Genomic DNA, 115,343 nt, shown 5'->3' with positions numbered 1-115,343 from the left:
CCTTCCGGAAGTTCCCCTTTAGAGAGCATCTCAGCCGCATACGCGGTGTCCTCGCACTCGACGAACTCCGCACCCGGATAGAGCCTCCTCAGGTTGTTCTGCGACTGCATGAGGGCCTGTATGTGGGAGACCAGACTCCTGACCTCGTCGTCCTTGTTCCTCTTGAATACGCAGTGATGGATCGGGGACCACATCAGATCGAGCTCCTTCAGGTTCCTGACCCCGGCCTTGGCGATCCTGGATTCCTCGACGATGCCTGCGAACTTGTTCTCCACCGCCAGCACGCCGTAGTCGACCCTTCCTGCCACCAGTTCGGCCATGACATTCTTGGCAGACATCAGAGGGACCAGCTCCGCATCCTTGAGATCGAACTTCTTCGAGAATATCAGGGCCATCTCCTCCGTATTGGAGAAAGGTATGCCCATGTAGCCGATCCTGATGATGCGAGACATCTTGTTCCGGCCATTCGCATGCATGCGGACGGTATAAACCATTCTACCCAACAATGGAATTATGATGTGGTCCGTAAATCGAAGACGCGGTCCATAGAGAGAATCATATCCTACCGATGCATTCCTGTCCTTGAGGATGCACATGGGCACGGCAGTCGAGAACGAGTTCAAGTTCACAACCGATCAGAAGCTCAACGCAGCGGATACCATCGAAAGCCTTGAGACGTTCCTCAAGGACCGCGGTATCCCGTACAACAAGAAGAGCAGGCAGTCCACCGACACATATTATGACTCTAAGGATCTGGCACTCTTCCGCGGAGGGTGCATCCTGAGGCAGAAGAACTCCTCCAACGGAAGGATCAAGCTCACGGCCAAGAAGCCCATCTCCAACGCAGAGGAGATGATGTCAAGGGAGGAGACGGAGATCCTCTCCGACGGAACCTTCGAATCCTTGGAGGCCTTCGGGAAGGAATGCTTCCCCGATCTCACAATAGGAAAGGAGCCTGTCCTCACGATAGAGACCGAGCGCACTGCCATCTACTACATCGACGGTGCCGACATCATGCTCTCGTTCGATACCTGCAGATACATCTCCGGGGAGAACAGCAAGAGGTTCCTGGAGATCGAGATCGAATCCATGGGGAACACCACCGAAAGGGGTTTCGACCTCATAGGGATGAGAGACTTCACCAAGCAGCTTTCGTTCTTCCCAGTGACCAAGAGCAAATATCAGAGGGGCATCGAGTGGATCCAATCCCTCAATGCACAAATATGAGCACAACATCAAGTATACTGGTGCAACGATGGTTACATTCCTTCCATTCGCCGGATACAGACCGAACCTCAGCAACGGGGAGCACGAGGTGGACCGCATCTCTCCTCCCTACGACGTCATCAGCGACGATTATCTCAAAGAGCTCCAGTCTCACCCCCACAACGTGACGAACCTGACGCTCAAGCAGGATCCTGACAAGAGGTACCATTCCGCAAGGAAGGAACTGGACTCCTGGATCGAGTCCGGTGAGCTGAAGAAGGACGATGATTCCTTCTACATCTACGAGCAGACCTTCGACGACAAAGGGACCAAGAGGGTCCGCACTGGAATCGTCGGCATCCTGAAGACGGAGAAGTACGAGGACGGAAACATCATCCCCCACGAAGAGACCTTCTCCAAGGTCAAGGCGGACCGCCTCAACCTTCTGAGGGACATGGAAGCGCACCTTGAATCCATATTCGGCATCTTCGAGGGATTCACACCCGATCTCAACAAGAAGATCAACGACAACGCCAGGCTGATCTACATGTACAAGGACGATGCCGGCGTCGAGCACAAGTACTACAGGCTCTCCGACCCCGATATCTGCAAGGAGATAACCGAGCAGCTGAAGGGACAGAAGATGCTCATCGCGGACGGTCACCACAGGTACGAGACCGCGCTGAACTACTCGCTGGAGAACCCTGGAAACGAGAAGAAGTCATTCGTCCTGGCGACCCTGGTGGCCTCGGACAACGAGGGACTGGTCATCTGGCCCACCCACAGGATGGTGAACACCGAGAACATCTCCGAGAAGAATGCGGTCAAGGGCATCTCATCCGCGCTGAAGACAATAGAGGTCTCCAGAGAGGAGATGGAAGCCCAGCTCAAGGACCACATGATGGGATTGATGTTCAAGTCCGGAAAGTGCATGCTCGCTGACTTCGACGGCGATGAGCCCCTTTGGAAGCTCGATACCTACGTCGTTCAGGAGAAGATCCTCAAAGGAGTCTACAAATCCGATGAGGGCAAGGCGACGATATCCTATGACGCGGAGTATGATTCGGTCAAGAAGCAGATGGACGAGAAGAAGCACGACCTCGCCATCATATTGAACGATCCCAAGCTCCAGACGATTTGGGACCTCTCCATGATAGGAAAGAGGATGCCCAAGAAGACCACATTCTTCTTCCCGAAGATCTGGTCAGGATTCGTCTTCTATCTTATGAGATGAGGGGGTTCACCCCTCTCTCAGAAAACTGGTTTCTCATCCTTTTGCTACCTTCAAGAGAAGCTCTTCATAGGCCTGCTGCGTCAGCTCGTCCGTGGACTGGTTGAAGGCAAAGTACCTCTCACCATAGAGGAAGAATACGCAAGGCTTCACCTTGGTGTAGGACATCAGAGTGTAACTCCCGAATGCATCATTCTTGAACGTTCCGCTGCATATGTACGGAGTGCCGTAACCCATGATACGCTTTCCTTTGTCGAAATTCGGATCGAGCTCCAACTGCTCGATCTCATCGTACTTGAACGTCCTGTCCACCATCGGGGCACTGATGTGCACCCCTTCATCAGTGAACTCCACTGTCACCGCATCAGATGTGAAATCGGCTCCGGCCAATCCGACGGTCGGGATCATTGCCAGCAGAGTGACTGCGATGAAAATCGCCACCTTGGTCCCCTTGGACTTCTCGACGAACAGCTTGGACTCCGCAGTTTCCCTTCTGACACCAGGGATCAACATGATGATGGTCGAAAGGAATATCAGGAATAACCCTAGCCACATGTATCCGAACAAGATGTTGATGGCGATGATCATAACGATGGACCCCGCCAACATATATGCTCCCCAATAGGAGACCGCATTGACGCGCTCCTGCTCGGTCATCGATGACCAGTCCATACCGTTAACCCACTTGTAATTCTTCCCTTCTAGGAACATGTACAAAGACAGTATGAGGATCGGATAAAGTGCAAAGATCGAGATCAATGCCAATATACACTCCTCTATCGCATAATCCGTGAACACCAGGACCAAAATGGTCGATATGATCATCACGGTCAGGGCCGAACTGACATAGGACTTTGATGTGGAATCCATGACAGGCGTATCGTGATAGGAAGATAAAAGAGCCGTTGGAGGGAATCGGACCCTCGACCTACGCCTTACCAAGGCGTCGCTATACCCCTTAGCCACAACGGCATGTGTATTCGTGGTTAAGCAAGGACCATATAAATAGCTGATGGATGACTGCCAGCCACCGTCTCATTGGTCGATGTGCTCATGGGCCTCGTACCACTCCGCTTCCCTCTTCAGCTTCCTGAACTCAGCGACGGCGAACCAGGAAAGACAGGCCGCACCGAAGATATGGACGGCCACCATGATGTAGATGATGGCCTCGAATGGATCGATCCCGAACAGCCCGTATGCGGCGATCGCATAGAGGCACAGCTTGAAGAAACCCCAGAACATGTAGTAGTACATAGGGATCTTCGCCTTCTTCATGACCTGGAGCATGGACGATGCCACGCCCATCATCATGGCGAAGGGTATGAGGAGCACCGATGCCTGCAGGGTCCAGACGAACATCGGGAGGATCTCGTGCATGGACTCCTCGTAGGTCATTATGGACATGAACGGCTCGGCGAAGACGAACAGTATGATGCCAAGTACCGTGCCGAACAGGAAGACCAGCTTGGTGGAGTAGATGAATCCTGTCTTCATCCTCTCCAGATCCTTCACTCCGTAAGCTGCGGAGCATACCGGCAGCATGGCCATGTCCACCGCCCTTCCAGGCAGGTTGACCAGACCTATGTACCTCCAGGTATAGTTGTAGAGCATGACGGCGACCGTTCCTCCGGCGATGATGAGGAATATCCTCTGCAGGAAGTCCGTTAAGCTCGTTATCATCATCTGGACGGTCTTAGGACCGCCTATTCCAAGGACCTCCCTCATGGCATCCTTGTCCGGGCGGAAATTGGAACGGTTGACCTGGATGATGGTACGCCCCCTCAGATACCAGAATACTCCGACGAGGATCGCTATCAGCGAGGATACGACGGTTGAGAGGCCGGCGCCGAACACACCCATTCCCATCATGTAGATAAGGATCGGGTCGATGACCATGTTCAATACGGCGGATATGGTCTGAATGATGGTGGACTTTGATGCAGCGCCTTCCGCTCTCAGCATACCTCCGAAGATCGACAGCAGAGTGATGGTCGGTGAGAGGAGGATGTACGGTATCATGTATTGGATCGCTTCCTCGCGGACCTCATCAGCGCCCATGAAGTCGATGATAGGATTGAGGAATATCGCCACCAGGATGGATGACAGAATGGCGAAGATGATTCCGAGGATTACCGAATTGGACGCCAGCTTTCCCGCTATCTCGTATTCTCCACGGGCTAGGTGCGCCGCACCTGTTGCGGTGATCCCTGCTGCGACACCGATCCCGGCACAGGTCATCAGACCGTAGATTGGGATGATGGTGGAGACCGCTGATGCGGGTGCTATTCCGAGTCCGGACACCCAATACGTATCCACGAACTGATTGACCTCTACGATGGCCAATGCGATCAGGAATGGAAGAATCATGTTACGGATTGCGGCCTTAGGCTCACCCAACATCCTCTGGAGGTCTGTTTCAGCCGTCATTCCGATCTTATTCCTCTACCTTGGCTCAGTATTTAAATTAATACCATTTGATTTTTGATAATACTAAAAATCCCGGGTCCCCCCGGGAGATTGGTTTCAGCGTCTCTTGTACCTAAGGGCGCGGGCGGAGTTCAGAACCGCAACGATCATGACTCCAACATCTGCGATGATGGCCAGCCACATGTTCACGATTCCCACCGCTGATAGTCCGAGGAACAGGAACTTGATGAGCAATGTACCTACGATGTTCTCGTGGATGATCTTCATGGCCTTGCGGGAGATTCCCATGGCGGTAGCGACCTTCCTCGGGTCGTCGTCCATGATTACAACGTCCGACGCCTCGATGGCTGCATCGGATCCAATGGCACCCATAGTGATTCCGATATCCGCTCTGACCAACGACGGTGCATCGTTGATTCCGTCGCCTACGAACGCGACCTTGGCGCTGGTGTCCTTCATGATCTTCTCGAGATGCTCGAGCTTGTCACCGGGGAGAAGCTGGCTGTGGACTACGTCCAGACCGATGTCTCCCGCCACCTTCTGGGCTACAGCATCGGTATCGCCGGTGAGCATGACGGTCTTCTTTATGCCTGCGGCCTTCAGATCCCTCATCGCCTCTGGTGATTCAGGTTTGATCACATCAGAGATCGTGATGGATCCCGCATATTTGCCGTCCAACGCGACATAGACGGTGGTGCCTATCATGGGGACCTCCTCGAACGTGAGGTTGAGCATCTCCATGAGTCTCTTGTTTCCGACCGCGACGGATACACCGTCGACCTTGGCGACTACTCCCTTTCCGGGGATGTCCTCCACATCGGTCACCCTTGAACGGTCGATATCCGCACCGTGGGCACGGACTAGACTCGCTGCTATCGGGTGAGGCGATGACGACTCCGCTGCCGCGGCCATCTCGATCAGCCTCTCGCGGGGCACCTCATCGCTAATGACATCGGTTACCTCGAAAACACCCTGGGTGAGGGTTCCCGTCTTGTCGAAGACGACGGTCTCCACATCGGAAAGCATCTCGAGGAAGTTCGATCCCTTTATCAGGATGCCTTCCCTGCTGGCTCCGCCGAGACCGGCGAAGAATCCGAGTGGGATGCTGATGACCAGAGCGCAGGGGCAGCTGATGACCAGGAAGGTCAATGCACGGTAGATCCAATCCGCATAGTTGGTGTCGAGAAGCTCGATTCCCGTGAGGAAGAACAGGGCCGTCGGTATGACTGACAGCAGAAGTGCGGCTGCCACGACGAACGGGGTGTAAACCTTGGCGAACCTGGTGATGAATGCTTCAGATTCCGATTTCCTGCTGCTGGCGTTCTCCACCATATCGAGGATCTTGGAAACCGTAGACTCGCCGAAGTCCTTGGTGGTCTGAATCTTCAAGACGCCTGAGAGGTTTATGCTTCCGCTGAGGACCTCGTCGCCGACGATGACATCGCGAGGGATGCTCTCTCCGGTGAGGGCAGAGGTGTTCAGGGACGAGGAACCCTCGATGATGATACCGTCGATAGGGATCCTGTCACCGGGCCTGACGACGATGGTGGTTCCGATGGCTACCTCGTCCGGAGAGACCTCGACGAGCTCTCCGTTCTCCTCCACGTAAGCGGCGTCCGGACGGATCTCCAGAAGCTTGGAGATGCTGGTCCTGCTGCTGTCCACTGCTATGGACTGGAAGAGCTCTCCGATCTGATAGAATGTCATGGCGGCGACGGCTTCGTCGTAGTCACCGGTGTAAGTGACTCCGAGGATCATCGCACCTATGGTGGCGACGGCCATGAGGAAATTCTCATCCATCGCCTGACCGTGGGCTATACCCTTGGCTGCCTTGATCAGGATGTCGTAACCGATGACCAGATACGGGATCAAATACAGTACGAACATCACGTACTTCAGGTTCTCCTCATCCACGGGGATGATGTTGAGGTAGGAGCAGAGCGCGAAGATTATGGTCAGCGCTGAGGCTATGATTATCCTGTACAGCATCTTCTTCTGCTTCTTTCTGAGTTGGACCAAGGTCTCACCCGTTGATTGTTATGTTAGTGATCAGAGTTCGATCTCACAGTCGCTCTCGACTTTCTTGCAGTTCTTGAGGACCTGCTTCATGACTGCGTCGACATCGGCTCCGTCCTCGAACTCGACGTTCATCTTCTGGAGCACGAAATTGATGGATGCGTCCTTCACACCCTCGGTCTTCTTGGCGGCGTCTTCCATCTTGGTTGCACAGCTTGCACAGTCGACTTCGATCTTGTAGGTCTTTTTCATTTTGGTCACCTTTGCTTGTTTAAACAATTAAGCAATTATTTAATTGTATGATTGAACGAATATATAATAACGATTGTAGGAAGATCTGACCAGTATAGTCATTTTTAATATATCTAGGAACAAATCACAACCCTGGTGACATAATGAATGGGAGCACGCTTCCTCATGACCACGGAGATATCAAAGATATCGACGATTTCAAGACGCTTCTGTCCGAGACCTCCGGGTTCGACGATGTCGCCAAACTGCTCTCGAAGATGGTGGACGAGACTAGGATCCGTATATTCTGGCTCCTATGTCATTACGAGGGATGCGTGATCAACATCTCCGCTATACTAGGCATGTCCAGCCCTGCCGTTTCCCATCACATTCGCAAGCTCAAGGACGGCGGGCTTATAGAGAGCAGGCGCGAGGGGAAAGAGGTCTACTACAAAGCCGTGGATTCTCCGGAAGTCAGGTTCCTCCACAAGATGATCGAGGACCTGATGGAGATAACCTGCCCCAAGAAATGATCAGATGCTTCAGATCAGCACCAGCAGTCCTTGCATTCTTCCCTGACGACCGTCACGGGACATGCCGAATTCAAGATGATGCTCTGAGTGACCCCTCCGTGAAGGACGTCACCGGAGCACCTGCTCATAGTACCCATTATCACGAGATCGTACATCCCCGACTGAGCGGTGATCGCTTCTGCGGGATCGCCCTCTCCGATCATCATAGTTGGTTCGATGCCTTCTGCCCTGCATCTGTCCGCGATATCCTTCAGCAGGGATTCCGCATCCACACCCTCTCCTCTGATTGCGAATACCGTGAGCCTTCCGTTGACCTTCTTGACCGTGGATACGGCCACATCTATCGCGGCCTCGTTGATGTTGGAAACGGGCATGAGGACTTCCTCTATCCTCCTGGATCCGGATTTTATCGTGATGACGGGACAGTAGCTCTCCTCGAGCACCTTCTCGACGGTCTTCCCGATGCGTCCCATGCCGCCCTTACCTGTGACGCCGAGGATGATCTGGTCATAGGTCTTAGATAACTTGACGATGACCTCCCAGGGAACTCCCTGGACGATCTTGGTCTCGTAATCGACACCTGCATCCTTTGCCCTGGAATCCACCCTGTCGGTGGCCTTCTGTCCCTCGGTCTGGAGCTCCAGGATCTCATCCACGTTGCCGACGGTCCCGTACTTCATGTTGGAAGAGAAATCTACAACGTTCAGGAACGTCAGCTTGGAGCCGAAGAGCTTTGCGGAATTGATCGCGACCTCGGTTGCGATATCGGACAGCGGGCTGCCGTCCACAGGGACAAGAATCTTCTCGAATTTCATCTGAACACACCAAAGGGCACTGGATGTAAATCCAGTCTGATAACCGTATGACTGCGATATAATTGTAACCGATGCTGGAGAGATCGCAGGCCAGAAAGTATTACTCGAACTTTATCTGAAAAGGTCCAGGGCGGAATACCGCCCTGGTTTTGATCATGCCTTCTTCTTGGCAGGGGCCTTCTTGACGGGTGCCTTCTTAGCAGGAACCTTCATTGCCGGGGCCTTCTTGGCGATTGTCTTCTTGACAGGCTTGTCCTTCTTGAAGCAGAGGAACCAGTCATAGCAGATCTTGTCAGCCTCCTTGGTCTCGACCCTGTCCTTCGCGGTTCCACAGGATCCAGGTGCGGGGAGGATGACATCGTCTCCGGGTCTCCAGTCTGCAGGGGTTGCGACGTTGTCCTTGTCGGCCTTCTGCAGTGCGAGGATGACCCTCTTGATCTCATCGAAGTTCCTTCCGAGTGACTGGGGGTAGTAGATCATAGCCCTGATCTTTCCGACGGGGTCGATGAAGAACACGGCCCTGACAGCCTGTGTCGTGGAGACCTGGGGCTGAATCATTCCGTATTTCTTTGCTACCTCCATCTTGATGTCCTCGATGAGAGGGAACTTGATCTCAATATTCTTCTTGCCGTTCCAGTCGATCTCCTGGATTTTCCTCAGCCAAGCGATGTGCGCATAGATCGAATCAACAGAAAGTCCTACCAGCTGAACGTTGAGGGCCTCGAACTCCTTCATCATGCTCCCGAAGGTCATGAACTCAGTAGTACATACGGGAGTGAAGTCGGCAGGGTGGGAGAACAGGATGATCCACTTTCCCTTGAAGTCTCCGGGGAAGTTGATCTCGCCCTGGGTGGTGTTTGCCGTGAAGGCAGGTGCATCGTCCCCGATCATAGGGGGTTTGTTCTTGCAGCATTCGCAAGTGCATCCGTTGCAGCAGTCACATCCAGAGTCGTTGCAGCATTCACATTCTTCATTCTTTGTCTTCTTAGGCATAGTTCACCTCTGAAAAAATGAATCATTTGTAGATACAAAAAGGGGATTGCCGAAAAACGCATTGTTCAATGACGTTACGGAAAGACCTATTCTTTTCCCGTCCGATCACTTGGATTAGTCCTGTGGATACAACAATCATCTGTCGTGATGATCGCAAGGATTCGATCCCTTATGTGAATGTATGCGATTGATCGCCTGTTGCAATCTATAGTCATCCTGCCCATGATAATCGAATGAGCCAGAATGTGCAATCGGACACTGGTTGTTAGCAACAAAATAATATTATTTTCATTACTAATTTTTTAGTCAAGATTAAATATCACGCCAGCACCTACATGACTGGATTAAATATCCAAGTGATTCGATGGACAGAGGACAAATAGCACTCATCACGACCATTGCAGTCATACTAGTCGTAGGTGCAATCTTCACTCCCATGGAGGGTGAGGAATCCGCTGTCAAAGAAGAACTGAAGAACGTCCTTGAAAGCAACTACAACGCAGGTGCAGACTATCCTGCGCGCCTCCTCATTCTGGGGAATGCTGACCTGGACAGCGATTTTGATGAGGATGACATAAAGGTCATCGAGATGCTCATCGCCAATGGCTACGATTACATCGAGGACTACTTCGCGGACGCGAACTACGACGGCGTGATAGACCAGAATGATATCGATAAGGTCAGGGCGATGATGGACTACGACAACTTCAACGGGATCGCATACTACCACGATGTGGACTACAGGATCTCAAGCTATGACATGAGCCGTCCGCTGAATGTCGCCAACATCCTGACGCAGACACTGGAGATGGAATGCATCCTATGTCCGGAGAACATCGTAGCCACCGACGAAAGATGCTCCTATCAGAGTTCCATGGGGAACTTCTACAAGGAATTCGAGTACGTGATCGACTACGGTCCGGACGGAAAGAACGTAGGTAACATAGGATCCCACAAGGCCCTAAATCCCGAGACAATGACCGCAGCAGCCGCCAAGTACGCCGGCGGGAACCTCACAGTGTGGATGAACACCGTCCGCAGCTACAACCTGGACATCGAAATGCTTAGAAGCTCCGGGGTTCAGCTCGTGGCCCTGCCCTCATGGGAGAAGGCCGCCATGGTGAACGGAATACTCACCGCGGGCTACCTCTTCCACAAATGGGAAAGAGCGAACGAGTTCGTGGACTGGTATGACAGCATCAAGAACGATATGCTGCAGAAGGCCGCAGCGCTTGACGATTCGGAAAGGAAAGGCGTCCTGGTGGCATACATCCAGACGACCGATGAGGTCGGTGACGGATACCAGCTCTGCGTCTTCAACGACGGTTACTACAGGAACATGCTGCAGATAGGGATAGTCGACATCAACAAGATGTACATCGAATACAAAGGGGATGTCCCGCAGGGTTACAAGTACGACATAGCAGAGCAGGACCTTGTGCAGATCCTCAGCATTTTCGATGTGGACCTCATCGTAGGTCTCTCGTCCGGACCCTACAACATCACCAAGGATAAATTCCAATCCGAGTACGACATCCGCATAAAACAACTGAGGAATTACTCCGAGGGGGACAACACCGAGCTCCTCGAATACGGATGGATCTACGGTACCGGGCCCAACGACCTTGCGTTCCTGGCAAGCGTGGGGAACGTCCTCTACGGATGGGATTACGATGTGGAGGAGATCCTCAACAAGAGCCTCGAGTTCCTCGGGATATACGGGGACGAAGAACCCGGCCAGTGGAGCTACGATTCCCTCAAGGACACTTTGATACTCTACAAACCGGAAGCTTGAATGATGGACATGACAGAAAACAACGACAACAACGTGATACTGACCGTTGCTCTGGTCGCACTTCTCATAGTGGGCTCTGTCATGACATTCATGATCACCGACCTGTGGAAGAACATGACGCCAGACCCTCACGACTATTCCTCAGAATATGTTGTGGAGGGATTCTGCTACGGCGAATCCTGCAGCGGTTCAGGCGTACTGGAGTACACACCGGAGAACTCAAATTATTACCTCTACCAACTCAGCATAGAATGCTCCTCGGACAACCACTCCGAAGAGCTGAAATTGGGTCTGATTTTCGGCCTGGACGAAAACCCTCTGGATTCCGCCTACAAATATGTGGGGAAGGAAACCCTGGACAACGTCGAGACCACGGTTTGGAAATACAACGAGAAGTCGACTGAATACACGGTTTACATCGGCGAAGCCTGCAAGCTCATCGCATTCAAGGTGGCATCACAGAACCTGGATCTGAGCGGTACGATCGCTTAAGAGAGGATAGGAAATGACCAAGATAAAGTACAGTAATATGATCAACAACATCGCCCTGAAACTACGTCTTTCAGGCAATACGATAAGCAAGCTGCGGAGCACTGGAGGACAGTCCGCAAGTGCGATGATGATCGGTCAATACCGTGCCTACAAGTACTCCAAGATGCTGATGCTCCTTGCGGTGCTCATCTTCTGTCTGATCTTCTTCGCGGTGGATATTGCCCTCGGACCTTACGACCTGGATTTCATCAAGGTCTACCAGCTGATCTTCAGCAGGCTGTTCGACTGGGATCAGGACATGACCACGCCCATGTTAGTCGTATGGAATCTCCGTATGCCGCGTGTCCTTGAAGCGCTGATCGCAGGAATAGGTCTGGCGATGGCGGGTGCTGCGATGCAGAGCATGATGAAGAATCCTCTCGCGGACCCCTATACCACCGGAATTTCCTCAGGAGCCGCATTGGGTGCCACCCTGGCCATCGTAATGGGCATCACGCTCATCCCCGGGGGGCTGGGAACCGTCTTCAACGCATTCGTGTTCGCGCTCCTCCCCGCAGGATTCATCATCCTGCTTTCCACCGTCCGCAAGCCCTCGCCAGCGATGATCATCCTATCCGGAATCTCGCTGATGTACATCTTCAATGCCGTGCAGTCCTACATCATGCTCATCGCGAATCCAGATGCCGCGGCCGCGGTATACACCTGGACCGTCGGTTCGCTCAACACAGCGAAATGGGCGAACATCCCCTATCTGCTCGAGTTCTCGCTCATAGGCGGAATCGTACTCATGTACATGGCAAGGGTGCTGAACACGATGAATTCAGGTGATGCCTACGCCAAGAGCATAGGTATCAACGTCGAGAGGGCACGCATAATCGTCCTTGTGACGATATCCCTCATCGCCGCAGGAATCGTCTCCTTCACCGGAGTCATCGGATTCATAGGTCTGGTCGGACCTCACATCGCACGTATGTTCGTAGGATCGGACAACAAGATCCTGATACCCGCGGCGGGACTGATGGGAGCGGCCGTCATGCTGCTTGCCGACAGTCTCGTCCAGATCGTCGGAACCAACGTCCCAATAGGAGTCGTCACATCGCTTCTAGGAGGGCCAGTGTTCATGTTCCTCATCCTGAGGCAGAAGAAGGAGGTCTGGTGATATGGCTGTACGTATCAAAGCTGAGGACCTCGGTGCATCCTACGGTGACAATGTCATCTGGGAACACATCAACCTCGACATAAATGAGCCGGGACTGATCAGCATCCTCGGGCCCAACGGAGTGGGAAAATCCACCTTCATGTACACCATCAACAAGATCCTGGAACCGAGCTCCGGAAGGATACTCCTAGATGGCACGGATGTTCTAGAACTCGGATACAAGGACATCGCGAAGAAGGTCGCGTACGTCCCCCAGGCATCCGGAGAGACGTTCGCCATGACCGTTATGGACACCGTCCTCATGGGAAGGTATCCCCATTCCGGTTACTCTGTAACGCAGGAGGATCTGGAGATCGCCGCCGATTGCCTGCAGAAGATGAACATGGGAGAATTCGCATTGAGGAATTTCAACGAGCTCTCCGCGGGACAGCACCAGAGGGTGATGATCGCACGCGGACTTGCCCAGCAGCCGGACCTGCTGATGCTGGACGAGCCCACATCGAATCTCGATATCTACCATCAGATCTACACCATGAGGTTGCTCCGTGACATCGCGCACGAGAAGAACATGACGGTCCTTATCATCTGTCACGACCTCAACATAGCCTCGAGGTTCTCGGACCGTGTCATCGTGTTCCGCAAGGGTTCCGTTTACGCCGACGGCACGGCACAGGAGGTCCTGACAGAGGAGACCATCTTCAACGTCTACAACGTCAAAGCGGACATACAGATGGTGGACGGACGCCCGTATGTGATCTTCCATGCGGACGACAGCATCGACGATCCCGATTTCCAGTGCGGGGTCGTGGACACCGTCTCCAAGGAGGATCTGCAGGAAGCCGATCCGATGGACGAATGATGAAAACAGGAGGGCAGTGCCCTCCTTCCTCCCTTTTCTCCATCCTATATCCCGACATAAGGATGCGACCTTTTATCACATAAACGGCACTAACCCTCCATCATGAAGAAAGAGATGAGTTCCTTCGACGTCCGTTCCATAGCGACGGAGCTGTCCGCTCTGGAAGGTGCCCATATGGACAAGATCTTCCAATGGGGTGCAGGGAACGTGCTGTTCCGCATCAACGTCCAGGGCGAAGGCAAGAAGGATCTCTTCTTCAAGGACAAGAAATGGCTGTACTCACCGGCTGCGAAACCGGAGACTCCAATACAGCCCACCTCGTTCGCCACATACCTCAGGAAATACCTTGACAATGCTCGCATCGGCAAGGTCAGGCAAGTCGGATTCGACAGGGTCGTGGAGATGGAATTGCTGAAGGCCGATTCGGAGTACAAGCTGATCTTCGAGATCTTCGGAGGAGGAAACGTCCTCCTCGTGAAGGACGGCATCATCGACACCTGCCTCATCCAGAAGACGATGAGGGACCGTAAGGTCCGTCCGAAGGAGCCCTACATCTGGCCCCAGCCCAGATTCAATCCGGTTGAATCAACCGAGGCGGACTTCATCCAGGCTATGAAGGAATCGGAATCGGACTGCGTCAGGACCCTCGCCACTGCGGTGAACCTCGGAGGCCAGTATGCCGAGGAGGTTTGCAAGCGCACCGGAGCGGACAAGACCATGCCCGCATCGGAAATCCCTGACGACATGCTCTCCAAGATGTACGCCCAGGTGAAGGACATCGTGAAACATGTGATCGATGTTCCGGAGACCACCGCCTACATCAAGGACGGAAAGATAGAGGACTTCGCACCCATCCAGATGCTCTCCCACGACGATCTGGAATCCAAGCCATTCGGCAGCATGTCCGAGGTCATCGACGCCTTCGTTCAGCAGATGAAGGACGAGGAAGAGGAGGCCTATGTCGACCCCGAGGTTGAGAAGCTCAACAGGAGGATCCTCAAGCAGGAAGAGACCGTCCAGGAGTACAAGGAGAGGTGCGAGGAGCTCAAGAGGAAAGCCGAAGCTCTGTACACCGACTACCAGAACGTATCGCAGCTTCTGGGGGTCCTGAACGAACAGAGCCAGAAGCTCACATGGGAGAAGCTGAAGGAGGGCGCCATGAAGATCCCCTACGTCAAGGACATCGACCCCTCCAAGAACCTGGTCACGGGCGAGTTCGCAGGAGAGACCGTCACCCTCGATTACACCAAGGGACTGGACGCCAACGCATCCGACATCTACCAGCAGAGCAAGGATATCGGCGAGAAGGGCAGGCACGCCGAGGATGCTCTCAACGACAGCCGCGCGGAGCTCGCCAAGAAGGAGAAGGGCATCGCAAAGGAGAAGGCCGCGATGGCCGGCAGAGCGCAGCCTACCAAGCAGTTCTGGTTCGAGAGATTCAAATGGTTCTTCACATCCGAAGGCAAACTGGTCATCGCAGGAAGGGACGCCCACACCAACGACGGCGTAGTCAAGAAGCATCTCAAGGAGAAGGACCTGTACTGCCATACCGACATCCACGGAGCACCTTCCACCATCATAAAGGACGGCGCATCAGCATCCAATCAGGAATTGAGAGAGGCCTGCCAATTCGCTACGGCCCAGTCCAAGGGATGGGTCGGAGCGGTATCCGAGGGAAGTGCCTATTGGGTGTACCCTGACCAGGTCAGCAAGACCCCCAACCCCGGAGAGTTCGTCCCCCGCGGCGCGTTCATCATCCGCGGAAAGAGGAACTACGAATACCACCTGCCTCTGGAGCTCATCGTTGGTGAGATCGATTACCAGGGATCAAGGAAGGTCATGTGCGGCCCAGCATCTTGCTTCAAGGACTGCGAGAAGTACTTCGTGATCCGTCCCGGGAAGAACAAGAACCGCATCTCAGGAGATATGGCGAAGCGCTTCAACGTTCCCGAGGAGGAGATCTCCAGGATCCTGCCGCCGGGAGAGAGCGAGATCGTGAAAGAGGTCTGGCCTAAGGACGATGAGTCCGAGGAATGAATTCCAGAACTCATTACTTTATACTACGATTCGCATCGAAAGGCCATGGAAGAACTGAAGTATAAGTTCAATCTCGTCGCAGTGATAGCCACGATAGGGGCCGTCATCGCGTTGATCGGAGTTATCCTGGCTTTCAACAACCCTCCGGGAGGAGCGGACTTATTGGATCTGATCGTCTTCGTCTTGGTGACATTGACATCCGCTTCCACCATCAAACCCAACCTCAATACCAAATCAGCATTGCTGAACGTCGTGGTGGGTGTGCTTGCCATAGTCATATCCGTGCTGTGCTATTTCCGCATAGCCGAGATCGTTGAAGCAGCCGGATTCATGGATGTTGGGATCGGCCCGTGGATGATGATCGCAGGAAGCATCATCTTCACCATGTTCACGCTTTCAGACTACCTGTACAAGAGGAAGGCTAACTGAACAAAAACGGGGCATACAGCCCCCTCTTTTCTTCTAATTTTCCGAGAAATCAGTACGATGGTGCCCGCGCCGGGATTCGAACCCGGGTCAAGAGATCCGCAATCTCACAGGATATCCAAGCTACCCCACGCGGGCAGAATATGCGGTACCTTAAGGTAAGGTTAAGAGGTTTTCATGCCTCAGGGTGCGACAGGTAGCGGGTGATGTAACCAGCGATCCTGTTCCTCATTGTCACTGATGAGACATCTGTGAGGGTCGCGACCATCTCTTTGTTGCCCTCGAAATCCTTGGTGAATGCCTGAGGATACTTGTTGAGCAACTCGATGGAGACTCTCTTGATGTAGGTGGGTCTTATTCTTCCCATATCGTTCACCGAATTGAACCCGATTAAGCCGATACCCTATATAATCCTATTTGAAAGCATTAGCGGTTTCAAAAGTAACATCTGGTAAGGTGTCTGGAATTTCAATCTTACCCTCGCAAGACTCGACTTGATGGCTGTTTAGGAACGGGCGGGCATAATCATATAATATCACAATGTTATTTTTATTATTGAAAGTGACATTATAATGATACTATATCACGGATCCAACCAGATAGTCTCGTCCCCGATATTCGGATACGGCAGGAAGGACAACGATTACGGCCGCGGATTCTACTGCACAGAATCGATAGAGCTCGCTAAGGAATGGGCTTGCCGCAACGGGTCGGATGGTTTCGTCAACACCTATTCGTTGGACTCATCAGGGCTGAAGAAGATCGATCTGAATTCCAAGGACAGCAACATCCTGAATTGGTTGGCCGTGTTGATCGATAACCGTGTCTTCGAACCCCGCAGCCAGACCTCGGTGTTGGGGAAGCAATACATCCTCGACAACTACCTGATAGATCTGGAAGGATACGACATCGTCTGCGGATACCGTGCCGATGATTCTTACTTCAATTTCGCCAGGGACTTCCTAGAGAACGTGATCCCTCTGAGCAAATTATCCGAAGCGATGAATCTGGGGGATTTGGGCAGACAGGTGGTGCTCAGATCGGAGAAGGCCTTTGACAGGATGGCCTTCAGCGGATGCGAGAAGGTTCCCGCATCAACATATGCGATCAGACGCAGAAATAGGGATTGCGCCGCACGCGATGCTTACGGGAAAATGGTTGCGATCCCGCCGAAAAAGGACGACATCTACCTGATGGACCTCATCACCGGGAGGGCTGAACTATGATCCATCCTTACAGTGAAACATATCTCGATCTTGTCCAGCGTAATGTCGGGGTTGTGTTCGATCTGCTGCTCAGACAGGAGCGTATGGACGAGTCGGAATTCTCCCGCCTGTTCTCTGAGTCGGAGGTCGCCCAGGGCATTGAATCCTCCCATCCGGACTTTCTCGCCGGTCGTTCGGGACAGGAGCTTGCCTCCATCATTATCGACCATCCCATCCGCTATCCTGACGGCTACGTGATGATCGCCGGACCCGAATACTGGACAGGCTTCGTGGTGGCCTACCTTCAATGGAAGTTCTTCAGACCGTTCAGCATCATCCTGGAGAGATATCCCGTATCGATGCTCCTCGACAATTACGAGCGTCTGCATTCGTCATCGCTGGATTACATCGCTGACGAGATCGGGACGTATCTGGTGGAGGACAACATCATCAAGACACGCAGGAAAGCTCTGGGCTACACACAGTCGGAGCTCGCGGGATTCGCCAATATGAACATCAGGACGCTGCGCGGATATGAACAGGGGGCCTTGGACATCGGCAAAGCGGCTGGTGACACGCTGTACAATCTTTCCCGCAGTCTTGGATGCTCGATCGAGGATCTGCTGAAAAGATGATTGCATCTTCAAGCGAGCTGGATGCGGACGTCTCACATCTTCGCGATCTCTGCCATGATCTGCGGAGAGATATGACAGTAACCGTTCGGTGTCCGGTCCAGATAATTCTGATGATTCTCCTCGGCCCTGGTGAAGTTCTGAAGGGGCAAGACCTCGGTATAGAACTCCGAATAATGTTCCGCTATGCTGGCGACCTTGCGAGAGACCTCTTCGCCTGTCTGCTCATCGGTCCAGTAGATTCCGGTGCGGTACTGTATACCCCTGTCGTTACCCTGCCTGTTAAGCTTCGTGGGATCTATGATCATGAAGAACGCCTGAAGTATCCTGTCCAGAGCAACGATGGATTCGTCGTAGACTACCCTGACGGTCTCTGCGTAACCATAGCGCCCAGAACAGACCAGGAGATAATCTGGGGTTAGATGAGGATCGCCGTTGGAGTATCCGCACTCCGTGCCGACCACGCCCTTCAGCAGGGACATCGCCTTCTCGACGCCCCAGAAGCATCCGCCTGCCAGATAGATCTCCTTCATAGGTCGGTCCTTGGCTGACCGCAGGTCTTCTTGCCCTCTGGGCAAGGTCCCCTGACACAGGGCGGACCAGCGTTCTTAAAGATGATGGGCGAAATCTCCTTGCAGATCCTCAGCATCTGATCGGACATCTCCCTGATCTCCCACTGAGCGCGGTTGCAGCTCCTGAGGGAGAAGAAATGGAGCAGTTCCCTGGCGTTCATGGTGATGGTGATGTTGGTGGTGCAACCGTTGGGAAGGAGGTATCTCGCATCCTCCGCCGGGATCCCCATTTCCTCGAGCTTCTTGTATGCATCCCAAATGGTGTCCATGACGGAATCGTAGAGCTTTACGGCATCCTTGTTGTCCTCAACCGTGTGGGGTGTGACGAAGGCCGCCTTGTCCATCGAAACGTACCTCTGGCTCTGCTGAGAATAGGAGGCTACTCTGTGCCTCACAAGCTGATGCGTGAGGGCGCGCGAAGCGCCTTCCACTGAGAATGTGAAGACCGCATGCTCGATGACGGAGTGGTGCCCCATGCCGACGATCCTCGAAAGGGTCTTCTCGGGATCGATGTCCTCGACGATCTCTGCGGAGGACCTCTCCGAGTAACATGAGTTCCCTGCCGCCGCGCATATCCTGTCCGCATTCTGTGTGCATGCCAATAGCTTAACCTTCAAGTGTCTCCCTCCCGTCCCAAACCATCTGACGGATCCTGTTCATCTTCTCACGGTCCATGATGTCGCTCAGCCTGATCTTCCTGATGTGCTCCTCCTTGAGGAGCTTGCACAGACCCTCGACGTGGGCGTCACCGACGACCACGACCATGTTCTTGTACTTCTCGGAGAGTTCGTTTATCTGGTCGGCCATGTAGACGTTCCTCTCGTCGATCAGCTTCCTGACCAGCGTAGGATACCTCTTGCGCATGCTCTCTACATAGTCCTCCTCGTTGGCGGCGAACTTCTTGTGCGTGTTCTCCACCTTCTTGATGCCTCCGAAGGAGTCCTTGATTCCGGATAGACGGTAGCGCAGCCTCTCGGATGCCGACATCTCGTCCCACATCTCGTTCATGACGCGCATGGCATCGGTGTCGATCGGGATTATGTCGGCGTTGACCAGCTTGCCTGTGTTCACCGCTGCGAGGAACTCGCCTCCCAGCTGGCTGCCGCTCTGCTCGGACATCTTCTGCTGATACTTGGCGGTGTTGGCGTAAATGGCGGACATCTTCTGATCGCCCTTGGGCTTCACACCGTTGTAGTCGTTCATCATGGTCTCGTAACGAGCCTTGTCCAACTCTATGAGCACCGCATCCGGCCATGTATTCTTCACGATGAAGGATACGGGCTCCGCAAGATTGAACACGTGGCCCGTGCCGATTATGGTGATCATGAGAATCCGAAGGAGTCCGAGAGATATAATGGCGATGAGGCGGCAATCATTTTTCTACGTAGACCAGGATACCTTGGAACATTAATCCAACGGAGTTCTGAAGATGAGCCCGAAGAAGAAGGACAAAATAATCACCCTGATCACCATCGTCAGCGTAACCATCGTCATGATAGCTCTGGCGGCCATCGTCTATTTCTGTTCCGCGGGAAGCATAAGCGAGGAGGCCATGCTCATGGGCAGCACGATGCTGTCGGGACTCATGTTCGTGATCGTCATCCTCTTCGGTGCATACTCGTACTCCGTACGTCCGAAACTCGTCGCCCAGTACAGGATGGAGAACGGTCTCCCTCCCGTCGATGAAAAAGACAAGGAGAGACCGTAATCAGTTTTATCCCTGTCCTGCATCGGGTATCACACCGAGGTGCCTGAATGAACAAGTACGATCTCGTCTGCTTCGACATGGACGGAGTCCTGACCAAACTGAGGAGCTCATGGTGTTGGGTGCATCAATGTTTCGACGTGGACAACGAACCCACGTACCAGGCCTACTGCAACGGGGAGATAGACGAATCGGAGTTCATGAGGAGGGACATAGCCCTCTGGACAAACAAGAAGCCGGACGTCACCATCGACGAGATCGCCAAGCTCTTCCAGGACATGCCCCTCATCGGAGGCATCCAGGAGACGGTGGCCTGCCTGAAGGAGAACGGCGTGAGATGCGTCATAGTCAGCGGAGGGATAGACAAGGCCGCTCTGCTGATCAAGAACGAGTTCGGCTTCGACGACTTCGCCGCGGACGAGATCTGCACCAATCCAGACGGCACACTGACCGGAGAAGGCAAGCTCATCGTGGACCTGAAGGACAAGGGCATCAACGTGCGCCATTTCATCGAGAAGTACAGGACCACTCCCGAGAGGACGGTCTCCATCGGCAACTCGTTCACTGACATCCCCATGTTCAAGAACTCGGGCATGTCCATCGCATTCAATCCGACGGACCCTTACACCAGCGATGCGGCCACCTACACAGTGGTCTCCGATAACATCGCTGACGTTCTCGATTACATCCTCGAAGAAGAGGAATGATCATTCGTCATCATCGTCGATGATGTAGTCGTCCTCGTCGAAGTCCTCGTCATCGTCCTCGAAATCAAGGACCTCGTACCTCTTCTTCCTGATCTTGCCGTAGATCCTGGTGATGTCCCTGGCCTCGGCAACGCCCTTCTTCACAAGGCTGTGCTTGGTCTTGATGGCGTGGATCAGACAGTCGAAGTCCTCGAAAGAAAGCTGTGTACCGACAACGAACTCGTCGTCCGGCTCGGCCTCTACCCTGAGAGAATAAGTGTGGTCGTCATCGTTGACGGAGACCTTGATGGTCAGGATGTCGAACTGCTTCACCCACAGCTTCTTCACATCTGTGGCCAGCACCTTCTTCCTGTACTTTCCGTCCTTGGTGTCCACATGGGTGACGCAGACCCTCCTTCCGTCGTCGAGGAAGAACTCGTCCTCCTCCTGGATGATGTCATTGCTCTCGATGGTGGTCCTTACTGTCTCTGAGACGTCCCCGTCGCTGAAGACGACGGGCACCTCGATGAGCTCGGGGATCTTGATTGTCATCGAGGAGATGCGGTTGCAGGAGGTGCACCTGAAGGTACCCTCTATCGAGGCCTTGCCCATCCTTCCTTTCAGGATCTGGTGCTCGGTCTCCTCGTCGCAATCGGGGCAATCGAAGTAGATCGTGTCCGGCATCTCTCTCTTGATCATCTGCATCACTGTTCCGTCATGAACGGGAATCCATGTCCCGGTATGATTACGTCTGCGTAGTCCCTTATCTTCTTAATACTTTGCAGTGCGAGCTCGGGGTCAGTATTCAGACGGGGAGGGATGTTCTTGAAGAAGTTATCCTCCAGAGGGATCGTGTCGCCGGCTATGACATAATGTCTGTCCGCGTCGACGAACACGGAGATCTCCTCCGGGCAGTGCCCAGGAGTGTAGACCAGCTTCACACCTTCACAGAGATCGTACTCGTCCTTGTCCACGATGATGGCTCCCGGGATCTCCTTCTCGGCACCGCTGTGCACGTAGACCTTCGCTTTCGGGAACATGTCCAGGTTCTCGATGTGATCTTCATGTGTATGCGTGAGCACCACGATATCCACATCCCTGACGAACACCCCGATCTGCTGGAAGGACGTCTTGAGGAACGGCTTCATGTACTTCGTGCTGGGATCCACCACTATGGTGTGCTTAGGCGTGCGGACCAGCACGCTGGTGGAATCTGCCTTGAGTATGTTCCCGTCCTCGTCCCTCTCCAGGTAGCCGACGGCCAGGATGTCCAGTTGGATCATGTCCATTGATATCTGGTACGAGGATTTAGCGATGATGCTTCGGACTTTGCATGCTTATCGGACCATCCGCTCGGAACATCATCCGAACGGAACATGCTTCGAAGTCTCGGTACCGATATAAGATACATGTTCCCGGATGCTCAGTGCTGTTGCGATCGTTTTTCCGCTCCCGATCCAACACTTTCCCATACTTGAGATCAAATCACTTTCCTCAGAGGCTCGAACCTCCCCTCCCAGAGATCGCCGTCTTTCAGAAAATCCCCTTCTTCCATCCCATGGATGCAGCGGACCGCATGCACAATGATGGATAAGGCCACTTCAGCATAGGCGAACTTCTCCGTCGTGAGTATGTAATGCTTCCCGATGTTCAAAGGCCTTCCGTGGAATGCCGGCACCCTGTATGCTTTGGATGAGACGCACATGAAGTCAAATTGCTCACCCTCGATGGCCATGTTGATTATTGTCGCTCCCATATTCGGATTCACATCGTACCCCTTTACGGCCAACCACTCATATAGCGCGTCGGTGAGGGTCGGATCTGCCTTCCTGCGTTTTATGGTGAACCCTTCCTCCCTAATCAGCTTCATGAGTTCTGCGTTGGTCTTCATCGCCATATATCCGAGAAGGTCCTCATCCGAGAAATCCCGGTCAAACCACGCCTAGACCCCGTGAAGCAAGGAAATGACCTCTTCGTCATGCTTGATCCTTCTCTCCTGATCATCCTCGACTTCTTTCTTTACAGCTTTCTTCTTATTCTCGTTAGAGGCGTCCTCAGGTTCTTTCACATTGTTGGTGAGTCTTAGGTACTCGCTATAGTTGAGATCGAAGATCACCTTCTTGCTCTTTTTACTCTTAGGGACGAAATCTTTGTCGATCGTGGGCAGGTCCACATATTCCCTCTTTTTTCCTTCTAGAGGCCCGGAGTCCACCATATCTCTGAGGTTCATCATCCTTGCATAGTATGGGTTCCTGCCTCTTGTAATGATGACCGCTTCCCCCACTTGCATCTTCCTGAGCTGGTCAGCTGATATCAATGGGATCCGGTTTACCACCAGCATAGACTGGAATTCATTGAGTGTTGAGATGTTCGAGCTCCCGGTGAAGATCAAAATCTTGTAGTTGTCCAAGATGGAATCGTCATCTGCGGTGATCTGTCTGAGGCTCTGGCATCCGTGGGTGTGGTAGAATCCGCGTTCCCTGTCCTGAGAGACCCATTGCCGAGCTGCTTCAAATCCGAGAAATCCGAACTCATCCAGGATGAAGTCCACAGGGAGCTCCGATGTACCTCCGTATGATCCTACATTGTCTACGATGACGTCATGCAGAATCGAAAGGATCATCTTTGTGATCGACGCAGCTATCGGGTCCCCTTCGGGACTGATCAGGATCAGCAGCTGTTGCTTCTGATCCATAGAGAAGATCTCGGTCCGCGAACCATTCAAAACCGGTGCGAACCTAGGGCTGCAGAGGGTTAACACAAAGGTGGAATGGAACACCGATTTGTATCCTTCGAGCGTTGTCATGGCACTCTGCAATAGGATGGGTCCGAATTTCGCTTTGTAGTGATCATCATCCTCTATGGTTCTTTTCAATGGGCTGTCTTCCGGATCCAGAACCGTTTCGACGACTTTCAGTATACTCCTGGTGTTCATCTCCGGTCCATCTATCTCCCTCGTTACAAATTCCAATGCTCCTTCCGTGAAATTGGTGGTGCCCATCAGCCATTCTGCATTCTGTGTGCTATTGAACAGAAGTGCGCTGTTGACGATCGACGAGGCCATATTCATGCCCCTGATCCTATCCCAAGGGTCCTCACTCCTGATATTCTTACTGACAGGGAATAGGATCGGGAAGGGGTCTGAGTACTGGGGATTCTCCAGATCGATAATGACAGGCTCGATCCCCAATTGCTTGGCGGTGTCCTGAAGGACCTTCAGATTGTTCCTTCTCGAAGCCTGATATACCACAGAATGACCGGCCTTCAGTGCCTGTATGGCCTTGATAAGTGTGAACGACAGCGTCTTCCCGGTGCCTGATCCCCCTATTATGAGACAATGACACGGTTCAGTATCCACATACACCGTCCCATCTCTGCTGGCCACGGGTGTACCGTATGTTCTGTCTTCGACGTCGGCCACATCCACCGGTTGGCACCGCCTTAGGAATTCGTTGGTCCCTTCTAATCTTGTATGATCGGGGATCCTGATCCCATCATCATCGATTATGTAGTAATCATCTGTTTCCGCGTTCCCCCTGATCCTGTCCTTTACCGTCGTCATGTTATCAGTTAGTATTAGTAGAACCAACTAATAAATATATCTATAAAATCATACATCTAGACAGATAAATCATACAACTACAAATTAATTATACCTCTACATTCATGATACTTCCATGGCAGGTTCATCCTGGAAGACACGCGAGGAGGAGGTCTACAAGGCCCTTTGCTATCTGGCGGAACAGAGCAACAACGGAGTGGAGGTCAAGAAAGAGGATCTTTACGGCGTTATCAGATACTCTAGACAGACCAAGATCGCCCTGCTCAAGGATCTCATCTCCGAAGGATACGTGGAAGTCACCAGGGTAGGGGCCCACAATACTCAATATCTCGGTTTGACCGATAAAGGCATAGATAAGATCCGGCTCATGTCCAATCCGGAGATACCAGTCCCCCTCAGAAGACGCAGAATGCCCAATGGCAGCACGATAACGCTCGGATATAAGGCACCCAGATCCCGCATGTCAAACAGACATGCGGAAAGCGGACGCGCTGACGAAATAACCGCTTCCTCGGATGCCAGAGACTCTGACCAGTTCTACAAACAGATCCAAATCATGTTGGATCCAGCTTACCTGACCCTCAAGAAGCGCATAGATACCATCAACTCCATCATGGACGAAGAGGTTCCGGATCTGGACCTCATCAACGCTGCCCTGTTGAGCGCTCTCAAAGAGGTCGAGAAGCTCAGACAAAACGCAATACCTGATCCCGACCCTGTCTCAAACCCCGGGTTATCCGAGACCAAATCTCAATGATCGTCCGTCATCCAGACGGTTGATGTCTTCTTTCAGGATCTTCTCTTCATCTTTATTCAAAATTCACATCGCCGTCATATTCTGTAATTTAGTTAGTACAAATATCTAAAAACTTATATACCAACTATACTATCTATAATCAACAAGTACGGTGGGCCGGAGTCTTCCGACCTGCGACTTGTAAAAACAAAAGGAGTGTCTAGAAATGTCAGATTGTAAGATCTGTCCTATTTGCAAGGAGAAAGGCGAAGTAGGCGTCATGGAGATGGTCGAGACCCTCGACCTGGGCCTCAACGGAACAGCAAGCAACACCGAATACAGCTGCGACAGGTGCGGGACCAAGATCTATCCATGAGGTACAGACCCACGAACCGATCGGTGTTGAATCGAGAGCATGAATGTCAGCCACCGATTCTTTCATGTCGGAGGCTCTCTGGACTGCTCGTCAAACCCTTTACCAATACCCTTCACAAGGTCAACAAGGGTTACAGATATGACAGAAGTATAGAGATGTGATAACGGCGAAATCGTGGATATAGTTGATTCGTGGTTCGGATCAAAGGAGATCTACCGCGGTTACGATAACATCGCCACAATCTATCCTAACGGTTAGATCATAAGCTCACAGCATGGAATCTTAGGTAACATAGATCCTGACGGAACGATCCATGGAAGTGGCTCCCAGAAGATAGGGACCACTGATGATTGGAGATGTCTAAAGGAGCTGTTCGGGGACGAGGAAACTCCGTCCGGCGGTTCCGATTCCAGCAGTTCGGATTCCAGCATCCCTTTGTCATACTATGATGATTACAGCAGCTGTTATGACAGCAGTTGTGAAGTTTCTCCTTCGGTCAGCACCCTCCCCTCCGCCGGTTTCGGATACGGAACATCGTCGGTCAGCAATCCTGATACGGATGTTTCATTGCTTGAAGGCCTGTTATGCGGTATCGTCGCTGTCTTCTACTTTCTGTTCGTAGGGGTATTCAAATTAGGATGCTACGTCGTCTGCCTATTGGGGCTCCTGTACGGTGGCGCAGCGGTCATGTTATTCATTCTGTACCTGTGCGGCTGTTGTTAAAAGACTCGATCTCAATTTATCCGAGGGAATCTTCCCCTCATCTTTTGTTCTGAAATCTGATTCTCTGTAGTTCAGAGATATCAACGGTAGACGTGTTCAGGGATACCGCAGATTCAAGCGGATCCATGGACTACCTTTCCCGTCCTCATTATCTCGGATATTATCGATGCAGAATCGGTCGCCGATGTAGACCTCTTAGGGAGTGAAGACCAGCAGATCCGCGGCCATACCGATCGGACCTATACATACGCGCATCCTCACGTTGCGTTCGTGCTCCGACAGGTCGGAATCCATAATGATAGCGATGCCCAGATCGCTTTCCTCGGTGGCTTCGCCCCTGGCCACGGAACCGAAGACAATGATCGCTTCCGGCTCGTACTCCTTCGTGACCCTGTTCACGATCGTCCTGATCTTGTCACCGAACATCATGGTATTGTATAGATCAACGCCGAATATAACACATGGTTTGGTTCAGCCTCCATGTTCAAACGGAATCAAATACGACCGATGCGTTCCCATCCTCATGAGGATGCTTTTCTTCGTAACCGGACTCACCTGCCAGGAATGCGCCGACAAGCTCGAGGCCCACATCCAGAAGATGCCTGGAGTCAACGGTGCCGCACTCATGGTCAACGGAAGGTTCATCATCGACTGCGACGAGGACAGGGCAGAGGAGATCGCCAACGAAGTCCTCACCTCGGCACCTAAGGCACAGGGGGATGTTGTGGCCAAACGCATCCAATAAGAGATAAGATTTATCAGACGATCCCTTTCCACCCATCATGATAGACTGCATGGACTCTGAGAACCTCCACAAGCGTCTGAAGAAAATCGCCGGACAGGTTGCCGCGGTCGACCGCATGATCGACGAGGACGTCCCCTGCGAGGAGATCATGATTCAGATCAATGCTATCAAGAGCGCCATACACAGCGTGGGCCAGATCGTCCTCGAGGGACACATCAACCACTGCGTCAGGGACGGCATAGAGCACGGCGATGCGGACAAGACCATAAAGGAGTTCGCAGAGGTCGTCAGGCAGTTCTCCAAGCTCTGAAACACAATCCCCACCGTCCGTTCCTCCTGCATTAACAGTCCTAGGCACTGGAAAGTAGCATATTGTATCCTGCCGATACAGCAGCATGGACTACGATCCCGAGATCCACATATTATCCAACCCAGATGTCTATCCCCCGTCGGACGACAGCATCCTGTTCATCCAATCGCTGAACGTTAGGAAGGGTGAAAAGGTGCTGGAGATCGGTTGCGGTTCCGGCGTCGTCTCCATCCATTGTGCGAAGAACGGATGCATCGTAACCTCCGGGGACATCAACCCCAAGGCCGTGAAGCTCACCAAGAGGAACGCCGGAGAGAATGGGGTGCATATCACCGTGGTGGAGACGGACGTCTATTCTAACATCGAAGGAAGGTTCGACACGATCCTGTTCAATCTGCCCTATCTCCCTGTGGACGAGGACGGACTGCTGGCCAGATCATGGTCCGGAGGACCCGACGGCCTCGGACCTTTTCCGGACCTCCTCGACGGATCTTCTGACCATCTGAATCCGGAGGGCAGGATAGTCGTGGTCATCTCGTCGCTGATGGACACACAGGCGCTCTGGGATCTTCTGGACGATTACGATGTAGAGAGCATCGGGGAGCTCAAGCTGTTCTTCGAGAAGCTAGCGGTCCTGGAAATCAGGCCTAAGGCACAGTGAGTAACAACCATATAGATTGCTCAGAATGGACAGTTCATGACCTCATACTCCGAGCATCTCGGTATCATTGCCGCATTATCCGCGGGTATAATATGGGGTCTCCTCGGATTGTTCGTTCGCACCTCGGACGATCTGGGCATATCTCCGATGCAGCTCACCTGCCTGCGCTACATGATGATCTTCGTAATCGTCTGGGCGTACATCATGGTCAGAAACATGAAGATGTTCAGGGTCGACAGGAAGACAGTGGGCGTCCTACTGATGATGGGTCTGATCGGTACTATCCTGAACTCCTACACCTATCTCGAATCTATGACCCTGATATCGCTCTCGCTGTCATCGGTCCTACAGTACGTCGCTCCCTTCTTCGTAATTCTGATATCGGTCCCCGTGCTCAAGGAGAAGCTGACCAGGAACAAGGTGCTGGCCGTGATCGGCGCCTTCATAGGGAGCGTCCTGTGCACAGGGGTTCTGACGGACCCTGGTTCGATGGATCTCTGGGGCATATTCCTGGCAGCGCTGTCGGGATTCTGCTTCAGCATCTACACTATCGGTTCGAAGATCATGAGCAGGGACGGATACAGCGTATCGACCGTTCTTTTCTACACCTCATTGATCTGCTGGGTGGGGCTGGCCCCGTTCTGCGACCTGCCCGGAGCATTCGATCTGATGATGCATTCAGCGGATGCGTTGCTCATCGTGGTCGGCATGGGATTGTTCGTCACCCTGCTGCCGTTCGTGCTGTTCAATTACTCCCTCACAAAGATCGAAGCGGGGAAAGCATCTGTACTGACCTACGCGGAACCTTTGGCCGCGACTGTGATAGGGCTGATAATCTACGGAGAGGGCGTCGGGATCGATACGGCCACGGGGATAACATTGATCCTACTGGCCCTGATCGTTATCAACAGAAAGGAAGACCCCGGGAACACTCACATGGAATGATGATTCAAAAGAGGTTTATGACGATCTGCCTGACTTCGACACAGTACGCTCTGTAAATGTTTCGAGAACTATGATGGATATGAATCCAACGGATGACTGTGTTTCTATCAACGATATCGTTTATATCAAGAATTTATTGGATATATCCATTAGATTCTGTTTAGACTTTCAGGATCCTTCATGAAATCGATTACATTCATGGTCACAACCCCGTCCTCGTCTATGGTCTTCGGTGCATCCCCATCGACGATGATGATCTTCCTGAAACCGTCATTCATCTTCAAGAAGGGTCTGACCTCCTGTTTCCTCTTCGAATCGTCATCTATGCGATAGGCCGATTGTATGTAGTACCTCTCGCTCCCCTTGTTGGCGACAAAATCGATCTCCAGCTGCCTGTATTCACGTTTGCCTTCTATGTACTCCCTGAAACCTATGATGCCTACATCAACGGAATATCCCCTGTACCTGAGCTCGTTGTATATCGCATTCTCCATAAGATGGTTGAACTCCGTCTGCCTGAAGCCTAGCTTAGCATTCCTGAGTCCGAGATCGGTGGCGTAGTATTTGGAAGGGGTATCGAAATACGCTCTGCCTTTGAGATCGAAGCGCTTCGATTCCTCGAACAGGAAGGAATCCTTCAGATGGTCTATGTATTCGGACACAGTGGTGCCGGCGACATCTACGTGATGGCTGCGCAGCGTATCGGTGAGACGATTCGGATTGGTCAAAGAACCGATCGCCGAGGAGAGGACGCTGAACACGGAATCCATCACATCGGGCATCCGGATCCTTTTCCTCTCGATGATGTCCCTCATGTACACGACATCGATCAGTTCGGATAGATATGCCATCCTATCCTCCGTTTCCAGATCAATGGATTCCGGAAGCCCTCCATAAGTCAGGTAATCATACCATGCTGTGCGTTCATCCTTTCCAGAATAGGGAAGGTATTCGGAGAAGGACAACGGCCTCACGTTTATTTCCGTCCCCCTTCCGCGGAACTCCGTGACAATGTCGGAGGAAAGAAACTTGGAATTGCTGCCAGTGATGTACACATCCACGTTCCTTCTCCTCTTCAGGCTATTAACGACCTCCTCAAAGCCTTCTACCAGCTGTATCTCGTCCAGGAGGATGTAATATTCTGAATCATCGGTGATTAGAGACGATACTTGTTCATACAGTGCTACAGCGTCACGAAGATGAGCGTTCTCAACAGAGTCCAATGCTATGCAGATGATGTTCCTATCGGGTACATCTATTGACAGGAGATAATCCTTGAATAAGTTGAACAACAGATATGACTTCCCGGAGCGTCTCATACCGGTGATGACCTTCACACCTCCCTTGAATCTCAGCCTTATGAGCCTGTCCAGGTACCTTGGTCTGCTAATCTCCATGATATCACTGTGAATTTATTGGATATATCCAATAAATTCTTGATATTAATAATCTCGTTGATGTTGACATAAACACATATCGGATTCATGCACTTCCCAACTCCCGGTGCAATTCCGGAACTCGTTCCGACCGTCCAAAGTTATTGGAAGCTATCCAAAAGAGGGTCTCCCAAGAGACCTATGGCCATAACACTCAATCCTGTGTAAAATCGGAAAGAGAATGCACTCTGATCTCTTCAATCACGATACTAATCGCAAAGAATCCACGAAATGACCAGCGACTAAGACGGGTATTGTGTCACCCGTAATCGTCGCTGGTCATGTTTTATCAACAACTCGCGGACCGCTAGGGCTTCAAAGGATCTTCTTTATGGCTTCGGTGAGGAGCTCGTTGGCCTGCTTACCGTCGATCTTCCCTCTGAGAGCGCCCATGACTGGTCCCATGAGACCGCCGATGGCGGCCATTCCCTTCTCCTTGACGAAGTTGGCACGCTCGTTGACGATCTTCTCGATGATCTGCCTCGCCTCGTCGGAATCCACAGCCTCGAGGCCGAGCTTCTTGATCGCTGCCTCGGCATCGGTTCCCACCGCCATCTCCCTCAGGAGCTTGGGCAGAGCCTCCTTTGCGAAGCGGTTCTGCGCCAGCATGTCGAAGACCTGGAGAAGACCCTCATCCGTGAGGGCTGCGGTATCGATGCCGTCGTGCTCCATCTCGCTGTAGACGTTGAGGAACATGGTAGCTGCGACCGAAGCGAAGTCCCTGTGCTTGGAGACGATCTTCTCGAAGCTCTCGTCATAGGATTCCCTGACGAGCTGCCTGGCCTGCTGGGCGTTGATGCCGTAATCCTTCACCAGGCGCTCCTGTATCTGCTCGGGGAACTCGGGCATGTTGGCCTTGATCCTGTCCAGCCTGTCCTGCATGATGGTGATCGGGGGGACGTCCGTCTCGGGATACATCCTCGCCGCTCCAGGCAGGGGCCTCGAATACTTCGTGGTTCCATCCGGTAGGGGATCCCTGGTCTCCTCCGGGACTCCGATAAGGCCCTGGTTGGCCCTTCCGACGGCCACTTCGAGGGCCTCTGTTGCCTTCTTCTCCTTCGCGGCGCAGATCACGAACGCGTCGTGCTCGCCGGTCAATCCGAGGAAGTTCCTCAGGTCGTCGACGTACTTCTGGTCGATGCCGTAGTTGGGGAGCTCGTCGGAATGGAAGATTCCCTTGACTCCCTTGGTCCTAGCGTATCCCGCCATCTCGGATCCGAGCCTGAGGGTCTTGTTATCACCGTTCATGACGCCCGCGAATCCGGGGAGCTTGACGGCGATGACCTTTCCCTTGTCGTCCAGCGCGCCCTTGATGACCTTGGACTCGCATGTCTTGAAGATGTCGGTGACGTCGATGGGCTCGAACGGCACGGCCTTTGTGCCCCTCTCGTTCAGGATGTCCCTGACGCGGATGAGCATCTTCTGCCTGGTGACCTCGTTCCTGACGTAATCCGGGATCAGCTTCAGGTCTCCGACTCCCTTGAGCTCTATGCGGGCTCCTCCGGGGATGGAGATGTTAAGGTCCTGACGGATGGTTCCGAGACCTCTCTTGACCCTCCTGGTGGCCCTCAACAGGGTTCCCAGCCTGAAGGCCACTTCCATGACCTCCTCGGGTGTCCTCATGTCGGGTCCGGTAGCTACCTCGATGAGGGGTATTCCCAAACGGTCGGTCCTCCAGAGGACCTCGCTGGTGTTCGCCTCGACCTTACGGCTGGCGTCCTCTTCGAGACATACGGACAGGATCGAGATCTTCCTGTCTCCGACATCCACTGAACCGTCCGTTGCGATAAGAGCGGTCCTCTGGAATCCGGATGTGTCCGATCCGTCCACGACGATCTTCCTCATGTAGTGGATCTCATCGATGATGTTCGCTCCGAGCATCTCGGAGAACGTCAGTGCGATGTCCATGGCATCGGGGTTGCACTCGTGAGGAGGCTCCTCGTCCAATTCAACAAGACACGAGGATCCCTCGCAGCACTGGTATCTGTAGCCCAAGTGCTTCTGGAACTGCATCAGAGCGGCCCTGTCGATCTCTCCCATCTCGGATGTGGTGGGCCTCTGCCTCCTGTAGATGGCGCCGGTACCCTCCTCGTGGAGGATGCTGTCGCACGAGCAGAAGAGCTTCTTGGTATCGAGCTGCTGGTGGATCTCGATACCGCACATCATCTCGTATTCCTCAGACATCGATGGTCCTCCTGTCAGACATCTCGCCTGCGAGAGGCGTCTTCATCAGCTCCTTGGCCTCCTCGACCGAAGATGAGTTGGCGAGCGCCCACATCAGCTTGACGTAGGCGGTCTCCGGGAGCATATCCCATACCGTGATCACTCCGGCAGACAGCATGTCCCTGCCGGTGTTGTAGACGTTGAGGTTGGTCCTTCCGTTGAGGCACTGGGAGGTCATGACGATGACCGTTCCGTTGTCGCATGCCTTCTTCAGCAGGGGGACCATGTTCGAATTTACGTGCCCCAGACCCGATCCGGCGATGACGACCCCTTTGGACTTCATGATGATGTCCTCGAACAGCTTGGGGTCCATACCCGGATAGTACTGGAGCAGGATGCACGACTTCTCCATGTCGGACTTCACGACGGTCTCTCCCGACCTTACGTTGTGGCCATCGATGTGCATCTCGATCTTCCCGTCCTTGTCCAGATGTGCGACGGGAGCTACGTTAATTGAATGGAACGCATCGCGCCTTGAGGTGTGCATCTTCCTGACCCTCGTTCCGAGGTGGACGGCGAAGGAATCGTCACCGGAGGTGTCGTGCATGATGACGTAGACTCCGGACTTCTTCCCGTTGACGCAGAACCTGGCGCATGCCATCAGATTGCTGGAAGCATCGGAGGACGGACGGTCCGAGGACCTCTGTGCTCCGACGAGCACGACGGGTTTGGGAACGTCGCCCAGCATGAACGACAAAGCGGCTGCGGTGTATCCCATGGTATCCGTACCATGGGGGATGATGATACCGTCGGCTCCGCCGTCGATCTGCCTCTTGACCTCCTGAGCGAGCTCCTGCCAGTGGTCCACGTCCATGTTCTCCGAGAATATGGAGAAGAGAACGGTCGCATCGACATTGGCGATCTCCCTGATCTCCGGGACGGCGTTTACCATGTCCGAAGTGGATAGCGCAGGGTGCACGGCACCGGTCCTGTAGTCCACATAGGATGCGATGGTACCGCCGGTACCGATGAGGACCAGCTTGGGCAGTCCCTTCTGGAATTCGACAGGGACGTCCTTCCTGACCCTCTCCATGGGCTTCTCCAGAACCTCGATCTTCGTATCGGGCGTGATCCTGATTCCGACGTTGTATCCGCTCTTGACCTTGATGATCAGTACGTCGGGGGCGCTGAACTCGTGGTGGGGCATCAGTGTTCCCACGGAGTTCCTGCCGTCCTTCGTGACGGATAGTTTGGAACCCTCGACCGCGCCGAGGGCCTCCAGCTGCTTTGAAAGCGAATCTGAGTACATGCTGTTCAGCGACCGATAGATGTAGCCGTCTTAAAACTGTTCGCGTGCGCATCCGTGCAGCCGCACCCGTGCATGCACGACCGTTAAGGCTTCCAATCTCGTCATTTTCAATCATCTGGCACATGATATCGACCCTCACACATGGGTGTTACCGGTGAACGAACCCCTTAATAGTGAGTGTTGCGTTCCATAATCCATGCATATAGTCCAGCCAGGTATGGAGATCGACGTTCTGAAGGAGAACGGCAAGCTCGCCCACGAGAACTACAAGCTTCTGAAGCAGCACGGGATCAAGTCCGTGGACTTCATGGGATCCATCGGAGCCGGCAAGACCGCTCTTATCATCAAGCTCGCCGAGAAGCTCAGGGCCAAGGGCGTCCGTGTCTGCGCCATAGCAGGCGATGTCACCGGCGTGGACGACTACACGAGATTCGAGCAATCTGGACTGAAGGCATTCAACTGCAACACGCAGAAGGAATGCCACCTGGACGCACACCTTGTGGAGCACACCCTGGCGCAGATCAACCTGGATGACTACGACGTCGTCTTCATCGAGAACGTCGGCAATCTGGTGTGCCCCGCGGACTTCCCCCTGGGAACGGACTACAGGGTCGTCGTCATCTCCACAACGGAGGGCGACGACATGGTGAGGAAGCACCACGATATCTTCCTGCACTCGGACATCGCAGTGCTGAACAAGATGGACATATGCGACGCAGTGGGAGTTGACCCCGAGGTCATCGCCCAGGACTACAACAAGCTGACCGGAGGTCTCAAGCAGATCTACAAGTGCAGTGTCAGGAAGGAAGAGGGCCTGGACGAGATCCTGGCGGCCCTGAACCTGTGAGGGATTGAAATGAAGGTACTAGCAGTCGGAGGCGGAGGAAGAGAGCACGCGGCAGTGGAGGCGCTGTACAGGTCAGGGGCCGAGATCTACTCGGTCATGAAGAACGCCAACCCCGGCATCATCGCCAGATCGAGGAAGCACCTGCTCTGCAGCGAGAAGGACCTGGACCAGGTATGCGCATTCGCCAAGGAGAACGGCGTTGAGGTCGCATACATCGGACCGGAGGCCCCTCTGGAGGTCGGCATCGTCGATGCCCTTGAGGCCATCGGCGTCAAATGCGCCGCGCCCACCAAAGCGGCTGCCAGGATCGAGACTTCCAAGACGTTCATGAGGGAGCTCGTGGACAAGTACAAGATCAAGGGCAACCTGGGATTCGCCCACTTCGACAACGCCAAGGACGCAGAGGCTTACCTGAAGACCATAGACCACGAGATCGTGGTGAAACCCGTAGGTCTCACAGGCGGAAAGGGAGTGAAGGTCCAGGGAGAGCACCTGCACAACATGCAGGAGACCATGGAATACATCAACGAGATCTTCGACGGCAACATCGGCGGGGCCGGTGTCATACTCGAGGAGAAGGCTGTCGGAGAGGAGTTCACGCAGATGGCGTTCGTCGACGGCAAGAAGGTCGTCCCGATGCCCCTCGTGCAGGACCATAAAAGGGCCTACGAGGGCGATGTAGGGCCGAACACCGGAGGAATGGGTTCCTACAGCGACTCCAACCATCTCCTGCCCTTCATAACGGAATCCGAGAGGAAGGAGGCGATAGCGATCATCCAATCCGTCATAGACGCTATGGCAAAGGAGGGATGCCCCTACCGCGGACCCATCTACGGACAGTTCATGCTCACGGTCAACGGACCGAAGATCATCGAGTTCAACGCAAGATTCGGGGACCCCGAGGCAATGAACGTCCTCACTGCATTGGAATCCAGCTTCCAGGACATCTGCCTTCAGATGGCCACTGGAACGCTCAGCGACGATGTGAAGTTCTTCGACAAGGCCACGGTGTGCAAGTACATCGTGCCCAAGGGATACGGCGTGAAGTCAGAGTCCGGTCACGAGATCACAGTCGATGAGAAGGGCATCAAGGACAGCGGTGCGGTCGTGTACTACGCCAATGTGGACCAGAAGGACGGCAAACTCGTCACAGGCACTTCCAGATCCATCGGAATCGTCGGAATCGGAAAGGACCTCGAGGAGGCCGAGCAGAACTGCGAGAAGGCTCTCCAGTACGTCAAGTGCGATGCCATCTTCCTGAGGCATGACATCGGAACCCGCGCCCTCGTTCAGAAGAGGGTCGACCACATGAAGGAACTCCGCTCGGCATGAAGAGAGTGGCAGTCAAGATCGCCTACCTGGGCGAGGGATTCAACGGCTCCCAGATCCAACCTTCCGGAAGGACGGTGGAATCCGAGGTTCTGGACAAACTGGTCACGGTTTCCAAGCTGACGCCGGAGGACCTGGACCTCAAGTTCTCGAGCCGGACCGATAAGGGTGTGAACGCCCTCGGCAACGCGATCTGCTTCAACTCCGTTTTCACACACAACACAACCCTCCTGAAGGCATTGAACGCCATAGGAGGGGACATCTACTTCAGATCAGTATGCGAGGTGACTGAGGACTTCAACGTCCGCTACGCAACGAGCCGCATCTACAGATACATCCTTCCGACCGAATGCCTGGACATAGATCTTGCCCTAGAATGCGCAGACATCTTCCTGGGAGAGCATGATTTCGCGAGATTCTGCAAACCTGACAACAAGCCGACCGTAGCCAAGGTGGACAGGATCGATATCGATGTTCAGGGCGACATCATGATCCTGGAGTTCGAGGCCCGCTTCTTCCTTTGGAACATGATCCGCAGGATGGTGGCAGCCATAGAATCCGTCGCCAAAGGAATCCATGACATGGAGGACGTACACAGGGCATTGGACGACCTTGAAGAGATCAACTTCGGCGTAGCAAGGCCCGACGCATTGACCCTGGTCGATGTGAACTACGACTGGCTGAGCTTCGAACCGGCTGATCAATCCCTTTTTGAGGAGAGGAAGAACGAGGATTCGTTCGTACGTGATCTCCGCAAGAACTTCTTCGATTCGCTGTGAATCGATTGCATCTTTCTCAAGAGAAGTGCAAAAAAGTAAGGTGGGAGGGTCTCCCCTCCCTTGATTTTAAGGTTTTCAGCGCCTGGACTTGGGCTTACCGAAGTTCTTGACGGGCTTGCGGTAGACCCAAACAGCGGCTGCGATCAGAAGGATCAGCAGCATGAATGCCAATGCTGTGATCCCGCCGTAGTCGTTGTCGTTGGCGTAGAAGACGTGCACCTCATCCAGACCGGTGATCATTCCCTCTCCTCCGATAGACTTCACGTAGAACGTGTGGGTGCTGTTGGGCTCGGGGTGTGCGATCCAGTCATATGTGACCGATCCGGTACCGTTCGAGGCGAGAGTGATGGTGGTGTAACTGTCATCCATCTTCTCATCGTCGATGTAGAAGTAGACTCCGAACTCCTCGAGGTTGAGGGTAACGTCGTCCGCCTTCAGGTTGACTGTGAGCACGATGGGGTTGACTGCGTAGAAGGTGTACTTCTCTTCGCTGCCGACCCTGACCTCATCCAGCAGGAACTCGACCACGATCGTGTACTCGCCTGCGGTCTTGGGGACCGTGAGGGTGAGGGATTTCTCCACTCCGTCCTCGAGGGATCCGGTGCTTGGGGAGATAGCGCTCGCCTGAGCCTCTCCGGCCTTGTTGACGACCTTGGCGTTGAAGGTAAGAGCTCCCTCCTGGCCCTCTTCAAGATCGTATTTGATCTTGAAGGTCTCGGAGGTTGAGACTTTGTACACTCCGTCACCGTCGGTGGTAATTTCGCCGCTAGCATCGAGGCTGACCGGCACGAGGCAGACAGCTGCCAGGGCCAGGAAAGCCATCATTCCGAAGATTGCTTTATTCATCTGCGTGAGAACACCCCCCTCTTGGAGCCCATCCAGACAATGAGGATGAGCATGATGATCGAAAGACCGAAGATGAACCAGATTCCCATGGGGATTCCGGACCTCTCGTCCACTGCGGTGTCTCCGGAAACGGTCATCGAGTCGATCTCGAGGTCGATGGTCGACGGGCTGAGCGTCTTGGAGCCCAGATCTGTCGACACTGTGATCGAAGGTGCGGTGGTCATCTGACTGGTCATGGTCATCACTTTGGCGTAGATCACGGTGGTGGTCTTTGCGGGGATGACGAACAACCTGTCCTCGGCCTGCTTGATCAGTTCACCGTTCTCGGTCATGAGCACGACGGTGTATCCTGCTCCGACGCTCGCACTGATGTCGAGAGCGGTAGCGGCCCCATCGTTGACGAATGTCAATGCATACATGTACTCCGATCCGGACAGCTTGTCCTTGTTATCGCACTCGCTGGCGGTCTTCATAGTGACGCTGCTGAAATCGATCTCGGCCCCTCCTTCGAGGATGTGGACCGTCTTTGAAGTGGTTCCGTTGAAATCCTTGACCGTCAGGGTCGCTCCCTGCGATCCGATTCCCGACGACTTCTCGTCGTAGGTTCCCTCGACCGTGATGCTTCCGCTCTCTCCGGCCTGCAGGATGATCTGGTATGTTCCGTCCAGGGTCCATGCGCTGCCTGCGGTGATGACGTAGGTCTTCAGCGAATCGGTGTTGTTGTACACCGTGATGTTGGCATCCGCGTATCCTCCGACGAAGTTGGCATAGTTGAACTTCACCTGCAGGTCTCCGCTGGTGTAGTCGACCGCGACATCGTTGTTGTACACGGGTATGTTCACGACTCCGCTCGTCAGGTCCACATTGGAAACGGATCCGAAGTATCCGTAGACCTCGCCGTCGATGGTCTTTGTGACCTCCGCCTTGACTGCCGCGACTGTGATGTTGTCGGGGATGTCGATTGTGAATGCTCCGTTCTCGACCTCTGCCTCGACGACCACTCCGCCCTCGTAGGAGAAGTAGACGGTTCCGTCAGCGATCGCGCCGACGTATCCGGTTATGACGTTCGTCCTGGCGTTGGTGGTCATGTCAAGGGATGCAGGCACGCTTCCCGTCTTGGTGGGGTTGAGGTAGCCGTTCCTGATCATGCCGGTGCTGGGGTTGGAGGTCTTCAGGTAGTAGTCGCAGTCGTACTCGAAGTAGTAGACATCGTCACCGTTGTAGTTGTCATGTGTCTTGTCTCCGGTGATGGTGAGCTCGTCGAGGTCTCCCTTGACGATCTTCACTCCGTAGACCACGATGACGTTCAATCCGGTGAAGGATGTCTCTCCGGGGTGGACGTATACGGTACCGTTGAAGTAGCTGCCAGTAGCCGGGTCGATCTTAGCGGTGTACTGTCCGGGTGCGAGGACCGCGGATCTGTCGAACTTGATGTCGTCTCCTCCTCCGTAGGGAGTGAGAGTCATGGTGTAGGGTGCCCTGACAGTCTGGCTGACGATTCCGGACTTGTCGATGGTGACGGTCGCGGATGCATCAGCGGTTCCGTCTTCGACAGACTTGCTGAGCGAAGATGCGTTGAAGCTGCTGTTGTTGACCGATCCGTTGGCTGCGGTGACGGTGACTCCGGTTGCATCCTTGGGGATGACGAACGTCGCCTTTCCGCTGGTGTCGGTCAGTGCCGGCAGGGTGTAGGTACCGTTGCCGATCTCGCACCTGAGGCTGATCGGAGCGAATGCCAATCCGACATTGGACGAGCTCGTTCCGGATGCGTAGTTGTAAGTTGCCGTGATCTTCTTTCCGTCTCCGAGGGACAGCGTTCCGAGGTCCTTGTCACCGGTGATGTTCTCGGTTCCGAGGTATGCCTTGTTGCTGTCGTTGTACGCATATACGACATAACTGAGGCTGGGCAGGAGGATGCTGAACTTTCCGTCAGATCCGGCTGTCGCCGTGAAGTACATGCTGCCGTTGACGAAGACGACGGTTCCTGCGGATCCGATGGATCCAGTCACCTCGCAGGCCTTGCTGCTCTGGAGGGTGATGCTGGTGGATGCTCCGGTGTACTGTCCGTAGTAGACATCCGTTCCGTCGCTGCCGTAGATCATGAATGCGGTCGAGTTGGCTCCGATCGTGACCGGAAGGTCGACGAGTCCGTAGCTGACCGTTGTGGTGAATCCTCCTCCGTATGCGTTGAGGAGCAGCTCGCTCGCGTTCCTGACGGTGATGCTGTCGGACTCGTATGCGGTGAGGCTGATGGTCCTCGAACTGGTCACAGACTGGGATGACGAGTAGGTGGTGACGTATCCGCCCTCCATCTTGACGGTGTATGTTCCGCTGGGGACGTAGATGTACGTGTCGCTTCCCACGTTGGCCGTGGTGTATGTCTCGCCGGTGGAGGTGTTGGTGAGCACGAAGGTACCCTCAGAGACGGCCTGTCCGTGCGAGTCGGTCGCCGACAAGGTGACCTTGTAGGATGTGGGGGATACCATCAGTCCGTTGTTCTCTCCGGGGTACAGCGTGATTGTTCCGGATGCGACCGCGGCTGCGGAGGTGTTGCGGAGCTCGTAGCTGTACACTCCGGGCTTGATCAGGACCGAGTTGCCCTGTTCGTCGACCGCGGATGCGCTGCTGATCATTCCGATCACGGACTGGAGGTAGTACTTCTCATCGCCGGAGTCGAGCACGTAGAGGTAATCCTCCATGATCTCGAGGGAGCTTCCGAGCGTGACCAATCCGATGAAGCTCGCACTGAGGATGGTGTAGTTGACTCCCTCGGTGGCGGTGAGCTCGAGGCTTCCGTTCTTGAACACCAGAGTGTAGTCTCCATCCTCGGGGACCATGACGGTGAACTCTCCGTTGGAGTTGGTCTTGGTCTCGTAGTAGACTGTGTTCTTACCGTAGTAGTCGTTGTATGACTTCACCTGGACGGTGATTCCGCTCAGGGGCTCGTCGTTCTCATTGGCGACGCTGGAGGTCATCAGGGATGATCCCGTTCCGACGTACTCGTAGACGATGATGGACGAGAGGTAGTTGATGATTCCTCCGTCCTTGCTCTGCTTGGCCACCGCGTCGGCGTAGTCCATGTACTCCCATCCGTCGTCGGATGCAGCAGCGTGAGCGTCGGGGTTGTACTTGACGTACCAGCTCATGATCTCGTATCCGGCCAGTCCCTCGCCGGGAGTGGGTTTGACCTTTCCGTTGCTGGAAGCGAGGTCGTAGAGGTACGAGAACGATGATGAGTATCCTGCGTCCTCGGGAGTGTTTCCGATGAGTGCCTTCCAGAGGAAGGTGCCGTAGAGAGCATCCGTCGCGGCTGCGGGATAGTAATTGGAGTAGTATGTGATAAGGGAATAGAACTGACTAGCCGCTCCGTATCCATCAACGGTGTAGCCTGCGAAGTAAGCGATAGTGGAGAGGATGTCTCCGTCGCCGTACATCAGGGGGAGCATGGATCCGTCCAAGACGTAGTATCCGATCTGCTGACCGGTGAGCGCACGTGCCTTCTGGTAGGTCTCCATGATGTCATATGTGCTCATGTTGTCGGTGATCTTCTTGATGGATGCAAGATAGACCGCGTTCTCGTCGGTGATGTCGGCTTTGACATTTCCGAACGATGAGTCGTTGAGGACGATGTCCTTTGCGACATCAGGGCTCTGGATGTAGTCGCTGATGCTCATTCCTACCCTGCTGAAATCTCCGAACGCTGTGTTGAAGGAAACTTCAGGGTTGGCCATCATCAGACGGACGATCTGTGCCGCGGTGGCTCCTGCGCTACCCTGTGCCAGATACATCTGGGCTACTGCTGAGGCGCCGCTTCCCGTAGGATCGTTCACCGTCATGAATCCCCTGGCTTCCAGATCTGCGGCGTAATCGATCCAAGAGGCGAATGCGATGTTGTCGCTGATGTGGGGCAGGAGGTTCTCGTAGATGTAGCTCATGGGGTATGAGTCGTCGTTCGTCTCGACCGTGTAGGTCGTGTTTCCGTATCCGAAGTAGTCGTAGTCCTCGTTGGAAGAGATTCCTGCGTCGACTGCGTTGACGATGCAGGGTGCTGCCACGAGGAAGACCGCGATAACTACTGAGAGGAAGGGCAGAGGCTTGATCATCTTCCTGAGGAATCCGGGGAATCCGGCACCCCTCATGCTTGCGTACCATGCCTTGAGGTCGGCCTTCGTGATGACCTTGACCAGGACGATGGCGGAAGCGACTGCGAACACACAGCCCATTGCGACTGCGGTTCCATATGATGTCCAGGCTGCGAACCAGAGGACCAAGAGCCACATTGTGTAGGCGAGCTTGGTGTGGGTGCGCTCCTTCCTTGCGTATTTGTAGAACTCGTAGATTCCGAGCATGGCAGGCATCCACATGAGGAGCCATCCGTAGTAGGCGGACATCTTCGAGATGGACACACCGACCTTAGCGAGCTCTTCCATAAGGGAGTTGCTGTAGATCGAGTTTCCGAATATCAGGGCATTGCAGTAGTCGGGTGCTGCGAAGAACAGCACCACGGCGATGATGATGAATGCCGCGACGAGGCCGGGGATCGTGAAAATCCAAGGCTTGCTCTCGAGCGCCTTGAAGATGAATCCGAATGCCACGGCGATGATTGTGATGAGAACAGGTCCGGAGAAAACCGCATCCCAAAGGCCTGCAGGTATGTAGTAGGCCGCTCCGATTGCGATACCGATCAACATCATGATCGAGTAACTGTAGAGAGGCTCCTTGAAATCCTTGCTGTTGAAGCGGTCCATGACGAGCTGGATGACCATGATGATGATCAGCATCACGAACACTGCGCGGAATCCGTTCCACGAGAGTGCTATCAGACCGAGGATTACACCTGCGATGGCAATCTCCTTGAAGGCCAACTCATTGTCGTTGACCTTCCTGACGACCTTGATGAAGGCCAGTGTGAAGATTGCAACTAGGAATGCTGCAAAGGCGTATTCAGTTCCGTTGGAGAATACCGAGGAACTGATGGGTAACGCCATCAGACCGTAGAGGAGTGCGGCAACGAAGCCGATCTTGTATCCTCCCAGCTCCTTCCCGATGAAGTACACGGGGAAGACCGTGAGTGCGCCGAATATCGGTGCGAGGATGGCAAGGGCGAACGACGCCGAGGATATAGCTCCGATTGCGGCAGCGATCATATCGTAGAGCGGCGGGTTGACGTTCAACCCTCCGATGGGATAGTTGATAGCCGCATCACTTCCAAAAATGAAGCTTCCATCGAGTATGCTTTCGACAACGTGCAGATGATATTGTGCATCAGAACCGCCCGACAGCGCGAAGTCGCTGCCTGCGGAAACGCCGTAAACGAACACCGTCCTCAATACAAAAGCGAGTATTGCGATGATGCAAACGGCGATAGCACAGTGGTTCTGCAACCACCCTGTACCGCTTTCGCGGTCAGCCCCTTCAGAGGGGCCGGCTGAGTCCTTTCCGAATTTGCGCATTCTATAAGTCTCCGTCTTATGAATGGCGTTGATACTCGGTTAGATATTAAATCGTTTGTGCGTGTAATTTTTTTTATTATAATAAGGGACGGCGGTCAGAGGGCCGTCTTTATATCCTCGGCGAAGGCCTCCGCCGCTGACTTGGGATCGTCTGAACCGTAGATCGACCTGCCGACTATGGCGTAGGTCGCACCGGCCCTGATGGCATCGGATGCCTTGCCTCCTTGGGCTCCCACTCCGGGGGACAGGATCTTCAGGTCGCCGACCACGCTGCGGATGGCTGCTATCCTGTCAGGACGCGTGGCAGGTGCGATGAATCCCTTCGCCCCGCACTCCACTCCGAGCCTTGCCATCTCCTCCGCGTGCTGGGCGGTGAACATCTTCGCGCCGGGATGACTCATCTCCGTGACGGCGTAGATCTCCGCATCGCCTGCGGCCTCGACTGCTGCCTTCAGCGAATCGTCCCCGGTGAATGCATGGACTATGACGGCCGATGCCCCCCTGGAAACAGCGTTCTCGACGATGAGTTTCACGGTGTTCGGTATGTCCGCGACCTTGAAATCGCAGATGACATCGGAGAACTCAGACAGCTTCGTGATCATCTGCGGCCCTTCAGAAAGGACGAGGGGCCAGTTGATCTTGATGGCATCGACGATGCCGCTGACGGATTCCGCCACTTGCAATGCCTTCTTCCCGTCGGTCTCGTCCAGCGCGAGCACGAGTCTGCTGTCTGTCTTCATGCCCACTCTAACCACGACAGGGGTTATAAACCATCGGGCCGTACGTCAGCACATGATCAAGAAGATGGAGTGCGGTTCGGCATGTAACGGCCATGTGGCGGAAGGATGCGAGCACTGTATAAACGGATCCAAGATGGTCCTGCTGGTCACCGGCCAGTGCAAGTGGAACTGCTATTACTGCCCCGTCTCCCTTGAGAAGAAAGGCCTTGATGTGATCTACGCCAACGAGGCCAAGGTGTCCACCGACGAGGAGATCATCGCCGAGGCGGAATCTATGGATGCCACCGGTACCGGGATAACCGGAGGGGATCCCCTGCTGGACATCGACAGGACCCTCCACATGATCAGGCTCCTGAAGGATACATTCGGAAAGGACCATCACATCCATCTGTACACCGCGACATTCGACATTGACAAGGTGAAGAAGCTGGAGGAAGCCGGATTGGATGAGATCCGCTTCCACCCGATGATACCCATGTGGACCCATATGCAGGACACCTGCCTGAAGGACATCATCGCATCCACCGAGATGGATGTCGGCATCGAAGTGCCCGCGATCCCAGGGAAGGACGAGAAGCTCTCCGCTCTGGTGATGTACGCCGATTCGGTCGGCGTGAAATTCATCAACTTCAACGAGTTGGAATTCTCGGAGAGCAACTGGGGCATGATGGAGGAGCACTCCTTCGAGGTGAAGGACGACATATCCTCCGCTGTGTCCGGTTCCTACGAGACCGCAATGGCCGTGATGAAATCGAACAAGAAGGCCAACATTCACTTCTGTTCCTCGGCCTTCAAGGACGGAGTGCAGCTGAGGAAGAGGCTTATCCGCCGTGCGGAGCACATCTGCACCGACTATCAGGCGGTCACCGACGACGGCACCCTCGTGAGGGGCTACGTCTACGGAGGGGACCTGGATTCCATCGTCTCGAAACTGAGGGAACTCAATGTTCCAGATGAACTTTTTATCAAACTGGAGAACAAGGTCGAGGTAGCTCCTTGGATGCTCGAGGACATCGCCGACGACCTCGGTTTCAAATGCTACATCTCGGAGCAGTACCCCACAGCGGACGGCCTCGAGGTGGAGAGAACACCTTTGAATTGATTGTAAAAATAAGTGGTTTGAAGTAAGAGGTTTGAACTGATTCCCAAACCGCCGATAGGCAGATCGTAAGGGGGACCGTCAGTCCACGCTGATGCTCTGGATCTCGTGATGCCTGTTCACGATATCCCTGGCGATGCGCAGATTCTTGCCGGCCTTGCCTATCGCACGGCCCTTGAGCTTGGGATCGACTGTTATTGTCGCATGAGTGATGTTTCCGCGCTGCTCGATAACGACCTTCTGAGGACCGTAAATGTGGAATACGTTCTTGACGAACTGCTCGGGATCATCTGAGTACTCAACGACCTGGATGTTCTTTCCGGTCTTGTCCTTGAGCTTGATCACATGCTCCCCTTTCTTTCCGACAGCGACGTTGCCCTGTCCTTTCTCGACGACGAACACGAGCTTGTCCTCAGTGTCCATACAGTCGATGGCGTTTGCCTTGGTGATCTGCTCGAAGAGAGCGATGTACCTGAGCGTATCCTCGGTAAGTACGATATCTGCGGACATGTTCCTCACAGCGTTAAGATGTTGGAGCTACCTTTGTCAATGATTGCAAGGGCAGAGACCGAGAAAGGCTTTCCACACAGAGCACCGAGCTCCATGTTGTTTCCCTCGTAAATGTGAACCTTCACATTTGCGTCCTTAAGGTCCTTGCACGGACAGTTCCTTGCGATGATGATCATCTGTGCCTGTCCGGCCTTCACTGCTTTCAATGTCTGATCCAATCCGAACTGCACCTTTCCAGTGGTGATAGCGGATTTCAAAGCTCTGCTTATGTCTACTTCGCTCATTCTTTATCCCCCTTTTTCTTGGGTGTGTAAATAAGGTTTACAGCACCGGTACCTAAGGTGACCGGCTGTCCAACTATGATGTTCTCGGTAACTCCCTCAAGGTGGTCGACCTCTCCTACCATAGCTGCGTGCAGAAGGTGCGCGGCGGTGATCTCGAAAGCTGCCCTGGCAAGAACCGAGGACTTCTTTCCGGACACTCCGTGCCTTCCGATTGCCTTCACATAACCGTCGTTGGTCATGAGATCGGCGACAAGCATGATGTGACGGATGTCGACATCAAGACCTGCCTCTCCAAGGGTTCCCATCGCTTCGTGGATGATGGAGTTCCTGGCCGCCTCGATTCCGAGGACGTCCGCGACCTCCAGGATGCTGTTCGTCATGACGTTCGGAGCATCCACTCCCTCAACGTTGAGGACCTCTTTCAAGTTGCTTCCTTCCGTGACGATCTTCCAGTAGCCCTCTGTCTTGGACAGGACGGCCCTGTTGATTCCGTCGATACCTTTGATCTTCGCGGTCTTGACGGCGTCGTACATGGATTGTAATTTCTTGTATGAAGGCTCATCCGACTGGATCACGATGTCGTATCCAGACAGCTTGACCATTCCGCGAACGGCCTTGACCTTGTTGAGCCTGTCGACGAGCTCGTCCATCTCCAGGTGCCTATCTTCCATCTTGCGGACATCAGGCCTGACGATGAGCGTCATGTTGGTGATGTCCGTGTCGATGGTGGCGACGTCCAGGATGGAGGTCGTCTCGATGTTCGATGCGACGAGGCGTGCTACGCTCTCGTCCTGGGCTGCGATTCCCTCGAGAGGGATATCCATCGAAGGAGTGCTGGGGATGCGCCTTGCATCCACGATCTCGATCAGACGGGGCAGTCCCTGGGTAACGTTGATGTTAGCGACTCCAGCGTAGTGGAAGGTACGCATGTTCATCTGGGTACCGGGCTCTCCGATGGAGTGGGCCGCCATGACTCCGGCGGACTCGTTCTGGTCCATCATGTGCCTCTTGTACATGTCGTAGGCCTTGGTGAGCAGCTCCTTGCACTTGGCATCGCTTACCTCGTGTCCCTCGATGCGGGCCGCGATGTCCACGATGACCTTCATGGGCAGCTTGATCTCCAGCTTCTCCATGAATCCCTTGAGCCTGAGCTCGGTCTCGTTGTAGGTGTAGAAGTTAGTGATCTCCTCCATCACAGCCTTGACCTCAGGCTCCTCGTCCTTCTTCTTCTTGGATTTGGTGGCGGATGCCGTGCTCTTCTTGGTGGTGGATCCGACGCTGGAGAGGACGTACTTGGCCTCTTCCTCGTTGAGTCCGAGCTCCACGAGCTCCTCCTCGGATGCACGGGCGATGTCGCTCAGGGTGCTGAACTTGGTGAGGAGCAGTGTTGCGGTCTCCTCGCTGATGCTCCTGTTGAGCAGTGCCTTCATGGTGTCTTTCTTCGCCATTATCACTCACCTCCTCCATCGTAGTCGAGATCGAGGTCGTCCATGTCCTCTCCGTCTCCCTCTTCCTCGATGTACTCCATCTCGTCCTTCTCAAGGGATCCGTAGTCTCCTCCGACGTCCTTCTCGACTTCCTGGTTGAAGTTCTCCGCCTCGTCTCCGAAGACCTCGAAGAACAGGTCATCAAGATCGATGGCCTTACCCCTGACGGTCTTCGCAGGGTCGACTCCGTCCTCTCCGTACTTGAACTGGATGACGGTTCCCACGGTGTTCCTGACGGTTCCGTCGGACGTGAGCTTCAGGTCCTCCAGTGCCGAGACGAGCCTCCTCTGCATGTATCCGGACCTAGAGGTACGGACAGCGGTATCGACCAGTCCCTCTCTTCCTCCCATTGCGTGGAAGAAGAACTCGGTGGGTGTGAGTCCAGACTTGTATGAGTTGGAGCAGAAACCTCTGGCGTATGCACCGAGGTCTCCCTTCTCGAAGTGCGACAACGTCCTGTCCCAGTATCCTCTGGCCAGCCTCTCTCCACGGACAGCCTGCTGTCCGACACAACCTGCCATCTGAGACAGGTTGAGCATGGATCCACGGGCTCCGGCCTTGGCCATGATGACGGCGGGGTTGTCCATACCGAGGTACTTTCCTGCGATCGTACCTGCATCATCACGAGCCTTTCCGAGGACCTGCATGACGCTGACCTCCAGGGTCTCCCTGAGGGAACGTCCGGGCATCTGCTGGAGGGTACCGGAGCGGTACGAGTCCACCAGAGCGGTCACCTTGTCGATGCACTCCTGTGTGTTGTTGTTGATCTGCAGCGAGGCCTCCTTGGGGATATCCTCATCGCTGATACCGGTACTGAATCCGTGGTTCATCAGGGCACCGAGGGCGAGCCTTGTGACCTGGTTGATGAACAGGGCGGCCCTCTCGGAGCCGTAGTCGCGAGCGATACGGTCGAGGATCTTTCCCTTGCTGTTTCCGATCGCCTTGACGTCGATGGTACCGCAGACCAGCTCTCCGTTGCGGATGATGACGTATCCGTCGTTGGGGCAATTGCCCTTCTTGCACTCCGCCTGGTTGGTGCAGTTGCAGATGTTGGCCCTGAAGCTTGTGTTGAAGTCCTTGGGCAGGATAGTGCTGAAGAGCTGCTTTCCGGTCCAGTACTTCTCTCCGGTCTCCTCGTCCACCATGGGCTCGGGGAGGGGCACCTCGGGCAGCTTGAACATGATGTTTGCTGCCTCCTCTGCGTTGAAGCGGGGGTTGTTGTGAGTCAGGAAATACGCTCCTGTGATGTGGTCGTGGATGGCACCGATGATGGGTCCTCCGTACCTGGGGGACAGGATGTTCTCCTGGACCTGCATGATGATGCGTGCCTCGGCACGGGCCTCGTCGGACTGCAGGACGTGTAGGTTCATCTCGTCTCCGTCGAAGTCGGCGTTGTAGGGAGGACAGACGCACAGGTTGAACCTGAATGTCTTTCCCTCCATGACCTTGACGCGGTGCGCCATCATGGACATCCTGTGCAGCGAAGGCTGCCTGTTGAACAGGACGACATCTCCGTCGACGAGCTGTCTCTCGACCGTGTAGCCGATGTCGAGACCCTCTGCGACCTCTGCCGCATTCCTCTCTGTGACCCTGATCTTCCTTCCATCGGAACGGATGACGTAGTTCGCTCCGGGGACGTAGGGGAAGTTCAGCTGGTCCTCCATCGGACCGCGCCTGACGATCTCCCTGACCTTCTCGATGTTGTACTGGTTGACACGGAGGGGGACTGTGAGCTCCCTTGCCGCGAACGTGGGCACTCCGACATCGTTGATAGAGAGCAACGGGTCGGGCGAGATGACGGTACGGGCCGAGAAGTTGACACGCTTTCCGGACAGGTTGGATCTGAAACGTCCCTCCTTACCCTTGAGCCTCTGCTCAAGTGTCTTGAGGGGACGTCCGGACCTGTGCCTCGCGGGAGGGATTCCGGATGTCTGGTTGTCAAAGTATGTGGTGACGTGATACTGGAGAAGCTCCCACAGATCCTCTACGATCAGCTGGGGTGCTCCTGCGTCACGGTTCTCTCTGAGCCTCTGGTTGATCCTGAGGACGTCGACCAGCTTGTGGGTCAGGTCATCCTCGGACTTGTCACCGGCCTCCAGTGTGATGGAGGGCCTGACGGACACGGGAGGCACTGCGAGGACTGTGAGCACCATCCACTCGGGCCTGCATGTCTCGGGGTCGATTCCCAGGGCCTTCAGGTCATCGTCGGAGATCCTCTCGAGCCTCTCGCGGACCTCCTTGGGTGTGAGCTTGTGGTTGTCCTCGACCTCCCTGAATGTGGTGGGCTTGTCGAGCTTGATCTTGATCTGCGTCTCGTTACAGTAGGGGCAGACGGTCTTTCCGGATGCATCCTTGGCGGTGTCCTTCGTGAAGAGCTTCTTCTCGATGGTTCCTCCTCCGAGCTCCTCCATCTTCTCCATGCTGTCCATACGGTCCTTGATCTGCTCCTCGGAAAGCATGAGCCTTCCGCACTTGCAGCATGTGGACTCGAGAAGCATCTTGATGTCCTTGATGAATCCGACGTGGATTACGGGCAGGGCGAGCTCGATGTGTCCGAAGTGTCCGGGACACTCGTCGACCTTGCATCCGCAGGTCTTACAGCGGATTCCGGGTTCGATAACTCCCATGTGGGGGTCCATCAGTCCGCCGGGGTAGGGGTAGCCCTCGTCGTTGTACGTGTCGGGGGTGATGACCTTGATGGCGGACATCTTCCTGATCTCCTCGGGGGAGAGGCAGGAGAACTTGATCGAACCGATCCTCTTCGTGATTCCGTATGTCATTTCAAATCCTCCAGCTGAAGCCTCATGGCCACACCAAGGGACAGGAGCTCATCCATCAGTAGCTTGAAGGCGTAGGATGTCTGAACCTGGTAGATGTTTGTATTATTCTTACAGACAGGACAGTAAAGGGAACCGTGCCTGTCCATGATTGCGATGTGTCCGCAGGACGGGTTGCCGCAGATCCACTGCTGCGTTCCGTCGGACTCGTCGAGGAGACGGTCCTTGATGACCATGGATACTCCGTGACCGATCAGACAGTCACGCTCCATCTCTCCGAACCTGAGACCTCCCTGCCTGGAACGTCCCTCGGTAGGCTGCCTGGTGAGGATCTGCACGGGTCCCCTGGACCTGACGTGCATCTTTCCGCTTACCATGTGGTGCAGCTTCTCGTAGAAGATGACTCCTGTGTAGACGTCGGCCTGGATCATCTTTCCGGTCCTTCCGTCGTACATGATCTCCTTTCCTGTGTCCTTGAATCCGTTCCTGACGAGGCCGTCACGGATGGACTCCTCGTTCTCTCCGGAGAAGGCGGTACCGTCGATGAAGCGTCCCTCCATCGATCCGACCTTACCGGCGATCATCTCGAGCACGTGACCGATGGTCATACGCGACGGGATACCGTGGGGGTTGACGACCAGATCGGGTGTGACTCCGTCGGCCGTGAAGGGCATGTCGCACTGGTCGACGAGCCTTCCTACGACTCCCTTCTGTCCGAACCTCGAACAGAACTTGTCTCCCAGCTCGGGGATCCTCTGGTCCCTGACCTTGACACGTACGAGCTTCCTTCCGTCAAGGTCCTCGGTGATCATGACTGAGTCGACGTATCCGCTCTCTCCGTGCCTGACTGTGACGGATGTCTCCCTCCTCTTCTGAGGAGTGAGGAAGTCTGTCTCCTCCTCGTTGAACCTGGGAGGCGATGTCTTTCCGACGAGAACGTCGGAGCTTCCGACCTGAGAACCGGGCAGGATGAGACCGTCCTCTCCGAGCATGGAGTACTTGTCCTCCTCACGTGCACCGGTGACGTCAGGCTGAGGGATCTCGAACGCATCCTCGGTTCCTCCGGGGTAGCGGTGCTCCTCTGCGGAATAGGACCTCAGGAATGTCGATCTTCCGAGTCCCCTCTGCACGGAGCTCTTGTTCATGACGAGCGCATCCTCGATGTTGTATCCATGGTAGGACAGGACAGCGATACAGAAGTTCTGTCCTGCGGGCCTGTGCTCGTAGTGCATGTAGTTCATGGTCTGTGTGTAGACCATGGGCCTCTGGGGGTAGTGCATCAGGTGACCCCTTGTGTCGGGCCTGATCCTGTAGTTGGAGCACGCGATTCCCAGAGCCTGCTTTCCCATTGCCGCACCCATTGTGACACGGGGTGCGGAGTTGTGCTCGGGGTAGGGAACGATACCGCATCCCACTCCGATGATGATCATGGGGTCGACCTCCATGTGGGTGTACTTGGGGTCGAGCTTGGTGGGGACGACGAACTCATCCTCGCACCACTTGCACTTCAGGACGACATCTCCCTCTTTTCCGGGGTTCATCCAGTCGGCGTCCATGGGTGAGAGGGCGTGGTTACAGCAGGGGCACCTGCTGGGCACGTCGTAAGCGTCGACGAGGACGAGAGCGTCCTCCTCTTCCTCTGCATCGATCCACTCGATGATTCCCTCGCGGAACAGGTCGTTCCATTTGATCTTCTCTTCACGGATGTTCTCGATGTGCTTCCTTGTGAGCGCGAGCCTTCCGTTCTTCACGATGAGCAGGGGCCTTCTGAGACGTCCCTCATCGCAGTTGATGATGACCTCGTTGGTCTCCTGGTCGAAGCGGACGTTGATCTCGCCCGAGATGAGACCGCATCTCCTGCGCTCCCTGATCTCGCTGACCAGCTTCTTGGCGTCCTCGTGGACACCGACAAGGTCCCCGTTGACGAAGATACGTGTCTCGTCAGCGGACTTGACAGATTTGATTCCGAGCTCCCTGAGCATCCACCTGATGTCCATCTCCGGGATTCCCTCGGAGATCTCGATGATCAGTGCGGCGTTCTTCACCAGACCGCAGTTCTGTCCCTCAGGCGTCTCCGAGGGGCACAGCCTTCCCCACTGTGTGGGGTGAAGGTCACGGGCCTCGAAGTGGGGCTGACTCCTCGTGAGCGAGGAAGTGACCCTCCTGAGATGCGACATGGCGGACAGGTTGGATGTCCTGTCGAGAAGCTGCGATACTCCTGCACGTCCTCCGACCCAGTTTCCTGTGGCGAGGGCGTGGATGAGCTTGTGCGTCAGAAGCTCTGTCCTGATCGAGGAACGGATGGAGTTGATGTCGAACTTCTCGTTCTTCTTCCTTCCCCAGTTCCTCTCGATCTGGTACTTCAGGTCCTTCATGAGGCTGCTGAAGCTTGTCCTGAAGAGGTCCTCCATGAGGTCACCGGACAGCTTGAGCCTCTTGTTGGCGTAGTGGTCCTTGTCGTCCTCGTTCCTCTTCTCCAGAGAAAGCTCAAGGACTGAACGGGCCACACGGCCGAGGAAGATGGCTTTCTTCTTCCTGTCCTCGTATGTGTCTCCCAGGTGGGGGAGCAGCGAGCGGTCCAGGATGGATTCGACCTTCTTCGTCCTGTACTCCTTCGCCTGACCGGCGGCGAAGTTCCTCTCAAGGAACAGGATGGCGTCTTCCGTTGTGTGGAATCCATTGGGGGCGTACGTCTTCTTGTCGTATGCCGCCTCGATGTTAGCGTAAACTGTGTTGGCCATGAGGTCGTCGGAGACGATGGTCTCGTAGATCTCCTGATCGGACTCCATTCCCAATGCCTTCATCAGTGCGATGAGGGGGATGGATCCGGAGACAGCGGGGACGGATACTGAGAGCATTCCGTCCTTCTTCTTCTCCACGAGGGTCAGAGCGCGGTATCCGTCCTTCTGTGAGAAGACCTTGGCAACTTCGACTGCCGCGCCGTATTTCTCGTTGTATTCGACCATGACCCTGTTGGGTGCGAGGTCCTCGAGCGTGATGAGAACCCTCTCGGTTCCACCGACGATGAAGTATCCTCCGGGCTCCCTGGGGTCCTCTTTCTCCTTGACGAGCTCCTCCTCGTATTCCTCGGGGGTGAGCTGACGGTCGAGGTGGTGTTCCAGATTGTCCTGGTATAGGCTGCATCCCTTGGACTTGACCATGATGGGTAGGTCTCCGACCCACAGCCATCCGGATGCCTCGGGAGCATCTGATTCCTGCCCGTCCTCGATGATCTCGAAGAAGACCTCGACACGGGAGGCGTAATTGAACTTTCTGAGCCTGGCCTCCATGGGAGTGGTCCAGTGCTCGCATCCGTTGGCCTCTTTCACATAGGGCTCTCCAACACGGATGGTCGGTCTAGCGTTGACATCGATGTGTCCGTCCTCGTCCCTCTTCCTTCCCAGGCGGATCTCGATGTTCCTGCCTCCGGTGCGCTCGGGATCGAGCTTGATGATTCCACGGGACGCGTCGTCCGTGGGGACCCTGATGTCGTCGACGATCCTCTGCATCCTGCTGTTGGGGTTGTCCTCGGATGCGAGGAAGTCGTTGAAGGACGAGAGGTGGTGGTTCACGATGTTGTGTTCCGAGAAATAGAGCTGTACTAGGTCCCTCATGCTCATCCCCTCGTTACGAGCCTGTACGCCACGAATTCCTGGGCGGTCTTGCTCTTCCTTACGATCTTGATCACACGACCCTCTTCGATGGGACCGTGAATGCTTTCCAGGACTTTGACTCCTGGATCACTTTTTCTTATCTTGGGGAGCTGCTCCAGTTTGATTCCCTTTCTGTCGAGAACCGCCTGTGCCTCTTCCTCTGACAAGAGGTGATGCTCGGGCACTAGACAGTGCCTGAGAACATTGAACGAGATGTTTTCTGTTGCCAAGTTTTCACCTACTTTTTTTCCAGACCGGTCATCTGGGGAAGACGTTTGGATTTGAGAAAAAGTGTGTGCCTTTCCTCATACTTGATCTGCCGTCGATCTCTCATGAAGTCCATTGGCGGGCCTGAAGGGATTCGAACCCTTGACAGCCTGATTAAAAGTCAGGTACTCTACCTAGCTGAGCTACAGGCCCTTATGGATAGCTTTCAAGCTTGTAATTCGGGTGCAATATATACTATTATAAAAAGGATTGCTCCCCTATAAGGCGCGTTTCTATTACTTATAGGGGAGGATGGCATAAAAACCATCGTTTTCAGTCCATTTCCGTCTCCTCGAACTGACTATCGTACAATTCCTCGTAGAAGCCGCCCTTGGCGAGAAGCTCGTCATGGGTACCCTGCTCGATGATGCTTCCGTTCCTCATCACGAGGATGAGATCAGAGTTCTTGATGGTCGAGAGCCTATGGGCGATCACGAACGACGTCCTGTTGGAGGCCATCTTGTCCATGGCCTCTTGGATGATCATCTCAGTCCTGGTGTCGACGGAGCTCGTCGCCTCGTCGAGGATAAGCATCGGAGAGGTGTCCAGCATGGCCCTGGCGATGGTTAGCTGCTGCTTCTGTCCGGCTGAGAGGGTATCGTTCTCTGTGAGCACGGTGTCGTATCCCTCCGGCAGGCTGGTGATGAAGTGGTGTATCCCCACTGCTCTGCAGACCTCCTCCAGCTTCTCGTCGGGGATCCCTTCCCTGCTGTAGACCAGGTTCTCCCTGATCGTTCCCCCGAACAGCCATGTGTCCTGGAGGACCATGCAGAACTGCTCGTGGATGTTCTCCCTGGTGAGGTCCTTGACCGACACGCCGTCGATGAGGATGTCCCCGCTGTCCACCTCGTAGAACCTCATGAGGAGGTTGACCATGGTGGTCTTTCCTGCACCCGTGGGGCCGACAATGGCGACCTTCTGTCCAGGCTTGACCTCGGCCGAGAACCCGTGAATGACCTCCTTGCCGGGGACGTATCCGAAGTGGACGTCCCTGAACTCTACATGCCCCTTTGAATTGATAGTCTGGCTCTTATGGGATTCGTCCTCGAATTCGGGCTCATCTAGGAACCCGAAGATCCTCTCTGCGGCGGCTGCCACTGACTGCATGACGGTCAATCCCTGCGACATCTGCTGCAGTGGGTTGGTGAACAGCCTGATGTAGATCATAAACGCGACGATCGTTCCGATGTCCGTCGTTCCGTCGAGGACCATGATGGCTCCGACTACACACACCGCGACGTATCCGAAGTTGCCGATGAAGTTCATGATGGGCATCATCGTCCCTGCCAGGAACATGGCCATGAAACCGCTGTGCTGGAGGTTGCCGTTGATCTCGTCGAACTCCTTCCTGGCCCTCTTGTCGCCGTTGTAGGTCCTGACGATCTCATGATTGGTGTAGGTCTCGGTGACATGACCGTTCATGGCTCCGAGGTAATTCTGCTGTGCCTCGAAGTACTTCTGCGATCTGGACATGATGAGTATCATCAGGACGAAACCGATTGCAGTTGAGAGCACGGCGACACCGGCCATGGTTAGATTGGTGATCATCATCATGATCAGCGATCCGAGGAACTGCGTGATGGCCACGATCATCGTGCTGACGCTGCGGTTAGTGTCCTGGCCTAGGGAATCCGCATCGTTGGTGACGCGGCTCATCAGATCTCCGGATTTCGCACTGTCGAAGTATCTCAACGGGATACGGTCTATCTTCCTAGAGATGTCGTTAGGAAGGTTACCTGCAGTCCTCTGGGCGATTGTGGCCATTATCAGACCCTGGACCACCGATATGATGGCGCTGGAAGCATAGAGGATGGTCAGCCATACCGCGATGGCCACGATGCCCTCCATGTCTATGTCGCCGGTGAACAGACCGTCCTTGATCAGGTTGGTCATATCGCTGAGCATGTTGGGGCCCAGCAGGGTCAGTGCTGTTCCCAAGATGGCGAAGATGACCGCTATGATGAAGAGCACCTTGTACCTTCCCATGTATTGGAACAACCTGCTCCAGGCCGCTTTGAAATCCTTAGGCTTCTCGGTCGGCATGCCGGGACCCTGCCTGTTCCTTCTGTTGCGACGTTCCTCGGCGTTCATCTTACCAGCTCCTCCTCTGAAAGTTGTGAACTGGCGATCTGATGGTAGACCTCGCAGTCCCTCAGAAGGTCTTGATGCCTTCCCATGCCGACGATCCTGCCCTCGTCCAGGACGATTATCTTGTCGGCATCCATTATGGTACCTATCCTCTGCGCGACTATTATCGTGGTCACGCCAGCGGTCTCCTTCTTCAGCTTGGATCTGAGGATGCGGTCCGTCTTGTAATCCAGGGCGGAGAATGAATCGTCAAAGATGTAGAACTCGGGCCTCTTGCACACGGCACGCGCTATGGAGAGACGCTGCTTCTGGCCTCCCGAGAGGTTCGTTCCTCCCTCGGCGACGCTCGCCTCATACTGGCCCTCGGCCCTCTCGACGAAGTCCGTCCCCTGAGCTATGGACACGGCCTTCTTCACATCGTCCATATCGCGCTGGTCCTCGGTATCCCCGTAGTTCACGTTGGATGCTATGGAACCGGCGAACATCACCGCTTTCTGGGGAACGTATCCGATCTTCCTGTGGAGAGCGTCCAGATTGTACTCCCTGACGTCGATTCCGTCGATGGTTATGCTTCCCTCGGTGACGTCGTAGAAACGGGGGATCATCTTCACCAATGTGCTCTTACCGGAGCCGGTGGAACCGATGATGGCCACAGTCTCCCCCTTCTTGGCGTCGAACGATATGTCCGTGAGCGAGTCCTGAGGAGATTCCGGGTACCTGAAGGACACATTCCTGAAGGACAGCTGTCCCTCCTGCCCCTCGTTGCCTTCATCCCTTCCGCCGTCCGTGACGGTAGGCTTCACATTCACAACCTCGTCGATACGCCTGGCGGATACCAGAGCGCGAGGCAGGACGATGAAGACGATGATCAGCATCATGAACGCCGCTATGACCTGCATTGCGTAGGACGAGAACACGATCATGTCCGAGAAATCTGTCAGTCTGTCCTGAAGGGTAGGTGCGTTCGAGATGATTATCGCACCCATCCAGTAGATGCCGAGGCTGAGCATGCTCATGACCGTCATGATCGTCGGTGCCAGGAAGGCCATCGCACGGGTGACCGACACATGGGTGTCGGTAAGCTTATTGTTGGCTGCGCTGAACTTGGCCTCCTGATATCCCTCGGCGTTGTAAGCATGGATGACACGGATCCCTGAAAGGCCCTCCTTGGTTATGCGGTTCACGTCATCGTTCATCCATTGGATCTTCTTGAAACGGGGGAAGGTGAACCAGATAATGACCGCTATACATGCGATCATCACCAATAGGGCGATGAGGGTGACCTCTACCCAGCCAATGTTCTTGGTGCTGATCTTCATCAGCGCCATAACAGCCATCATCGGAGCTCTAATCATAACCATGAGACCGATGATGAAGGCCATCTGCACCTGGTTCACATCGTTGGTGGAACGGGTGATCAGACTGTAGATGGAGAACTTGTTTATCTCTGCTGAAGAGAAGGTCTCCACGTTCTCGAACTGTCTCTTGCGCATGGCCTTTCCCATATTGGTCCCGATGTAGGCCGTGATCAATCCGACGATGACGGCGGATATCAGACTGCCCAGGGCGCAGCCCATCATCCAGACACCTTCATCAAGAACATCCTGTCCTGTTCCTCCGGTGGTCATTATAGTGGTGATGTTTGCCATGTATCCGGGTATCTCAAGCTCCAGATACACCTGTATGTAGACCAGAACTATCGTAACGGCCAGGAGCGCCCAGTCGATCTTCCTGAAGTAATTGAATATCATGCCTGGGCCTCCCTGATCTTCTGCGATATCTTACGGATGATGGAATCCATGGCATCCCTCTCCTCAGAGGTAAGATCCTCCAGAAGATGCGCCCAGGCTTCATCCACGATCCCCTTCACCTTTGCACTGGTCCTCTCTCCCTCTTCGGTAAGCCTCAGGCTGTATGCGTGGCCGGAGGCTGTGTTCTCCACCAGACCTTTCTCTATGAGGTCGGTGACCGTGCGGGTGACATGGGATTTGTCCACCGAGAGAAGTTCAGAGAGTTCCTTGAGGGTTGCACCTTCGTGATGATGGATTGCTCCGAGGAACTGGGCCTCGGCGACTGTCACGCCGAGTTCCTGGAATCTGCCTGCAGTGACCCTGTCCAGATATGTCTTTATCATCCTGGGGCCGCAGGAAGGGTTAACCGTGATTTCCATGGAGGCGGTTGAGTCCTCAACTTTTATTTAAACTTGAGTCCGAGGCATACGGCCAGGACGAAAAAAATCAGTCTTCGCTGATGACTTTGAAGATCTTCTCCATGATGACATGCATGGTCTCCCTTTCCTCGGGGGTGAGGCTCCCGTACAATCCTTGGAGCGCATCGTCTGTAACCTTCCATGCGCGGTGCGACAGGTCCTTGCCCTTCTCGGTGAGTACGAGGGAGTATTGATGGCCCTCCGCAACATTCTCTACCAGACCGTCCTGTATCAGCTTGTTGACCATCCTGGTCGTATGGGCCTTGTCGACCAGCATCATCTCCGAGAGACCTTTGAGCGATATGCCCTCATTGTGACCGATCTTCATTAGGAAGGCAGCACTTGACGGTGTTATGCCGATCTTCTCGAGCTCCGGAGAGGTGACCCTGTCCAGATAGGACTTCACCAACCTTGGTGTAAGAACGTGCTCGATGCTGCCGTGCATACTTTCACAACCCCCTCGGGATATATAAAGCGAGTCTTTAGGCACTATAATTCGGCGACGATATTCTATATAGTAAATGAAAAAATCATACCTCGTCAGGGTAGAAGTCCGACCATGGAGGACTTCTCCTGGTTGGGCTATCAACCTTGATACCGTCTTTGGAGGTCCACAAGAATGGATGAAGAAGATGGGCCAAGGGATGTATAGTTCCACCTTGCGTCCCTGGCCCTAGAGATAGGTCGGTTTCTGATCGACCTAGCGATACTGGTGCTCGCCATTAGTGAGTACCTGTCGTGAGCGGAATTAACCGCACAAACCTCTTCCCCTTCGGGGAGGAGGTCTCTAGGTTATCTCAGAACCTAATTGTTCTAACATCTGAGAAGTATTTATTGTTACGCTCAAGAGAATAGTGACGGGCCAAGGGACAATAGTTTCCAGCTGGCGTCCCTGGCCCTAGAGATAGGTCGGTTTCTGATCGACCTAGCGATACTGGTGCTCGCCATTAGTGAGTACCTGTCGTGAGCGGAATTAACCGCACAAACCTCTTCCCAATTCAGAGGATGTCTTTAGGTCTATCATCACCTAACCATTCAGACAAATTGTGAAGTATAAATGACTATACCTAGGAATTCACATTCGTGCCGTTTTGCGGGCGAAGATTAGGTACCCTGTGTGTCCGAGCATCTCGAACGAAGGCCTCACTCCTCCAGGGTGTACCTCAAGGCCGCGCTGCATGTTCTCCAATGCATGCACGTCACTGTATCCATGCTCCCTCAGGGCATTGACGATGGATTCCGCCTGATTCATGTTGGGGACGTATGCACAGAGCCTTCCTCCGGCCCTCAGATGCTTCTCGAGATTGTCAAGGGCGAGCCACGGGTCGGGCATGTCCATGGTCAGCGCATCGGCCTTCCAATCGACATCCACGTTCATCTCCCTGGCATCGCCGATCTGGTAGGACCAATATTTGTCCAGACCGACCCTGGCCGTGTTCTTCTTGACCCTTAGGGCGTTCTCCTCCTTGAGTTCTAGAGTGAGTACCTGTCCAGTGGGTGCCACGGAATGGAGCAGGGCGGTGGTGAGCCCTCCGGATCCAGCTCCGACCTCGATGACCCTGTCGCCTGCCTTGATGTCGCAATGCAGAAGGATGGTCGCAGCGTCCTTTGGGGTGATGACCTGAGCACCCCTGTCCAGGGACTCCATGAGCTCCAGCACTCCGGGTCTGAAAACCCTGTACTCACGACCGACTATGGTGACCGAGTCCCCTTCCTCTAAGTCCTTGAACCTGGAACCGTCGACCGTACCCAGCGACTGGACCTTCATCATACCGTCTGCGACCTTGAGCCATATCCTCTTCCCGGAGGCGTCCTCCAGATAGATCAGCTCATTCTCAGCGAAAGCCATGAGATCACATCGTGTGTGCGGCGTAAGCGGGTGAATCCGTATCCTTTCCGCACATTATGCACTTGCCCTTGAACTCCTCTTTGAAGTAGGGTCTTCCCAGGATCTTGAAACCGGTTATGTCCTCGAACTTGTGGCCGCACTCGTCGCATCCGCACCATCCGAACCTGAGGATCTTGTCCTCAGGGATGTTCTCAAGGGAATCGATGTCCTGGGTGCGCTGTTTCTGTATCTCGTTTGCCTTGTTGAACATGCAGTCCGAGATATCATCAAGGAGCATCTGGACTCCGGGAACGAGGTTGGCAACGTCGATGGTTCCCTTCTCCCCGGAATCCCTCCTGAAGAACGAGACCACCTTGTTCTCTATGTCGCGTCCTCCGAGCTCGAGCCTCAGCGGGACACCTTTCATCTCCCACTCGTAGTACTTGGCACCGGGACGGTCGTCACGGTCGTCGAACTCGACCCTGAATCCTGCCTTGGACAGGATGGCCTCCATCTCCCTGGCGGCTGCCATCACGGTCTCCTGGTTGTCCTTCTTGAAGATGGGGATCAGGACGATCTGGTAGGGTGCTATTCCGGGAGGCATGATAAGGCCCTGGTCATCGCCGTGCACTCCGATGAGCGCACCGACCAGCCTCTCGGACATGCCGTAGGTGGTCTGATGGACGAACTTGTGCTCCCCGTCCTTGTCCTCGTATGTGATCTCGTAGGGCTCGGAGAAGTTCGTCTTGTAGTGGTGGATTGAACCCATCTGGAGGGTCCTTCCGTTGGGCATCGACGTGTCGATACCGACGGTGTAGTACGCTCCGGGGAACTTGTCCCACTCGGTACGTACGAGGAGTGTGTACGGGAGGCAGATCTTCTTCGCGATCCTGGCGAGGATCTCGATGTCCTCGTCGATCTGCTTCTGGGCGTCATCGTAATCGGTGTGGCAGGTGTGCGACTCGAAGAAGTGGATCTCGCGCACCCTTATGAAAGGCCTGGTCTGCTTGGTCTCATAACGGAAGGTGTTGACGATCTGATATGTCTTCAGCGGGAGGTCCTGGTGAGACCTGATCCACAGTGCGAACATAGGGTACATGGCAGTCTCGGATGTGGGCCTTACGACGAGCCTCTCGTCGAGCTCGTCCAGTCCCGCATGGGTGACCCAATAGACCTCGCTGTCGAATCCCTTGATGTGCTCCTTCTCCTTGGCGAACTGACTCTCGGGGATGAGCAGGGGGAAGCAGACCTCGTCGTGCTTCGTTGCGTCGAACTCCTCGCGTATGTAGGAATCGATCTGCCTCATGATCCTCCATCCATAGGGAGTCCAGACGTTCATTCCCTTGATGGGGTACCTCTTGTCCGAGAGCCCTGCCTTCTCGACGATGTCGAGATACCACTCAGCGAAGTTGTCTTCCTTGTTGGACATATTCATCCCTTCCTCACAGCATCGGCGATCAGCTTGGCGACGGAGATCTGCGACTGGGAGTTCTCCAGAGTGTTGCAGCACAGGACCTTGTCCAGGGCGCTGTGGGTGAGCTTCTCTATCGCTCCGTTCACGAACACCCCGTGGGTGCAGGCCACGGAAACGCTCTTGGCGCCAGCGTCCCTTAGTGCCTGGGCGGCGGTCATTATGGTGCCTCCGGTGGAGATCATGTCGTCCACGATCAGGATGCTCTTGTCCTTGCAGTCCATGTAGGCGGGGGCGATCTTAACCTCGGTACCGGACAGGCGGGTCTTGTTGAGGTGGTCGTAGGGCTTGCCCATGGTCTCTCCCACCAACTGGGCGCGGCCTGCCGCGCCGATGTCCGGGGACAGGACCAGGTCGATGCCCTTGTCCTTGAAGTACTCGGCGATGACGGGTGCGGCCTTGAGGTCTGTGTGCTTGCACGTGAATGCGTCCAGAACGGCCTCCTTGTGGATGTCGACCGTGATGACATGATCGCACGCCAGCGAATCCAGCAGCTTGCACATGAGAATGGCCGAGGCGGGCTCTCCGGGGTTGAAGAGCCTGTCCTGTCTGGCGTATCCGAAGTAGGGGATGACCAGGATCACCTTCTTTGCCTTGAGCCCGGCGACGATGTCCTGTAGGAGGAACATCTCCACTAGCTTGTCGTCCGGGAAGGTGTTCTGTACGATGACGACGTCGTCGTTGAACTCCTCGCTCTCGACCCTTGTGTACACTTCCCCGTCGGGGAACTTCCTTGTGCCTGCCTGAATGTACCTGCATCCCAGCTCCTCGGCGATCTGCTTCGCCAGAGCCTCGGATGTGGACCCGCCGATGACTATCATGCTCCGTCGTTATCCTATACTAATAGAAAAAGTTTGGAGATTCTTCAGTGGAAAGATATTGATAGAGCGTAGTTTCCACTATACCGCTCGGACAATATCATAAATATTACCCGAAAAAATCTCGTGGCGCCAGGACTTGGAATCCCACCGCGGATTCCTTCCGTGGTTGGGATACCTATCCTGAGAAGCTCTGATCGGAGGATACAAAGTGTCTGATGAAAACGGGCCGAGGAACAAGGCACTCCAAACCGCGTTCCTGGCCCTAGAGCTCGCCCGGCGCATAGCCGAGCTAGCAATAGCAATCCTGACTTTCAGGATGCTGTTGTGAGGAGGAATCAACCTCCAAAAACCTCTTCCCCTTCGGGGGAGGAGATTTGCTCTAGGCTACATGCCTTGCAACCATACGATTCTGTTGTCAGTATAAAAATCATTACCGGATCCGTTCCAAACACGTCTCGTCCGTGCATTCATTTATTGATTAATGCCACCGTGAGGTGGCGTGTTGTTTGTTAGGTTAATTGTTCCTGAAGAATCTGATCAGCAGTATCGCAGATACTATGACGAAAGCCAATCCTAAGTAGGTCAACGGTCCGATGATATGATACAACGGATTAAGGTTCAGCCAGTCGATGGTGGTATGATTAACATCGATTATCGCCTGAAATATAGCCGAGCCGAAGAACATGATCCAACCACTGATGAACGCCATGCCGCAAATCTGTACCTTATTCTCGTCCATTTTCAAACCCAAATGCCATGTCATCAATTTGGATTATTTATCCAACACCTTATCAGATGGTAACCTGAGAACGCTGATTGCCGAATATCACGTCAAGGACGGATCCATGGGTTGATCAAAAAGCAAACATTTGATGGACTATCAAATTAATTGAACCAAATGTCGGATGAAAAAAGGGTGTTATGTAAGCAAGCGGTTTCGCTCAGTCCTTCTTCTCTGAGCCGTCGTTTTCGAAGAGTTCCTTCCTCTTGCTGAGGATGTCTATCCTCCTGGCCATGAACTCGCGCATCGCGGCGACTATCCAGTCGGTGCGGCTTGAGAACTCTCCCGAGGTCTCCACATCCTTGTCCACGAACTGGAGGATGTTGGGTGGAATCTTCACCGATGTCGGTGCGGTTCGGATTTTACGCTCCATGATACCTATGATTGTTCGTGTGTTCTTTTTATTAGGTATTTCAAATGAAATACTTTTATCGATGATAACACTATCAGAACATCATGGAAGACGGTCGCTCCAGCATACCCGCCGAACATCTGGCTGCGGTGTTCCTTAAAGGAATCCGCCTAATTATGCCGTATTTCATTAGAAATATCGCTGCGAGTACGCCGGAAACCTCCGGTTTTCCAGGGAGGATGACCCTGTGAAGGCGGAGAAGGCGAGGACGTCCATCCCCATAGGGCAGAAGCTCGACGACAGGGGGAACGTGTGGGAGAATCCGCATTCCTACGACGAGCTGCCGGACGAGGTGAAGGAGTTCCTCGCCAGGAAGCAGAAGAGCAAAAGCAGGGACGAGAGGACGGCCCTGGAGATGCTCGAGGGGAAGCACGTGCTCTCCCTGCTGCTGTACCTGAACACCATGTCGCCGGTGACCAAGAGCGACATCTACAACGACGTCGCGAGGCAGAACATGGCCGGGAAGATCGAGGACCTGCGGAGACTGGGGTTGGTACAGGTGTTCTTCACCGGGAGGACCAACGCGAACGTGGTCGTCATCACCGAGAAAGGACGTGCCGCGGCGGAGCTGCTGTCGGAGATCCTCGACATCGTAGAGGGAAAGACGGATCCCTGATTGATTTCGTCTTTCGTGCAGATTCATTGAATATCCTTCCTGGACTCAGAGTCTTGGACGTGATTTTTGTCCCTTCTTAATACTGCAATGCGATTCGATTGTTTCGACCGTTCTTTTCGATCCAAAGGAAATTAGGGGCCCGAGGAGAGAGAAGTGGTCGGGCGGTGAAAGGCCCGCGGGATCCATGATTAAGGGTATGGGGTCCTGCAAGTAAACGGAGATTTTTCGACATCTTCCTCTTTGGATGAAGAGGACAACCCGGATCAGAGGCGAGTGTTCACCGCTGAAAAGGAATGATATATATGAACACAAAGACAACTAAGTTCTTGGCTGTCCTTGCTGTCTTCGCAATGGCTTTCGCGGTATTTGCTGCCATAGCTCCTGCTCAGGACGACGATGCAAGTGTTATCGACAGTCTGGATGGATTCTCTTCCAGTTCTGCCGTTGACCAAGTAAAGTCGTTTTACGTAGACGGAACAGCCTCTACAAGTATAACGAACACAACAGAGTTCGGAGCCGCAATCAATCTGTACGTTTACCCTGGAACGGCAGGAATTACCCTGAACGTTGACACGGGAGCGGCCAATAATATGATCATCCATGTCATGACTGCTGCTGCCACGTATGACAGCACGACCCAGAAATGGAGTGGAGGAGCATACGATGACAGTCTGATCAAATATCAGTGTGCGGATTCTAGCGGTTCGAAGGCGTTCAAGATTAATTCCGACGGATCGATAACATCGACTGTTGCAATCAACGCTAACGGTGTATACGGAATGATCTTCTACGATTACTCTGATACTTCATACACATACTACGCGAAAGGCGCCGATGCAGGGACCATCACTCTGGATACGAACACCGACGAGTTCACCGTATTCAACGGATCCGCCATCGTACAGAACAAGGAATCAAGCAACATCGTGAGCAAGATCACTTTCAAAGGATATGTAGGTGCAAGTTCGACCAATGATGTCACCAAAGTCACCAGGACCTCTGCAACTGTGACAACTCTGACGATGCCCAAGTTCGATTCCAATGCTGATCTCACGGCCGGTTCGATGACTATCAACTCCGGAGTATTCACAGTCTACGCTAGCACAGGCGCACATGGCTCTGAAATAAAGACTCAGACTGCTTTTGATTACAACTTCGTGGCAAGTGGTAAAGCCGACGGTTGGTATTATGCTTCTGATGCGTTGAGTACACTGATCGAACAGGGTACCCCGTTGATTAGCAGTACTTATTGCGTGCTTGCGGTCATGGGTACCCCTGTCGTGGCAGAGGATTCGATAACTCTCGCAGATGACACTCAACAGTATGACCTTTACCTCAAGAAGGCAACGATGACAAGCCTGACTGTGAAAGTAGGTACAACCGTTGAACATAAGATCGGTGCCGCTAACCTTACAGCTAAGATCTGGATGCTCGAGGAGGCCACATCGGTCGTGGACTCGATTGACGGTCCAAGCGGTTCAGGCGCGAAGAAAGCCTTGATCGGAACCCTTACCCTGAAGTCTGGTACCTTCAACGTGCCTACTGACGGATTGATAGTGGGATATTATGACTCCCCTACACAGAACATCGGAAGGCTTAACGTGGGAGAGGGTGCGGAGCTGTCGCTCGATCCAACGACGGTTAATAGCAGAACTACACAAGGAACGGTCAAGATCTCTAAAGGATCTGAGATCGCAGTCTTCGGATCGATCACATCTACCGCAGACAGGACCATTAATCCTGCTGTAGCATCCACCAATGATGGAACCTTCAGCGCATACGGAAACGCGATCATCGGTCAGAAGGTCTACATCACCGTATCCAACTTCAACATCGAGAATGCCTCGAAGACCATCGATATTTCACACGATATCGTCTCGGACATCGTTTTCAAACAGTATCAGACGGTAAACATCGTCGGTAATGTGAACATCCTGCCTGGAGTAGCTGTCAATGTCCTTGGAACGTTGAACATCACCCCCGGAAGCACTCTTACTGTGATGAAGAATAGTACTCTTACTCTCGGATCTGTCCCTGGTCTGATAACATCCAAGATCATGCAGCTTGACAACCAGGGTACGATGGATATCGCGGGAACGTTTATCGTCGCAGAGAATTCAGGCGCTGCTGATAAGGTCGTCTCCAGCGGAACCATCGAAGTGGACGGAACATTCACTGCTGACGCCGCAATCGAACTCACCGCAGGAAAGATGAACGTCGGCACGACCGGAGTCTTGGGAGGAACCGGACTCATTGTCGGATCCGATGCTGTCCTTACGATCGACGGATCCGTCAGCGGAACCATCGGTATCGCAGGAAAGCTCAAGATCGACGGAAGCGTTACCGCCGCTCTCGTACTGAACATGAAGGCGAACGCTGCGGAGATCAACCTCTCCGAGGTCAAGTTCACAAATAATTCAGATGCAGGAACCAACGGAAACAGGACTATCACGGTCACCGACGATGGTCTCAAATTGGCAAAGGGCAGAGTCATCGGAGAGGGATCCGATCCCAAGGGAGAATCCATGACCGTTGTCGCGAATGCTCAGAACGATATCATCTACGGACTCGTTATCACAGAGAGCATCAGCTCCTGGACATACAACAGTGTCAAATATTTCTCCGCGGCCATCGTTCTCTCTGGCGCGACCAGTGCGGACCTTGCCTCGGCCGCCGGAACGGACGTTGCCATCACTTTGAACGCTGCTCACACGGATGGAGCATACTTCGCCACCGGTGAGATTTTCTCCATTGGAAAGGACGTTTCTTTCGCGACCAGTGAGGGCACTACGATCACCGTTACCGATGGAACCAGTATGTATTGGACCTCGTCCGATGCAGGTACCATCACGAACAATGGTGCCATCACCGCAGTAGGAACCCTCTTTGCCAAGTCTGCAATAACCGGTACCATCAACGCAACACTCTACACGATGGATACTCTCGGAACGAAGACCTACATCTACACCACCCTCGCAAGTGCGATCGACAGCGGAGCCACCAAGCTCACAATCAGCGGAACAAACAAAGTGCTGTCCAACCTCGATATCCCTGCGGATGTCACCATCGATGCGGCTGCCGGCGCGACACTCATCATCGGTTCTACCGATGACAGGTCCGTAACTGCGACCCTCAAGGATGGAGCGGTCCTTAAGAACGCCTCCGTTGACGTCAAGGGAACATTCATCGTCGAGAACAAGCTGACCGGACTGAAGAACACCTCCGTGACCAGCGATGTGTCCTCCACCAACGGTAACGTCATGAAGTACACCAATGTGTACTACGCACTGCTCGGCGCACAGGAAGGAGAGGTCATCAAGATCACCACCAGCGAGACTGTGGTCATCGACATGAATACCACCATCCCTGCAGGAGTGACCCTGGAGGTTCCCGCATCAGGAACCCTTGCTGTTCAGGTCGGAAAGATCCTGACAGTCGACGGAATCCTCGATTCCTGGTACGCTGTCAAAGCTGTCTACACCGACGAAACAACCGCAACTTTCGGACTCGTGGAGAACGATGACAATGCTAAGATCGTCGTCAACGGAATCTTCGTATCCACCGATGCGATAACATACGCCAACTACAAGGTCCCCGGAGCATACTTCGAGACCACCACAACCTCGCCTTATTACGCAGTTGCCGCACCTGAAGTGGCCGCACTCATGATCGCAACGATAGACGATGAAGCGATCACCCTCCACGGAGAGCTCTCTCTTGGAACCATCGCCTTCGTCGGTATCGAAGGAGCGGTCATCACGCTCGCATCGGATGCGCAGATTACCGCAAGCAAGGTCCTCATCACTGATGCCCGCGTCGTTAGCAGTTCCGCAGACAATGCGACCAGCTACTTCAAGGGAACCATCGAGGGAACCGCTGGTGCTGTAAAGATTACAGACATGGTAGGTTTCACCGTCATCGACAACACTGACGACGAGAAGACATACCTCGCTGACAACTCGACTATCAAAGCCAGTACAGTAACCGGTCACGCTTCCAACAACGCTATTTCAATCAGCAGCGGAACGGTCTATGCATCGGGAGCTGTCGACGCAGCCAAACTCACCGTCTCCTCTGGAGCAGAGTTCATCGTCAGTAAATCCGCCAACTCATTCGAGGCTTCGACATCAATGTCTGTTGCGGGTATCGTCACTGTAACCAACGGAGGAGCTGTAACCGTTCCGTCACTCTTCGTGACCGGTTCGTTCATCGTCCTCCCCGCAGATGCCATCTCCGGTATCGCAGCAGGATCTGCCACAGTAACGACAGCAGCATATGTCGGATTCACGAAGGCATCCGAGGTTTATGTGGCGCCCACGACCAGCGGCTCTGCTGTACTGTCCGCCGAGACCCTCGGAACCGGACTGAGCGTTGTATACGCTCTTGCAGGAAGCACCGTCTCTGAAGATCTTATCAGTGCGATGACAAAGAGCACCTTCGTTGTCGAAGGAAGCGACTATCTGTATGTGTATGTTTCCACCTCAGCGGCCGATATGTACGCGTATGGAATCCAGGCCCCCGAGCTTGATAACGCTGACTTCAAGAACTGGACATATGTATCCAGCGGAGAGACGAAGTACGTCACCTCCACTTCCGGAGAGAAGCTGTCCACAGCAAGGACTTACACCGCCTACATCGACTACAACCTCTACAAGGTAGAGGTCTACACCGATGCTGGAATCAAGGCCGTATCGATTGACGGAGTAGAGATGCTGAATGAGAAGAACAACATGTTCATCACAATCAACAACCTCAAGGCAGGAAACCACACCATCGCTTTCACCCTTAAGGATGGATATCAGGAAGATGCCAACGGAGTGCACCTGTACACTGCCGATGGAACCCTTCTCCAATCCCTGAAGTTCACTGTCAGCGGAGATGCAGGAACCACCAAACTCCTCCTCAACGGAACCGAGCAGATCATCGCACCCGAACCCACACCCGTCGAGCAGAACGAATGGACCATCACCACCATCCTGCTCGTCATCCTCGTGATCCTGATCGCCGTCATGGCAGTCATCGTCGCACTCAGGCTCAACAGGAGCTGAAGGTAACTTCGGAAGGATGCTGAATAAAAACCAATAACCTAAAACACAAACACAGAGGCCCGAGGGTTCAACCCCGAGGGCCTCGACAACCGACAGGAAGATAGCATGGGAGAGATGAAGGGCGACTCTCAGGTCCTTTGTGAGAAACAATCCGTCGCCGACGAGGCAATGAACGAGGCCATAGTGGACTATGACCGTTCCATAAGGCGCCTCGAGATCCTGATGGGTATCGACGGGGTGATCCTCACCATATCCCTGCAGACCCTGGTGACGTCCCCGGAAGGCCACATACATTCCATGATGATGGTGTTCGCGATACTCATGTGCATCTCCACCGGAGTATGCGTGATAGGATTGTTCAAACCGAGGAATGCGAACGGTTTCCTTAACGCCCGCAGCCCGAATTTCGAAGAGATATCATCCATCGAGGAACTCTACAAGTACGAGATCACGGAGAAGACAAAGATAGCGGACTCCCATAACAAATTGATCAAGGACGTGTGGCAGTACACCAGGATGTCCATGCTCGTCCTCTCTCTGGCCCTGCTGATCCTCCTGATAACGATAATACAGATGGGAACACTATGAATCCTGATGAAGATGAACAGAGCAACGGAAGCGATCCGAACATAACCGAGGTCATCAAAGGCGAGAAGCGTCCCAATAAGAAGAAGGCCTTCTCCGATGACAGTTTCCAGAAGGGCTGATGCCATGTCGTTGATCGATAAACTTAGACGCAAGGATCGTGATGAGGACGAGGGTCAAGATGAAGAGGATCTCGGACCTCAACAGAACATAGTCGTAGTTAGCAAAGATATCAAACCTAAGAAGGACAGACGTAAATGATATTCTCATCCGGTGGGATACGACATCAAGTATCCTGCCGGTTCTTCCTCTTTTGATTTATTGATTCACAACTCGAACATTCACTTCCTTTTGACCCAATACGAGGACTCATAATCCTCGTAGATCCATAAACTTACGACCCCCACAAGGGTCTCAATCTATAGACCCTAGAAAACACTGGATTCGGCTTATACTAAGCGCACATAACATCTCCCGGATACCCTGAAAACATCCGCGTGATCGGAATGAATCCAACAGAAGAAGCAAACAACGGGAACGACAACACTTTGGACGACATCTTCAAGAGCATCATGGGCGACTCCTACGTCCTCGCCCGCATGCTCAGCGGGATCGTCGGCGAGGTTAAGGGCAAGGACATCGAATACATCAGGAGCTGCCTCCCCATAGAGGACGGCGGCAGGGCCGTCATCAAGGGCAATCCCGAGATACCCGCCGGGGAGGGATCCCACGTGACCATGGACAACTTCTTCCAGATGAGGATCCCCTCCAAAGGGAGGGTGAACATCCTCCTGAACATCGAAGGGCAGAAGGAGTACAGGCCCGGATACCCCATCGCCAACCGTGCGATGTACTACGCATCGTCCATGATCCACGACCAGAAGGGCTTCTACTTCCGTAACAGCCATTACGAGGACATCGTCAAGGTGTACAGCATATGGCTGATCATGGATCCTAGGAGGGACGTGAGGAACACCATCTACAGGTACCGTATGGAAGGCAGCTACGACGACGGTTTCGCATGCGGCCAGCCCATCCCCGGATGCGACCTGATGGAGATCGTGGTGATCAACATCGGCGGCATCGACGACCGTCCCGAGACCGTCATGGGGATGATCAACTCCATCTTCGCCAAGGGCATGGACGACCGCCAGAGGGCCGAACGTCTGAGCGAAGTCTATAATATCCCTGACGCCGAATACATATTCGACAGGATGAGGGGGTTGAGCATGACCATCGACGAGGAAATGCACAGAGGATGGAAGCGCGAGGGAGTGGACGAGGCCCTGGAATCCGGAGAGGTTATCACAAAAGAACAGAGGATTGTAGATTACGTCTCCACGGTCAACGACCTGATTAAGAAGGGCATAGCCTTGGATGAATTGATCGACACCGTTCCCTCGGACATCAGAGATGATGTGAGGAACAGGCTGACTCCCAAGCCGGAACAGTGATAGATTGAAGAACGACACCGTTTCCGGTCCGCAATTGGAAGGATGTCTGTCAACATTCGACTCTGTCCGCGGAAAGCTGTCCCTCCTGCCGAAGGAGGGGTCCATGCTGGAACCGCTGGCCAGGAGCGGACTGGAGATGGTGGACTGCTACCGCACCGATGCTAGGAACTTCATCGGTTCCGGAGATCTCGTCACAGCGTTCGCCGCAATAAACTACGCGCATGCCTGGATCGGCTGCTTCGGTGAGCTGGGGCTCTTCGATGCGGAACCGGGGAAGGAGCTCTTCCTCACCTTGAGCGATTCCGAAGGCGAAGGCTGCCGGATAACCGATGAGAAGATGGCGAAGTATCTCGACATCACCATGAGGGCGAGGAAGAAACTGAGGATCTCCCCGCCGGTGAGATCCTTCGACAGGAAGCTGTCCTTGGAATTTTTGGAGAGGTCCGAGTCATACTTCAGGACCGCTGTCAGCTACCGCAACGACGACGATTACGTCCGTGCGTTCGCCGCCGTGAATTACGCACACGCCTGGCTGGACGGAGGGGCGAGGATCGGGCTGTTCGACGTCGAAGAAGACGACGTCCTCTTCACTCTTTACGAGTGACCTTTATGGGTCCGCTGAACGAGGAACAGGTATAGATCCTGCAATCGGGGAACAATTCCGAGACCTTATCCTTCGGAGCGTCCGTGTATATGCTGTTGCCCAGCATGCACATTCCAGCACGATACCCCTTCTCCTTGAGCTTGGAGATCCCTGACCTCACCTCATCGGATTCCAATCCTATCTCCTCCGAGAAGGTGTTGGCGCATGAGAACAGACTATCCGCTGTGGGATTGCCGTAGAACGATCTCAGCGCGGCATCGCCGGCCTGAGCTATCTTCCTGGACATGTCATCGTCGTTGATTATCGGTGCGGTCGAGAGAGGCTCGTTGAAAACGATGAGGCTGAGATCCTTCATCTGCAGACCCGAATCCTCGGTCCATCCGCGGACGACCGGCGGACCGGCCCTGACCCTCACGGGGACGCCGTATCTCGATTCGATCGCAAGAAGGTCCCCGAGACCTCCTCCTAAGGTGCATTCCGCTTCGTGGGTTGCCTTTATCGCGGCTATCCTGTCCATGCCTGCCAGGTCACATGCGCAGACCGTCGCGGCATAGGTGCCGGAGGCACTGGTGCCGAATCCTTGTTCCATCGGGAGATCGTGCTCCAAGGAGATATCGAATCCTCTGCAAACTCCCAGCTTCTCAATGGCGAAACGGGTAACAGGGGCGTCGGAAACCTCTCCGTTCACAGTGATGACGATGTCCTTATCGTCGCGGAGCGATACCTTCGCCCTGCACCCCAGATCCATGCGGATGCCATAACCTAACGATCCCGTCTCCATCACATCGGGTGCCCTGACCGGCCTGAACACGCACGATATGTGCCCGGGTACGAAGGCCTCCGCCTTCATAGGTCACCGAAGCACTGGTCGAGTATTGATTCTGAGATCTGCAGCTTGGTGCCCGAGATGTCCTCGGTGAAGTCCTCCCTCACCAGTATGACCGACGAGGATTCCTTTCCGGCAGCGACGATATCGTTCGCCACCACGGCGTAGAGGTCGTACTTCACCAGACGGTCGCGGGCCCTCTCTATGAGCTCCTTGCGGTCGACTCCGGATTCTGCCTTGAAGCCGATGACGGTGGGGCATCTCTTCCTGATCAGCGGGAGTACCTTGGATACGGACTCCAACTTCAGATCGAACGCCAGCTCGCTGGGGATCTTGCCCTCCGCCTGTTCCGACGGGGTGAAGTCCGCCAATGCGGCAGGGACGATTACGATGTCGTGGTCGATGTCATCGACCATCTCGACTAGATCCTTGACGCTCTCGAATCTTCTGGTCTCTATGTACTCGGGAAGGCTCACACTGCATCCTCCCATCCAGAGATCGACCTTGGCGCCCTTGTTGAACGCAGCCTGTGCCAGACATACTGCCATCAGACCGGTGGAATGGTTAGTGATGAGCCTCATCGAATCGATGGGTTCCTCGCTGCGGCCTCCGATCACCAGGACCTTCTTGCCCTTCAACGGGTGGTCCGAGAGTATGGCGGAAGTGCATGCTACGACCTGCTCGGGCGTCGCTACCTTGGCCCTGACTCCGTCGAGACGGGGGCCGATGAACTCCACACCCCAGGCTCCCAGCTTATCGAGGTTGGACCTCACTGCAGGGTTGTCGTACATGGCCTGATGCATCGCAGGAGCGATTGCTATGGGGATACCGGTTCCCAACGCAACCGATGCCATAGAGGTGACTGGGGTATCGTCTATCCCGTTCGCGATCTTCGAGATCGTGTTGGCCGTTGCAGGATATATCAAAAGCAGATCGGCATCCTTCCTGTCGCCCATGAGGGTTACATGCTCCGCCATTCCGCTTAGATCGGTTATCGGCTCGTATCCGGATGCGAACTGGAGGGATTCCTTTGTGACGATCTTCTGGGCCTCCTCGCTCATGACGGGGATCACCTCGGCTCCGTGCCTGATGAACTCCCTGATCGTCGAGAAGCACTCCACGGCAGCGATGCTGCCGGTGATGCCCATGATTATCCTCTTGCCGTCGAGCTGCTCGCTCTTCTCGCAGTATATCTCCTCCGAAGGATGCGTCATTCAATCACCTCTTCCAATATCGCTATGGTGTCCATATAAACCTCATCCCTGGAACGGGATGCATCAACGATGTTGAATCCGAATTCTTTCGCCAAACGCAGATAGTTCTCGCGGACCTGTTTCTGGAAATCCATCCTCTCGAACTTGCTGATCTCCTCCCCGCGGTCCCCTACGCGGCTCAACCCCACTTCAGGATCGATGTCCAGCAGGATTGTTGCGTCTGGCCTGTCTATGAACTGTCTGTTGATGTCGATGAGCCAATCCCTGTCGGATGCGTCGCCGTCAAGGCGAGCGGACTGATATGCGACGGTGGATGCGAAGTACCTGTCCGAAAGGACGATCTTCCCCTCTTCCACCATCCTCATGATCTTCTCTGTGTGGTCGTTGCGGTCGGCCACGAACAGCAGCGCCTCGGTCCTCTGAGATATTCCGCCGGCATTGCCGCTGCGAATGAACGCGCCGATGCCTTCATGGGTGGGCTCCGCGGTGAGGACGACGTCCCTGCCCTTGGCCGTAAGCCATTCGGCGACCCTTTTGCAAAGCGACGACTTGCCTGCGCCGTCCGCCCCTTCGAAGACTATGAAAGCTCCCTTCATCCTTCCACGGATGGCGTTACTCGGTAATAACTGCACGTTTCACAGGGATGCCCGCTGATGGGATTCCAGCAGTTCGATGACCGAATCCAGGGATTCCACGTCCTTGGAGTATGCACGGGTGAAGAAGGCCATGTCGGAACGGATGGCATCATCGTAGGGGACACCCAAAGATGCAAGGTTGTCCCTCAGGAGACTGGCCAGATTTCCGCCCCTCCTATCCCAATCGGTGAGGATTATGGCTGGCTTGCCGGACCTCCAGGCGTACTCTGCGGCCTTGACGGGGCCGCCACCGCTCTGGACACAGAATATGTCACCCTCCACACCGACGTTCTTCAACGCGGCCACGTCCTTGTTGCCCTCCACCAGGATCACATGGTCAGAGGACATTTCCTTCAGCCTCTCGATGACCTCGGCTATGCCTTCCAGGCGCTCCCCGTCATTCATCGAAGGATTTCTCCAGGATCTTCATTATGGCTGCCGGGTCTCCGAAGATCGTCACGGTCTTCTGATGGCTGGTCATACCGGCTGTCACGGTCGATCTGCATCCGGTGAGGTCCTTGAAATATGACTCCACCTCCTTGTTCGCCCGACCGTCCAGAGGAGGTGACTTCACCCTCAGGATGGCCCTCTTCCTCCACTCGTCGAATCCCTCAAGGCCGGATCTGTTGGAGCGGGGTGACACTAAAATGTCCACTTCTAGCCTGTCGCCTTTGTCCCTCGAGACATCTTCGACCTTCATCGTTACCGTATCAACGAACATTAATTAGATAGCTCGGTTATAGAGATGCGATGTGCCCCGTAATGCAGCCGATGACCTTCGATGAGCTCACGCAGATTCACCGTGAGGAGCTGAAGGGCAAATCGCTGACCCCTTGCAGACAGGACCTTTACAAGGCCATGGCCGATCTTCTTATCTGGCTGCGCAAGGAGTATGACCGTGAGATCGCGAAGGATCCGGACTCGGTCATGTGCGAGGGCGCCAATCTGCGCAGGAAGAATGCGGAGACCCTGGTCAAGGTCATCTCGACCGTCAGGGCGAAGAAGATCTGCAGCCGTGCAGTGAACTCCGCGGACGGCGGCAACGAGGAATTGTCTGCTTTCACACCCGAGGAGAGGGAGTACTATGCTCAGGTCGTCAAACTTTCCGAGGTGCAGCTGGATCTCGTGAACCAGTACAGGGGGAAGAAGACCGTCAACACCCTCATCGATGAACCTGTCCGCACGCCGGCGCCGGAGGTCCCCATCAGGGAGCCCGAGCCGATGCCCGATCCCTCGGAATCGATGGCGACAGGGGTGGAGAACGAGTTCCCGGCTGTCGATGAGACCTTCGACGACCCCATGGAGGAGCAGTTCGACGAGCCCGTTGTCGAAGAATCCTTCGACGATGTGCCCGAACCGGATCCGATATCCCCTCAGACCACCGAATCCGATCCCGAGCCTGAGGCGGTCATCCCGAAAGGAGAGACCATCCTGCTCCGTGTATTGGAGGACCTCCCGCCTTTCGCAGGGATCGACAGGGATTACGAGCTCCACAAAGAGGATGTCGTCACCTTGCCTGCTACGATGGCCGAGATCCTGATAAAATCGAACAAGGCTGTCGCGATCGCTCCCGAACTTTGAGGGTGCGCGTATCGCCGGGGAATTCAAGGCAGTCTATCTTGTACCTCTTTATTCCGGTGTAATCCGAAACGGACTGTCTGGCGGTGTCCGGGGTGTTGTTGGTCTTGCTGAGATGGGCCAGGAATATCTGCCTGCTGCTGTCATCCTTCATGGTCTTCTTGATCGCCCTGGCCGTATCCAGATTGTTCATGTGGCCGTGGTCGCTTCCGATGAGGCTTTTGAGGCTCGGAGGGTAAGGTCCGTTGACCAGCATGTCCTTGTCATAATTCGCCTCTATGACAGCGATATCCGCAAGGGACAGAGCATGCTCGATCTGGAAGGAGAACTTTCCCGTATCGGTTGCGACCAGCACCTTCTTGTCGTCGTCCACCTCGGTGAAATAGCAGTTGGGCTCGACAGCGTTGTGCGATGTCGGCAGGGGAGTGACATGGAACTGCCCGATGTCGATGTACTCGTTGGATTTGTAAAGCCAATGCTGAACGCTGCCCAGATTGGAAGCGTCGAAGGTAGCGTTGTTCGCCACTATGGGGATGTCCAGCTTCCTAGCTGTCGCTCCTGCGCCGGAAACATGGTCGGAATGCTCGTGGGTTATGAGAATGGCCTTGACGATTTCCTTGTCGACCCCGGCACGGTCCATCAAGGACAGGATCCTCCTGCAGCTGATGCCGGCGTCGATCATTATGGCTTCGCCGTCATTCTCGATAATGGTGCAATTACCGTCGCTTCCGCTGGCAAGCACGTGGACCTGCATGGATCAGGCCTTTCTCTTGTAGAGCGAGAAGATGATGTCGCCTCTGGAGATGATTCCCACCAGGATGCCCTTCTCAACGACGGGGATGCGGTTGATTCCCATCTTGAGCATGACGCTGAGCACCTCGATGATGGCTGCGTCGGGAGAGGTCGTCATGACCGAGCGGACCATGATCTGGGACATCTCGATGTTGGAGATCTCCTCGGAAGCCTGCTTGAGGTTGTCGTCCGGCTGAAGGACCGAGTCCATCGAATAGTCCAGAAGACGGTCGGACAGGTTGTGCTTCTCAAGCTTGGTCTGATAATTCATGATGACATGCAGGATATCGTTCTCGCTGACGAATCCCAAAAGGTGGTTCTTGTTGTCCACGATGGGAGCTCCCGATACATTGTCCAACGCCAGCCTCTTGGCGGCCATCTTGATCGTGTCCTCGGGATGGAGCGTAAGGACCTCCGTCGTCATCAAATCCCTAACCTTGAGCTTTGTCATCGATATCCTAATCCTACGAGGATGATATAAACGTTCTTAGCAAAGGTCTGAAGGGGGCCTGCTGGCCCCTTCAGTGTTTCTTCTGGATTTTGCCGTCCTTCTTCTGCCTTACGACATTGGTCCCCTGGTTCTCGGCCACCTGCTTGGCGTACTTCTCCGCCTCCGCCTTGGTGTCGAACCTCTTCAGGGCCCTCTTGGCCTTGGCCTTCTTGACCTGCCATCCGCCGTCGGGATGAGGTGAGACGAAATAGGCTCCGTAGCCCTTCTCGCTGGTCTCATCGGCAGACTCTTCATTAACTGTTTCCGTTTTGGGCTTCTCCTCTGCCTTGGGTTCCTCGGCTTTGGGTTCCTCGGCGGGTGCCGGGTTTATGATAACCGGTGCTTCGACGGGTCTCTTCTCGGCCTTGGGCTCCTCAGGCTTGGGTTCCGCGGCCTTGGGCTTATCGGTCTTCTTCTTGCGTTTGAACCAATCGAACATGCATGAGGTATCGCGAATCGAAGAGAAAAAGAGTTCGGTATATAAACTAGGAGAAGATGCCGAAGGACATGAAGGACATCGTCAGCGCATCCAATGCCAAGGCCATGATGATATTGGCGATGTCTATTTTCGGTACCATCGGAGTGATCACGCACTTCATAGACCTGCCTGCCAGCGTCATCGTCCTCGGACGCGGCGTGTTCGGTTCGATCGCCCTTCTGATCATCGTCTATCTGACAGGGTCCCGTCTGTCCAAGGAGGACATCTTCGGGAACGCGTTCACGCTCATCTGCTCGGGAATATGCCTGGGATTGAACTGGCTGTTCCTCTTCGAGGCTTACAAGTCCATAGAGATATCCGTCGCGACGGTGTGCAACTACCTCACCCCGGCCTTGGTCATACTGGTGACCCCGATCTTCCTGAAACAGAGGCTCACCCTGGCGAAACTCGGATGCGCCCTGCTGGCGCTGTTCGGCCTTGTGCTGGTCTCCGGGATCCTGGAGAACGGTACCCTCGGAACCGATTCGTACGGAATCATTTGCGGAGTGCTCGCAGCGGTGTTCTACACGGCGATGGTGATCCTGAACAAGAAGCTGAAGAGCATAGGGTCCTACGACAGGACCTTCATCCAGCTCCTCACGGCGGCGATCATCATCCTGATATACTGCACAGTGACCGTGGACTTCGGGTCCCTGAACTTCGATGCGATGTCCGTCGGCCTTGTGATCCTCCTCGGAGTGCTGCAGACGGCGATAGCCTTCACACTATACTTCGGATCGCTGGCCTACCTGGATGCCCCGAGCGCCGTAGTACTCGGATACATCGAACCCATCCTGGGAGTCCTGCTGAGCGTCGTGATCCTCGGAGAGAATCTCGGATTGATAGGGTGGATCGGTGCCGCGGTGATCCTCGGATCCACATTGATACCGGAACTGCTGGAGATCAGGAAGCGGAAGAGGGCTCAGGAATCCTGAACCCGATTCATCATCGACAGAATGCGTGCCGGCAGACAGACACCTTTATTTATGAGAAGTCTCTAACGTGGATTCACTCAGTGGGCCTGTAGCTCAGCTAGGTGGAGCACTCGACTCTTAATCGAGGTGCCAAGGGTTCGAATCCCTTCAGGCCCGCCACTTGTCTACCCAGATCTACTCGGAAAATTCTATTGATTCAGAGATTTCTATACCCTCGCGCTCTATGTCGAGTGATATCGCACCCGAACCTATGGTAAGGTTCGAGTGCAAAAGGCTCACTCTGCAGCCTCCTTCTCATCCCAATACTTCTGCATATCACGGGACGCCACATGCAGATCCTTGTCCTCGTACTCGCCCTGAGTGGTCGCGACGAAAGCATGCCCCATGACGACATGACCTTGGACGAGGTCTTCGACAGCGCTGACAGGTATATGGAGGAGAATCCGATAAGTCCAGAAACTCAGGCGCACCTGAACGCATACAAGAAACCTCATTCCGCCGATTCAGAACGATGCATACTGTCATATCAACGGCTGAACAACGGGTCGAAAGTTTTTCTTGACATCGTATGGTCGAATCGCGGTAGAAAGGTGCATACTCTGACCCTCATTAACGGCCTCCGATAATGACTTCAGAAAGCACTGGAAGATGATTATCCGACATCAGCTATACGACAAGCTTCGATCATTTCACGACGACGACGATCTTTCCGTTCGTTCTGCCCTCGTCCAATGTTTTGCAGGCATCACGGATATCCTCAAAATCAAAACGCGCCGCGTATGTCGGGTGAAGATCGTAATCACGAATGAACCGGAAGATACTATCCACCATATCCTGGGCGGGATAGTTGCTGAAATACCCGGTGAGATAAACCCCGTTGGGGATATCTTTGATGGGATCAAAACCGTTCATTTCGAAAACACCACCGAGAATTCCCGTATCGCAGACAATGCCCCCCTTCTTCACCGTACGTAATGAGTCCAGAATACTCTTGGGGCCCACAAGGTCCAAGACCTTGTCAACCATCAGGCCTTTACCAGACAGATCTCCGTCATCTAGGACCGCTTCGTCGATTCCTTTCAGAAGCCCGAGTTTGCTTTCACGATGGGTCGTCCCTATGATCTTGCACCCCAATGCTTTCGCAATATCGATTGCTGCGTATCCTAAAGCGCAGGTCGCTCCGCGGATCAGTAAGGTCTCTCCTTTCTTCAGCTGCAGACAATCGAACAAAGATCCCCATGCGGTAAGATATGTTTCGGGGATAGAAGCTAATTCGTCCCACGGAAGGTCCGTCTCCACTTTGAAGATGTGGTGTATCGGGAGCAATGCATACTCTGCATAGCTGCCATCGAAGTTGCGTCCCATTCCGCCCATCATCGCGATGACCTTGTCCCCTTTCTTCAGAGCGGTATCAGAAGGATCCTCTACCTCGCCTACGCACTCGATACCAGGGATCACAGGTCTGGAAATGTAATCGGCTTCGATCTCCCCCAATCTCAGGATCTTCTCGGAATGGTTCATCCCGAAAGCCTTGACCTTGACCAGAACCCATCCCGAACGTACAGAAGGTATCGGAACTTCCGTCAGCGACACATCGTCAGCCGGGGTTATCCTGTCTATCTTAACTGCCCTCATCGATCCGAATCACCTTCCAGCATTGGGGATCGGCCGCATACATGTTCCCATGATATCCCTTGGCAACGGCCGGACAGCCTCTGCAGAAACGGAGTAACTCGCACTTGGAGCATTTCTCAAAATTCTCATACACTCTGTATACATCCATTTTGGGTCCAGTGAACAGATCATATAGGTCATCTGTCAATGCGTTACCAACCTTGCTCTCCATCCTCCTGCATGCATATACGGCACCATCGGACAGGATGGTGAGGTGGGAATTGCCGCAGTTGCATCCGTCATAGACATATTCGTCATCAGGGAACTCTTTGGGATCGAAATCCCCGATTTCATACCTGTACAAGGTCCAGAGGTGATCCTTCAGATTGAAATATGTATCCGAATCCTTGTACTGCTCGAACTTCTTCCAGCACTTATCCATCATATCCCGGTATTCCAAGGGATCGCAAGTTGTATCCCTATCCATCAACGAAGGACAGTAGCGGGCAAAGGCAAAGATGTCGGCCTTGTTCTTTACAACCTCATCGATGAGTTCAGGGATCTCTTTCACATTCCATTTGGAGACCGTGGTCATGATGGCGACATCTATCCCCGCTCTCTTCAGAAGCGGTATTGCATCCATCGTGGAATCATATGAGCCGGGCTGTCTGATTTCATCATGTGTCTCTTTCAAACCATCGAGGGAGAGCTGATACTTGCAACAACCGCAATCTTTCAGTCTCCTGCATACATCCTCGGTCAGATGGAACGGGTTGCCCAATATCGCAAAGCGAATCTCTTCGGACCTCAGAATTTCCGCCAATGACCAGAAATCGGGGTGGAGTATCGGATCTCCGCCGGTTATATACAGGTAGGGAAGGCGGTTGGCCTTCCTGCAGAACTCTTTGATATTATCCAGCACCGTCCTCATATCCTTCAGAGACATCTCCCTGAATTCAGCATGGCTGCCTAGAGCGTAGATATAGCAATGTTTGCAACGCTGATCACAGGCTTCGGTGATGTGCAATTGGAAAGCGAAATAATCCATGATATCGGAAAGTGGCCCCCATATTCAGAGGGCCGTTTAATTCATTTCTTGTCCCCTGAACCGCATGCGCTGCCACAGGCGGAAGATCTCTTCTTGTCGCCCGAGCCACAAGCACTTCCGCACGCAGAGGATCTCTTCTTGTCCCCTGAACCGCATGCACTGCCGCAAGCCGATGAAGGGGAATCCGTTCCAAATAGATTCTTAAGTGCCATTTTTATGACCTCGGAATTCAATTTTTTGTTTAATATTTAATATAATATCATTCAGTTTAAATAAAATACTACGAAATCAATCATTATGTAAGAAATTGGAGAATAACAAATGGGAATCTACGAAGCGGCAAGGAACAGAACAATGGTGAGCATTCAGGAATCGTTCTGGGAGCTCTACACCTCGGAGGAGAAAAAGAGAGTGACCGTAGAAGACGTCTGCAGAAATGCAGGCATCACACGCTCCACATTCTACTATTACTACAATTACATCGATGAGGTTCTGGACTCCATAAAACAAAAACAGATGGATCTAATCCGCGACCTATTCGAGACCAGTAACAATGAGAATCGTGATTTCCAATCGTTCATACCGCGCTTCCAGGAGCTGTTCATTGAGAATGAAAGATATCTGATTCCATTGGTCATGGAATATAAGGATCCAGAGTTCTCTTTGAGATATCGTTCCTATATCGAGAATATGCTGTTCAATGACCTTCAGATAGATATGGATGAGCCCAGTACGCAGACCACAGAGACCCTGTCCGTTATTATATCAGGCCTTGTACATATGTTCTTGAACTGTCTAGCCAGCAACATCATAACTCTGGAGGATGCAAACAATATGTCTAACGGCATGATAAACACAGGCCTCAGATGGGTATTGAAAGAAAAATATGGTGTGGATATCGGATTCAAAAGGATGGCGAATTGAACAATTCTCTCGCAACTGATTGGTGATAATTGGGATCAGAGATAGACGACTTTCTTTTCATTTTATCTTTCATTTCGTTGTCAGAGGCCATAGTCAGGTTTTAACTCAGGTTATCTCTATCAAGTCGTGGTCCGAATCCCGCTTCGCTTCGCTCGCGTGATTCGTCCCGGGTCGGGCCGGCGCCTCGGCAGGGCCTACGGCGCCCGACCCTCCATTTTACATATTCATCAGAACCACCCTTACGGCTGGCCCGCGCCCCCGCTCACGGCCCGAGGGCCGTCGAGCAGGGTGCGCTGGGCGCGGCTACCGATTAAGATGATACTAACCGTGTGCGAACGGGAATCAAAAGATGCCCCTGATCCTTCCGAGTACCCCTTTCTTAGGATAGGAGTAGTGGATGTCGGGCACATGGTTCCCCAGAGATTGTTCATGGTACTCCGGATCGTCGGATGACTCCCTCTCCCTGAACAGACGCTGACAGATGCGATAATCGAATTCTATACCGATATGTTTCTGGACTATCTGTTTGAGCCTGTGCATATCATCTGGACCTATGAATCTGAAAAGAGGATCCTTGGAAGGGAACATAGGTGTTCTTGTTGTCAGCTGATTCCTGTAGACCAGATCCTTGAGGTATCTCTCGATTATAGGCAATCTCCTGAAATCCAGCTTGATGTTATGCAATATGTTGTCAGCGCCTATGAATTCCAGATTGTAATCCATGATGCTCTGGCTGGCCAGACCATGGACCAGAACAGATCTGCGGATACGGTCGGGGGTCGTACCGAGGACTATGACTAGTATCACGAAAGAGAAGGCTCTGAGCAGGTCGTTGGGAAGCTTGTCGGGTCCAGAGATGATCCTGAGGATCCTGTCCAATGCCGCTTTCGATGAATCCTTGGAACGATCCGACTCCTCCGTGAGGATTATCTCCGCTGCATCGTTGTCGTGGAAGGCTAGATAACCGTCGAGATACTGGAGGTCCCTCCTGACAGTGCTGGCCGACACTCCATCGGATCTGCGTCTTTCGATGAATGCCCTGACACCGTCCACGGATATCCTGGAAGGGTTGTCCGAGGGGATCTTGTGCTCCGTCTTCAGCTGATGGAACACCCTCCCGATATTGCCGAGGCGACGTCTGGCGGAATCCTTGGATGCTTCCGTCGCATTCAATGATCCGACGTAATCGTCGATGCCGTCCGAGAACGGATACCCGCTCATGCGACCTCCTGTCGTGCGGGGGCACCGTTCTGCTACCTGATGGTGCACCTAAGCTTGATGATCGCCCTCTGTTCTTCGACGGCCTTGATGAAATCGTATTCGTAGCCCGTCAGGGTCCTGATGCGCTTCCATTGGCTGGGTTCGTCGGGCTTCTCCTCCGGGAGCATGCCGATACGGTCCTTGAAACCCTTGCCGAACGACACATCCCTGGTCCTGAAGCATTTGTTACCGAGATGCGTGAAGAGTATGGTGCGCATGTCCTTGTCCTTCACGGAATTGATGTCCGGTATATCCCTGATAGAATGGGAACCGTCCTGCGTGAGGCACTTGACCAGATACTTGAACGGATACGTTATCGCATCCCTTCCTGATCTGGACCCTTCCTCGGAGGCTATTCCCTCGAAATCGATGAAACCGTGCTTCCACACAGGGTTCATCTGGATGGCCTTGCGATAATCCGTCTTGCTGAGCTTCCTCATAAGGGGCCCTTTGCCGATCCTGTCCAGTATCCTCTGGTCGCAGATCCTCCAGGAGACCTTCCCGTCCCTCCCCACATGACGCTGCACCATGACGGGTTCATCGAGGATGAAGATCAGATGCGGTGCCGGATAGCCTGATGACTGCGCCTCTTTCGAGGTCAGCGTACCATGCTTGCCGAAAATCTTGCTGATGTTGGCGTTCAATTTGTTTATGACGTTGTATGTGTAGTCGAGGCCTTCGATGGGGGTGGAACGTAGAGCCGCCCAGGCCTCCTCGCAGGTGAACAGGGATCTATCGAAGTTGACCGTACATAGCAGTAGCCTCGTCATCCTCCTGTTGCGGAATCCCTTGACAGGGTAATCGAAGACCTTGCCCTCTATGGCATTCTTCAGGGCATCCCTCTTCTTGGTCTTCCTCGTCGCATAAACCACATTGCCCCTCTTGGCGGATTTGGCGTATATGAACTCGCCTGTCTCGAGATTAAGAAATTTGTTATAGTCCTCACTCTCAATCCAATCAAGAAGTATCGCCTGAAGGAGAGGATCGTCCAATGACATTTCCCCTTTGAGCAGCTTGATTATAAATTCATCAGTGTCGAAGGGCCAACAGCCGGACTCCTTCGCACGGCGCTTGATGACAGGGATGTTCCTGAGGACATCAGAAAGGGTGATCTTCGGACGTCCCTCTAAGGGTTCGAGTGATTTTGGAATCGATGTCAAATAAGTTTTCGCCAGGGACTCGAAACGTCCTATTCAAGCCAAAATCGGGCTTGATAGACTTTTTCAAGAAGGTATCTGGAACGGGCAGGTTTCATATCCCTTCAGGCCCGCCACTTCTTCATCCAGATTTTCTCGAGAAAATCTATTACATCGATGAAATCTCTCATTCGATAAGAAAATGAAGTTGAAGTTTACCTTTTTCTGATAAAAATCCGAAGGGGAAAGGCCACCCGAGCGGCCCGAGTCCCCCTCATGCTTTGTTGAATTTCGTTTTAACGGCCTTGCATCTCGGACAGCGCCAATCATCTGGAAGATCCTCGAACGGCGTTCCGGGAGGGATGTCCCTGCTGGGGTCGCCGACCGCGGGATCGTACACATAACCGCATACGGTGCAGATGTACTTCCCGGTGGCCGTCTTGATCACGATTTCCCCAACGGGTATGGTCTCGGGCGGGTTGGCCAGATCGATCACGTAGTGGTTCTCCAGATTCTCAGGGCCGAGAGGGGTGTGGGTGGACAGGTAGATGGTCTTATTGTTGCTAATGAACTCCACCACGTTGTCCAAGGTCCTCCTTGAGGCCTCCAGATCCTCGAACACCACCGACAGCTTGTTGGCGTAGAGGGCCTCGTCGGTGTAAGTTATGTCGCCATGGATCATGTAGTACTCGTCACCGTCCTCGACGATGACGATGCTGTTGCCTTTGGTATGGCCCTTGGCCTCCACGAAGTAGACCCCGTCTGTGATCTTCTTGCATGCGGGGAAGTTATGGTACGGGCCGTCATCGTAGTCCACACGGATGATGTTGTCCCCCTGGAGGCCCAGCGCATCGGCGTCCTCAGGGGCGATATACACCTTTGCGTTGGGGAAGCTCCTGATCTCACCGGAGTGATCGTCATGCTTGTGTGTGATAAGTATGCGCGTGACCTGCTCCGGCTCATATCCGATATCCTTCAGTGCGGATACGTAATCCTTGATGCGCGAACCCATGTAGATTATGGTGTTCTCATCAGGGACCGCGTCCGGTGTCTCCAGGGGCATTCCGGTATCGACGAGTATGACCTCGTCTCCCGTATCGATCAGATAGTTCTGAAGTGACGACCTGTACCTGACGGAGGCATCGAATGCCTCCATCCCGTCCTCTCCGCCCATGGCGAAGGGCTGTGTCATGAAGCCCTTCTCATATAGCTTCACTGCCTTGACGAACATCGATATCCTTCACTTCTTGGCAGGTTCCCATTTGCACCTGACCGGTGAAACGATGGTCCCGTCCTTCTTCATCTCTGCGAAGGCCTTGTCGACCGCCTTCCTGTCGAGGCCGGTCAGTTCGGCGACCTTTCCTGCGTTGAGGGGTTCGCCTGCCTTCTTCATGGCTTCGAGTATTATCTCGCGATCTCCCATGATCCCACCTCAGATCTGCTGGAGGATCCAGTTCTGAACCCCGATGCATTCTATCAGCTCGAGCTGCTGCTCTCCCCAATACATGTCCTCTTCCTCATCCTTGTAGTAGTCTTTGAGGATGTCGAAGGTCGTGTAATCGTCCTTGGCCTCGTCCAGCATCTTCTTTAGAAGGTTGAGTCCGTCGATGGATACTTTCAGATCGTACTTCACCCACTCGACGGGATCCTTAGTCATAGGTGCCGCGGGCTTCGCTTCCAGCTTGACATCTCCTCCGAGGTCGAGGATGCGGTCCACAAGCTGGATGACATAGCCCCTCTCCTCCTCCGCATGCTCTGCGTACTTTGCTTCCAGTTTCGCAAGGCCCATGGATGCGAATATCCTCGACTGGATGGCGTGTCCATCTGCCTGCTGGGAAAGATGGGTCACAATGAACTGCATATCAGATATCAACTTCTCTTTATCGGACATTGAAAAAAACTCCTTGATTTGCACAAAAGTCATTTGGAGCTTATTTAAAGAATATCGTAATCAGGCCCATTTATTATACATATTCTATATTTTGTAAAGTTAATTGTAAAGGAACAATCTCAGGACGTATGGGAGCCCGTACTCGCAGATATCCGCGACATGATCAGGATCGAAATCGTCACGCTTCAGCATATAATGCACATATTCGAACGTCCCGTAACAGTAGAACCTGACCAGTTCGTCTGTGTCCGGGGGCAGGGTCTGGTCCTTGGAAGTGTTCTTCCGTATCTCTGAAAGTGTCAACTCTACATTGACCTCCTTCATGCGCTCTACTATGCTTTTTTTCCCGTCCGTGTAGTCGAGAAGATTGATCATGACCTTCCGGTTCTCGGCCTACATCCTCAAACCGTCATGAACGGCATCGCGCCACACATATCCTTCCTTACCGGTCTTGTCCAATACGCTGCTCCATAGCCTCGTATAATACCAAACGATCAGATCGTACTTGTTCCTGAAATGGTTGTAGAATGTGGGGGCCGTCAGACCGCAATTGCTCACGATGTCCAGAACGGTGATGTCGTTCACCGGTTTGGTTTCGGCCAGATTGCAGAGGGAATCGGCCAGGATCTCTTTGGTGTTCCCGATTTTCGGCATGGAAGACTCTACCAACAAAATAGTTAAGATGAATTATAATTTTACAATTTTGCTCAATGGTAAAAATAACGGATTCCACAGCGCTTATGCTTAAAAAGAGATTAATCCACTTCGTTCTGTTGTTACGGTGGGCGAATGATCAAGGTATTCGAAGGCGGGAATCATCCTGATTGGGTGGATGGTCTGTTAGATGATTTTTCGAAAGCCGACAATCATACGGATATGAGATTCAACAGCAAAGGGTCTGCATCTGTGCTGGCGGTGAAGGATGGGGCTCCTGTGGGGATCGTGATGTTCGACAAGGACCCATCGTTCAGGATCAACATGATCCATACATTTCCTGATAATGAGGACACCATCGAGCCCATGCTGAAATCGATAGTGGCAATGGCCATCTTTCAGGGAAAGGATTCCGTGACGATCCATTCCATCGATAGAAACGGAACGCTGACAGAATTGTTCCGCAATATGGGATTCAAGATCGCTGATGGCTGCCCCTGTTGCCATAGAGAAGGAACGATCCATATGAAGTTCAGTTTATGAGTACATAAATTCTATTTCACAAACAAAAATGGGTTTTGGAAACTTTATGGCCCCCGCAGGGGCCGTTGAAAAGAATTTCAGGCCTCGATCAAAGTCGATGCTTTGAGGTCGGTGGTGATGATGGGCGATCCTTCACTCTCCTCCTCCAGCTTATAGATGATGCCTTTGTCGTCGTAGTACATCGTGATGGTTGACTTCACACCAGACTCATACGTGCATTCGACGTCCTGAACGGTGACCTCTTTGGTGCCGAATGCGGTCTCGATCTCCGCTGTATGCTTCTCTCCGTATACTGGTTTGAAACCAGAATCCCTGAGGTTCTTCTCATAAGCGAAGTGGGAAACCAGTGCGATAAAGGCGGCCTGCGTCATGGTGGTGCCGTCGGTCATGGTAAGAGTGTCTCCGTCAATGGACTCGATCGTGTAAACACTCTCGATGTCCGCCTCTACGTAGTACGTAGAGGTGATCTTGCATGAATCCTCGGTTATCTCGGAAACGGTGTATGTACGGTCTGTTGCTCCGATGATATCATCGATATGATACTTGATGAACGAACCGTCGGCCACTGTCTGCTCCTCGATCGTCTTCGTAAGGTCGAAGTTTGTGTCAAGGAGCTGCTGAATTATAGGAGTGTCCTCATCCAACATCTCCCACAGGTATACGATGCCGGACACGGGCTCCACCCATGCCTTGTACTGGAAACCGTTCACCACAGCCTCGTAAAGGTCACATGCGATCAACGTTCCTTTGTATTCCACGGTGTCTGTTCCGGTGATCTCGCCTTCGGAGGCCGGGTTTGCGTATAGGTAAGAATCCAGTATGTCTGTGATATCTGCTTCGTGGGTCTTCGTGACCTCACCAGAATAGTAGATTTCCACTGTCGTGCTGTCTCCAACTTTCAAATCTGTACGAACGTCGTCAGGGTTCTCTGCAGAGTATGCGAAGTAGGCTCCCATCCCTACAAGAATCAACACCACAACGACTATCAGCGCTATGTATGATGATTTCATATTGGAGGATACTTGTTCCTACTTTAAATCAAATACCTGAACAGCTGGTAAGCTGTCCGTTCTGCTAGATTGTCCTATTATGTCGTCCCGACATCAACACGATTTTAAGCGACTCAGAGATGACACTCTCCGATGTTGGTTCTGATCCTCGGAATAGCCGCCCTTCTTTCGGGTTACCTCTTCTACAGCAGGCTGGCCGAGAAAGCGATCCTCCCTTACAAGGAACCGCCTCCGGCGATATCCATGAGGGACGGGATCGACTATGTCCCGATGAAGAGGCACAAGAACCTCCTCATACAATTCCTGAACATCGCCGGTACTGGACCCATATTCGGTGCCCTGATGGGAGCCAAATGGGGGCCCATCGTCTTCCTTTGGATCATCTTCGGAACGATCTTCGGAGGCGCGGTTCACGACTACATGACCGGCATGATGTCGATGCGCAACGGAGGCGCATCCGTCACCGGGCTCATCAAGAGGTACCTGGGAGAGAGGACCAGATACCCGATACTCATCCTCATCGTGTTCCTCATGGTGATGGTCTCCGCAACGTTCGCAAGGAGCGCCAGCGACCTGCTGGTCCACATCACCGGGGTCCCCATGTTCATATGGATGGCCGTCATCCTGATCTACTTCATGGCCTCCACTGTCCTCCCCATAGACAAGCTCATCGGGAAGATCTACCCCCTGTTCGGAACGCTCCTGCTCGTCATGGCCGCGGCCATCATCATCGGTCTGGCGGTGCAGGGATACACCTTCCCCGGGATCACCCTGGAGAACCTCCATCCCACCGGTGCCGAGTACTACCCGGACATGTTTATCACCGTGGCCTGCGGAGCGATATCCGGATTCCATGCCACCCAATCGCCCATGATCGCCAGGTGCACCACGAGAGAGAAGGACGGACGCATGATCTTCTACGGAGCGATGTGCGTCGAGTCGGTTGTAGCGTTGATATGGGCCACCGCCGGACTCACGTTCTACGGCGATACCGGCGGACTGACCGATGCTCTCGCAGCTGGAGGATCCGCAGGAGTAGTCTACGAGATCTCCATGAGCGTAGCTGGACCGATCGGGGGCATACTGGCGATCATCGGAGTGATCATATGCCCCATAACATCGGGCGACACCGCGATGAGATCCGCAAGACTGATGATTCAGGACGACAGGCAGATCCATTCCGACAATGTGAAGGCCACCCTCAGCCTGACGATTATCCTCTCGTTCTTCATCGTGGGCCTATGCCTTCTGGACTTCAGCATACTTTGGCAGTACTTCTCATGGTTGAATCAGACCCTAGCCTGCATAGTCCTGTGGACCGCCACCGTGTTCCTGCTGAGGACCAACGCCAACAGAATGTATTCACTGATAACCGCGTTGCCGGCCATCTTCATGACGATGACGGTTACATCGTTCATCATGCACTCGGGACAGGGATTTAGCCTGGATTACACCGTATCGCTGATGATCGCGGCCTTCGTCACCGTCGCCGCGACTGTGCTGTACGTCAGGGAATACGCTTCGAAGAAGACGGAAAATCAGGAATGATCCGAAGATAAAACTAAAGACATGATTTAACATGCTAAACAGGTGAAAGGACCATGCAGACCAAGGAACTCCTCGCAATAATCGCCGTGACAGTCATCGCTGTGCTGGCCTGTGCCTTCGTATACGAGAACAGCAACGGCGGGAACGAACCCGATAGGATCGGGATCATCGGAGCCATGGAAGAAGAAGTGGCCGCTCTTAAAGATGCCATGGACATCGATTACACCGAAGAGATCGCCAGCATGGACTTCTGCGTGGGCAGGCTCTACGGTCAGGACATCGTCGTCGTGCAATGCGGTATGGGGAAGGTCAATGCGGGGATCTGTGCCCAGACGCTAATCTCAAAATTCAACGTCAAACACGTCATCAACACAGGCGTGTCTGGATCCTTGGACAGCAGGCTGAACATCGGCGATTTTGTCGTCTCAGTCGATGCCGTGCAGCATGATTTCGACGTCGAACCCATCGGATTCGTGAAAGGGGAAATCCCCTACACCGGGCTGTATACCTTCAAGGCGGACGATGCACTGAGGGAGAAAGCCGTATGGGCCATATCGCAACACGTCGGCGCCACAGTCATGGAGGGCAGGATCTGCACCGGCGACCAGTTCATCAGCACACCCGAGCAGAAGGCCGCTTTGAACGCTGAATGGGGCGGGCTCTGCTGCGAGATGGAAGGCGGTGCTGTAGCACAGGTATGTTATCTCTGCAACGTCCCCTTCGTCATTATCAGAGCTGTATCCGACACTACAAACGGGGACAGTCCGGAGGAATACGAGGAGTTCAGGATGTTGATCGCCCATCAGTGCGCCTTGACGGTGGCGTACATGATCGAGCACTTCGACGAAGACGCTCAACACCTGTGAATCCCCCGCGATAACCTAATATCCGCACCGCGGTAACAGCCATTGGTGCAGAGATGATCGACGAGAAGATAGGCAAGCTTGGATTCGGACTCATGCGCCTCCCCCGCAAGGGCGAGGAGATCGATATCGAACAGGTAAAGGAGATGGTCGACCTCTACATGGAGGCCGGTTTCAACTACTTCGACACAGCGTGGGCGTATCCTGGCAGCGAGGAGGCCACGAGGAAGGCCCTGGTGGAGAGGTATCCCCGCGACAGCTACTACCTTGCGACGAAGAACGCCGCCTGGAGGGTGAAGACCAAGGAGGAAGCGCTTGCACAGTTCGAGACATCCCTCGAACGCCTGGGCACCGACTACATCGACTTCTATCTCTTGCATAACCTCGGCAACGCCAGGATCAAGCCCTTCGACGACTTCGACATGTGGAATTTCGTCATCGACCTGAAGAAACAGGGGAAGGTGAAGCACATAGGATTCTCGTTCCATTCCACGGCAGATGCGCTGGAGCCCCTGCTCGAGGCACATCCGGAGATGGAGTTCGTGCAGCTCCAGATCAACTATGCTGACTGGGAGAGCGACTCCGTCCAATCAAGGAAGAACCTTGAGCTTGCCAGGAAGTACGGCAAGCCGGTCATCGTCATGGAGCCTGTCAAAGGAGGTCTGCTGGCCAAGCCCCCGAAGAAAGTCGAGGACATCCTGAAGACCGCAGAGCCCGACAGGAGCTGCGCATCATGGGCGGTCAGATTCTGCGCTGACAGGGAAGGTGTGCTCACGGTCCTGTCTGGGATGTCGGATGTCGACCAGATGAAGGACAATCTCTCTTACATGAAGGGATTCGAAGGACTCACCGACGGACAGAGGAAGACCATAGAGGATGCCTCGGCCGCCCTGAAATCATATCCGATAATCCAGTGCACGTCATGCAACTACTGCGCAAAGGTCTGCCCTGCGAACATAGGCATCTCGGGGACGTTCGAGGCCTCCAACCAGGTCATACAATACGGTCTGACGGAATTCTCCAAGGGACAGCTCCAATGGCTTGTCCAGGGTCAGGGCAGCAAGCCTGCCCAGGACTGCCTGAAATGCGGTAAGTGCGAGGAGGTCTGCCCCCAGAACATAAAGATACCCGACGAGCTTGAGAGATGTATCAAGCTCTTCGAGGAGTGATAGCATGCCCAACAGCAAATCCATGGATTGCGTTTACATCGGTCCCAAGATGGAAGACCGCGAGGAGGACATGCTGAGGAATGCCATGGAAGGACTCACCAACGTCTTCGTATCGTCCGGATCCGACCTCGATTCCTACTTCAAGGAGAACAGCGGAAGACCGTTCGTCCTGGTGGGATCGGACGGCTCTGCCGCCGAATACGCGGAATCGAACCTCAAAGGATGCAACCTCCTGGTCGCAGTCCGCTCATTCGATCCCTCGGACACCGAGGGTCTAACCGAGGACGTAAGGGAGCGCATCGCGGAGTTCATAGGCACCAGGACCTACTGCCTCAGGGAGAGGGTGGACTGGGGATCCGAGTTCTCCGATTTTGCCGATTGACATGCAGCTGTCGTTGAGACGTGTAGAGCCCGATTCCGAGGACTATACGTTCGCTGTAGACCTCTATTACTCGTCGTTCCCTGAGCCGGAACGGGATAAGATAGAGTCCATCATGAAGGTGTCCGGAACCGACCTGGGAGAGTTCAGCGTCATTCTGGATGGTGACGACAGGGTAGGCATCCTCTACAGGATATTCCGCCACAATCTCGTATACATCTACTACCTAGCCATCGTACCGGGACTCAGGAACCGGGGATATGGCACGGCCGTCCTCTCCATGATCAAGGAGATGCATCCAGGCAGCAGGTTCGCCCTCAACACGGAGGCTCTCGATCCAAGGGCAGACAATAACGATCAGCGGCTCTCCAGGATCAGATTCTATGAGAGGAACGGGTTCAATGATTCCGGCGACAGGGTCAAATGGGAAGGCGTCACCTACGCCCTCATGTCATGCGGCGGGAACGTCAGCAAGGCCGAGCTGGAATGGATGTTCATCCTTCTGTCGATAAAAGGAAAACGCGAGGATTAAGACCTCATCATACGTCTGGCCAATCCCTTGAGGCTGTCGTCTGTGTCCTCGACGACCTCGACACGGATGGCCTTCTCCCTCTTGACGATTATACGCATGAGCTTCTCCTCGTAATCCCACTGGTTCTTGATGTGGATATTAAGGGTATGGACGGCCCAGAACATGCTGAACAGGGACAGCAGCCCCAGGGTGAAGATGGTGATGACCATGTACGGGACCATCTTGATCTCCTTGATGTTGTCGACCATGACCCCCAGATCCGGAAGCAGATCCGACATCAGCGATTGATACTCCTCCGTGAACCTGACCTGGACCTCGTCGTAGATGTTGATGAAGTAGATCAGGAAACCGGTGGTATAGGATAGCTGGACGATCATCACGAATATCAGCGCGTTGATGACCGCTACAGCCGTGTGGGGCTGAAGGTCCCTCATGCTGATGAAGAGGGCCTGGAATACACAACACAGACCGACGAACACGAACCATACCCCATATACCTTGTAGATGCGGTCCGCCCTTCCGATCTTCATCTCTTCCTTGATGCTCTTCAGTTTGGAGGCATCGCGGCCGTTCTCCTCCGCATATCCTATGAGCGCATCCATCCACATATGGTCGCGCTTGCAGTGGTCGTAGAAGGCCTTCATCAGGAAGAACAGTATGAACGTTCCGATGGTGTACTCCATCATGTGGGCTCCGACGAAATCGTCCATGTGGTCGAGGATGAAGTTGGGCAACTCTATGACCTCGGTAGGATCGGCGAAATACGTATTGAAGATCCAAAGTGCATCCAAGGTCAGCAGCACTGCCATCACAGGGACGACGAGCATTATCAGAATGAGCGCTCCGACACGTACGATGGCGTCATTCTCGGAACGCTTGAGAACGCAGGTGAGGAACTTGTCTGCGCTAGGACTGCCCATGCCCCGCTAACTGTATTTACTAATAAACTGTTTGCCCCCCAAATGTCAGAGTACGTTAAACCGACCAGGAGCCGGGCGCGCAAGAAGATGCCCAGGGTGTTAATAGTGGGAGAGCTCATGCTAACCCTGGTCCTTTTCCGTTACCTGATCAACTTCACTTCGATAGTGTCCCCTGTCGAGAGCACGGTGTGGAGGATGATCATCAACTTCGTGTCCATCCTGTTCATGCTGGGCATGTCCGTTCTGGTGGTCAGGGCGATCCTCGGAGTGCCCTCGGCAAGACCTCAGTCATGGAGATCGGTCGTCCGCTCATCTATCCTTCTTTTCATATCGAATTGGCTGCTGAGCGTGCTGGACCTTCAGGGTATAATCTATTCAGGCTTCATAATGAGCCCGGAACTCGTGGCGGTCCCCATCATCATCGCGGAGATCATCATGTTCCTCCCATCTGTGAGGAAGTTCTACACCCCTCCGTTCACGGACACGCCGCCGCTGAAATCGTGGCTGCTGTACCTGATCAACATCCCTATGATCAATGCGGAATCCTACAGGCTCGTGTGCAGCGAATCCGAGGAGTGAACCTCATTCCTTGGGCATTACGAAATGGGTAGCTATCCTGGGCTCCAGCTCAGGGAACGATAGTCCTTTCTCCTTGCCTGCATCGATGCATTTCAGGATCCATGCCATGTTCCTTCCCAGAGCCCTCATGGTCTGAAGCCCCTCGCCGTCCTTGGAGACGTCCTCCGGTGCCAAACCATGGGTCATGTTCCAATACTGGGATCCGGGAACGATCATCCCGCTGATGAGATAGTACTGGTTGAGCCTCTCGAATGATGCTGAGTTGCCTCCCCTGCGGGCGTTGACGACGGATGCTGCAGCCTTGCCTCCCAGCTTCGATGAGTAGGAATAGAAGAAACGGTCCATCCATGCGGTGATCTGCGCCGCAGGCCCGGAATAGAAGACCGGTGCGCCGAAAACGAAGCCGTCGAATTCATCGATCCTCGCTCCGATGGCGTTTACATCATCCTCGATGACGCAACGTCCTTTGGACCTGCAGTATCCGCAGCTTCTGCATCCGGGAATGTCCCCCTTGCCGATCCAATGGATCTCGGTGGAGATGCCGTTCTGTTCCAGCGTATCCGCGACTTCCTTCAGTGATGTGTATGTGCAACCCTTCTCGTGAGGGCTTCCGTTGATCAACAGGACCTTCATGTTCCCACCGTATCTATCGAGGGTTTCAGCGTATATAATCGAGTCTTCGCTACCCAAGTTTTTTTCATATGAAGCCTATCCACCACACATGACCACAGTGATTATGCACACCTCAATGGGTGACATCAAGATCAAAATGCACGACGACATGCCCATCACCACAGGCAACTTCGTCAAGCTCTCTAAGGACGGCTTCTACGACGGCACCATCTTCCACAGGGTCATCGAGGGATTCATGATTCAGGGAGGAGACCCCCAGGGAACCGGAATGGGCGGACCCGGATACACCATCGAGGACGAGTTCGGAACCGGACACTCCAACATCAGGGGAACCATCTCGATGGCCAACACCGGAAGGCCCCACAGCGGAGGCAGCCAGTTCTTCATCAACGTCGTCGACAACACCTACCTCGACAAGGAGGACCCCAGGACACCTTCGGCACATCCCGTGTTCGGAACCGTGCTCGAGGGAATGGACGTCGCCGACAAGATCAGCAAGGTCCAGACCGACAGGATGGACAGGCCTCTTGAACCTGTCAAGCTCGTATCGGTCGAAGTAATCGAGTGATCAGGATGCCGACGGATGTCCCTGCGATCCTATCGAAGTCCCTTGAGGAGAAGAGGATAGAGGTTGCTATAGTCTGCCTCGAAGGCAGCGGGACGTCCGTCGTCACCGACCCTTCCATAATGAAGGAGATCGGACCCAGGATCATAGGCTCGGAATCAACAGAACCAGACAAACAGATTATCGATATCGTGGGAGAGGACAACGTCCTCGACCCGGAGACCGCCAAGGTGGATCAGATCGAGGGCGTATGCGTCGCATACGACAACGGGATGCACAGGGTGGCGGTGACCACGCACTCGGACAAGGATGCTCAGATGATGAGGGACATGTTCGGGAGCGATCTTTGTATAATCGGGATACTCCAGGAATCCACGGACAGGGCGAGGGAGCTCATGGACATCATCCTCGTCGGGAACGTTCTGGAGATAATCACGGACTTCGGAAAAGAGATCTCGGGATGAATCATTCCTCGCCGAGATACGAATCGATGACGAGGTGCGTTCCGGAACGGAGCATGATTATCGGCACCCCTTCCTTCCTGAGCCTTCTCCTCAGCTCCTTGTCATTGGTAAGGACGTAACCGCCGGTCTTGGCGGCCATCTCAACCACTGCGTTGTCCCCGGTGTACTCCGTAGGGATGATCTCGTACTTGCGGGCCAAAGCTATGGCCGCTTTCGCGTACTTGTGGTCCATGTGCTTCAATTCCCCGACCAACGGTCCGGGGACGACGATCCTGACCTCGCCGAGGAGATCCCTCAGTGCGAGGTCGAGGTTCATCTTCATCTCAAAAGGCATGAGTAAGGCGTTTGTGTCGAGCACGACGGTCTGCATGATCTCACTGATCTACGATACCGTAACCGATGAGTCTCCACTTGTTGGAGATCCTTCTGGAGATTGCGACCCTCTGGCCGGGCAGGATGCACACCGGGATCTTAAGCACGACCTCGGCCGCTCCGTTCCTGGCGCTCTTGACGACTCCCACAGTGGTAGCCGTACCTACGCTGAGCATCAGGGGCTCATTGCTCTTGATGTCCTCCACAGACAGTTCTGCGGATGAACCCACCACACGGTCAAGCAGAGTGGTCTTCATCTTGAAGTCATGGACGACCTCGGGAAGCTCACCGGGTGAACCGATGACCCTTCCTGTCAATCCGTCGGACTTCGTGATGGATGCGTCGAGACCCGTTCCGATGGCGATGAGTCCTCCGGGAACCACCGACTTGACGGAACGGCCGCCCGCCTCGAGCGATGTCACCTTGGCGGTGATCCTCTCGTAGACGACCTTTCCAGCCACCTCTGTCTTCCTTCCGGGGGAGATCTCGATATCGTCCCCGACCTTCAGGGTTCCCTGGATGAGTGTTCCTCCCAGTACTCCTCCCTTGAGGTCCTCCGGCTTGGTTCCGGGGGAGTTGATATCGAATGAACGTGCGACGTGCATGAGCGGGGTTGCCTTCGCATTCCTCTTGACCTTCGCTACGATGTGCTCCTCGATAGCCTCGATGAGCATATCGATGTTCACACCGCGGTTGGCCGAGATGGGGATGATGGGGGCGTTCTCCGCTATGGTCCCTTTGACGAACTCCTTGATCTGCTTGTAGTTCTCGATGGCCTGTTCCCTTGTGACGATGTCAATCTTGTTCTGGACGATGATGATCTTGTCGATACCGATGATCGACAGGGCCATCAGATGCTCTTTCGTCTGAGGCTGGGGGCACTTCTCGTTAGCCGCCACCAGCAGCAGGGCTCCGTCCATGAGGGCGGCTCCCGAGAGCATGGTCGCCATTAGGGTCTCGTGTCCGGGGGCGTCAACGAAGGACACCGCCCTGAGGTACTCGGCCTCGGCACCGCAGTTCTTACACTTCTTGGTGGTGCCGTATGCCGCTGCACCCTGACATTCAGGACATTTGTAGAACGCTACGTCTGCGTACCCGAGACGGATGGAGATTCCTCTCTTCAACTCCTCCGAGTGACGGTCAGTCCACTCTCCCGAAAGGGCCTTGGTAAGGGTTGTCTTACCGTGGTCGACGTGACCGATCATCCCGATGTTGATCTCGGGCTGCTTTGGTACTTTCATCAGTTCTCCGCGGGTGCCTCGGGGTTGAGACACTCCTCGATGGACTTGGGTCCGTACTCTTCGATGACGGCGTTGATCTGGACGATCTCTGCGGAGATGGCGTTACCGCGGATTGCGGTCCTCTTCCTCTCTCCGTCGTACCTCTCGTGGAATCCCTTTCCGTCGGAGAGCAGGAGTCTGAGCCTCTTGTTTCCGGGAAGGTCCTTCCTCATGGGTGTGCCGTTGGAGTCGGATCCACCGGTGATCTTAATCTTGTACTCGGGGAGACCAAAGAAGACTCCGTCGACTGTCTCTCCGATTGTGATACCGATCAGAGAGTTCGCGTGGTGACCGGAGACAGCCACATTGTATGACTTTCCGGTTTTCTTGTCGTTAACAACAGCTTTGAATTCTGCCATTTGAACACCTGTATTAGGCGTGTAATAAAGTATGGTTTATAAAGATTCCCAACTAGGAACGACTCATGCAACGCTGTTTCGTTTAACAAAAAGATAAAGGAGGGTCCTAAGACCCTGTTTATGATTCAGATTCCATCGATCGCGTCGTTCATGATGGGTTCGCCCAGGATCACCAACGGGACCCTGTACTGCTCCTCTTCGATCACACGGCACTTGATGCCGTAGACCCTTTCGATGTTGTCGGCGGTAAGAACCTCTTCGGGGGTACCGAAGGCGTAGATCTTACCCGGCCTCTCCAGCATGATGACCTTGTGCGCGTACTTGGCGGTGACGTTCAGATCGTGACAGATGGTCAGGATGATGATCCCCAGCTTCTCCGCCACTCCTCTGAGCAATTCCATGACGTACACCTGGAATTTGACATCCAGGTTGGCGGTGGGCTCATCGAGGATCAGGACTTCCGTCTCCTGGACAAGTCCGCGTGCAATGGATACCTTCTGGTGCTGTCCAGCCGAAAGTTCGTTGAACTTGCGCTGTGCAAGATCCATGATGCGCATGATCTTCATCGCCTTGTAGACGACTTCCATGTCCTTCTTCCTGGATCCCCAGCGTCTGTGGTTGTGACGGCCTACCATGATCGTATCGACCACAGACATAGAGAAGACATCCTGTGAGAACGCAGGAACGTATCCGACGACCTCGGCCACCTGGCGGTGAGACATCTCCTTTATGTTCTTTCCATTCAGCAGGACCTCTCCCTTGAGAGGGTTTACGATCTTGCTGACGCACTTGGCCAATGTGGATTTACCGACTCCATTGGGTCCGATGACGCAGTAGAGTCCGGGCTCCCTGATGTCCAGGTTGATGTCATGCAGGACTATGTGCTCCTCGTCATATCCGAAATCGACATTCTTGATCTCAATAGTTGTCATGATATCACCACGCCGAGGAGTTCTTGCGTATGACGAGCCAGATGAACACTGGACCTCCTACGCAGGACATGATTATTCCAACAGGCACCAGAGTGGGTGCGATGATGAGCTTTCCTATCATGTGGGCAACGACCATCAGCACAGATCCGAATGCGGCTGATGCCGGGATCAAGAACTTGTTGTCGGCACCGGTGAACATCCTCACTATGTGAGGACAGACCAATCCAACGAATCCGATGAGTCCAGTGAAACTGATGATACCGGCACTGACGACAGCCGTGATGATCAGACAGATGATACGGAGCTTATCGGCGTTGATTCCCATCGCCTTTGCGTTCTCATCGCCTGTGGACAGCACGTTGATCCTAGATGCGAGGTACATGGAGAGTGCGATTCCCGCTACGGTCACAATGACCATCAAGGGCAGGTCTCCCCACCCAACCAGCTGTGCATCTCCCATCAGCCAGTTGTCCAATGCCGACATCGCGGTACCTCCCGCAACGAGACGTATGATGCTTGTCAGGGCGTTGAACACGTACATGATACCGATTCCAGTCATGACGATCGTGATCGGCGATCCGTTCGATATCTTGGTGATCAGCAGGATCACCGCCACGGGGATCATCGAGAACAGGAAGGCCAGGAACACGGTCAGACCTGGATAGGTCAGCAGAACGGATCCTGAGGCGATTGCTATCGCCGCTCCAAAAGAGGCTCCCGACGAGATACCTGTGGTGTACGGGTCGGCCATCGGGTTACGCAGAACGCTCTGCATGATGGCTCCGCAGATAGCGAGACCGGCTCCTCCGAAAAGGCAACCGAGCACAGGTGCCGTTGCATACATGGTCCAGTGAACAGTGGAATCATCGTAATCGGCTGCACCGATGAGAGCCTGCCACAGAATGCTGATCGTCTCCAGCATATCTCCAACCAAAGGTCCGCTCTGGATCGAGTAGATCGCGGCGAAAAAGGCAACAACAACCAGACCTGCTATGATGCATATCTTGTTCCTAATGGACTTCTCGTAAGCCGAGTATGTGTCTGCGAACTTGGTATCATCAGTGACATCATCGGTCCAGGCACCAACGGAATCCTTGACCGCTACTGAGAGCAGGTCATCTTCGTCGATATTGCTTGTGAATCTCAATATATCACCAATAGAAAGGGAGATGCCCCGAAGGGCATCTGTTGAAAATCAACTCACAGATCCTTGTAGGAGAGAGGCGCGAACTTGGAGTTCTTTACTTCTCCATCAAAGTGAGTGAAGTTGTCGTAGTACTCCTGCAGGAGCTTCCATCCGGTCTCAGCGTTGAAGCTGTCAGGCCAGACCATCGATGCCAGGATGTAAGCGGTTGCATAGATCGGAAGCGAACAGTCCTCGAAGGGCACTGCGAATAGCTTGTCGTTATTTCCTGCTGTCGACTTGTCGAATCCGTACTCCATCCAGGTCTTGAACGCCTGCTTGTACTGATCGACGGTGACGCTCTTGTCAGTCGCGAAGGCGTACATCGCAGAGATGAACACATCGGGGTTCGCTGCAACTGCCATGTCTATGGTGACCTCGTCGAATCCATCGGCTGCGGTGGTGGTGATCTTGGAGATCATAGGCAGCAAATCGATGAGGTTGACATCTGCGGTCGTCATGGCTCCTGCTCCGTGTGCGTCGATCCAGAAGGACTCGTACTCGGGTGCGATGTAGGGGATGACATACGATACCGCGGTCGTCTTCGACTTGTTGATGGCCTTCTCGAGCTCCGCGTAGGATTTCTCGGTGAACTCGATGAAGGACTTGGTGTTGTCCTGTACTCCGAACATGACACCGAGCGTGATCAGGGTGTCGAGAGGTCCGACGTTGCTGACGTAACGGTTGAGGGGGAGCTTCACGATGGTGAATCCGAGTGATGCTGCTTCCTCAGAGTAGCTGCCGAATCCCCTTGGGTGGTCTCCGAGAAGGATGCGGACTCCGTCATCCCACAGAGTGGGAAGGCTGGGGTTCCTCATTGCGAAGGTCTTCATCTTGCCGACGTTGGGGTAGAGGGCGGGGTCGAGCTTGGAGGGAACTACATCACTGGTTGCGATGTAGGTGACCCTGTCCTCGAGACCGAGGATGTAGGCCATATCGATTCCGGTAGTCCACTCGGTACAGATTCCGTAGTTGGATCCAAGGACACCGGTGAGCGGGAAGGGCACAGACCTGACTGCTCCGTTCTGGTCCAAGTAGTACATGGTAGCACTGCTTCCAGCAATGAACTTCTTAACCAAGGTAACATCCTGGCTGTTGATGACTCCGTCATTGTTGGCATCAGCAAGAGGGTGGGTGTCTCTGTTCCAAACTGTCTTTCCATCGATGATATCCTGGATGTATGCGGAATCCTTCTCATCGAGATAATTGTCCATGTTAGCGTTTCCGTAAACCCTGAGCTTACAACTGAGAGAGTTGTCTGCATCTCCCGAGTTGTCTCCGTTCATGATTAGGAACGCTGCTACTCCCGCGACCACGATGATGGCCACAAGAGCGATGGCTGCGATTGATTTGTTATCCATGTTATCACGTATTGGATGTATGCTCCAATGCAAACAAGGAAGAATCGTAGGTATTAATATGTTAGAGTAGTTAATTTTTTTAAACAATTTGGATGCAGATTTGCCAGATGATCAATTCTAGAATTCTTGTGACATCTATAACTCTCATCGTTGTTTTTCGATGAAAACAAGAACGAAAAAAATGATAGTAGTTCGATAAAATGAACCTTAATCCATCGATATTTAACCGTTGTGAAACTCTAAATCGGACACATATATCGTTGAAAAACGACACATAAATCCCGATCTTCAGCAGAACTTCACATTCCCCAGAATGGCTCGTCCTTGCGCTTGATGGCGATGGTCTCTTCCAAGGCCATCTTCTCGTCCTCGTTGAGGTCCATCTCCTTCAGCGGTTTTATGGAAGATCCAATGAGGTCCACATAGATGACATCTTCCTCGTTGATCTGCCTGCCCGCGGTGACACCCTCTATACCGACGGCAACCTCCTCTCCCTGTACGGCTTCCTTCAGGGTGTCCTCTCCGGTATGGATCGACTTGATCCTTCCGCAGTCGCGACCGTCGGGACCTATGAGGTTCTCTCCGGGCCTGATCCTACCGGCCAGTACCCTTACGCCGACGATGGCCGGTTTGCTGGCACGGAAGATGCAGTTTGGCAGGATCTTGAACTTGGCCGGGAACGAGAACTCCGCCCTCTTGTCTCCCTCGGCCTGCCTCTTGGTCTCGTCCACCCACTCGACGTAATCCTCGATGAGCTTGTAGACGATCTGGTTGGTGATGACCTTGAGTTCGGGATGCAGGGCCAGCTCGGCCTCCGCATCCTTCGATAATGTAGCGTTGAATCCCAAGAGGACACAGTTCTTCTTGTCGCCGTAGGCGGCCTCCACTATATCCCTCCTGGTGATCTCTCCCACTCCGTACTTGCGGATGGGGATGTTGTTGGCCTTGGCCTCGAACGCCAGAGCTTCCAGGGAACCTACCGCATCGGCCTTGATGGAGATACCGTTCTCGGTCGTCTCGATCTTGACCGTGGACTCCTCCTGGAGCGATTTGATTGCGGGGTCCTTCTCGTTCTTCACGACTAGCATAGGAGCGCCGGCGATGACCCCGTCGACGTTCTGACAGGAGATCTTGACTCCCGCCGCTGCGTGCAGCACGGGGACGGAATCGAACCTGTCCCTGGGATCGCGGATCTCATCGAGTGGTTTGGGTTTCAGGATCGCCTTGACCTTGGTCACTACGGGTGCTCCCCTCGTACCCAGGGCGACCATGTCTCCTTTCTTGATCGTACCGGAATAGAGAATCATGTCCAGGGTCTTCCCCAGTCCCTTCTCCTCCTTGATCTCCAGGATTGTTCCCTTACCTGGTCCCTCTCCTTTCTCCAGCCTCGACTCCAGGAAGCGCTGCGCCAATCCTATGAGGACCAGAAGCAGATCGGGCACACCCTCCCCTTCCTTTGCGGACATGGGGACGAGCGCCACGTTCTTGGTGAAATCGTCGATCCTGTCGTACCTGTCAGCGAAGATGCCCTCCTCGGAGAGCTGCGCGATGACGGTGTACAGCTTGTCGTTGAATACCTGCAGCGTGTGAGCCTGCTGCTGCTTCTCGGACAGGATGAACGGCCTTCCCTCCTCGGAGATCCAACCCTCGATGGTGTCGATCTTGTTGAGGGCGATGACGAACGGCGTCTTGTACTGCCTGAGGATCCTGATGGACTCGATGGTCTGGGGCATCAGCCCCTCCCTTATGTCTATGACGAGAACGGCGATATCTGCGAGGGATCCTCCCCTCGCACGGAGAGTGATGAAAGAATGGTGGCCTGGGGTGTCGATGAAAAGCAATCCAGGAACGTCGAACTTCTTGTTCCCGATGAGCTGTTTACAGACTTTGTAGATGTGCTCGATGGGGACTTCGGTCGCACCTATGTGCTGCGTGATGGCGCCTGCCTCGCGGGCCTGCACCGATGTTCCCCTGATCCTATCCAAAAGCTTGGTCTTCCCATGGTCAACGTGACCGAGAACGCTCACAACCGGTTGTCTTATCGCCATAGTCACCACAATCCATGTATTCCAAATCCGACTGACACTTTATAATAAGTACAGTTAACCAGGCAAAGGCGCTTCGGTAAATAAGCTTTGCATACGGTCGCGGAGACGTCCTCAGATTATCTGCGGATACGGTTCCTTACCGACGATATTCTCGGGGCCTATCAGTATCACGCCTGCATCCTCCGCATATTCGATCAGATCGTCCTCGAATCCTGATCCCGACACGATCGCCAACCTTGCATTGTATCCCCCCTTCAGAGATGATACCCTCCTCTGGAGTTTGTTCAATGTCGTGAATGACACCTTGTTCTTGGTGAACTTGCATTCCGCGAACATATCGATGCGGTTGTTGCCGCTGCGCAATGTGGCAACCATGTCTATATCCTCATCCTCTGTGACGACCTTTCCCCTGTCATCGTGTATCGGATTCCCTTCCTCATCCCTGACAGGCACGGCCCCCCACCAGCTGCCGATCTCCACACACGGATACCTTATCGATATCTCGTCCCTGCAGAATATCTCGAACTGTTTTCCCAGGAACGTGGTGATCTGCTGCGACAGCGCATCATACCTGCCCTCGGTCACTCTCACCGAGTTCGGATTGTTCCTGATGACGGAGAAATGGAATGAAGTCGGACCATCGGTTATGATGTAACGGGGATGCTTCGGAGCCCCGGCCATTGGATGGAGGGTGTCGATCAGGCGCATACCCGATAGACCTGTCAGACACTTGTTGACCACCGGATCCGGAAGACCCGTCCTTGAGACGATTTCCCCGAACCTGGAGTGACCGGACGATATGGCTTCTAAGACGGACATCGCATCCGAGGATAGGGATTTCAGCTCACTGACGACGATTTCGACCGAATCGTTATTGAAGATACCGTTCGGATCCAGCAGATAATCCTCGACTATGGCCCGATAGCTGCGGTCTCCCGCCCCGGCATGGAACAACGGGATGCCTCCCAGAATCAGATACGTCCTCAGGATATCCTGGTCGGACAATCCCGGGTGGAACTGCCTGGTCTCCTCTATTGTCAGAGGACCGAGATCCACCCTATGATGGAATCTGCCGTATAGCGGATCCTTACGGTCGTTCAATTCTTCCAACATCATCGATACGGATGAGCCGCATACGATCATCATGGACCCCGAGTTATCGACCATCCAATCCACGAAATGCTGTATTTCCGATGCTGCGCCTGGATTCCTTCCAGTGAGGTAAGGCATCTCATCGATTACTATTACCGTATCCCTCTCGGAACATATCCTCTTCAATACCTGGAAGACATCAAACAGGGACGCATCCGAATCTGTCGAGAGAGATTCCCCCAGGATGCGCATCATCCTCAGGACATTCTCCCTTTCGGAACCCTTGACCATATCGAACACGATACTGTCCTTATCTTGGATAAACTGATTGATCAGGCTCGTCTTGCCTATGCGCCTGCGGCCGAAGATCGCACAGGTTTTGTAACGCTCCTTGGACCATATCGTTTCCAGATATTCGAGCTCTCTGACACGTCCGACGAATCCTTTCATTGCATTTCTTCATCGGGATCAGAATATATAATTTTACTTTCGATTTGTTAGTAAAATAATTTTACTTCATTTTTCGTAGTAAATTCATTAATCGATATGTCCAGATCTGCTAGGATGACGATGATAGAAGATGATGGCCCGACCGAACGGCCGGGCCGTATTGAAGTTTCACTGTACTATCGAGAACTCACTCGTAGATCCACTTGTCCGCGGTCCTGTCGTATGTGACAAGCTCCTCGGGCTTGAAGAAGATGGAGATCTCCCTCTTGGCGGACTCGACGGAGTCCGATCCGTGGATGATGTTGCAGCCGGTGACCATTGCGTAGTCGCCGCGGATGGTTCCAGGAGCGGACTCGATGGGCTTGGTCTTTCCCATCATGTTCCTGCAGATCTGGACTGCATCCTCTCCCTCGAGCACCATCGCCATGACGGGGCCGGAGGTTATGTAGCTGATGAGTGAGGGGAAGAAGGGCTTTCCCTTGTGCTCGCCGTAGTGGTTCTCGGCGATCTCCTTGGAGATCACCATGAACTTGAGACCGACGATCTTCAGTCCCTTCTTCTCGAAGCGCGAGAGGATCTCGCCGCAGAGTCCGCGCTGGACTCCGTCGGGCTTGACCATCAGGTAAGTCTGCTCCATAGCCATGGAACTCACTCCTTCTTCTCTGCTGCCTTGAGCCTGGCTGCCTTCTCTTTGGCTGCCTTCTCGGTCCACTCGGTGGTACGAGCGACCCTCTTCAGCTCGATCATGTTCTTGTAGCACTTGTTGGTGTCGAAGAGGAGGATGGTTCCGTCCTTCTTGACGAACATCTTGCCGGTTCCGGGCTCGATGGGTGCTCCGCAGAACGAGCATCTCTTGGATGTGTCTACCATCGAAATCACCTCATGCCCAGTTTCCTGGCTTCTCTGGATGTCTCCCTCAGCATGAGGATGTCACCCATTCTGACAGGACCCATGATGTTCCTTGTAATGATCCTTCCCTTGTCGCGGCCATCGAGGACACGTACCTTGACCTGAGTTGCCTCACCGGTCATTCCGGTCCTTCCGATGATCTCAACGACTTCAGAAGGGATGCTGTCAGTGTCGACCATTCAGCTCACCTCAGTTCTTGAGGGCTGCGGTTGCCTGAGCGATCTCATCACAGAGTGCTTTTCCCTTTCCGACGTCCATGATGGCGACGGATGCTGCGGGCTTGTTGAGTCCGATAGCGGCTCCAAGCTCGACCTTGCTGGGGACGTACACGTAGGGAACGTTCCTCTCGTCACAGAGAGCGGGCATGTGGGCCAGGATCTCTGGGGGCTCGACGTCGACGGCCATGATGACCATTGCTGCGTTTCCGCGCTCGACGGCCTTTGTGACCTCGTTTGTTCCCTTCTTGATCTTACCGCCGTCGCGAGCTGCCTCAGCGAGAGCGTATGCCTTGTCGGAGACCTCCTTAGGGGTCTCGAATTTAACAAATACAGACATTTCAATTACCTCTTTCCGGCGCACAAAGGCGCCATCATTATTCATCGGCTCTGTAAGAGCATCCCTGCTATCTTATTATCATATAAAAGGGTGAGTGCGATGAAACCCCCTTGCGGGGGCTGAATTGTTTTGGATCAGTTCACGTAGTCGAGCCACGCATCGTACTTGGGATCCTTTCCGGTAGTGATCTCGATGAACTTCTTGTGGATATCTGTGGCGACCTTGCCGATCTTTCCGTCTCCGATGACCCTTCCGTCGATCATTGTGACGGGTCCGATCTCGGCAGCGGTTCCGGTCATCCAGACCTCATCAGCTGATATGAGCTCGGACCTGGAGATCTCCTTCTCGACAACGGTGTAGCCCATGTCCCTGGCGACCTTGATGATGGAATCCCTTGTGATTCCCTCGAGGATGCTCTCGGAGATGGAAGGTGTGTAGATGACTCCCTTGCGGTAGATGAAGATGTTCTCTCCGGTGCACTCCGCGACGTGTCCGCAGGAGTTGAGCATCACTGCCTCATCGGCTCCCTGACGGACGGCCTCCCTCTTTGCGAGGGTGGATGTGACGTAGGTTCCGTTGACCTTCGCACCTGCAGGCGAGCAGAGGTTATCGGGCCTGTGCCAGGATGAGGTGATCAGCTTGGCTCCGGCATTGGCATCCTCACCGAGGTAGGATCCCATGTGGACGCAGCAGATGGACAGCGAGGAAGGGACCTTCGTAGGGTTGAGTCCGACCTCCTCTCCTGAGAGGAACACGGTGGGCTTGATGTAGTCGGTGGTGAATCCGAGCTTTGCGTTCTCCCTGATGATCTCCTTGTGGGCCTCGATGATGTCGTCCATGGTCATGAGCTTGCCGTTGACCTTGGGTTCGATTCCCATGATCTTGCATCCGTCCATCAGTCTCTTGACGTGATCCTTGAGCCTGTAGACAGCGGGTCCCTTGGGGGTCTCGTAGACCCTGATACCCTCGAAGATACCTGTTCCATAGTTGAGCGCATGGCAGAGGACATGGACCTTCGCGTCCTCCCAGTTGACGATGTTGCCGTCAAGCCAAATCTTCTTTCCCTTGTCCATTTGAACACCTTTTTGGAATGTGATGCCGCGCACAGCGCAGCTTGGTTACTGAACCTTGCACGTTCGCGCGGGTATAAACGATTATGGATAGACGGGGATCACTGCGAGAGAATGTCGGCGACCTCTTTCACGAACTGCTCGGACCTGGATTTGGCGATAGCGGGATCCTTGGATTCGGAATAGATCCTGAACTTCGGCTCGGTCCCCGAAGGGCGCAGCAGCACCCATCCGTCATCATAGATGATCTTCAGACCGTCTGTCCTGTCCAGCTTCTCCGAGGAATGGTTCTTGACCATCTCCGATACGAGGTACTCCTTCTTGTCATCGGGACAGTAGGCAGCCGATTTAATGGTGTGATACACAGGGAGCTTGTCCACCTGATCCTGAAGTGGACCGTTCTTCGCGATGAACTCGATCATCCTGGCAGCTGCCATGGCACCGTCCCTGCAGAACTGATGGTCGGCGAAAATAATACCACCGTTGTCCTCCCCGCCTATGGGAGCGCCGGTCTCGATCATCTTCCTCGCCACTATGGGTGAACCCACTGCTGTGCGGATGGTCTCACCGCCTTCGGCCGCTACGGCATCCTCAACCATACTGGACAACGCCACCGTAGACGCCAGCTGTTTCTTGGAAGGATTGTTCCTCATGCACAGGATCGCCAGGATCGCCAGTCCGATATCTCCGGGAAGGTACTTCCCTGTGTTGGAGACGAATACGCAGCGGTCCGCATCGCCGTCATGGGCGATTCCGAGGTCCGCTCCTATCTCAACGACGGTCTCCTTCAGCTCGGATAGGTTCTCCTCGACCGGTTCGCTGTAGTGGCCGGGGAACATACCGTCAGGCTCGCTGTTCAGGACCACTCCTGAAACACCGAGCTTCTCCAGCAGCAACGGAGATGTGTGGACTGATGCGCCGTTGGCGCAGTCCAGCACCACTTTGATATTGGATCTTTTGATGGCCTCCACATCGACCTTGGAAACTATCGAATCAACGTATCTCTCCCCAGCATCCTCGACCCTGGACATCTGTCCGATATCCTTCCAGGAAACCGCTTTGAGATCCTTCTCATAGGCATCCTCTATGGCCGATTCCTGCTCATGGGTGCACTCCGTACCATCCCCCGCAACGCATTTGATTCCGTTGAACTCGGGAGGGTTGTGGGAAGCGGTTATCATCACGCCTGCAGTGACCTTGTCGTGCGTCTTAACGTAATATTGGAGGGCGGGCGTGGGGACCATGCCCAGATCGATGACGTCCACTCCCATTGACATCAGTCCGGCCGAAACGCATGATGCGATCATCGGAGACGATATCCTTGTATCCATGGCAATGGCGATGGGCCCGGGGCCCAGCACATACGCAATGGCCATGCCCACCTTGGTGGACAGCCCGCAATCCAGATACTCGTTCGCTACTCCGCGGATACCGTTTGTGCCGAACATCTTCATAATGACACCTCAGAACTTCTTGGCGCGGATCCTTCTCTTCAGCTCGCTGATGACTGTGGTGATCTCGGGATCGATTCCCGCTGCCTCTGCAATGTAGACCGTGACGTAATCCCCGAGGATGAGCGCACGGAACATCCTCTCCTCGTGCGATGTGCCTCCGACGGCTACCAGATCGAATGGGAATCCAAGAGACTCGATGTTCTGGACAGCGGTCTTGACCAGACCTCCGTCCACCAGATCATCCTCTCCGGTAAGGACGATCAATCTCATCCTCTTGCCCTTGTAGGACGCCCAGGGAGTGGTCTCGAAGCTGTTGAACTCCGACAGCGAAGTCTCGAAACAGATGGTCTTGGCGTTCTCGTTGAACGCTGCTCTCCACCTGAGAGAGACAGGTTTGAACTTGTTCTCGGTGCAGAGCACAGGAACGCAATCGCTGTACTTCTGCGCCAGCAGATGCGCCAGGGAACCTGGTGCCTCCAGATAGTTCCTGTAGTTCTCCAGCGACGGCATGCAGTCCATGAGCCTGTCCTTGAACTGTGGATAGCCTATCTTGGACAGCAGGGCTGCGATGTATCCTATCATATATCCTGCGGAGTACCTGGGTTCGAATCCGGTGGGGACCTTCAGGATCGGATATCCGTCATCCTTGGCCATGCCCTCCATCTTTCCGCCGGCAGTGATGACGACGATGCACGCCCCGACAAACTTCGCCTTGGCGTACATCTCAAGCGTCTCCTCCGTGTTGCCGGAGTAGGACGAGATGATCGCCAGAGTGTTCCTGCCTACCCAGTGCGGGACTATCGGGGACCTGTTGACGCTTATCGGGATATCCATGTACTGGGCACAGCAGCTGGCCACGAAATTGGCCGCTATGGCGGAGCCTCCCATTCCTCCCATGAATACGTCTTTGATCTCGGCGCCTCCGAGATCGATGTTGGTGTCGATGGTGCTCTTGAGGTCGTCCAGGAACTCATGCAGCTTGTCCCTTGCGGTCACCATCTCAGGCACCTCCCTTCATGCATGCTATGACGGCATCTGCCAGGATGATTCCGCGGATTCCCCTTTCCATCAGCTTTCCGCTGAGATCTACGGTGATCATGTTCAATCCGTATTCCGGAAGCAGGGTGGTGACCGTGGTGACTATATGGTCCAGGAGCGGGGAGTCGGTCTCCGTCCTGAACATCAGGATTATGAACGATTTGTTGTCGTCGTCCTCTGTCCAGCTGACGATCTCGTTATGGTCGAACTCCGGAAGCTCCCCGGAGAAGGCCAGCCTGCCCAGCACCTGGTTGACGAGCATCTTCCATCTCTTGTGAACCGCACGAAGCTCTCCGATGCAGTAGATGACTGGAATCTTATTCTTGATACGGGATGCGATGTACTTGGCCTCGTCCGAACCCCAGACGGAGTCCCTGAACTCGATTATCCTCGGAAGCGCTTCCTTCATCGCGTCCCTGACGCCCTTGATTCCGAAGGACTCGTAGAGATTGATCAAAGCTCCGATCTCGTATCCTGTGGCCTCTGCGTTGGAGAGCCCTCCCGGGATCAGGATAAGATCGTCCTTCCCTTCCTCGCAGAGCTCCTTCAGCCTTCCTCCGGATGTCACGCAGTGGATCCTCGCCCTGTTCAGCTTCGCTCCCTTGTACACCTCATCCACCTCCTGGCTTTCGCCGGAATAGGACATGATTATGACGTCGGTGGAATCGTTGACCCATGAGGGAACGATCCTGTCCACTATGGTGTGCACCTGGACGTCGGAATTGGCGAATACATAGCTGGATACCGTGTCAGCAGCGACGTTGGATGCCTCGAAGTTGTAGAGGCATATGGTATTCGCTGGCTTCTGCTCAGGTATCTCGTGCTCGAGTGATTCCAGAATATGCTCCGGCAGGAACTTTGACGGTGCTATCGGCATTTCGCATCCCCTGCCCCTGTACACTAACGGGGCGGTGTATTAGAGTTGCCGATGTGTTCAATTCCTTTAATATTTCCTACATGAAAGCAGGGTTCAGCCTCCCTCAAAGGTTTTTATCGGATTAAGCACTCCATCGGAACAACAGGTCCGGAACGATCATGAAGATAGTAGACGTCAACCCATTCTTCTACCCCTACGGCGGGGGAATAGAGAACCGCATGCACCAGACATCCGCTCTTTTGGCCCAGAAGGGACATGACGTCACCGTCCTGACCGGACAGCTTCCGGGAACGGAAGCGGAGGAGAGGACCCCTGAAGGTTACAACATCATCCGCCTCAAATCCGGATACATCAACCTGTACAACCCTCCATACACATGGTCCCACGGCATTCTGGAGGCATTGGATTCCCTGGATGCCGACATCGTGAACTACAACTACCGCTGGGCTCCGTCCTACAACAAGGCGCTTGGAAAGTACAAGGGAGTGAAGATTCACACCGTCCACAACACATGGCATGAGGGGACGGGCATGGTGAAGAGGATCTCCGCAGTGAACGACAACATGTTCTGGAAGACCATGCTGGGGTTCGACAGGATCGTCACGGTCAGCGAGAACATCCGCCAGGACCTCATAAGGAGGGGAGCGCCGGAGGACAAGCTGTTCACGATCCCCACCTGCGGTCACGTTCCTGAATACAGGTACATGGGTGAGGAAGAGGACTTCATACTCTCCTTGGGACGCCTGGTCAAGGTCAAGGGCATCAAGTACCTCATAGAGGCCATGAAGGATGTGGACTGCAAGCTGAAGATCTGCGGAAAGGGTCCGGAGGAGAAGAACATCAAGAAGCAGATCAGGAGAGAGGGCCTGGAAGATAAGATCGAATTCGTCGGGTTCGTATCAGAGGAAGAGAAGAACAGGCTCATGGGCACATGCAAGATGCTGGTCATGCCTTCCCTGTACGAGGCGTTCGGCCTGGTGGCCGTCGAGATAATGTCGCAGAAGAAACCGATCGTATGCACGAACGTCAACGGACTTCCGGAGACGGTCGGAGACGGGGGAATCTTAGTGGATCCGGCCGACCCGAAGGGTCTGGCGGATGCCATCAACAGACTACTCGCCGACGATCAGCTCAGGAAGGACATGGGAGAGAGGGCCAGGAAACAGGCGGAGTACTACGACTGGTCCAACCACATCGACGGATACGAAAGATTCCTCATCGACACCGTCGAGAAATTCCAGAGGAGATGATCCGCCCATCCTTGGGCGGATCCGATAATTTGCATCAATTTCAAATAAATTTGATGCAAATTAATAATAAATATTATATATTATTTCAATAATTGATAGTTGATGCACGTTTTCAACTATGATTTCCTCAAATCCTCCAAAGTCGATGCGGACCTCCTGAACAGGATAGGGAACATAGAGCGCATCAGGGACACTGCGGAACACCACGATCAACAGACCTATGTGCTACAGGCCCTGGAGAACCGTGCCGTGATCATGTCAGTTATCGATTCCAATGAGATCGAGGGGATCAGGACCAGCGAGGAGAGGGCAGTAGGACTCATCTCCGAGAGAACCGTCCCTAAGGGACATGACGAGCAGGAGATAGCGGGATACCGCGATGCCCTCAGGTACATCCACCGTTCCCACGACCGCATAAAACTGGACAAGGAGAGCATCCTCGGTCTGTACGGGATACTGATGTCCTACAAGGAGATGTCCGAACCCGGATTCAAATCGAGGGACAATGTGATCGTGGACAGGGATCCGGACGGATCGGTCTCCGCCGTCTACGAGACCGTTCCGTTCCAGGATACCGAATACTGCATCGACCAGATGCTATCGGCCTTCTGGGAGGCCAGGAACGACCTTGACATAAACAAGCTGCTGCTCATACCGTGCTTCATCATGGATTTCCTGAGGATACATCCGTTCCTGGACGGCAACGGCCGTATGTCCAGACTGCTGACGGTGCTTCTCCTCTATCAGGAGGGATACGATGTATGCAGATACGTCTCCATAGAATCCAAGATAAACGCAAGCAAAAGCGATTACTACAGGGCCCTGGAATATGGGTATCCTGGTTGGTTCGACGGCGGAAGCGATTACACCCCGTTCATATCCTATTTCATATCGCAGCTCTTCCTGTGCTACAGGGACCTCAACCTGTCATTTGGGACCGAGATAGGGAGGTCCAAAAAGACGGATGCCCTCGAATCCTTCCTGAGCATCTGTCCCGTCCACGTGTCCAAACAGGACATACTCTCCATGTTCCCCGACATATCGGAGACATCGGTCGAAAGGACCCTCAGGGACCTATGCGACCGGGGGGTCATCCGCAAGGAAGGGAGCACCAGATCGGCCAGATACATTGCCGCGAGGCGTTGACTCCTCCTTATATACATCAAAAAGAATCCCAAGGCCAAGATAAGATGGGTATCGGGGACTTCCTTTTCGACCTCTTCGCGGGGCTGGGGGATCAGGGCATTCTGATCTGCATATTCTTACTGTTCCTTCTGGATGCCCTTCTGGTGCCGACACTTCCGGAACTCTTCTTCATACTCGCCATAGGCGCCAACACATCGTGGGAATTCGGTCTCACCGTCCTTGCTGTTGGTTTCCTCGGAGAGATGGTGGGAGTGTTCTTCCTGTACAACGTCGTGAAGAGGACCGGTCTCCCGAAGAGGGTGGACAAGGCCCTGAAGAAGTACATCAACTTCCTGATAGTCAGTGACGAGAAGGTCATGCTGATCAACAGAGTTGCTCCCATGGTCCCGTTCACCGGTGCGGTTATGGCGGCCATGAGGAAGAGATGGGATGTGCGCAAATGCATTTTTTGGCTAGCGACCGGGTACGTGTTCAAGTACGGCCTTATAATGCTGTTCGGACAGACCGCAACGGCATTCTTCGACGGCGGAACGTCCAGGACTATCATGCTGGTCGCGATCATAGCGATGATCGTGATCAGTGCCGCGGTCGCCTTCCTCCGCAAGAAGAAGATGGGGATCGACGGTCAGGAGGTCGAGGAATGAGGGTCGCCATAGTCACGGACAGCTACTTCCCCACCAGGGACGGGGTGGCCACACAGGTGCTCACAACGAAGGAGTGCCTGGACCGCATGGGTCACGAGGTCATCATCGTTGCGCCCGACCCGGGAGAGAAGGACCGCGAGGAAGGCATCATCTACGTCCCGTCGAAACCGTTCAAGTCATACGAGGGATACTTCTTGCCTACGTTCAGGCACAACGAGCTCAAGGAAGTCGAGGAATGGAATCCCGACATCATCCACCTTCACGGATGCACCGTCATGACCGTAAAAGGGCTGGTCACGTCGCACTTCTCCGGAATTCCCACCGTCCAGACATTCGTCACCATGGTGAACGAGGTCGCCTATCAGTATTCTCCCATCAAGCTCCCGCCTGACTTCCTGAACAAGTTGGTCCAGATCTATCTCCGCCAGGAGCTTAAGAGGCCCAACGCACTGGTCGTCCCGACGCCTTCCATTGCGAGAGAATTGCTGGATATGGGCGTGAAGCCCAAGAGGATGGAGATCATCCCTGTCGGAGTCGACATCGACAGATTCGTGAAGAACGATAAGGGTGACGAGATAAGGGCACGCCACGGTCTAGTGGGGAAGAAGGTCCTCATAACGGTCGGCAGACTGTCCTTCGAGAAGAAGGTCGACCTTCTGATCAGTTCCA

At 54.0% G+C, this 115,343-nt stretch carries 119 protein-coding genes and 4 tRNA genes (2 of these 123 only partly in view); 46 read left to right on the top strand and 77 right to left on the bottom strand.

Annotated features, from left to right (window positions below):
• Positions 1-452, bottom strand: the 5' portion of a protein-coding gene (locus tag PED39_03700) for a chorismate mutase (GenBank protein ID WII08319.1). The gene continues 118 nt to the left of window position 1, outside the view; the window shows 452 of its 570 coding nt (coding positions 1-452); it begins with the start codon at positions 450-452; its stop codon lies off the left edge, out of view.
• A gap of 142 nt (positions 453-594) precedes the next feature.
• Between PED39_03700 and PED39_03695 the strand changes: the two genes are divergently transcribed.
• Both PED39_03695 and PED39_03690 read left to right on the top strand, forming a co-directional pair.
• The gene (locus tag PED39_03695) at positions 595-1,227 is read left to right on the top strand and encodes a CYTH domain-containing protein (protein ID WII08318.1); all 633 of its coding nucleotides are present in this window, start codon (positions 595-597) and stop codon (positions 1,225-1,227) included.
• A complete protein-coding gene (locus PED39_03690; GenBank protein WII08317.1) occupies positions 1,214-2,440 on the top strand; it encodes a DUF1015 domain-containing protein in 1,227 nt (408 codons plus the stop codon). The genes PED39_03695 and PED39_03690 overlap by 14 nt, the downstream gene beginning before the upstream one ends.
• A 33-nt stretch (positions 2,441-2,473) precedes the next feature.
• Here the strand turns inward: PED39_03690 and PED39_03685 are convergent, their stop codons facing one another.
• From PED39_03685 to PED39_03665, 5 genes are all read right to left on the bottom strand, one after another.
• Positions 2,474-3,307 (bottom strand): hypothetical protein, encoded by an 834-nt coding sequence (locus PED39_03685; GenBank protein WII08316.1) that lies wholly within the window; start codon positions 3,305-3,307, stop codon positions 2,474-2,476.
• A 30-nt stretch (positions 3,308-3,337) separates the two neighbouring features.
• Positions 3,338-3,409 (bottom strand) — tRNA-Thr (locus PED39_03680).
• Positions 3,410-3,472: 63 nt separating this feature from the next.
• Complete coding sequence (locus PED39_03675; protein ID WII08315.1) at positions 3,473-4,864, bottom strand: MATE family efflux transporter; 1,392 nt, start codon at positions 4,862-4,864, stop codon at positions 3,473-3,475.
• Positions 4,865-4,960: 96 nt separating this feature from the next.
• A complete protein-coding gene (locus PED39_03670) occupies positions 4,961-6,883 on the bottom strand; it encodes a heavy metal translocating P-type ATPase (GenBank protein WII08314.1) in 1,923 nt (640 codons plus the stop codon).
• Positions 6,884-6,913: 30 nt separating this feature from the next.
• Positions 6,914-7,132: a cation transporter gene (locus tag PED39_03665; GenBank protein ID WII08313.1), complete on the bottom strand. Its 219-nt coding sequence runs from the start codon at positions 7,130-7,132 to the stop codon at positions 6,914-6,916.
• Between the two features lie 143 nt (positions 7,133-7,275).
• On the opposite strand from PED39_03665, the gene PED39_03660 reads away from it, so the two are divergent.
• Positions 7,276-7,644 (top strand): metalloregulator ArsR/SmtB family transcription factor, encoded by a 369-nt coding sequence (locus tag PED39_03660; protein ID WII08312.1) that lies wholly within the window; start codon positions 7,276-7,278, stop codon positions 7,642-7,644.
• Positions 7,645-7,658: 14 nt separating this feature from the next.
• Here PED39_03660 and PED39_03655 read toward each other — a convergent pair whose 3' ends face one another.
• Positions 7,659-8,459: a universal stress protein gene (locus PED39_03655; GenBank protein WII08311.1), complete on the bottom strand. Its 801-nt coding sequence runs from the start codon at positions 8,457-8,459 to the stop codon at positions 7,659-7,661.
• A gap of 153 nt (positions 8,460-8,612) precedes the next feature.
• Positions 8,613-9,452, bottom strand: coding sequence for a peroxiredoxin (locus tag PED39_03650; GenBank protein WII08310.1), 840 nt, complete (start codon positions 9,450-9,452; stop codon positions 8,613-8,615).
• A gap of 364 nt (positions 9,453-9,816) precedes the next feature.
• Here PED39_03650 and PED39_03645 point away from each other — a divergent pair, with 364 nt between their 5' ends.
• From PED39_03645 to PED39_03620, 6 genes are all read left to right on the top strand, one after another.
• Positions 9,817-11,247 (top strand): hypothetical protein, encoded by a 1,431-nt coding sequence (locus tag PED39_03645; protein WII08309.1) that lies wholly within the window; start codon positions 9,817-9,819, stop codon positions 11,245-11,247.
• Positions 11,248-11,739 carry a hypothetical protein gene (locus PED39_03640; GenBank protein WII08308.1) on the top strand — a complete coding sequence of 164 codons (492 nt, stop codon included), beginning with the start codon at positions 11,248-11,250 and terminating at the stop codon, positions 11,737-11,739.
• Positions 11,740-11,752: 13 nt separating this feature from the next.
• Positions 11,753-12,898: an iron ABC transporter permease gene (locus PED39_03635; GenBank protein ID WII08307.1), complete on the top strand. Its 1,146-nt coding sequence runs from the start codon at positions 11,753-11,755 to the stop codon at positions 12,896-12,898.
• A gap of 1 nt (position 12,899) precedes the next feature.
• Positions 12,900-13,757 carry an ABC transporter ATP-binding protein gene (locus tag PED39_03630; GenBank protein ID WII08306.1) on the top strand — a complete coding sequence of 286 codons (858 nt, stop codon included), beginning with the start codon at positions 12,900-12,902 and terminating at the stop codon, positions 13,755-13,757.
• A 102-nt stretch (positions 13,758-13,859) separates the two neighbouring features.
• Entirely contained in the window at positions 13,860-15,794 is a 1,935-nt protein-coding gene (gene rqcH, locus PED39_03625; GenBank protein WII08305.1) for a ribosome rescue protein RqcH, read from the top strand.
• Positions 15,795-15,839: 45 nt separating this feature from the next.
• A complete protein-coding gene (locus PED39_03620; protein WII08304.1) occupies positions 15,840-16,223 on the top strand; it encodes a hypothetical protein in 384 nt (127 codons plus the stop codon).
• A 58-nt stretch (positions 16,224-16,281) separates the two neighbouring features.
• On the opposite strand, the gene PED39_03615 is transcribed toward PED39_03620, so the two are convergent.
• Together PED39_03615 and PED39_03610 are read right to left on the bottom strand one after the other, a co-directional pair.
• Positions 16,282-16,358: transfer RNA gene (locus PED39_03615), tRNA-Arg, on the bottom strand.
• A gap of 37 nt (positions 16,359-16,395) precedes the next feature.
• Positions 16,396-16,587, bottom strand: coding sequence for a 30S ribosomal protein S17e (locus tag PED39_03610; GenBank protein WII08303.1), 192 nt, complete (start codon positions 16,585-16,587; stop codon positions 16,396-16,398).
• A gap of 205 nt (positions 16,588-16,792) precedes the next feature.
• On the opposite strand from PED39_03610, the gene PED39_03605 reads away from it, so the two are divergent.
• Positions 16,793-17,446, top strand: coding sequence for a DUF3990 domain-containing protein (locus PED39_03605; protein WII08302.1), 654 nt, complete (start codon positions 16,793-16,795; stop codon positions 17,444-17,446).
• On the top strand, positions 17,443-18,060 hold the full coding sequence (locus PED39_03600) for a helix-turn-helix transcriptional regulator (protein WII08301.1): 618 nt from the start codon (positions 17,443-17,445) through the stop codon (positions 18,058-18,060). The genes PED39_03605 and PED39_03600 overlap by 4 nt, the downstream gene beginning before the upstream one ends.
• Before the next feature lie 32 nt (positions 18,061-18,092).
• Here PED39_03600 and msrA read toward each other — a convergent pair whose 3' ends face one another.
• Genes msrA through PED39_03585 form a run of 3 tightly spaced genes read right to left on the bottom strand, consistent with a single transcriptional unit; the run spans position 18,093 to position 19,955 of the window.
• Positions 18,093-18,590 (bottom strand): peptide-methionine (S)-S-oxide reductase MsrA, encoded by a 498-nt coding sequence (msrA, locus tag PED39_03595; GenBank protein ID WII08300.1) that lies wholly within the window; start codon positions 18,588-18,590, stop codon positions 18,093-18,095.
• Positions 18,587-19,246, bottom strand: coding sequence for an FAD-dependent thymidylate synthase (thyX, locus tag PED39_03590; protein ID WII08299.1), 660 nt, complete (start codon positions 19,244-19,246; stop codon positions 18,587-18,589). Before thyX ends, msrA begins: the two co-directional genes overlap by 4 nt.
• On the bottom strand, positions 19,236-19,955 hold the full coding sequence (locus tag PED39_03585; protein ID WII08298.1) for a TraB domain-containing protein: 720 nt from the start codon (positions 19,953-19,955) through the stop codon (positions 19,236-19,238). The genes thyX and PED39_03585 overlap by 11 nt, the downstream gene beginning before the upstream one ends.
• A 103-nt stretch (positions 19,956-20,058) precedes the next feature.
• On the opposite strand from PED39_03585, the gene PED39_03580 reads away from it, so the two are divergent.
• Together PED39_03580 and PED39_03575 are read left to right on the top strand one after the other, a co-directional pair.
• On the top strand, positions 20,059-20,337 hold the full coding sequence (locus PED39_03580) for a hypothetical protein (GenBank protein WII08297.1): 279 nt from the start codon (positions 20,059-20,061) through the stop codon (positions 20,335-20,337).
• A 47-nt stretch (positions 20,338-20,384) separates the two neighbouring features.
• Positions 20,385-21,041, top strand: a complete 657-nt coding sequence (locus tag PED39_03575; GenBank protein WII08296.1) for an HAD-IB family phosphatase — start codon at positions 20,385-20,387, stop codon at positions 21,039-21,041.
• Here PED39_03575 and PED39_03570 read toward each other — a convergent pair whose 3' ends face one another.
• From PED39_03570 to PED39_03555, 4 genes are all read right to left on the bottom strand, one after another.
• Complete coding sequence (locus PED39_03570; GenBank protein ID WII08295.1) at positions 21,042-21,719, bottom strand: HVO_0476 family zinc finger protein; 678 nt, start codon at positions 21,717-21,719, stop codon at positions 21,042-21,044.
• A 5-nt stretch (positions 21,720-21,724) separates the two neighbouring features.
• Positions 21,725-22,303, bottom strand: a complete 579-nt coding sequence (locus PED39_03565; GenBank protein ID WII08294.1) for an MBL fold metallo-hydrolase — start codon at positions 22,301-22,303, stop codon at positions 21,725-21,727.
• 197 nt (positions 22,304-22,500) lie between these two features.
• A complete protein-coding gene (locus tag PED39_03560; GenBank protein ID WII08293.1) occupies positions 22,501-22,917 on the bottom strand; it encodes a hypothetical protein in 417 nt (138 codons plus the stop codon).
• 45 nt (positions 22,918-22,962) lie between these two features.
• On the bottom strand, positions 22,963-24,582 hold the full coding sequence (locus PED39_03555; protein WII08292.1) for a TraM recognition domain-containing protein: 1,620 nt from the start codon (positions 24,580-24,582) through the stop codon (positions 22,963-22,965).
• A gap of 115 nt (positions 24,583-24,697) precedes the next feature.
• Here PED39_03555 and PED39_03550 point away from each other — a divergent pair, with 115 nt between their 5' ends.
• Both PED39_03550 and PED39_03545 read left to right on the top strand, forming a co-directional pair.
• On the top strand, positions 24,698-25,339 hold the full coding sequence (locus PED39_03550) for a hypothetical protein (GenBank protein ID WII08291.1): 642 nt from the start codon (positions 24,698-24,700) through the stop codon (positions 25,337-25,339).
• A 205-nt stretch (positions 25,340-25,544) separates the two neighbouring features.
• Positions 25,545-25,694, top strand: a complete 150-nt coding sequence (locus tag PED39_03545) for a hypothetical protein (GenBank protein WII08290.1) — start codon at positions 25,545-25,547, stop codon at positions 25,692-25,694.
• A gap of 918 nt (positions 25,695-26,612) precedes the next feature.
• On the opposite strand, the gene PED39_03540 is transcribed toward PED39_03545, so the two are convergent.
• On the bottom strand, positions 26,613-26,846 hold the full coding sequence (locus PED39_03540; GenBank protein WII08289.1) for a nucleotidyltransferase domain-containing protein: 234 nt from the start codon (positions 26,844-26,846) through the stop codon (positions 26,613-26,615).
• A 94-nt stretch (positions 26,847-26,940) separates the two neighbouring features.
• Between PED39_03540 and PED39_03535 the strand changes: the two genes are divergently transcribed.
• The 4 genes from PED39_03535 (at position 26,941) to PED39_03520 (ending at position 29,078) form a co-directional block, all read left to right on the top strand.
• Positions 26,941-27,162: a heavy metal-associated domain-containing protein gene (locus PED39_03535; GenBank protein WII08288.1), complete on the top strand. Its 222-nt coding sequence runs from the start codon at positions 26,941-26,943 to the stop codon at positions 27,160-27,162.
• A gap of 37 nt (positions 27,163-27,199) precedes the next feature.
• On the top strand, positions 27,200-27,472 hold the full coding sequence (locus PED39_03530; GenBank protein ID WII08287.1) for a metal-sensing transcriptional repressor: 273 nt from the start codon (positions 27,200-27,202) through the stop codon (positions 27,470-27,472).
• A gap of 85 nt (positions 27,473-27,557) precedes the next feature.
• Complete coding sequence (locus PED39_03525; GenBank protein ID WII08286.1) at positions 27,558-28,133, top strand: methyltransferase; 576 nt, start codon at positions 27,558-27,560, stop codon at positions 28,131-28,133.
• A 36-nt stretch (positions 28,134-28,169) separates the two neighbouring features.
• Positions 28,170-29,078 carry an EamA family transporter gene (locus PED39_03520; GenBank protein WII08285.1) on the top strand — a complete coding sequence of 303 codons (909 nt, stop codon included), beginning with the start codon at positions 28,170-28,172 and terminating at the stop codon, positions 29,076-29,078.
• A gap of 149 nt (positions 29,079-29,227) precedes the next feature.
• Here PED39_03520 and PED39_03515 read toward each other — a convergent pair whose 3' ends face one another.
• From PED39_03515 to gatD, 3 genes are all read right to left on the bottom strand, one after another.
• Positions 29,228-30,475, bottom strand: a complete 1,248-nt coding sequence (locus tag PED39_03515; protein ID WII08284.1) for an ATP-binding protein — start codon at positions 30,473-30,475, stop codon at positions 29,228-29,230.
• Positions 30,476-30,829: 354 nt separating this feature from the next.
• Complete coding sequence (gatE, locus tag PED39_03510; protein ID WII08283.1) at positions 30,830-32,698, bottom strand: Glu-tRNA(Gln) amidotransferase subunit GatE; 1,869 nt, start codon at positions 32,696-32,698, stop codon at positions 30,830-30,832.
• Positions 32,691-33,986, bottom strand: a complete 1,296-nt coding sequence (gene gatD, locus PED39_03505) for a Glu-tRNA(Gln) amidotransferase subunit GatD (protein WII08282.1) — start codon at positions 33,984-33,986, stop codon at positions 32,691-32,693. Before gatD ends, gatE begins: the two co-directional genes overlap by 8 nt.
• A gap of 196 nt (positions 33,987-34,182) precedes the next feature.
• Between gatD and hypB the strand changes: the two genes are divergently transcribed.
• From hypB to PED39_03490, 3 genes are read left to right on the top strand one after another with little or no spacing between them, the layout of a single operon-like run.
• Positions 34,183-34,833, top strand: a complete 651-nt coding sequence (gene hypB / locus PED39_03500; protein WII08281.1) for a hydrogenase nickel incorporation protein HypB — start codon at positions 34,183-34,185, stop codon at positions 34,831-34,833.
• Positions 34,834-34,842: 9 nt separating this feature from the next.
• On the top strand, positions 34,843-36,165 hold the full coding sequence (purD, locus tag PED39_03495; protein ID WII08280.1) for a phosphoribosylamine--glycine ligase: 1,323 nt from the start codon (positions 34,843-34,845) through the stop codon (positions 36,163-36,165).
• Positions 36,162-36,941 (top strand): tRNA pseudouridine synthase A, encoded by a 780-nt coding sequence (locus tag PED39_03490; GenBank protein ID WII08279.1) that lies wholly within the window; start codon positions 36,162-36,164, stop codon positions 36,939-36,941. Before purD ends, PED39_03490 begins: the two co-directional genes overlap by 4 nt.
• Positions 36,942-37,016: 75 nt before the next feature.
• On the opposite strand, the gene PED39_03485 is transcribed toward PED39_03490, so the two are convergent.
• From PED39_03485 to pyrF, 3 genes are all read right to left on the bottom strand, one after another.
• A complete protein-coding gene (locus PED39_03485) occupies positions 37,017-37,787 on the bottom strand; it encodes a hypothetical protein (protein WII08278.1) in 771 nt (256 codons plus the stop codon).
• Positions 37,784-43,240: a glycosyltransferase family 39 protein gene (locus PED39_03480; protein ID WII08277.1), complete on the bottom strand. Its 5,457-nt coding sequence runs from the start codon at positions 43,238-43,240 to the stop codon at positions 37,784-37,786. Before PED39_03480 ends, PED39_03485 begins: the two co-directional genes overlap by 4 nt.
• Positions 43,241-43,335: 95 nt before the next feature.
• The gene (gene pyrF / locus PED39_03475; protein ID WII08276.1) at positions 43,336-43,980 is read right to left on the bottom strand and encodes an orotidine-5'-phosphate decarboxylase; all 645 of its coding nucleotides are present in this window, start codon (positions 43,978-43,980) and stop codon (positions 43,336-43,338) included.
• 52 nt (positions 43,981-44,032) lie between these two features.
• Between pyrF and PED39_03470 the strand changes: the two genes are divergently transcribed.
• Positions 44,033-45,082, top strand: a complete 1,050-nt coding sequence (locus PED39_03470) for a radical SAM protein (protein WII08275.1) — start codon at positions 44,033-44,035, stop codon at positions 45,080-45,082.
• Positions 45,083-45,160: 78 nt separating this feature from the next.
• On the opposite strand, the gene PED39_03465 is transcribed toward PED39_03470, so the two are convergent.
• The 16 genes from PED39_03465 to PED39_03390 form a co-directional block, all read right to left on the bottom strand.
• Complete coding sequence (locus tag PED39_03465; protein WII08274.1) at positions 45,161-45,589, bottom strand: NusA-like transcription termination signal-binding factor; 429 nt, start codon at positions 45,587-45,589, stop codon at positions 45,161-45,163.
• Between the two features lie 5 nt (positions 45,590-45,594).
• Positions 45,595-45,873 carry a 50S ribosomal protein L30e gene (locus PED39_03460; protein WII08273.1) on the bottom strand — a complete coding sequence of 93 codons (279 nt, stop codon included), beginning with the start codon at positions 45,871-45,873 and terminating at the stop codon, positions 45,595-45,597.
• Positions 45,870-47,321: a DNA-directed RNA polymerase subunit A'' gene (gene rpoA2 / locus PED39_03455; GenBank protein ID WII08272.1), complete on the bottom strand. Its 1,452-nt coding sequence runs from the start codon at positions 47,319-47,321 to the stop codon at positions 45,870-45,872. Before rpoA2 ends, PED39_03460 begins: the two co-directional genes overlap by 4 nt.
• A 2-nt stretch (positions 47,322-47,323) precedes the next feature.
• Positions 47,324-50,140 carry a DNA-directed RNA polymerase subunit A' gene (locus tag PED39_03450; protein ID WII08271.1) on the bottom strand — a complete coding sequence of 939 codons (2,817 nt, stop codon included), beginning with the start codon at positions 50,138-50,140 and terminating at the stop codon, positions 47,324-47,326.
• Entirely contained in the window at positions 50,137-53,751 is a 3,615-nt protein-coding gene (locus PED39_03445) for a DNA-directed RNA polymerase subunit B (protein WII08270.1), read from the bottom strand. Before PED39_03445 ends, PED39_03450 begins: the two co-directional genes overlap by 4 nt.
• Positions 53,752-53,753: 2 nt before the next feature.
• A complete protein-coding gene (locus PED39_03440; protein ID WII08269.1) occupies positions 53,754-54,020 on the bottom strand; it encodes a DNA-directed RNA polymerase subunit H in 267 nt (88 codons plus the stop codon).
• A 113-nt stretch (positions 54,021-54,133) separates the two neighbouring features.
• Positions 54,134-54,210, bottom strand: a tRNA-Lys gene (locus tag PED39_03435).
• A 120-nt stretch (positions 54,211-54,330) separates the two neighbouring features.
• Positions 54,331-56,148, bottom strand: a complete 1,818-nt coding sequence (locus PED39_03430) for an ABC transporter ATP-binding protein (GenBank protein WII08268.1) — start codon at positions 56,146-56,148, stop codon at positions 54,331-54,333.
• Positions 56,145-57,896 carry an ABC transporter ATP-binding protein gene (locus tag PED39_03425; GenBank protein WII08267.1) on the bottom strand — a complete coding sequence of 584 codons (1,752 nt, stop codon included), beginning with the start codon at positions 57,894-57,896 and terminating at the stop codon, positions 56,145-56,147. Before PED39_03425 ends, PED39_03430 begins: the two co-directional genes overlap by 4 nt.
• The gene (locus PED39_03420; GenBank protein ID WII08266.1) at positions 57,893-58,315 is read right to left on the bottom strand and encodes a MarR family transcriptional regulator; all 423 of its coding nucleotides are present in this window, start codon (positions 58,313-58,315) and stop codon (positions 57,893-57,895) included. Before PED39_03420 ends, PED39_03425 begins: the two co-directional genes overlap by 4 nt.
• 67 nt (positions 58,316-58,382) lie before the next feature.
• Positions 58,383-58,799, bottom strand: coding sequence for a MarR family transcriptional regulator (locus PED39_03415; protein WII08265.1), 417 nt, complete (start codon positions 58,797-58,799; stop codon positions 58,383-58,385).
• Between the two features lie 630 nt (positions 58,800-59,429).
• Positions 59,430-60,203 (bottom strand): methyltransferase domain-containing protein, encoded by a 774-nt coding sequence (locus PED39_03410; GenBank protein WII08264.1) that lies wholly within the window; start codon positions 60,201-60,203, stop codon positions 59,430-59,432.
• Between the two features lie 4 nt (positions 60,204-60,207).
• Positions 60,208-61,611: a proline--tRNA ligase gene (proS, locus tag PED39_03405; protein ID WII08263.1), complete on the bottom strand. Its 1,404-nt coding sequence runs from the start codon at positions 61,609-61,611 to the stop codon at positions 60,208-60,210.
• 2 nt (positions 61,612-61,613) lie between these two features.
• Entirely contained in the window at positions 61,614-62,474 is an 861-nt protein-coding gene (locus tag PED39_03400; GenBank protein WII08262.1) for a ribose-phosphate diphosphokinase, read from the bottom strand.
• A 514-nt stretch (positions 62,475-62,988) separates the two neighbouring features.
• Complete coding sequence (locus tag PED39_03395; protein ID WII08261.1) at positions 62,989-63,213, bottom strand: hypothetical protein; 225 nt, start codon at positions 63,211-63,213, stop codon at positions 62,989-62,991.
• Between the two features lie 202 nt (positions 63,214-63,415).
• The gene (locus PED39_03390; protein WII08260.1) at positions 63,416-63,628 is read right to left on the bottom strand and encodes a hypothetical protein; all 213 of its coding nucleotides are present in this window, start codon (positions 63,626-63,628) and stop codon (positions 63,416-63,418) included.
• 226 nt (positions 63,629-63,854) lie between these two features.
• Here PED39_03390 and PED39_03385 point away from each other — a divergent pair, with 226 nt between their 5' ends.
• From PED39_03385 to PED39_03360, 6 genes are all read left to right on the top strand, one after another.
• The gene (locus PED39_03385; GenBank protein ID WII08259.1) at positions 63,855-64,283 is read left to right on the top strand and encodes a hypothetical protein; all 429 of its coding nucleotides are present in this window, start codon (positions 63,855-63,857) and stop codon (positions 64,281-64,283) included.
• 302 nt (positions 64,284-64,585) lie between these two features.
• Positions 64,586-69,331 carry a hypothetical protein gene (locus PED39_03380; protein ID WII08258.1) on the top strand — a complete coding sequence of 1,582 codons (4,746 nt, stop codon included), beginning with the start codon at positions 64,586-64,588 and terminating at the stop codon, positions 69,329-69,331.
• 105 nt (positions 69,332-69,436) lie between these two features.
• Positions 69,437-69,919 (top strand): hypothetical protein, encoded by a 483-nt coding sequence (locus PED39_03375; protein WII08257.1) that lies wholly within the window; start codon positions 69,437-69,439, stop codon positions 69,917-69,919.
• Positions 69,916-70,038 (top strand): hypothetical protein, encoded by a 123-nt coding sequence (locus PED39_03370; protein ID WII08256.1) that lies wholly within the window; start codon positions 69,916-69,918, stop codon positions 70,036-70,038. Before PED39_03375 ends, PED39_03370 begins: the two co-directional genes overlap by 4 nt.
• Before the next feature lie 384 nt (positions 70,039-70,422).
• Complete coding sequence (locus PED39_03365) at positions 70,423-71,370, top strand: hypothetical protein (protein ID WII08255.1); 948 nt, start codon at positions 70,423-70,425, stop codon at positions 71,368-71,370.
• Between the two features lie 4 nt (positions 71,371-71,374).
• On the top strand, positions 71,375-71,974 hold the full coding sequence (locus PED39_03360) for a DUF357 domain-containing protein (protein ID WII08254.1): 600 nt from the start codon (positions 71,375-71,377) through the stop codon (positions 71,972-71,974).
• Here the strand turns inward: PED39_03360 and PED39_03355 are convergent.
• The 5 genes from PED39_03355 to PED39_03335 are packed head-to-tail and all read right to left on the bottom strand — an operon-like array spanning position 71,958 to position 75,349.
• Positions 71,958-72,824, bottom strand: coding sequence for a hypothetical protein (locus tag PED39_03355; GenBank protein WII08253.1), 867 nt, complete (start codon positions 72,822-72,824; stop codon positions 71,958-71,960). The two genes, PED39_03360 and PED39_03355, sit on opposite strands and share 17 nt — an antisense overlap.
• Positions 72,821-74,014, bottom strand: a complete 1,194-nt coding sequence (gene coaBC, locus PED39_03350) for a bifunctional phosphopantothenoylcysteine decarboxylase/phosphopantothenate--cysteine ligase CoaBC (GenBank protein ID WII08252.1) — start codon at positions 74,012-74,014, stop codon at positions 72,821-72,823. Before coaBC ends, PED39_03355 begins: the two co-directional genes overlap by 4 nt.
• On the bottom strand, positions 74,011-74,610 hold the full coding sequence (gene tmk / locus PED39_03345; GenBank protein WII08251.1) for a dTMP kinase: 600 nt from the start codon (positions 74,608-74,610) through the stop codon (positions 74,011-74,013). Before tmk ends, coaBC begins: the two co-directional genes overlap by 4 nt.
• Positions 74,611-74,649: 39 nt before the next feature.
• Positions 74,650-75,054: a Toprim subdomain protein gene (locus tag PED39_03340; GenBank protein ID WII08250.1), complete on the bottom strand. Its 405-nt coding sequence runs from the start codon at positions 75,052-75,054 to the stop codon at positions 74,650-74,652.
• Positions 75,047-75,349, bottom strand: a complete 303-nt coding sequence (locus PED39_03335; protein WII08249.1) for a DUF167 domain-containing protein — start codon at positions 75,347-75,349, stop codon at positions 75,047-75,049. Before PED39_03335 ends, PED39_03340 begins: the two co-directional genes overlap by 8 nt.
• A gap of 50 nt (positions 75,350-75,399) precedes the next feature.
• Here PED39_03335 and PED39_03330 point away from each other — a divergent pair, with 50 nt between their 5' ends.
• A complete protein-coding gene (locus PED39_03330; protein WII08248.1) occupies positions 75,400-76,230 on the top strand; it encodes a hypothetical protein in 831 nt (276 codons plus the stop codon).
• Here PED39_03330 and PED39_03325 read toward each other — a convergent pair.
• The 3 genes from PED39_03325 to PED39_03315 form a co-directional block, all read right to left on the bottom strand.
• Positions 76,169-76,981, bottom strand: coding sequence for an MBL fold metallo-hydrolase (locus PED39_03325; protein WII08247.1), 813 nt, complete (start codon positions 76,979-76,981; stop codon positions 76,169-76,171). The genes PED39_03330 and PED39_03325 overlap by 62 nt on opposite strands.
• Before the next feature lie 3 nt (positions 76,982-76,984).
• Positions 76,985-77,470 carry a CBS domain-containing protein gene (locus PED39_03320; protein ID WII08246.1) on the bottom strand — a complete coding sequence of 162 codons (486 nt, stop codon included), beginning with the start codon at positions 77,468-77,470 and terminating at the stop codon, positions 76,985-76,987.
• 70 nt (positions 77,471-77,540) lie between these two features.
• The gene (locus PED39_03315; GenBank protein WII08245.1) at positions 77,541-77,948 is read right to left on the bottom strand and encodes a DUF2188 domain-containing protein; all 408 of its coding nucleotides are present in this window, start codon (positions 77,946-77,948) and stop codon (positions 77,541-77,543) included.
• A 56-nt stretch (positions 77,949-78,004) separates the two neighbouring features.
• Between PED39_03315 and PED39_03310 the strand changes: the two genes are divergently transcribed.
• Both PED39_03310 and PED39_03305 read left to right on the top strand, forming a co-directional pair.
• Positions 78,005-78,922, top strand: coding sequence for an EamA family transporter (locus PED39_03310; protein WII08244.1), 918 nt, complete (start codon positions 78,005-78,007; stop codon positions 78,920-78,922).
• Positions 78,923-79,004: 82 nt separating this feature from the next.
• Positions 79,005-79,081 (top strand) — tRNA-Lys (locus PED39_03305).
• A gap of 525 nt (positions 79,082-79,606) precedes the next feature.
• Here PED39_03305 and PED39_03300 read toward each other — a convergent pair.
• Genes PED39_03300 through PED39_03290 form a run of 3 tightly spaced genes read right to left on the bottom strand, consistent with a single transcriptional unit; the run spans position 79,607 to position 81,796 of the window.
• Positions 79,607-80,557, bottom strand: a complete 951-nt coding sequence (locus tag PED39_03300) for a zinc-binding dehydrogenase (protein WII08243.1) — start codon at positions 80,555-80,557, stop codon at positions 79,607-79,609.
• On the bottom strand, positions 80,544-81,584 hold the full coding sequence (gene acgM, locus PED39_03295) for a radical SAM/SPASM domain protein, ACGX system (GenBank protein ID WII08242.1): 1,041 nt from the start codon (positions 81,582-81,584) through the stop codon (positions 80,544-80,546). Before acgM ends, PED39_03300 begins: the two co-directional genes overlap by 14 nt.
• 41 nt (positions 81,585-81,625) lie before the next feature.
• Positions 81,626-81,796, bottom strand: coding sequence for a hypothetical protein (locus PED39_03290; protein ID WII08241.1), 171 nt, complete (start codon positions 81,794-81,796; stop codon positions 81,626-81,628).
• A gap of 109 nt (positions 81,797-81,905) precedes the next feature.
• Between PED39_03290 and PED39_03285 the strand changes: the two genes are divergently transcribed.
• Positions 81,906-82,508 carry a TetR/AcrR family transcriptional regulator gene (locus PED39_03285; GenBank protein WII08240.1) on the top strand — a complete coding sequence of 201 codons (603 nt, stop codon included), beginning with the start codon at positions 81,906-81,908 and terminating at the stop codon, positions 82,506-82,508.
• 342 nt (positions 82,509-82,850) lie between these two features.
• Here PED39_03285 and PED39_03280 read toward each other — a convergent pair whose 3' ends face one another.
• The 7 genes from PED39_03280 to PED39_03250 all read right to left on the bottom strand — a co-directional run bounded on the left by PED39_03280 (position 82,851) and on the right by PED39_03250 (position 87,449).
• A complete protein-coding gene (locus PED39_03280; GenBank protein ID WII08239.1) occupies positions 82,851-83,729 on the bottom strand; it encodes a hypothetical protein in 879 nt (292 codons plus the stop codon).
• A 32-nt stretch (positions 83,730-83,761) separates the two neighbouring features.
• Positions 83,762-84,928 carry a hypothetical protein gene (locus PED39_03275; protein ID WII08238.1) on the bottom strand — a complete coding sequence of 389 codons (1,167 nt, stop codon included), beginning with the start codon at positions 84,926-84,928 and terminating at the stop codon, positions 83,762-83,764.
• 250 nt (positions 84,929-85,178) lie between these two features.
• The gene (locus PED39_03270) at positions 85,179-86,135 is read right to left on the bottom strand and encodes a rubredoxin (GenBank protein WII08237.1); all 957 of its coding nucleotides are present in this window, start codon (positions 86,133-86,135) and stop codon (positions 85,179-85,181) included.
• A gap of 9 nt (positions 86,136-86,144) precedes the next feature.
• Positions 86,145-86,327: a transcriptional regulator gene (locus PED39_03265; protein WII08236.1), complete on the bottom strand. Its 183-nt coding sequence runs from the start codon at positions 86,325-86,327 to the stop codon at positions 86,145-86,147.
• A gap of 9 nt (positions 86,328-86,336) precedes the next feature.
• Positions 86,337-86,795, bottom strand: a complete 459-nt coding sequence (locus PED39_03260; GenBank protein WII08235.1) for a ferritin-like domain-containing protein — start codon at positions 86,793-86,795, stop codon at positions 86,337-86,339.
• A 99-nt stretch (positions 86,796-86,894) separates the two neighbouring features.
• A complete protein-coding gene (locus PED39_03255) occupies positions 86,895-87,170 on the bottom strand; it encodes a hypothetical protein (protein WII08234.1) in 276 nt (91 codons plus the stop codon).
• A gap of 18 nt (positions 87,171-87,188) precedes the next feature.
• On the bottom strand, positions 87,189-87,449 hold the full coding sequence (locus tag PED39_03250) for a TetR family transcriptional regulator (protein ID WII08233.1): 261 nt from the start codon (positions 87,447-87,449) through the stop codon (positions 87,189-87,191).
• 135 nt (positions 87,450-87,584) lie between these two features.
• Here PED39_03250 and PED39_03245 point away from each other — a divergent pair, with 135 nt between their 5' ends.
• Entirely contained in the window at positions 87,585-87,992 is a 408-nt protein-coding gene (locus PED39_03245) for a hypothetical protein (protein WII08232.1), read from the top strand.
• A gap of 77 nt (positions 87,993-88,069) precedes the next feature.
• On the opposite strand, the gene PED39_03240 is transcribed toward PED39_03245, so the two are convergent.
• Positions 88,070-89,002, bottom strand: coding sequence for a hypothetical protein (locus tag PED39_03240; GenBank protein ID WII08231.1), 933 nt, complete (start codon positions 89,000-89,002; stop codon positions 88,070-88,072).
• A gap of 132 nt (positions 89,003-89,134) precedes the next feature.
• Here PED39_03240 and PED39_03235 point away from each other — a divergent pair, with 132 nt between their 5' ends.
• Genes PED39_03235 through PED39_03215 form a run of 5 tightly spaced genes read left to right on the top strand, consistent with a single transcriptional unit; the run spans position 89,135 to position 93,493 of the window.
• Positions 89,135-90,550, top strand: coding sequence for a hypothetical protein (locus tag PED39_03235; protein WII08230.1), 1,416 nt, complete (start codon positions 89,135-89,137; stop codon positions 90,548-90,550).
• A 53-nt stretch (positions 90,551-90,603) separates the two neighbouring features.
• Complete coding sequence (locus PED39_03230) at positions 90,604-91,416, top strand: 5'-methylthioadenosine/adenosylhomocysteine nucleosidase (GenBank protein WII08229.1); 813 nt, start codon at positions 90,604-90,606, stop codon at positions 91,414-91,416.
• 53 nt (positions 91,417-91,469) lie between these two features.
• The gene (locus PED39_03225) at positions 91,470-92,582 is read left to right on the top strand and encodes an aldo/keto reductase (GenBank protein WII08228.1); all 1,113 of its coding nucleotides are present in this window, start codon (positions 91,470-91,472) and stop codon (positions 92,580-92,582) included.
• Between the two features lie 4 nt (positions 92,583-92,586).
• Positions 92,587-92,964, top strand: a complete 378-nt coding sequence (locus PED39_03220; protein ID WII08227.1) for a hypothetical protein — start codon at positions 92,587-92,589, stop codon at positions 92,962-92,964.
• A 1-nt stretch (position 92,965) separates the two neighbouring features.
• Complete coding sequence (locus tag PED39_03215) at positions 92,966-93,493, top strand: GNAT family N-acetyltransferase (protein WII08226.1); 528 nt, start codon at positions 92,966-92,968, stop codon at positions 93,491-93,493.
• On the opposite strand, the gene PED39_03210 is transcribed toward PED39_03215, so the two are convergent.
• Positions 93,490-94,413, bottom strand: coding sequence for a hypothetical protein (locus tag PED39_03210; GenBank protein WII08225.1), 924 nt, complete (start codon positions 94,411-94,413; stop codon positions 93,490-93,492). The genes PED39_03215 and PED39_03210 overlap by 4 nt on opposite strands.
• A 42-nt stretch (positions 94,414-94,455) precedes the next feature.
• Between PED39_03210 and PED39_03205 the strand changes: the two genes are divergently transcribed.
• Positions 94,456-94,992, top strand: coding sequence for a hypothetical protein (locus PED39_03205; protein WII08224.1), 537 nt, complete (start codon positions 94,456-94,458; stop codon positions 94,990-94,992).
• Between the two features lie 3 nt (positions 94,993-94,995).
• On the opposite strand, the gene PED39_03200 is transcribed toward PED39_03205, so the two are convergent.
• The gene (locus PED39_03200) at positions 94,996-95,625 is read right to left on the bottom strand and encodes a flavodoxin family protein (GenBank protein ID WII08223.1); all 630 of its coding nucleotides are present in this window, start codon (positions 95,623-95,625) and stop codon (positions 94,996-94,998) included.
• An 88-nt stretch (positions 95,626-95,713) separates the two neighbouring features.
• Between PED39_03200 and PED39_03195 the strand changes: the two genes are divergently transcribed.
• On the top strand, positions 95,714-96,193 hold the full coding sequence (locus tag PED39_03195; GenBank protein WII08222.1) for a peptidylprolyl isomerase: 480 nt from the start codon (positions 95,714-95,716) through the stop codon (positions 96,191-96,193).
• 5 nt (positions 96,194-96,198) lie between these two features.
• The gene (locus tag PED39_03190) at positions 96,199-96,654 is read left to right on the top strand and encodes a DUF2099 family protein (GenBank protein ID WII08221.1); all 456 of its coding nucleotides are present in this window, start codon (positions 96,199-96,201) and stop codon (positions 96,652-96,654) included.
• A gap of 1 nt (position 96,655) precedes the next feature.
• Here PED39_03190 and PED39_03185 read toward each other — a convergent pair whose 3' ends face one another.
• From PED39_03185 to PED39_03110, 16 genes are all read right to left on the bottom strand, one after another.
• Positions 96,656-97,024: a twitching motility protein PilT gene (locus PED39_03185; GenBank protein WII08220.1), complete on the bottom strand. Its 369-nt coding sequence runs from the start codon at positions 97,022-97,024 to the stop codon at positions 96,656-96,658.
• A 4-nt stretch (positions 97,025-97,028) separates the two neighbouring features.
• On the bottom strand, positions 97,029-98,267 hold the full coding sequence (locus PED39_03180) for a translation initiation factor IF-2 subunit gamma (GenBank protein WII08219.1): 1,239 nt from the start codon (positions 98,265-98,267) through the stop codon (positions 97,029-97,031).
• Positions 98,267-98,665 carry a 30S ribosomal protein S6e gene (locus PED39_03175; GenBank protein ID WII08218.1) on the bottom strand — a complete coding sequence of 133 codons (399 nt, stop codon included), beginning with the start codon at positions 98,663-98,665 and terminating at the stop codon, positions 98,267-98,269. Before PED39_03175 ends, PED39_03180 begins: the two co-directional genes overlap by 1 nt.
• A 125-nt stretch (positions 98,666-98,790) precedes the next feature.
• A complete protein-coding gene (locus tag PED39_03170) occupies positions 98,791-99,597 on the bottom strand; it encodes an ABC transporter ATP-binding protein (protein WII08217.1) in 807 nt (268 codons plus the stop codon).
• A gap of 4 nt (positions 99,598-99,601) precedes the next feature.
• Positions 99,602-100,744 (bottom strand): iron ABC transporter permease, encoded by a 1,143-nt coding sequence (locus PED39_03165; protein WII08216.1) that lies wholly within the window; start codon positions 100,742-100,744, stop codon positions 99,602-99,604.
• 53 nt (positions 100,745-100,797) lie between these two features.
• Positions 100,798-102,141, bottom strand: a complete 1,344-nt coding sequence (locus PED39_03160; protein WII08215.1) for a hypothetical protein — start codon at positions 102,139-102,141, stop codon at positions 100,798-100,800.
• A 299-nt stretch (positions 102,142-102,440) separates the two neighbouring features.
• A complete protein-coding gene (gene infB / locus PED39_03155) occupies positions 102,441-104,189 on the bottom strand; it encodes a translation initiation factor IF-2 (protein ID WII08214.1) in 1,749 nt (582 codons plus the stop codon).
• Between the two features lie 111 nt (positions 104,190-104,300).
• Complete coding sequence (locus PED39_03150) at positions 104,301-105,731, bottom strand: ATP-binding protein (protein WII08213.1); 1,431 nt, start codon at positions 105,729-105,731, stop codon at positions 104,301-104,303.
• Positions 105,732-105,918: 187 nt separating this feature from the next.
• Complete coding sequence (ndk, locus tag PED39_03145) at positions 105,919-106,374, bottom strand: nucleoside-diphosphate kinase (protein WII08212.1); 456 nt, start codon at positions 106,372-106,374, stop codon at positions 105,919-105,921.
• Between the two features lie 5 nt (positions 106,375-106,379).
• Positions 106,380-106,601, bottom strand: coding sequence for a 50S ribosomal protein L24e (locus tag PED39_03140; protein WII08211.1), 222 nt, complete (start codon positions 106,599-106,601; stop codon positions 106,380-106,382).
• A gap of 5 nt (positions 106,602-106,606) precedes the next feature.
• On the bottom strand, positions 106,607-106,819 hold the full coding sequence (locus PED39_03135; GenBank protein WII08210.1) for a 30S ribosomal protein S28e: 213 nt from the start codon (positions 106,817-106,819) through the stop codon (positions 106,607-106,609).
• A gap of 10 nt (positions 106,820-106,829) precedes the next feature.
• On the bottom strand, positions 106,830-107,195 hold the full coding sequence (gene rpl7ae / locus PED39_03130; protein ID WII08209.1) for a 50S ribosomal protein L7Ae: 366 nt from the start codon (positions 107,193-107,195) through the stop codon (positions 106,830-106,832).
• A 134-nt stretch (positions 107,196-107,329) separates the two neighbouring features.
• Positions 107,330-108,268, bottom strand: a complete 939-nt coding sequence (locus PED39_03125; GenBank protein WII08208.1) for a branched-chain amino acid transaminase — start codon at positions 108,266-108,268, stop codon at positions 107,330-107,332.
• 98 nt (positions 108,269-108,366) lie between these two features.
• Entirely contained in the window at positions 108,367-109,719 is a 1,353-nt protein-coding gene (gene glmM / locus PED39_03120) for a phosphoglucosamine mutase (GenBank protein WII08207.1), read from the bottom strand.
• A 9-nt stretch (positions 109,720-109,728) separates the two neighbouring features.
• Positions 109,729-110,718, bottom strand: coding sequence for a hypothetical protein (locus PED39_03115; GenBank protein WII08206.1), 990 nt, complete (start codon positions 110,716-110,718; stop codon positions 109,729-109,731).
• A gap of 1 nt (position 110,719) precedes the next feature.
• Positions 110,720-111,634 carry a hypothetical protein gene (locus PED39_03110; protein WII08205.1) on the bottom strand — a complete coding sequence of 305 codons (915 nt, stop codon included), beginning with the start codon at positions 111,632-111,634 and terminating at the stop codon, positions 110,720-110,722.
• 158 nt (positions 111,635-111,792) lie between these two features.
• Here PED39_03110 and PED39_03105 point away from each other — a divergent pair, with 158 nt between their 5' ends.
• The 4 genes from PED39_03105 to PED39_03090 form a co-directional block, all read left to right on the top strand.
• Complete coding sequence (locus PED39_03105) at positions 111,793-112,884, top strand: glycosyltransferase family 4 protein (protein WII08204.1); 1,092 nt, start codon at positions 111,793-111,795, stop codon at positions 112,882-112,884.
• A gap of 102 nt (positions 112,885-112,986) precedes the next feature.
• Entirely contained in the window at positions 112,987-114,030 is a 1,044-nt protein-coding gene (locus PED39_03100) for a Fic family protein (GenBank protein ID WII08203.1), read from the top strand.
• Positions 114,031-114,074: 44 nt separating this feature from the next.
• Entirely contained in the window at positions 114,075-114,674 is a 600-nt protein-coding gene (locus PED39_03095; GenBank protein WII08202.1) for a hypothetical protein, read from the top strand.
• Positions 114,671-115,343: the 5' portion of a glycosyltransferase gene (locus tag PED39_03090; GenBank protein ID WII08201.1), read on the top strand. The gene runs 476 nt beyond the window's last position; 673 of the gene's 1,149 nt are visible here — the first part of the coding sequence; it begins with the start codon at positions 114,671-114,673; the stop codon falls past the right edge of the window. The genes PED39_03095 and PED39_03090 overlap by 4 nt, the downstream gene beginning before the upstream one ends.

This window comes from Methanomassiliicoccales archaeon LGM-RCC1, assembly GCA_030168575.1.
Taxonomy (GTDB): Archaea; Thermoplasmatota; Thermoplasmata; order Methanomassiliicoccales; family Methanomethylophilaceae; genus Methanoprimaticola.
The sequence above is the reverse complement of the archived record's forward strand: the minus strand, read 5'-3'. Positions and strand labels throughout refer to the sequence as shown.

Excerpts from the sequence above, each read along its gene's own strand:
- coaBC (WII08252.1), bottom strand. The coding sequence starts at position 74,014 with ATGACGCATCCTTCGGAGGAGATATACTGCGAGAAGAGCGAGCAGCTC.
- infB (WII08214.1), bottom strand. The coding sequence starts at position 104,189 with ATGGCGATAAGACAACCGGTTGTGAGCGTTCTCGGTCACGTTGACCAT.
- glmM (WII08207.1), bottom strand. The coding sequence starts at position 109,719 with ATGAAGATGTTCGGCACAAACGGTATCCGCGGAGTAGCGAACGAGTAT.
- gatD (WII08282.1), bottom strand. The coding sequence starts at position 33,986 with ATGTACTCAGATTCGCTTTCAAAGCAGCTGGAGGCCCTCGGCGCGGTC.
- PED39_03240 (WII08231.1), bottom strand. The coding sequence starts at position 89,002 with ATGAAATCATCATACATAGCGCTGATAGTCGTTGTGGTGTTGATTCTT.
- PED39_03140 (WII08211.1), bottom strand. The coding sequence starts at position 106,601 with ATGGTAGACACATCCAAGAGATGCTCGTTCTGCGGAGCACCCATCGAG.
- PED39_03580 (WII08297.1), top strand. The coding sequence starts at position 20,059 with ATGAGCCCGAAGAAGAAGGACAAAATAATCACCCTGATCACCATCGTC.
- ndk (WII08212.1), bottom strand. The coding sequence starts at position 106,374 with ATGGCTATGGAGCAGACTTACCTGATGGTCAAGCCCGACGGAGTCCAG.
- PED39_03685 (WII08316.1), bottom strand. The coding sequence starts at position 3,307 with ATGGATTCCACATCAAAGTCCTATGTCAGTTCGGCCCTGACCGTGATG.
- PED39_03355 (WII08253.1), bottom strand. The coding sequence starts at position 72,824 with ATGAAGGCGGAGGCCTTCGTACCCGGGCACATATCGTGCGTGTTCAGG.
- PED39_03545 (WII08290.1), top strand. The coding sequence starts at position 25,545 with ATGTCAGATTGTAAGATCTGTCCTATTTGCAAGGAGAAAGGCGAAGTA.
- PED39_03160 (WII08215.1), bottom strand. The coding sequence starts at position 102,141 with ATGGATAACAAATCAATCGCAGCCATCGCTCTTGTGGCCATCATCGTG.
- PED39_03535 (WII08288.1), top strand. The coding sequence starts at position 26,941 with ATGAGGATGCTTTTCTTCGTAACCGGACTCACCTGCCAGGAATGCGCC.
- PED39_03250 (WII08233.1), bottom strand. The coding sequence starts at position 87,449 with ATGCCGAAAATCGGGAACACCAAAGAGATCCTGGCCGATTCCCTCTGC.
- PED39_03365 (WII08255.1), top strand. The coding sequence starts at position 70,423 with ATGAATCCAACAGAAGAAGCAAACAACGGGAACGACAACACTTTGGAC.
- PED39_03445 (WII08270.1), bottom strand. The coding sequence starts at position 53,751 with ATGAGGGACCTAGTACAGCTCTATTTCTCGGAACACAACATCGTGAAC.
- PED39_03430 (WII08268.1), bottom strand. The coding sequence starts at position 56,148 with ATGAACGCCGAGGAACGTCGCAACAGAAGGAACAGGCAGGGTCCCGGC.
- PED39_03640 (WII08308.1), top strand. The coding sequence starts at position 11,248 with ATGATGGACATGACAGAAAACAACGACAACAACGTGATACTGACCGTT.
- PED39_03320 (WII08246.1), bottom strand. The coding sequence starts at position 77,470 with ATGACAAAGCTCAAGGTTAGGGATTTGATGACGACGGAGGTCCTTACG.
- PED39_03195 (WII08222.1), top strand. The coding sequence starts at position 95,714 with ATGACCACAGTGATTATGCACACCTCAATGGGTGACATCAAGATCAAA.
- PED39_03300 (WII08243.1), bottom strand. The coding sequence starts at position 80,557 with ATGAGGGCAGTTAAGATAGACAGGATAACCCCGGCTGACGATGTGTCG.
- PED39_03490 (WII08279.1), top strand. The coding sequence starts at position 36,162 with ATGAAGAGAGTGGCAGTCAAGATCGCCTACCTGGGCGAGGGATTCAAC.
- PED39_03525 (WII08286.1), top strand. The coding sequence starts at position 27,558 with ATGGACTACGATCCCGAGATCCACATATTATCCAACCCAGATGTCTAT.
- hypB (WII08281.1), top strand. The coding sequence starts at position 34,183 with ATGCATATAGTCCAGCCAGGTATGGAGATCGACGTTCTGAAGGAGAAC.
- PED39_03115 (WII08206.1), bottom strand. The coding sequence starts at position 110,718 with ATGGTGACCGCAAGGGACAAGCTGCATGAGTTCCTGGACGACCTCAAG.
- PED39_03315 (WII08245.1), bottom strand. The coding sequence starts at position 77,948 with ATGTTCGATTGGTTCAAACGCAAGAAGAAGACCGATAAGCCCAAGGCC.
- PED39_03520 (WII08285.1), top strand. The coding sequence starts at position 28,170 with ATGACCTCATACTCCGAGCATCTCGGTATCATTGCCGCATTATCCGCG.
- PED39_03220 (WII08227.1), top strand. The coding sequence starts at position 92,587 with ATGCCCAACAGCAAATCCATGGATTGCGTTTACATCGGTCCCAAGATG.
- PED39_03330 (WII08248.1), top strand. The coding sequence starts at position 75,400 with ATGTGCCCCGTAATGCAGCCGATGACCTTCGATGAGCTCACGCAGATT.
- PED39_03170 (WII08217.1), bottom strand. The coding sequence starts at position 99,597 with ATGACAACTATTGAGATCAAGAATGTCGATTTCGGATATGACGAGGAG.
- PED39_03190 (WII08221.1), top strand. The coding sequence starts at position 96,199 with ATGCCGACGGATGTCCCTGCGATCCTATCGAAGTCCCTTGAGGAGAAG.
- PED39_03285 (WII08240.1), top strand. The coding sequence starts at position 81,906 with ATGGGAATCTACGAAGCGGCAAGGAACAGAACAATGGTGAGCATTCAG.
- PED39_03530 (WII08287.1), top strand. The coding sequence starts at position 27,200 with ATGATAGACTGCATGGACTCTGAGAACCTCCACAAGCGTCTGAAGAAA.
- PED39_03660 (WII08312.1), top strand. The coding sequence starts at position 7,276 with ATGAATGGGAGCACGCTTCCTCATGACCACGGAGATATCAAAGATATC.
- PED39_03570 (WII08295.1), bottom strand. The coding sequence starts at position 21,719 with ATGATCAAGAGAGAGATGCCGGACACGATCTACTTCGATTGCCCCGAT.
- PED39_03600 (WII08301.1), top strand. The coding sequence starts at position 17,443 with ATGATCCATCCTTACAGTGAAACATATCTCGATCTTGTCCAGCGTAAT.
- PED39_03135 (WII08210.1), bottom strand. The coding sequence starts at position 106,819 with ATGGTCGACACTGACAGCATCCCTTCTGAAGTCGTTGAGATCATCGGA.
- PED39_03270 (WII08237.1), bottom strand. The coding sequence starts at position 86,135 with ATGTTCGTCAAGGCAGTGAAGCTATATGAGAAGGGCTTCATGACACAG.
- PED39_03410 (WII08264.1), bottom strand. The coding sequence starts at position 60,203 with ATGGCTTTCGCTGAGAATGAGCTGATCTATCTGGAGGACGCCTCCGGG.
- PED39_03150 (WII08213.1), bottom strand. The coding sequence starts at position 105,731 with ATGAAAGGATTCGTCGGACGTGTCAGAGAGCTCGAATATCTGGAAACG.
- rpoA2 (WII08272.1), bottom strand. The coding sequence starts at position 47,321 with ATGGCGAAGAAAGACACCATGAAGGCACTGCTCAACAGGAGCATCAGC.
- purD (WII08280.1), top strand. The coding sequence starts at position 34,843 with ATGAAGGTACTAGCAGTCGGAGGCGGAGGAAGAGAGCACGCGGCAGTG.
- PED39_03690 (WII08317.1), top strand. The coding sequence starts at position 1,214 with ATGCACAAATATGAGCACAACATCAAGTATACTGGTGCAACGATGGTT.
- PED39_03395 (WII08261.1), bottom strand. The coding sequence starts at position 63,213 with ATGGACGAGAATAAGGTACAGATTTGCGGCATGGCGTTCATCAGTGGT.
- PED39_03375 (WII08257.1), top strand. The coding sequence starts at position 69,437 with ATGGGAGAGATGAAGGGCGACTCTCAGGTCCTTTGTGAGAAACAATCC.
- PED39_03420 (WII08266.1), bottom strand. The coding sequence starts at position 58,315 with ATGGAAATCACGGTTAACCCTTCCTGCGGCCCCAGGATGATAAAGACA.
- PED39_03225 (WII08228.1), top strand. The coding sequence starts at position 91,470 with ATGATCGACGAGAAGATAGGCAAGCTTGGATTCGGACTCATGCGCCTC.
- PED39_03695 (WII08318.1), top strand. The coding sequence starts at position 595 with ATGGGCACGGCAGTCGAGAACGAGTTCAAGTTCACAACCGATCAGAAG.
- PED39_03185 (WII08220.1), bottom strand. The coding sequence starts at position 97,024 with ATGCAGACCGTCGTGCTCGACACAAACGCCTTACTCATGCCTTTTGAG.
- PED39_03210 (WII08225.1), bottom strand. The coding sequence starts at position 94,413 with ATGGGCAGTCCTAGCGCAGACAAGTTCCTCACCTGCGTTCTCAAGCGT.
- PED39_03310 (WII08244.1), top strand. The coding sequence starts at position 78,005 with ATGCCGAAGGACATGAAGGACATCGTCAGCGCATCCAATGCCAAGGCC.
- rpl7ae (WII08209.1), bottom strand. The coding sequence starts at position 107,195 with ATGTCTGTATTTGTTAAATTCGAGACCCCTAAGGAGGTCTCCGACAAG.
- PED39_03325 (WII08247.1), bottom strand. The coding sequence starts at position 76,981 with ATGCAGGTCCACGTGCTTGCCAGCGGAAGCGACGGTAATTGCACCATT.
- PED39_03215 (WII08226.1), top strand. The coding sequence starts at position 92,966 with ATGCAGCTGTCGTTGAGACGTGTAGAGCCCGATTCCGAGGACTATACG.
- proS (WII08263.1), bottom strand. The coding sequence starts at position 61,611 with ATGTCCAACAAGGAAGACAACTTCGCTGAGTGGTATCTCGACATCGTC.
- PED39_03280 (WII08239.1), bottom strand. The coding sequence starts at position 83,729 with ATGAGCGGGTATCCGTTCTCGGACGGCATCGACGATTACGTCGGATCA.
- PED39_03335 (WII08249.1), bottom strand. The coding sequence starts at position 75,349 with ATGAAGGTCGAAGATGTCTCGAGGGACAAAGGCGACAGGCTAGAAGTG.
- PED39_03575 (WII08296.1), top strand. The coding sequence starts at position 20,385 with ATGAACAAGTACGATCTCGTCTGCTTCGACATGGACGGAGTCCTGACC.
- PED39_03235 (WII08230.1), top strand. The coding sequence starts at position 89,135 with ATGTTGGTTCTGATCCTCGGAATAGCCGCCCTTCTTTCGGGTTACCTC.
- PED39_03460 (WII08273.1), bottom strand. The coding sequence starts at position 45,873 with ATGAGCGAAGTAGACATAAGCAGAGCTTTGAAATCCGCTATCACCACT.
- PED39_03390 (WII08260.1), bottom strand. The coding sequence starts at position 63,628 with ATGGAGCGTAAAATCCGAACCGCACCGACATCGGTGAAGATTCCACCC.
- PED39_03550 (WII08291.1), top strand. The coding sequence starts at position 24,698 with ATGGCAGGTTCATCCTGGAAGACACGCGAGGAGGAGGTCTACAAGGCC.
- PED39_03485 (WII08278.1), bottom strand. The coding sequence starts at position 37,787 with ATGAATAAAGCAATCTTCGGAATGATGGCTTTCCTGGCCCTGGCAGCT.
- PED39_03175 (WII08218.1), bottom strand. The coding sequence starts at position 98,665 with ATGGCAGAATTCAAAGCTGTTGTTAACGACAAGAAAACCGGAAAGTCA.
- PED39_03480 (WII08277.1), bottom strand. The coding sequence starts at position 43,240 with ATGCGCAAATTCGGAAAGGACTCAGCCGGCCCCTCTGAAGGGGCTGAC.
- PED39_03605 (WII08302.1), top strand. The coding sequence starts at position 16,793 with ATGATACTATATCACGGATCCAACCAGATAGTCTCGTCCCCGATATTC.
- acgM (WII08242.1), bottom strand. The coding sequence starts at position 81,584 with ATGGATTATTTCGCTTTCCAATTGCACATCACCGAAGCCTGTGATCAG.
- PED39_03620 (WII08304.1), top strand. The coding sequence starts at position 15,840 with ATGGAAGAACTGAAGTATAAGTTCAATCTCGTCGCAGTGATAGCCACG.
- PED39_03630 (WII08306.1), top strand. The coding sequence starts at position 12,900 with ATGGCTGTACGTATCAAAGCTGAGGACCTCGGTGCATCCTACGGTGAC.
- PED39_03560 (WII08293.1), bottom strand. The coding sequence starts at position 22,917 with ATGGCGATGAAGACCAACGCAGAACTCATGAAGCTGATTAGGGAGGAA.
- PED39_03110 (WII08205.1), bottom strand. The coding sequence starts at position 111,634 with ATGCCGATAGCACCGTCAAAGTTCCTGCCGGAGCATATTCTGGAATCA.
- pyrF (WII08276.1), bottom strand. The coding sequence starts at position 43,980 with ATGAAGACAGACAGCAGACTCGTGCTCGCGCTGGACGAGACCGACGGG.
- PED39_03380 (WII08258.1), top strand. The coding sequence starts at position 64,586 with ATGAACACAAAGACAACTAAGTTCTTGGCTGTCCTTGCTGTCTTCGCA.
- PED39_03105 (WII08204.1), top strand. The coding sequence starts at position 111,793 with ATGAAGATAGTAGACGTCAACCCATTCTTCTACCCCTACGGCGGGGGA.
- PED39_03245 (WII08232.1), top strand. The coding sequence starts at position 87,585 with ATGATCAAGGTATTCGAAGGCGGGAATCATCCTGATTGGGTGGATGGT.
- PED39_03340 (WII08250.1), bottom strand. The coding sequence starts at position 75,054 with ATGAATGACGGGGAGCGCCTGGAAGGCATAGCCGAGGTCATCGAGAGG.
- PED39_03650 (WII08310.1), bottom strand. The coding sequence starts at position 9,452 with ATGCCTAAGAAGACAAAGAATGAAGAATGTGAATGCTGCAACGACTCT.
- PED39_03655 (WII08311.1), bottom strand. The coding sequence starts at position 8,459 with ATGAAATTCGAGAAGATTCTTGTCCCTGTGGACGGCAGCCCGCTGTCC.
- PED39_03675 (WII08315.1), bottom strand. The coding sequence starts at position 4,864 with ATGACGGCTGAAACAGACCTCCAGAGGATGTTGGGTGAGCCTAAGGCC.
- PED39_03585 (WII08298.1), bottom strand. The coding sequence starts at position 19,955 with ATGATCACCATAATCGGCACGGGCCACGTGTTCAATCTTGCGGAGCCC.
- PED39_03265 (WII08236.1), bottom strand. The coding sequence starts at position 86,327 with ATGGGAGATCGCGAGATAATACTCGAAGCCATGAAGAAGGCAGGCGAA.
- PED39_03260 (WII08235.1), bottom strand. The coding sequence starts at position 86,795 with ATGTCCGATAAAGAGAAGTTGATATCTGATATGCAGTTCATTGTGACC.
- PED39_03290 (WII08241.1), bottom strand. The coding sequence starts at position 81,796 with ATGGCACTTAAGAATCTATTTGGAACGGATTCCCCTTCATCGGCTTGC.
- PED39_03470 (WII08275.1), top strand. The coding sequence starts at position 44,033 with ATGATCAAGAAGATGGAGTGCGGTTCGGCATGTAACGGCCATGTGGCG.
- rqcH (WII08305.1), top strand. The coding sequence starts at position 13,860 with ATGAAGAAAGAGATGAGTTCCTTCGACGTCCGTTCCATAGCGACGGAG.
- PED39_03540 (WII08289.1), bottom strand. The coding sequence starts at position 26,846 with ATGATGTTCGGTGACAAGATCAGGACGATCGTGAACAGGGTCACGAAG.
- PED39_03610 (WII08303.1), bottom strand. The coding sequence starts at position 16,587 with ATGGGAAGAATAAGACCCACCTACATCAAGAGAGTCTCCATCGAGTTG.
- PED39_03450 (WII08271.1), bottom strand. The coding sequence starts at position 50,140 with ATGACATACGGAATCACGAAGAGGATCGGTTCGATCAAGTTCTCCTGC.
- msrA (WII08300.1), bottom strand. The coding sequence starts at position 18,590 with ATGAAGGAGATCTATCTGGCAGGCGGATGCTTCTGGGGCGTCGAGAAG.
- PED39_03125 (WII08208.1), bottom strand. The coding sequence starts at position 108,268 with ATGGACAAGGGAAAGAAGATTTGGCTTGACGGCAACATCGTCAACTGG.
- PED39_03415 (WII08265.1), bottom strand. The coding sequence starts at position 58,799 with ATGCACGGCAGCATCGAGCACGTTCTTACACCAAGGTTGGTGAAGTCC.
- PED39_03555 (WII08292.1), bottom strand. The coding sequence starts at position 24,582 with ATGACGACGGTAAAGGACAGGATCAGGGGGAACGCGGAAACAGATGAT.
- PED39_03645 (WII08309.1), top strand. The coding sequence starts at position 9,817 with ATGGACAGAGGACAAATAGCACTCATCACGACCATTGCAGTCATACTA.
- PED39_03400 (WII08262.1), bottom strand. The coding sequence starts at position 62,474 with ATGATAGTCATCGGCGGGTCCACATCCGAGGCTCTGGCGAAGCAGATC.
- PED39_03635 (WII08307.1), top strand. The coding sequence starts at position 11,753 with ATGACCAAGATAAAGTACAGTAATATGATCAACAACATCGCCCTGAAA.
- PED39_03425 (WII08267.1), bottom strand. The coding sequence starts at position 57,896 with ATGATATTCAATTACTTCAGGAAGATCGACTGGGCGCTCCTGGCCGTT.
- PED39_03180 (WII08219.1), bottom strand. The coding sequence starts at position 98,267 with ATGAAAGTACCAAAGCAGCCCGAGATCAACATCGGGATGATCGGTCAC.
- PED39_03370 (WII08256.1), top strand. The coding sequence starts at position 69,916 with ATGAATCCTGATGAAGATGAACAGAGCAACGGAAGCGATCCGAACATA.
- PED39_03230 (WII08229.1), top strand. The coding sequence starts at position 90,604 with ATGCAGACCAAGGAACTCCTCGCAATAATCGCCGTGACAGTCATCGCT.
- PED39_03465 (WII08274.1), bottom strand. The coding sequence starts at position 45,589 with ATGTCCGCAGATATCGTACTTACCGAGGATACGCTCAGGTACATCGCT.
- PED39_03255 (WII08234.1), bottom strand. The coding sequence starts at position 87,170 with ATGATCAATCTTCTCGACTACACGGACGGGAAAAAAAGCATAGTAGAG.
- PED39_03200 (WII08223.1), bottom strand. The coding sequence starts at position 95,625 with ATGAAGGTCCTGTTGATCAACGGAAGCCCTCACGAGAAGGGTTGCACA.
- PED39_03205 (WII08224.1), top strand. The coding sequence starts at position 94,456 with ATGTCAGAGTACGTTAAACCGACCAGGAGCCGGGCGCGCAAGAAGATG.
- PED39_03565 (WII08294.1), bottom strand. The coding sequence starts at position 22,303 with ATGATCCAACTGGACATCCTGGCCGTCGGCTACCTGGAGAGGGACGAG.
- gatE (WII08283.1), bottom strand. The coding sequence starts at position 32,698 with ATGTCTGAGGAATACGAGATGATGTGCGGTATCGAGATCCACCAGCAG.
- PED39_03100 (WII08203.1), top strand. The coding sequence starts at position 112,987 with ATGCACGTTTTCAACTATGATTTCCTCAAATCCTCCAAAGTCGATGCG.
- PED39_03515 (WII08284.1), bottom strand. The coding sequence starts at position 30,475 with ATGGAGATTAGCAGACCAAGGTACCTGGACAGGCTCATAAGGCTGAGA.
- PED39_03665 (WII08313.1), bottom strand. The coding sequence starts at position 7,132 with ATGAAAAAGACCTACAAGATCGAAGTCGACTGTGCAAGCTGTGCAACC.
- PED39_03095 (WII08202.1), top strand. The coding sequence starts at position 114,075 with ATGGGTATCGGGGACTTCCTTTTCGACCTCTTCGCGGGGCTGGGGGAT.
- tmk (WII08251.1), bottom strand. The coding sequence starts at position 74,610 with ATGAAGGGAGCTTTCATAGTCTTCGAAGGGGCGGACGGCGCAGGCAAG.